We start from the raw sequence: 114287 nt of genomic DNA, 5'->3' as shown, positions 1-114287 counted from the left end.
GCTTGCGCAAAGCGGTGTACGAAGCGGTCAGCGACTACCGTCACAGCCGTAACGCCCCGTAAAGAGTGCGTAACAATGGGCCCGACGCCGTAAGGAAAACGTCGGGTCTATTGAGGCTCTTTCGCCCCGCCACTACGGTGAACACCTACCCCATCACGTAGGAATTCACCGTGGAAAGCTCAACCCTCGGCATGCTCGTACTGACCCTGATCGCCGTGTTCGGCACCGCGTCGTTTTGTTTCGAGCATTTGGCCACGCGCCGGCCGCGCAAGAAAAAAGCCGAATAGCCGTCACACCTTGATGTCGGGCGGCGGGTCGTTGATCACCAGCGCCTCGGGGATTTCGTCGACACGCGGATCAAGTACCGCGCCCATTGGGTGTTCGGGCATGGCGACGTGGTGCAACGGTGCGCCGTCGACCAGGTATTCGCCGGTGACCTGCTTGGGCTGCACGCGCCAGATCAGCAGCAGCGCACAGGCGGAAAACAGCATGTAGAACGCGCCGTGGCCGTAGCTGTTCATCAACGCGCCGCTGAGTATCGGCCCCAGGCTGGCACCAATGCCGTGGGTGGCGAGCATCATCGCGCTCAACGGTACACGTCGCGGCTGCTCGACGTTGTCATTGGCCAGCGCCACCGCCAACGGGTAGAGGGTGAACAGCAGCAAGCCGCTGAGAAAACCGAACAGCAACAACAACGCGTAAGGCAGTTGTACCAGCCCCCACAGCGGGATCACCAACAGCCCCAACGCTAACGCGCAGGCGCGAATCAAGCGCGAGCGGTCAATGCGGTCCGACAGCCAGCCGATGGGCCACTGGCCGCACAGCCCGGCAAAAATCGACACCGCGACAAACGTACTTGCCTCGCCCGTGCTCAAGCCGTTGCGTGTGGCAAACACCGGGGCCAGGGCGTAGAACGCGCCGATCATCAGGCCGGTGACAAACACCGTGGTCAGCGCCTGGGGCACCCGTTGCCAGAAAAAACCCACTTCCAGCGGTGCCGCTACCAGCTTCGCCGGGTGCAGGCGCTTGGTCATGGTCACCGGCAGCAGGCAGGCGGCAAAGCAGATCGCGACGATAATCAGCGGTTTGAAATCCAGCTCCGGACGCCAGATCAGCACGCCCTGCCCCAGCATCAAGCCCAGGGACACCGCAACCATGTAACCGGCGAACACCGCGCCGCGCCGGTTGTTTTCCGCCTGCTCGTTGAGCCAGCTTTCGATGACCATGTACTGGTTCATCATCACCAGGCCCATCACAAATCGCAGCGCCAGCCAGAACGCCAACTGCTCGAACAACACGTGCAGCAGCACGATGATGGTGGCGACTCCGGCACAGGCCACATACGAGCGCACGTGCCCGACGCCGGCGATCATGCGGTGGCCGAACTTGGCGCCGCAGACCATCCCCCCGTAGTACGCCGCCGTCAGCGCACCGATCCACACTTCGTTGATGCCCTGGCTACTCAAGCGCAGGCCGATAAAACTGAAAAACAAGCCGTTGCCGGTGAGCATCAGGATGGTCGCGCTGTACAGCGCGGGGAAGGTCAGAAAAGTCAGGTTCATGGTGGCTCAGAGAGGCTTGTTCACATGGCTGGCATGGGCCAGCAGCCATTGGCGAAAACTGCGCGCCGCCGATGGCGGGTTGCGGTGATGGGGTTGCATCAGGTGCAGGCGCCCCCGGCTGTGCATGGTGTGGGGCAAGGCCATTTGCAGGCGACCGGCGTCGAGTTCACCTTGCAGCAGACTCTTCCAGCCAAGGGTCACGCCATGGCCCATGACCGCCGACTGCATCAACAGCTGATAGCTGTTGGTGCGCAGCGCATGCCGCGGGGTGTGGTAGTGGGCGCCGACATCGGCAAACCAATCGGTCCAGGTCAGCCAGTCGTGGTAGTGGTCCTCGACGATCAATAAGGTGTGGGCGTGGAGCAAGTGCTCCACATCGCGAATCGGACCGTGACGCTCTATATAGGCAGGGCTGCACACAGTGATGACCTGCTCGGTGTCGAACACCGGCGACAGCTCCAGGCCATGGGGCGCCGGCAGTTCGTCGAGGTGATAGAACAGGCCCAGGTCATATTCGCTGACATCCAGGTGGCCGGGGCTTTCACTGCACAGGATGCGGATGTCCAGGTCCGGGTGTTCACGCTGGAATTGCGGCAACAAGCCGGCCAGCCAGATCGAGCTGATGGTCGGCGTGCTGGCCAGGGTCAACTGGCGGTCGGCGCCGCGTCGGCGCAGTTCGGCGGACTCACGATCGAGTTCGCGCAACAGGCGCTGGATCGTGCGGAAGTAACGCACCCCGGCGGGTGTCAGGCTCAGCCCCTGGGCCAGTCGATAGAACAGCGGGCGGGCGAGGTCTTCTTCCAGGCGCTTGACCTGGCGGCTGACCGCGCTCTGGGTCAGGTTCAATTCATGGGCGGCCTGGGTAAAACTCAAATGGCGGGCCGCCGCTTCGAAAGTCTGCAAGCAATTGAGCGGGGGAAGATCGACGTTTCGGCGCGACATGACAGGTTCCAATAGCAGAGACAGACTCGGGTGCCCTTGATGCCAGCCAGTCAAGCACCCGAAAGCGTAAAACGTCACCTGTGGCGAGGGAGCCAGCTCCCTCACCACAGGTAGTGCGTTCGCCCTTTACCGACGACTGGCATTCGTTGGCAGGCATCCTGCCAGTTGCCCGCTTACAGCGCGACCCTGGCCACGCGCTTGCTCCATTGGCGGCGGTGCTCCAGCTGGCCGTTCTCCCAGGCAGTCTGCTCCGCTTCGATATAGAACCACTCGGCATCGGCGTGCACGCTCAGACGGCTTTCCACCTCCACCTCCCATTCGTCGCGACCGACGCGGTAGTGCCACTGGATGTCGGCACGGGTCGACAACGGGTCCCAGGCAGAGGTGCGGTATTGCTCGGTGCAACGTTGGTCCACCGCCAGGCCGTGGTCGGTAAACCGCACCGAGCCGAGGTCGTCCTCGATCTTCACGCAGACTTCGCCACTGCCCACGTCTTCGATCAAGGTGCGTTTCGGCGCCGCGGCGCGCAGCACTTGCAGGGCAACCGGAGTGGCGGCCTGCGGCGCTTCGAACGGGCAGTCCACCGCCGCGCCGCTGAACACCGGCAGTTGCAGGCTTTGCAGGGCGGGCAGCAAGGTCAGGGTGGTCAGCTCACGGCTCGGCCACAGCAACGGGAAACTCGCGGTGCTCAAGGCCAGGCGCAGACGATAGCCAGCGGGCAAGCGCATGCCGATGTGGTCCAGGCTCAGGTGCACGTCCATCGGTGCGCCAGGGACTACAGGGGTAACACGGGAAAAGTCCTCACGAAGCGTGAGATTGAGTACGCCATAGCTGATCTGTGTGACCTGGCCATCCGGCGCAATCGCATTCAGCCGCGCCACCAATTGGCCGCAAGCCGTGTCGCTGGCCAGGCGCAGCGTGAGACGCGCATCGCCCAATAGCGCCAGCGGTTCGGTCAGCACCGGCGAGTCGAAGCACAGCGAATGAGCGTCGTCGCGGCGCTGGTCAGTCGGGCCGTCGGGGCCGAACCAGATGGCGCAGTACTCGCCCTGGTGCAGGCCGGTGGTCAGCGGCGAGCAGATACTGCGCGGCGTGGCCAACGGTTGTCGGCCAGGGATCAGGCCGTGCTCGCCGAGGCTGAAATCAGTCCACTGCACCTGGGGGGCCGGCCACCCCGCCGTCTGCACCCAGATCCCCGGCCGCTCGGCGTAACTGCCCTTGGGCGGCAGCACATCCTGTAGGAAGAATGTGCAGGCTGCATCATCCATCACCCCGTTATCGATGCCTTTCAACCAGTGATCCCACCAGCGCTTGGCTTCTTGCAGAAAGCCGATGGCCGGATTCGGCACGGCGAAGTGTGGATATTTGTGAATCCACGGGCCGATCATTGCCTTCTTCGGCCCCGGAAGATGCTGCATCAGCCGCGACACGGTATTGCGGTAGGCATCACCCCAGCCGCCCACCGCATACACCGCCGCCTTGATCTGTGAATAGTCCTCGCACACCGAGCCGTGGCGCCAGTAATCGTCGCGGGTCTGGTGTTGCAACCAGGTTTCGGCGAGCAGCGGCATGCTGTCCAGGCGTTGCTGCCAAAGGGTTTTCCAGGCGTCGCCAACCAGTAGCGGGTCGGGCACGGCAGCGCTGAAATTGAGCATGGTCGCGGCCCAGCCAAAGTTCTCCAGCAGCAGGTTGCCGCCCTTGTAGTGGATGTCATCGGCGAAGCGGTCGTCGGTGGAGCACAGGGTGATGATCGCCTTCAGCGCCTCGGGTTGGCGCGCCGCGACTTGCAGGCCGTTGAAGCCGCCCCAGGAGATGCCCATCATGCCGACGTTGCCGTCGCACCACGGCTGCTGGCACAGCCAGTCGATCACTTCGAGGGCGTCGTCCTGTTCCTGCAACAGGTATTCGTCGGCCATCAAGCCTTCGGATTCGCCGTTGCCGCGCATGTCGACACGCACACACACGTAGCCCTGCCCGGCCATCCACGGGTGAGTCAGCGCATCGCGCACGGCCGTACCGTCGCGTTTGCGGTACGGCAGGTATTCGAGGATGGCGGGGAAGGTTTGCAGGCCGGCGACTTCCGGCAGCCAGATGCGCGCGGCCAGCTGGGTACCGTCCTTCAGCGGGATCAGGCAGTGCTCGATTTCACGGACCTTGTAGGCAAATTCGGTAACGGTTTCCATCGGTAACTCCAAACTTTTATTGCGAACAAACGACGCCCCCGCGCTCGTCGTGGAGCGCGTGGGCAGACACACAGGTTTGAGGGTCTAGCGGGCAAATTCGGTGACGGCGCTGGTACCACGCAGCTCGGGCTCAGCGGTCGGTCGCAAGCGTTTCACCTCGAGCAACGCCGGGTTCTTCAGCCAGAAAATCAGTGAGGTACTGGCCAGCAGCACCAGGATCATCCCCGGCAAACCACCGAGGTTGGACAGCATCTTCACCCCGTCGATGCCGATGAACGACACCATCACCCACGACACTGTGCCGATGATCACGCCCCACACGATCTTCAACATCGGGTTGCCGTCGAGGTCGGAGTCGGCAGTCACACCTTTGCTGCACAGGTTGGCGATCACGTCGGTGCTGGAGTCCGCCGCGGTGACAAACGAGATGAACGCCACGAACAGCAGGAACGCGATCATCAAGCCGCTGGCCGGCAGGTGCTGGAACATCTGGTACAGCACGTGCTCCACGCCCTGTTCGTTCAATACGCGGTTGAGGCTGCCGTCACCGAGCGCGTCGAAATACAGGCTGGCGCCGGAGAAGATGCAGATCCACACCGCCGTGAACAACGCCGGGTAGAGCATGTTGATATGGATGAATTCGCGCACGGTGTAGCCCCGACCGATCTTGCCGAGGAACAGCGCGCTGACCGGCGCCCAGGCAAACCACACCGACCAGTAGAACACCGTCCAACTCTGCGGCCAGGTGTCGCCGCTCGCGGCGCCGGTGGACAGGCTGCGGCTGAAGAAGGTGTCGAGGTACACGCCGAGGGATTCGACGCCGAGGCTGAACATGTACAGGGTCGGCCCGCACAACAGCACGAACAGGCCGAGGGCGAGCATGATCCAGGTGTTGAACGACGACAGCATCACAATGCCGCGCTGCAGGCCGCTGGCCGCCGAGGCGACAAAGGTGATGACGATGATCGCGATGATGACCGCTAAACGGAACGGCGTAGTTTCGCCGCCGATGTATTGGCTCAGGCCACCGGCCAGGGTCAGTGCGCCCGTGCCCAGGGACGAGGCCATGCCGGCGACCAGGGCGAACATCGCCAAGGTATCGATCAGCCCGGCGTAGCGCTTGACCCGCGCCGCGCCCAGCAAGGGTTCGAGCATCGCGCCAATCGAGAAGTTACTGCGGCGGTTGTAGAACACCAGCGCAAATACCAGGGACGGCACCAGGTAGATGGCGTATGGGGTGATGGTCCAGTGCAGGAACATCGTCGACATCGCAAAGCTTTTCGCCGCCGCGCTGCCCGCTTCAATCGGCAGGCTGGTGGGCGGGCCGTACAGGTGGTAGAGCGGTTCGGCGGTGGTCCAGAACAGCACGCCGACGGCCAGCGTGGTGCACAGCGCCACCATGAACCAGCGCCATTTGCTCAGCAACGGCCGGGCGTCCTCACCGCCGATGCGCACCTTGCCCAATGCGGAGAAATACACGATAGCGGTCAGCACCACCATGGCAAACGAGCCAGCGCTGAACAGCCAGGAGAAGTTCTTGAGGATCAGGTTGTTGAGCTGCTTGCTCAGCGCAAGGAATGCATTCAGGTCCACGTAGCTGGCGATCACCGCCGCCAGCAGGATCAGGAAAGTTGGCCAGAACACCAACGGACGCAATGGATATTTCATGTAGAGCCATTCCCCTTGCAGACTATTTTTATCGCCTTGAAAGGCCATTGTTAGAGGGCGGGCACCGCAGCATCCTGCTGCCGGCAGCTCGCCTGGAAGTCTTCGCGTGGCTATAGATAACCGTTTAAGCGGCCAGGGGCGCAATCGACCAATGTGCATGGGGGTATTCCCCCACGTCATGGCGCACCGGCACAGTTCAAGGTGAACGTGCAGTGCACAACGGCAAGGCGCCAAGAGGAAAATCGCAGACGAAAAAAAGCCCGCTCAATGAGCGGGCTTTCTAGTGGTGACCTGGCGTTCAGTGTTCCAGGTTACCGAATATGGCGCAGCGGACGGGACTCGAACCCGCGACCCCCGGCGTGACAGGCCGGTATTCTAACCGACTGAACTACCGCTGCGCGTAACACTTGAAGCGAATGGTGGGTGATGACGGGATCGAACCGCCGACCCTCTGCTTGTAAGGCAGATGCTCTCCCAGCTGAGCTAATCACCCTTCGTTTCGGTGTGGGCGGCATCATACATCAAAAATCCGCAATGTCTTGATTTAAATGCAATTTATTTGAAATATTTTTCTGTAGACGGCGCAAACCCCGTAAATACGGGCTTGCGGGGCCCAAACGCGACTCTATTGCGTTTACCTGACACTTGGCCTCACAATTAAAAACCATTCTCAATAACGCTCGAGCCACGCCTATGTCTGTGGGTGAACCGCCCTTCCAGCGGGAAATTACCGCGCTCTACAGCGAGCATCACGGCTGGCTGCTGACGTGGCTGCGGCGCAAATTGGGCTGTCGCCAGAACGCGGCGGACCTGGCGCAAGACACCTTTGCGCGCATCCTCAATGCACGCGAATCCGTGGCGCACATCCGCGAACCACGGGCGTACCTGAGTACCACGGCGCGACGCCTGGTAATCGATCAGGCGCGACGCAGGCAGATTGAACAAGCGTATCTGCAAGAGTTGGCACTGACGGTGGACGCCCTGGAAGGGTTCCAGTCGCCGGAACAGATCCACACCACCCTCGAAGCCCTGGAGCAGATCGCGTTTATCCTCGAAGGCATGCATGAGTACTCGCGCCAGGCGTTCGTACTCTATTACCTCGAAGAATTGACCCAGCAACAGATCGCCCAACAGCTGAAGTTGTCGGAACGCACCGTGCGCAAGTACCTGATCCAGGCACTCATGCATTGCAGCCATAGCCTGGATACTTGATCGCACATGCCCGACGCCCGCCAACAGATCGAAGAGCAAGCCGCCGAATGGATGCTGCGCCTGCACGAAGGGGAACTGAGCGAGGCCCAGCAGCTGGCATTCGAATGCTGGAAGCAACAGGGCCCGCACTACGCCGCAGCGGCCGCGCGCATGGAAGAAGTCATCACCCGGATGCAGGCCCTGCGTGGCACCAGGTCGCCGGCGCGGTCGGCATTAAGCGCGGCGTTTGCCCACCAGAAAGCCCATCGCCGCAAAAATGCCGTACGCGCCCTGCTGCTGGCGTGCAGCCTGGCGATTCCAGCGGCGGCGCTGCTGGTCAGCCCGTACCCGCAACAATGGATGGCCGATGTGCACAACGGTCCGGGTCAGTGGCAAACCCTGCAACTGGCGGACGGTTCCACGTTGACGCTGAACGGGATCAGCGCGGCGAACCTGCATTTCGACGCCGTGCAGCGCCGCATCGAGCTGCTGCAAGGCGAGATCCTGGTGGAGGTGGCTCACGACCCGGCCCGGCCGTTTATCGTGCAGACCGCCCAAGGCACCTTGCGGGCGCTGGGCACGCGGTTTGTGGTCAAGCGTGACGGTGATGTCACCGTATTGAGCATGTTGCAGTCGCGGGTCGCGGCGCAGAGCGCGAACACCCAGCAGATCCTGGAAGTCGATGCCGGCACCCAGGCCCTGCTCAGCCACGACGGCGTGCGCCTGAGCGGCCGCATCGACCCCGCCAGCATCAATGAAGCCTGGCGCCGTCACCAATTGGTCGTGGACAACCGGCCATTGCCCGAGGTGCTCGATGAGATCGCCCGTCACCATGCCGCACATGTGCAATTCGACCGCGCCGCCCTGCAAAACCTGCGCGTATCGGCGGTGATCCCCCTGGACGACAGCGACCACGCCCTGCAGTTACTCGCGCAAACCTTACCGATCAAGGTCAGAAACTTTACCAATTGGCTGATCTTCGTCGACCGCGACGACAGCGCCAAAAAATAATTATTCGCATTAGCTTCCGGTTTTCTCAGACTTGCCCGTCAAGCAAGGTAATTCGACACGTAAAGGATTGCCTTCACCATGCAGACCCCTTCCTACTCACGCGGGCGCTTTGACCTACTGAAAATCGCGCCCCTGTCCTTGGCCATACTCACCGCCACCGTGCTGAACATCAGACCGGCGCAGGCCGACACGGCCAACGTCGTCGCCCCCGCCTACGACATCCCCGCAGGCCCCCTGGGTGCATCGCTCAATCGCTTTGCGCAACAGGCCGGCGTGGCCATCGTGTTTCAATCCCCCGCGCTGGAGGGCCTCAACGGCCCGGGGTTGCAAGGCAACTACGCCATCCAGGAGGGCTTCGACCGCCTGCTGCAAGGCAGTGGTTATCGCGCGGTTAAAGACGGCCAGGTATATGCGCTGCAGCCCGCCCCCACCGCCGACAACGGCACCCTGGAACTGGGCCCGACCCAGGTCAGCGCCAACCTGCTGGGCAACGTCACCGAAGACACCGGTTCCTACACCCCCGGCGCCATCGCGACCTCGACCCGCCTGGTGCTGACGCCCAAGGAAACCCCGCAATCGGTGTCGGTAGTCACCCGCCAGCACATGGATGACTTCGGCCTGAACAACGTCGACGACGTGATGCGCCACACTCCCGGCATCACCGTGTCGGCCTTCGACAGCGAGCGCAGCAACTACTATGCGCGCGGCTTCTCGATCAACAACTTCCAGTACGACGGCATCCCCTCGACCGCACGTAATGTCGCGTACTCGGCGGGCAACACCCTGAGCGACATGGCGATCTACGACCGCGTCGAAGTACTCAAGGGCGCCACCGGCCTGCTCACCGGCGCCGGCTCACTGGGCGCGACCATCAATCTGGTGCGCAAGAAACCCACTGCAGACTTCCAGGGCCACGCAAGCCTCGGCGCCGGTTCGTGGGACAACTATCGCAGCGAACTGGACGTCAGCGGCCCGCTGACCGACAGCGGCAATGTGCGTGGCCGAGCCGTCGCGGCGTACCAGGACAAGCATTCCTTCATGGACCACTACTCGCGCCAGAGCCCGACGTACTACGGCATCATGGAATTCGACCTGTCACCCGATACCCTGTTGACCGTAGGCGGTGACTACCAGGACACGCTGCCAAAGGGCTCGTCCTGGTCGGGCAGCTTTCCGCTGATCGACTCCCAGGGCAATCGCAACAGCGTCAAGCGCTCGTTCAACAACGCGGCCGAGTGGAGCAGTTGGGAGCAATACACCCGCACGGTATTCGCCATGCTGGAACATGACCTGGGCAACGGCTGGATCACCAAGCTGCAACTGGACCACAAGATCAACGGCTACCACGCGCTGATGGGCTCGATTCAGGGCGACCAGCCGCAGCCGGACGGCACCGCGCAATTGACCTCGGGCAAATACACCGGCGAGACCGTCAGCGATTCCGCCGACCTGTATGTGAGTGGACCGTACAGCCTCGGTGGACGTGAACATGAGTTGGTGCTGGGTGGTTCGATCAGCGCATCGGAATGGAATGGCAAAGGTTATTGGAACCTGGCGCCCAATATCGTCGACTTCAATAACTGGCGCGGCCACGCGACGATGCCGGACTGGGGCAAGGCGCAATCGCTGATCGACGACACCGTGCGCCAGACCGGCGCCTATGCGACCACGCGCCTGAACCTCGCCGACGACCTCAAGGTGTTGCTCGGCGCACGCCTGGTCAACTATCAGGTCACCGGCTACAACCCCAACTATCGCGAGTCCGGGCGGGTCGTGCCGTATGTTGGTGCGGTCTACGACCTGAACGACACGTACGCGGTGTACGCCAGCTACACCGACATTTTCATGCCCCAGGAAAACTACAACCGCGACCGCGACAACAAGCTGCTTGAGCCGGACGAAGGCCAGAACTGGGAGCTGGGGATCAAGGCCGACTTCCTCGATGGCCGGGTCAACGCCAGCGCGGCGTACTTTGAGATCCATGAGTCCAATCGCGCGCTGTCTGACGACGAGTACAACAACCTCAAGCCGACACCGAGCAACTATGCCTACAAGAGCAGCAAGGCGGTAACCAAGGGTTATGAAGTGGAGATGTCCGGCGAAGTCGCCCCGGGCTGGCAGCTCCAGGCAGGCTACACACACAAGATTGTGCGTGACGATCAGGGCGTGAAGATCTCCACGTTTGAGCCTGAAGACCAGGTCAAGCTGTACACCACCTACAAACTCAAGGGCAACCTCGACAAGTTGACCGTCGGCGGCGGCGTGCGCTGGCAGAGCGTGGGTTGGCAGGACATCTACAACAGCCCGCGCGGCGGCTATGAAGAGTTTTCCCAGGATGCCTATTGGCTGGTGGACTTGATGAGCAAATACCAGATCAGCAAAAACCTGTCGGCGACACTCAACGTCAACAACATCTTCGACAAGTCCTACTACACCAACATCGGCTTCTATAACTCTGCGGCCTATGGCGAGCCGCGCAACTTCATGGTCACTACCCGCTGGGATTTCTAAACGCCAACAGACCTTGTGGCGAGGGAGCTTGCTCGCCACAAATAAAAATCGCAGACAAAAAAAGCCCGCTCATTGAGCGGGCTTTCTACGTTCAATCATAGTTGAAGTTTGTTTTAACCTGGCCTCCACGCCGATAGGACATCACAAAAGAACGCCAGCACTCACCGCGTTCCCTGGCGTTTTTATTGAGTTCCTTGGCAAGCATATACAGCGCCGTATCATCGAAATCAGTTCTGGCATCAGTGATCTCAACGCCGTCTCTCTCAACGGCCAGGCCGGTATCGATGAAGCCGTCGCCCACGGTGACGTCATAACAAAAATAGTCATAACCCTCGACAATACCGGCATCGATGATTGAAAAAATCTTTTTAACGACTTCGATTTCTTCAGTAATCATTCTTCAACCCCCTGGAATTCTATTGGGTTCATTTTCAAAAATTCTGGTCCTGACTTTACCATCAACCGTATAGGTCACGGACAACGTACTGGTATCCACGCGGACGATGGGTGTCTGTAGAAGTCCAACGCTTCGGTTTGATCCGAGTCGAACTTGGCAATAGGCGTCAGGTGATCGAGGTTGATGGTTTTATCGGCAAACGCCGCCGCGTGGGTGAACGGGTAGTTTTGCACCACCCGCTGGGGCTTCTAAACACCCCGCTCCGTGGTAAGCAAGCTTGCTCGCCACGCGCTCCTACAAAAATCGCAGACAAAAAAAGCCCGCTCATTGAGCGGGCTTTCTACGTTCAATATTGCAATGAGGCGGCGCGGATCACTTGAGCAGTCTGCTACTCAATCAAGTGGACCGAAGTTCCAGGTGCTCGCGCACGTGCGTCGGCTACGTGTTTCAGGATCTGATCATGAGTCATCGCGTTTACTTGACCAACACCTTATCGATTTCCTGAACCAGGGACCTTGGTGCGGGCGTATCGGCGTAATGCTGAGCCATCTCCATTGGGTCGACCATTGGCGTGGTTACCCCGTCGAAGGAGAAACCGCCGACCACATAGCGTGCGAAGGTAGGCGACGCCGGGTCTTCATCGACCTGCCAATACCCGTCATACCGTGTCGCCAGGTACTCGCCGATGTAGTAACCGATACGGGTAATGAACCATACACGGTTGGCCTCACTGATCACTGCACTTCGAAAACCGCTGTCCAATTGGGCCAAAAATTTCCCGGGCGTGTTCAGGACCTCGTGAGGTTGTTCAAACCCTAGGCTGGTGCAGAATTCATGGAGCACCGGCAGGCGCTCGGATTTGAATGTTGAAAAACCAGCCTTGCGACGCGCCAGCAATTGCTCGTCTGCCCCTTCGAAGTTATCCATGCAGCCCTCATCAATCAATTATGAATAAGCACATCAATTTTATTTAACTCCAGCATCTTTGATAACTCTTGAGGTTGAGGCGACTCGGATTGCTCGAGTTCACTTCGTTGAGAATCACCCGTGCCGAACCGCCACTCAGCGCCGCATTGCCTTCGATCCAACCGCCCAATTGGGTACGACTGTTGGTCGCCGAGTTGTTGAGAATGACGCCGCGTGAATCGACATCAAACTGCTGATAGGTATTGCGTGACACCCCACCCGCACTCGGTGCGGTGATGTTGACTTGGGTGACACCGCTACCGGTGGCGCCGATACCCGGGCGCTGCCCCGCAGGCGCTGAGGGATCAGCAATCACGGCGGCTTGAGCCGAAGCCGCCACCAGTGTAATCAGACCAAGCCCCAGCATCATGGCAAAACGCAAAGGCGTCAGCCGCACTTCGCAGACGGGTGCAACCGTTGTGCAACCCACGCTACCGGCGGCTTTGGCGCCACTGCTGACGTTCTCGGCGACCACCATCAACAAGCCACGAGCCTTGTTGAAAACGATGCGGTACAAATGCTTGTTCATGTTCAATTCCTTTTGAGCTGCGCCATTCCTGAGCGGTGCCAGAGGCAGAGAGAGAAGCGTCGGGCTACAGGGTTGGTAGCAGATGTGCAGCGAACCCGGCGTGAGCTTCGGCGCTGAAGTTCAGCCAGGACATCAAAAACACCGGACAGCCCTGGTCGCTGGCGAGAATGAATTGGCTGGGCTGCTTGAGAGGGGTTGCGCTGAACAGGTCATAGGCAACCTGCGCATATCCGCCGCACAGACCAACGACCCAACCCAACAGGCCAGCGCACGAACAAATGGATGGGGTATAAAAAACATGACACGTCCCTGATAGTGAAACTTCCTACACGCGCCGTTAGTCCGTGAGTAAGCAGAAAAGTGCAATTCAGAGAGGCAAAGAAACCGTCGAGGACGCCTTTTGTGGCGTAGCTCTCATTTATCGGAGCGTGCGCGTGGGCAAGAAGCGGCACGTAAACGCGCGCCACATCCAAGGTGTGTTCATACGAAAATATGCAAGGAAGGAATTTCAGGCACAAAAAAGCCCGCTCAATGAGCGGGCTTCCTGTGGTGACCTGGCGTTCAGTGTTCCAGGTTACCGAATATGGCGCAGCGGACGGGACTCGAACCCGCGACCCCCGGCGTGACAGGCCGGTATTCTAACCGACTGAACTACCGCTGCGCGTAACACATGAGGCGAATGGTGGGTGATGACGGGATCGAACCGCCGACCCTCTGCTTGTAAGGCAGATGCTCTCCCAGCTGAGCTAATCACCCTTCGTCTCGGTGTGGCGCGCATTCTACGGAGCGACCCAAGGTCTGGCAAGCACTTTCTTAAATCTTTTTTTTGAGGCCTTCCAATGGCTTAGGCAGGGTTGGCCTCAGACGTGATCAAGACAATAATGCCCGCCTTTGTATAAAGGAGAGACTCACCCCATGTGGTTCAAGAACCTGCTTATCTATCGCCTGACCCAAGATCTGCCTGTTGATGCCGAGGCGTTGGAAGCGGCCATGGCCACCAAACTGGCGCGCCCGTGTGCCAGCCAGGAGTTGACCACTTACGGTTTCGTCGCGCCTTTCGGTAAAGGTGAAGACGCTCCCCTGGTTCACGTCAGCGGTGACTTCTTGCTGATCGCTGCGCGCAAGGAAGAACGTATCCTGCCGGGTAGCGTGGTGCGTGACGCACTGAAAGAAAAAGTCGAAGAAATCGAGGCCGAGCAAATGCGCAAGGTCTATAAGAAGGAACGCGACCAGCTCAAGGATGAAATCATCCAGGCTTTCCTGCCGCGCGCCTTTATCCGTCGTTCGTCGACGTTCGCTGCCATCGCGCCGAAACAGGGCCTGATCCTGGTGAACTCGGCCAGCCCGAAACGCGCCGAAGATCTGCTGTCGACACTGCGTGAAGTGATCGGCACCCTGCCCGTTCGCCCGCTGACCGTAAAAACAGCGCCAACCGCGATCATGACCGACTGGGTCACCACCCAGAAACCGGCCGATGACTTCTTCGTCCTCGACGAATGCGAACTGCGCGACACCCACGAAGACGGCGGCATCGTACGCTGCAAGCGCCAGGACCTGACCGGCGAAGAGATCCAGCTGCACCTGACCACCGGCAAAGTCGTGACCCAACTGGCCCTGGCCTGGCAGGACAAGCTGTCCTTCATGCTTGACGACAAGATGACCGTCAAACGCCTGAAGTTCGAAGACCTGCTGCAAGACCAGGCGGAACAGGACGGCGGCGACGAAGCCATGGGCCAACTGGACGCAAGCTTCACCCTGATGATGCTGACGTTCGGCGAGTTCATCCCGGCACTGGTTGAAGCTCTGGGCGGTGAAGAGACGCCACAAGGCATCTAAGCCATGTGAAGTTCCACCTATAGGAGCGGGCTTGTGTGGGAGCGGGCTTGCTCGCGAAAGCGGAGTGTCAGTCACTAAATCCGTTACTGAGCCACCGCATTCGCGGGCAAGCCCGCTCCCACATTTGATTGGGTTTCCAAGCAGAGTCATTCACTAATAACAAGGACACTCCCATGCGCGCACTCGCCGCCCTGAGCCGCTTCGTCGGCAATACCTTCGCCTACTGGGTGCTGATTTTCGCGGTACTGGCGTTCCTCGAACCGGGCTGGTTCATCGGCCTGAAAACCGCCATCGTGCCGCTGCTGGGCCTGGTGATGTTCGGCATGGGGCTGACCCTCAAGATTGATGACTTCGCCGAGGTCGCCCGCCATCCGTGGCGCGTCGCCCTGGGCGTGGTCGCGCACTTTGTGATCATGCCGGGCGTGGCGTGGTTGCTGTGCCAGGCCTTCCACCTGCCGCCGGAAATTGCCGTCGGCGTGATTCTGGTCGGTTGCTGCCCAAGCGGCACCTCGTCCAACGTGATGACCTGGCTGGCCCGTGGCGACCTGGCGCTGTCGGTGGCCATCGCCGCCGTCACTACCCTCCTCGCCCCGCTGCTCACCCCGGCGCTGATCTGGTTGCTGGCCTCGGCCTGGCTGCCGGTATCGTTCATGGAGCTGTTCTGGTCGATCCTGCAAGTGGTGCTGCTGCCGATCGTGCTCGGCGTAGTCGCGCAGCGTGTGCTCGGCGAACGCGTAAGGCATGCGGTGGACGTGTTGCCATTGGTATCGGTGGTGAGCATCGTGATCATAGTCGCCGCGGTGGTGGCCGCCAGCCAGGCGAAGATCGCCGAATCGGGCCTGCTGATCATGGCCGTGGTGATGCTGCATAACAGCTTCGGCTACCTGCTGGGCTACTTCACCGGCCGCGTGTTCAAGCTGCCATTGGCGCAGCGCAAGTCGTTGGCGCTGGAAGTCGGCATGCAGAACTCCGGGCTGGGCGCCGCATTGGCCAGTGCACATTTCTCGCCGCTGGCGGCGGTGCCGAGTGCGCTGTTCAGCGTCTGGCACAATATTTCCGGGGCATTGCTGTCGACCTACTTCCGCCGCATGAGCGAGAAAGAAGACCGTCGCATACTGGAAAACACCCCACAAACTTGATCCGCCGGGCACAGTTCGGCACTCTAACGAACTTCGCGGGGACGACCCCGCGACGCTCTCAAGCGCCTAATCCGGGGACGACCCCACGTCTATATAGAAGAGGGTCAGCATGTCCTGGATCATTCTGTTTTTTGCCGGATTGTTTGAAGTCGGCTGGGCCGTCGGCTTGAAATACACCGATGGCTTCAGCAAGCCCCTGCCCACCGCCCTGACGATTGTCGCCATGGCCATCAGCCTTGGCCTGCTGGGGCTGGCCGTGAAGGAACTGCCGCTGGGCACCGCCTATGCAGTCTGGACCGGCGTGGGCGCCGTGGGTACGGTGATTGCCGGGATTATCCTGTTTGGCGAATCCATGGCGTTGTTTCGGTTGGCCAGTGTGGCGTTGATTATTTGCGGGCTCATTGGGCTCAAGATCAGCACTTAGGCCACTACCGCTTTCGCGAGCAAGCCCGCTCCCACATTCGCCCGTATTCCAAAAGTGGAACGCGGTCAAATGTGGAAGCGGGCTTGCTCGCGAAGAGGCCCGCCCCTTCAACACAAACCTACCTGACACTTCCCCGCAACCCACCAACCACCTCCTGCAATCTTGCAGGCGTCGGCTCTGGCACTGGCTCACCCGCCACCAACACCACCCGCGACCAGACCCGGTGAAAGAAGCCCTTGTTCGGATCGCGACTGAAAAAGCTCCCCCACAACCCCTGCAACGCCAGCGGAATCACCGGCACCGGCGTCTCCTCCAGAATCCGCGTCACCCCACCGCGAAACTCATTCATCTCGCCGTCAGCCGTCAACTTGCCTTCCGGAAAGATGCACACCAACTCGCCGTCCTTCAGATACTGCGCAATCCGCGTGAAGGCCTTTTCGTAGATCTGAATGTCCTCATGCCGCCCGGCAATCGGAATCGCTCCGGCCGTGCGGAAGATAAAGTTCAGCACCGGCAAGTGGTAGATCTTGTAGTACATGACGAAGCGAATCGGCCGACGCACCGCGCCGCCAATCAACAGCGCATCGACAAACGACACGTGGTTGCACACCAGCAATGCCGCGCCCTCATCCGGGATCGCTTCCAGGTTGCGGTGCTCCACGCGGTACATGGAATGGCTGAGCAGCCAGATCATGAAACGCATGGTGAACTCGGGCACGATCTTGAAGATGTAGGTGTTCACCGCGATGTTGAGCAGCGACACCACCAGGAACAACTCCGGAATCGACAGCTTGGCCACGCTGAGCAGCAGGATCGAGACAATCGCCGACACCACCATGAACAACGCATTGAGAATGTTGTTCGCCGCGATCACCCGTGCGCGTTCGTTCTCGGCAGTACGCGACTGGATCAGCGCATACAGCGGCACAATATAAAAGCCGCCAAACACGCCCAGCCCGAGGATGTCGAACAACACCCACCACGCCTGGCCATGGCTCAACACCGCGAGCCAATCGTTGGCCTGTACGTTCTGCGGGAAGCCGCCGGAGTGCCACCACAGCAGCAGGCCAAACACCGTCAGGCCGAATGAACCGAACGGCACCAGGCCGATTTCCACCTTACGCCCGGAGAGTTTTTCGCAGAGCATCGAACCGAGGGCGATACCCACCGAGAACACGGTGAGGATCAGCGTCACTACGGTTTCGTCGCCGTACAACCATTCCTTGGCGTAGGCCGGGATTTGCGTCAGGTAGATCGCACCGACAAACCAGAACCACGAGTTGCCGACAATGGACCGTGACACCGCGGGTGTCTGCCCCAGGCCCAGGCGCAAAGTGGCCCAGGATTCGCTGAAGATATTCCAGTTCAAACGCAGCCCCGGCGTCGACGCCGCCGCCCGCGGAATACTGCGGCTGGCCAGGTAACCGAGCACCGCCACACCGACAATCGCCACCGCTACCACTGGCGCGTAATGGGTCGACGACATCATGATCCCGGCGCCAATGGTGCCGGCCAGGATCGCCAGGAACGTACCCATCTCCACCAGGCCGTTGCCGCCCACCAGCTCATCTTCGTGCAGGGCCTGGGGCATGATCGAGTACTTCACCGGCCCGAACAGCGCCGAATGGGTGCCCATGGCAAACAACGCCAGCAGCATCAATTCCAGATGGTTGGTCAAGAAGCCCGCGGCGCCCACGGCCATGATCACGATCTCGCCGATCTTGATCGCGCGGATCAACGCGTCCTTGTTGAATTTCTCGCCAAACTGCCCGGCCAGCGCCGAGAACAGGAAGAACGGCAGGATGAACAGCAACGCGCACAGGTTGACCCAGATCGAACGGTCACCGTCGATGGTCAGCTTGTAGAGAATGGCGAGGATCAGCGATTGCTTGAAGATGTTGTCGTTGAAAGCACCCAGCAACTGGGTAATGAAAAACGGCAGGAAGCGCCGTGTGCGCAGCAAGGTGAATTGCGAGGGGTGGCTCATCGTCCGTGTTCCTGCGTGGCCTGTTTTTTTGTAAAAGCATTCAGGCCACGACTTTACCTAATCCGGCTTACTTATTCCCTAGTCCTGCAATACACGGCGAAACAAAAAGCTCACCTTTATAGGCGCCCTGCACGGTGCGCCTGGCGACGATCAGCCACATCAACGCCAACGTCAGCACCAGCACACTGCCGAACACACTGAAGAACCCCAGATGCAGCAGGCTCGCCAGCTTCAACGTGGCCAGCGCATACACGCCCAGTGGAAAGGTAAACCCCCACCAGCCGAGGTTGAATGGGATGCCCGCACGCAGGTAACGCAGGGTGATCAACACGGCGATCAGCATCCACCACAAACCGAAGCCCCACAGGGTAATACCGGCCACCAGGCCCAGGCCGTTGGCCATCTCGCCGACACCGGGCATGCCGTTGGCAGCAAAGATCGCCGGGGCGTCGCCGCCGAGCAGCAACATACCCAGGGCACCAGTGCCGATCGGGCCAAGGGCCAGCCAGCTCGACGCAGCCATATTGGCGTGGGGCAGTTTATGCAGGGCCATGCGCAACATCAGGATGGTCAGGATGCTGAACGCCACCGGCAAGGAAAACGCCCACAGTACGTAGCCTGTCACCAGCATCACCAGTTGCCCATGGGCATCGGCCAAGTGCGGCGCCAACAGGCCACCGCTGGCAGCGGCCACTTCAGCAGCGACCACGGGCAGCAGCCACACGGCCGTCATCTGGTCGATGCTGTGTTCCTGGCGGGTGAACATCATGAAGGGGATCAACACGCCACAGGCCAGGGCCATTGCCACGTCCAGCCACCACAGGGCTTCGGCCAGCGGTATCACATCGCCGCCCCAGCGCGGCAAGCCGAACAGCAGCAAACCGTTGAGAATGGTCGCCAGGCCCATGGGGATGGTGCCGAAGAACATCGAAACCGTGGAGTGCCCGAAGATCCGCCGCGCCTCGTGGAAAAACATCACCCAGCGGGCCGCATACAATCCGCTGAACAATACAAACAGGCCGATGGTGAACCACCACAAGCCTTCGGCGATGGCGTACAAGCCCGGCAGGTTGACCGGCACCTGCGCCAAGGCCAGCGCCAGCACGCCGGTGCCCATGGTCGCGGCAAACCAGTTGGGGGTGAACTGGCGAATCACTTCCCGTGGCCGGGCCAGGTGACTGAAGGGTTTGTAACTGATGGTATTCGAGCAGGTCATGATGGTTATCCTCTTCCTCGCATGAGGTTGAGACCATGGTAGAACCCAATCGAATATCTATATAACGGGTAATTTCTCTAACTGTTATCTGTTTTACCTATAAGCACGTTTTACCGAGCCCTGTACCAGCAGACCGCCCAGGGCACCAAGCGATAGCAGGATCAGCACAACGCCATAGCCATCGGTGGTGGCGATCAGGCCGAAACTGCGGATCAGGTTGCCCGCCAGCAGCGACGGCAGGCAGAACGCCAGGTAGCTCAACACATAAAACGCCGACATCAGGCCGGCCCGCTCGTGGGGCAGCGCCAGGGGCACCACGCTGCGCAACGCGCCAAGAAAACCGGCGCCGAAACCGCTGCCCGCAACCAGCGTGGCCATGAAAAACAGCGGCAGACTGGCACTGTGCACCGCCATGAGGATCAGCCCCACACCGACGGCCAGCAGGCTTGCCCCCAGGCGCAGGACTTTGTCGGCAGGCCGATTGCGCAGGCTGAAGATCATCAGCGCGCCGCTCAAGGTCAGCACCGCCACCAGCCCACCGCCGATCAGGTTGGACGTGGAACCGGTCGCTGCCCGTACCAGCGAGGGCGCCAACGACAGATAGAACCCGCCCATCGCCCACACCGCCACATCCACCGGCAGCGACAACCACAACGCCCGGCGCGCCTGGGGCGGCACATGCAAGGTCGGGCGCAACGAGGCCAAGGCTCCCGGAATGCGGCTCACGGTTTCCGGCAGGCGCCATACGTACAGCGCCTGCAACAGCATCAGCACGAACAGTGTCCAGTAGATCAACTGCGTCGGCAGCGGCGCGAACTCCACCAGCACGCTGCTGCCCATCGCACCGCACGCCATACCCAGCAACGGCGCCACACTGTTGACCAGCGGCCCCTGCTGGCGATCGTGGTCGAGCAGCGCGGCACCGAGCACGGCGGTGGCCATGCCAGTGGCGAAACCTTGCAACGTGCGTGCAGCAATCAGCCAGGCCACGCTGCCCTCATTGATAAACAGCAACATCGCCAGCATATCCAGGACCAGCGCGGCGAAAATCACCGGCTTGCGCCCCAGGTGGTCCGACAGCGAGCCCACGGTCAACAACGCCGCCAGCAGGCTGATGGCATAGACCCCAAAGATCAGCGTAAGCATGCCCGCGGAAAAATGCAGGCCTTCCTGATACAGGTGATACAACGGCGTCGGCGCGCTGGAAGCGGCGAGGAAGGTCAGCAAGGTGATCGCCAGGAACACCAGGCTGGAACGGTTAGAAGGGTTGCTGGACATGGGCACGCTCCGCTAAAGCTAATATTTTGCTTTTGCTGAGTGTGCTACTGGCCGGCGCTTAAAGCAAATTCTTTGTGTTAAGGTCGCAAACATGGCGATAAAAGAAGGCCTCCGCCCGGGGGGCCGTAGTGCCCGGGTCCAAGAATCCGTCCATACGGCGGTGCGCGAATTGCTGGAAGCCCATGAGCGTTCCAGCGTCACCGTGCCGATGATTGCCGCGCGCGCAGGCGTCACGCCGTCGACCATCTACCGGCGCTGGGGCGACCTTTCGGTGCTGCTGGCCGATGTGGCCCTGGCACGCCTGCGCCCGGACAGCGAACCGGCCAACACCGGCAGCCTGCGCGGCGACCTGCAAGCCTGGGCCGAGCAGTATCTGGATGAGATGAGTTCAGAGCCGGGACGCCACATGATGCGCGACGTGCAATGCAGCCAGACGCCGGGGTATTGCGTGGCGCTGATTGGCGGGCAGTTGCAGGTGATCGTGGATCGCTATCCCGGCGAACAGGCGCCCAGCGTGGAGCGGTTGATCAACCTGCTGGCGGCGCCGACGGTGTTCAGGATCTTGTTTGCGGATGCGCCGTTGCCGGTGGAAGAGCTGCATGCGCTGATCGAGTTGGCACTAAAGCCATAATGCCTTGCACATAACCAAATGTGGGAGCGGGCTTGCTCGCGAAAGCGGTGGGTCAGTGAATACATCTTTGACTGATACACCGTCTTCGCGAGCAAGCCCGCTCCCACATTTTCTGACCGCATTCAGTCAGTGAGTCAGGTACGCATCCCACGCCCGCTCACCAGCAGCTTCGCGCAGCCGATATACAGCACCACGGTCGCCACCAGCATGAAGGTGATCGCCACGCTGATCTTGATGTCCGACACCCCCAGAATGCCGTAACGGAACGCGTTGACCATATGCAGCACCGGGTTGGCCAACGACACGGTCTGCCAGAACGGTGGCAGCAAGGTGATCGAATAGAACACCCCGCCCAGGTAGGTCAGCGGCGTCAGCACGAATGTCGGGATGATCGAAATATCATCGAAGTTGCGTGCAAACACGGCGTTGATGAAGCCCAGCAGCGAGAAAATCGTCGCCGTCAACACCACCACCAGAATGGTGACCCCGAGGTGATGCACCTGCAGGTGGGTGAAGAACAGCGACAGCAACGTCACGATCACGCCGACCATCAGGCCACGCAGCACGCCGCCCACGGTGTAGCCGATCAGGATGGTATGCGGCGACACCGGCGACACCATCAGTTCCTCGATCGAACGCTGGAACTTGCTGCCGAAGAAACTCGACACCACGTTGCCGTAGGCGTTGGTGATCACCGACATCATGATCAGCCCCGGCACGATGTACTCCATGTAGGTAAAACCACCCATGTCGCCGATCTGCCGGCCAATCAGGTTACCGAAGATCACGAAGTACAGGACCATGGTGATCGCCGGCGGTAGCAGGGTCTGCGGCCAGATCCGGGTAAAGCGTTTCACTTCGCGATAGATGATGGTTTGCAGCGCGACGAGGTTGGGTTGCAGTTCGGAACTCATAACGCCACCTTCGCCAGATTTTTCTCCACCAGGGACACGAACAACTCCTCAAGGCGATTGGTTTTGTTGCGCAGGCTCAGCACTTCGATGTTCTGGGTCGCCAACTGCGTGAACAGCGCGGTGATGCCCATGGCTTTGTCCACCTGCACTTCCAGGGTGTGGCTGTCGACCAGGCGGCTCGGGTAACCGAGCAGCTGCGGCGGCACCGACAGATTGCTCTTCAAGTCGAGCAGGAAGGTTTCCACATGCAACTGGCCCAGCAGGTTACGCATGCTGGTGTTCTCGACAATGGTGCCGTGGTCGATGATGCCGATGTTGCGGCACAGCTGCTCAGCCTCTTCCAGGTAATGGGTGGTGAGGATGATGGTGATGCCCTTCTCGTTCAGTTCGGTGAGGAAGGTCCACATCGAGCGGCGCAGTTCGATGTCCACGCCGGCGGTGGGCTCATCGAGGATCAGCAGGCGCGGTTCATGCACCAGCGCGCGGGCAATCATCAGGCGCCGCTTCATGCCGCCGGACAGCGAGCGCGAGGGGACGTCGCGCTTGTCCCACAGGCCCAGTTGGGTCAGGTATTGCTCGGCACGTTCCTTGGCGATTTTCGCCGGGATGCCGTAGTAACCGGCCTGGGTCACGACGATGTCGAAGGTCTTTTCGAACTGGTTGAAGTTGAACTCCTGGGGCACCACGCCGATGGAACGCTTGAGCGCGGCCGGGGATGTGTCCAGGTCATGACCGAAGATGTTCACTGTGCCGCTGGTCTTATTGACCAGGGTCGACAGAATGCCGATGGTGGTGGACTTGCCGGCACCGTTGGGGCCGAGCAAGGCGAAGAAGTCACCTTCGGCAACGTCCAGATCGATACCACTCAGGGCCTGGAAACCGTTGCCGTAGGTTTTGGTTAGCTGCCGGATGGACAGAGCGGAACTCATATCGGATTACGCACCAAAGAAGAGAAGAGGAAGAATAGATGAAGGCGCACGCCACGAAGTTCAACGGCGGCGCATGACGGGCATGGTGGCTGCCCGCGCCGCACAAGTACAGTCACCTGTATTAATAGTCAGTATTAAGTCAACGCGGTCATGACCGCTTTGCGATAGGCCGGGCGCTGTTGCAGGCGTTGGTACCAGGCCTCTAGATTGGGCATCGCAGGCCGTTCGATAGGCATTTCGAACCAGGCGTAGATAAAGCAGCCCAGGGGAATATCACCCATGCCGAATTCGCTGCCCGACAGATACGGCTGCTCGGCGAGGGCTTTTTCCACGGTGCCGAGCACATCGATGCAGGCTTGGCGCGCGGCGTGAATGCTGTCCCAGTTCTGTTTTTCCGCCGGGGTGCGCAGGATGCCCCAGAACACCGTCTTGAACGGCTCGGCGAGAGTGGAAGTGGTCCAGTCCATCCACTTCTCGGCGCTGGCGCGCGCCTTCACATCACTGGGATACCAACTCCCCCCCTGCTTGGCGCAGAGGTAACGCACGATGGTATTGGACTCCCACAGTACAAAGTCGCCGTCTTCGATCATCGGCACTCGGCCGTTGGGGTTCAGCGCCCGATACTGCGGGGTGTCGACCACACCAAACGCCCCGCCCGCATCGATTGACTCATAGTCCAGGCCGAGTTCTTCGGCGCACCACAGTGCTTTCCTGACGTTTGATGAATTTTTACGACCCCAGATTTTCAGCATGACAGTGCCTTATTGTGTGGTGAGCGCAGCAGCATACGCCGGTTCACCCACGGCTTGAATCGGTGTGCATGTCACCGAGCAGCGGCGGACTGTCTGCGGCAAACAGATGCGGGTAACACGTACGAATATGCTCGAAGAAAAACGCTTCAGGCACATCGGAAAACTGCCCATGGTCGACGATGTACTCCATCGAGCGCTGCCCCTGGCGGTTGAACGCGTGGAACACACTGTCATTGATCCCATCGAATTCCAGCGGCGGCACATCGAACACGTCACACAACTGCCTGTTGAACGCCGGGGTGGCCTTGACCCAACGCCCGCGCAAGTAAAGTTCGGTGTAACCGTGCATGGCGAATACATCGCTTTTGAGTAAAGCGAGCAGGCGCGGCGTCGACAGATGATTGCGCACATCCGCCAGGCCGATACGCGCCGGGATGCCGCAGTGGCGGGCGCAGGCAGCGAGCAGGTTGGCCTTGGGCACGCAATAGCTTTCACCGCTGGCCAAGGCGAAGCTGGCATTCAAGGTGCTGGGATCGCGGCTGAAGGTATAGGGGTTGTAGCGAATCGCCTCACGTACGGCGTAATAAAGACTGACTGCCTGGTCATTAAAATCCGCACTGGTACTGCGATGCTTTTCGGCGAACTCCACCACCGCAGGGTGGTCACTATCGATGAAGCGGCTGGGACTCAGGTACGTATCCATGAGCGTTATCTCCGAAGGAAGCCTGGAGTCTAACCACAGGCCTGCCATCGAGATAACGACGAATCGGCCAAATCTCGTTACACCCGGATCACCCCGCTTGCTCGGATGCCGACTAAGCTCCCTGGTGGTTTCGCCCCTGGTTTCACGGAGGATTGAATATGCTGTTGTTGTGGATACTGGTTCTGGTGGTCGGCATTGCCTACCTGGCACACCGCCGCACCGCGCCCCTGCCCGCCCTGGGCGTGGTCGCCGTCTACCTGCTGGCGATGGGCGCATGGAGCCACGCGCCGGGCTGGCTGCTGCTGGTTTTCTGGATACTGATCGCCGTTGTCGCCGTGCCGTTGCTGCTGCCCGACCTGCGCCGCCAATACTTCACCAAGCCGCTGTTCAGCTGGTTCCAGAAAGTCCTGCCACCGATGTCCGAGACCGAACGCGATGCCATCGACGCCGGCACCGTGTGGTGGGATGGCGAACTGTTCAGCGGCCGCCCGGACTGGGACAAGCTGCTCGCTTACCCCAAGGCCCAACTGACTGAAGAAGAACAGGCGTTTATCGACGGCCCCACCGAAGAACTCTGTGCAATGGTCAGCGACTGGGACATCGGCCAGGCCATGGACCTGCCGCCCGCCGCCTGGGAGCACATCAAGACCCATGGCTTCTTCGCCCTGATCATCCCCAAGGAATACGGCGGCAAGGGCTTCTCGGCCTACGCCCACTCCCAGGTGGCGATGAAACTCGCGACCCGCAGCGGCGACCTGGCGTCCACCGTGATGGTGCCCAACTCCCTCGGCCCGGCCGAACTGTTGCTGCACTACGGCACCGACGAGCAACGCAACCACTACCTGCCGCGCCTGGCCCGGGGCGACGACATTCCGTGCTTCGCCCTCACCGGCCCGCTGGCCGGCTCCGACGCCGGTGCCATGCCCGACACCGGGGTGATTTGCAAAGGTGAATGGCAAGGCAAGGAAACCCTCGGCCTGCGCCTGAACTGGGAAAAACGCTACATCACCCTCGGCCCGGTCGCGACCCTGCTCGGGCTGGCGTTCAAGGCCCATGACCCGGATCACCTGCTGGGTGAAGAGGAAGACCTGGGCATCAGCCTCGCGCTGATCCCCACCGATACACCGGGTGTGGAAATCGGCCGTCGCCACCTGCCGCTGGGCGCCGCGTTCATGAACGGTCCCAACTCCGGCAAGGACGTGTTCATCCCCCTGGAATTCCTGATTGGCGGCCAGGAGATGCTCGGCAAGGGCTGGATGATGTTGATGAACTGCCTGTCCGTGGGCCGTTCGATTTCCCTGCCTGCCGTGGGCACCGGCGCCGCCAAGTTCACCAGCCTGGTCACCGGCCAATATGCCCAGGTCCGCGAGCAGTTCAACGTCCCGCTGTCGGCGTTCGAAGGTATCCAGGAAGCCCTGGCGCGGATCGGCGGCAATGCCTGGCTGATGGACAGTGCGCGCATGCTCACCGCCAACGCGGTGGACCTCGGGGAGAAACCCTCGGTGCTGTCGGCGATCCTCAAGTACCACCTCACCGAACGCGGCCGCGAGTGCATCGGCCACGCCATGGACGTGCACGGCGGCAAGGGCATCATCATGGGCCCGAACAACTACCTGGGGCGCAGTTGGCAAGGTGCGCCGATCTTCATCACCGTGGAAGGCGCGAATATCCTCTCGCGCAACCTGATGATCTTCGGCCAGGGCGCGATCCGCTGCCATCCGTTCGTGCTCAAGGAAATGGCCTTGGCCGGTCGTGAAGACCACGATCAGGCGCTGAAGGAATTCGACAGCCTGTTGATGCAACACATTGGTTTTGCCGTGAGCAACGCCGCCAGCACCCTGGTGTTGAACCTGGGCATCGGTCACTTCGAGAAAGCACCGGGCAACCGCTTGAGCCAAGGTTATTTCCGCGCGCTGAACCGTCAGGCCGCGGCGTTCGCCCTGCTCGCCGACCTGAGCATGATGCTGCTGGGTGGCGAACTCAAACGCCGCGAACGCCTGTCGGCACGCCTGGGCGATGTACTCAGCCACATGTACCTGGCCTCGGCGGCGCTCAAGCGTTACCACGACCTGGACTCGCCGGGCCACATGGAGCCGCTGTTCGCCTGGGCCATGGAGGAAAGCCTGGGTGAATCGGAGCGCGCACTGGACGAACTGCTCAGCAACTTCCCGAACAAGGTGCTCGGTTGCCTGCTGCGGGTGATCGTGTTCCCGTTCGGCCGTCGGCATACCGGGCCATCCGATGCGCTGGATGCCGAAGTCGCCGCAGTGATCGGCCGCGCCAAGGGCGATCCGACCCTGGAAGAGTTGCTGGCTGGCTGCTACCGCCCGCAATCGGCGCAAGACCCGGTCGGCGCCCTGCAACATGCCTACGACCTCCTGGGCGCCAGCCATGCGTTGCAGAAGAAACTGCATACCGCGCTCAAGAGCGGCCAGGTCAAACCGGCGGCTGGCGAGCATGCCATCGACGCGGCGCTGGAAGCGGGCGTGCTGCAACCGGCCGAAGCGCAAACCCTGCGCGACGCCGAAGCGGCGCGGCGCAAGGTGATCGACGTGGATGATTTCAGCAAGGAAGAGCTGGCCCAGGCAGAGGGCACAGTCCGCTGATACCGGCGGTCATATAAATACGGGCGCGAGGGCTATATACTCTCGCGCCCGTTTTTGCTTTAGAGGACTTATCTCGTGTCCAACGTCGTTGCCGATCATCTCGTCTTGCTCGACCACCTGCGCAGCATCCTGGTTGCCGTCGGCGAAGCCGAACAGGTGCCCGAGGAAAGCCACACCTTGTTTCTGGAGCGTTTCGACGAATTGCGCGCCCTGCTACCGATCGACCCGATCGAAAGCCAGTACCTGGGCCAGGACCTGATGAGCCAGGTCATCTTGCGCTACCCACAAATCGCCCATCTGGTGCCACGCGACTTGCTGTGGTTCTTTGGCGGCGATTGCCTGCACTTCATGCCGGACGAAGAACTGGACATGTACCAGGCCCTGGAAGAGCGTCGCTTCGAAGCCGAACAGAACGACGAACCGTTCGACTGGAACCAGGAAAAGCAGCTGCTGGCCATGCCTGAAGACCAAAGCAAGCACTGATAGTCGAAACACCGCAGAACCCAATGTGGTAGCGGGCTTGCTCGCGAATACGGAGTGTCAGTCAATATATTCATCAACTGGCAGACCGCTTTCGCGAGCAAGCCCGCTCCCACATTTTTTAGACCGCGTATCTACCGTCGGCGCAACGTCGGCTCTTTGGCCATGCACTCCACCAGATAATCAATAAACACCCGCAGCTTGGGCGGCAGATACCGCGTTGGCGAATGCAGCAGCCACACATCGCCGTGGTACGACGCAATAAAATCCCACTGCGGCAACACCTGCACGACCCTCCCCGCGTCCAGATCATGGCGCGCCGTAAAGTACGGCAGACTGCCAATACCCACATGCTGCAAAACCGCATCCAACCGCACGCCGGTATGGTTCGCCGCATAACGCCCACGCACCCCGACCGTCACCGTCTTGCCAGCCTGGCGAAACTTCCAGCGCGCATCCGCGGCAGTTTCTCCCAGGTAGATGCAACTGTGCTCCAGCAGGTCATGGGGATGCTCCGGCGTGCCGTACTCAGCCAGATAATGCGGCGTCGCGCACAGCAAGTGTTCGATGGGAAACAATGGCCGCCCCACCAACCCCGGCGGCGGGCTTTCGGAGATGCGCAGGATCAGATCCAGGTTGTCGTCGATCAAATCCACCGGCCGGTCTTCCAGGATCAACTGCACATCCACTTTGGGATAACGCCGCAAGAACTCCGGCACATGGGGATGCACCACAAACCGCCCCACCGCCTTGGGCACGCTGACCCGTACCAGGCCTTCGGCCTCATGGGTAAATTGGCCGCTGACCTCCATCACCGAGCGCGCCGCGTTGACCATGTCCTGGCAACGCTTGAATACCTCTTCACCGCCCTCGCTCAAACGCAATTTGCGCGTGGTGCGTTGCAGCAAACGCGTGGCCAGGGCTTTTTCCAGGCGCGAAATGCTGCGGCTGACCGATGACGGCGAAGCGCCCATTTGCCGGGCGGCCGCGGAAAAGCTGCCGGTTTCCACCACCTTGACGAAAATCGCCATTTCGCCCAACAGCGGCAAAGGAAGATTGATGCTCATGACGCACAGGTCCATTGATAGTTGAGCGGATTATCACGTATTAACGCACTATTTATACTGCGCGCAGAACCCTGATGCGGATGTAGAAAATGACCGAGCGCCTGTTTTTCACCCATGACCACCTGACGGCCGAGCTCGAAGTGCTCAGTTGCACGCCCCACGAGGCGCATTTTGCAGTCATCCTGCAGTCGACGATCTTCCATCCCCAAGGCGGTGGCCAGCCATTCGATACCGGCTGGCTCGGTGACAGCCAGGTATTGCGCGTCATCCAGGAAGCCGACCAGGTGGTGCACTACGTTGATCAAGCGGTCGCCCTTGGTCCGATCAGCGCGCGCGTCGATGAGACACGCCGCGCCCTGCACACCCGCCTGCATTCTGCCGGGCACCTGATCGGCAACGCCGGCGAAAGCCTCGGCTGGATGCCGATCAAGGCCCATCACTGGCCGGGCGAAGGCAAGATCACTTTTATCCGTGGTGAAGCGGCACAAACCATCGACGCCGAGACCATCCAGCAACAGGTCAACCAATGGATCGCCGCGGATTACTCGCGCCATATGGCCTTGGATGAAGGCACCCGCGAAGTCGGCTTCGGCGAATTGCCCGCCTACGCCTGTGGCGGCACACACGTCCAGGCCCTGAGCGAACTGGGCCAGGTAAAAATCCTCGCCCTCTCGGAAAAAAAAGGCGCCCTCTGCGTCCGCTACGAGCTTTGCAGTGAGCAGGCTTGCCCCGCGCCGGGGGGCGAAGCCGCCCCAAAACCGTAAACCGCGGTATTTCAGAAAGACCGAGGCGCCTGGATTGGCACCAGCAACTGGTTGGGCGGCTACCTGGATAATTCACGCAACCTGGAGGTGGTGATGCGCAATGAAGCGATGGCTAAACGTGTAGGGCAACTGCATGAGCAGTTGTGGGACGGGCCCTCTGCCAAAGCGCTGTAGGTGACAGACGAGTATCCAGCCCCACCCCAGGCACCTTGTAAAATGTCGTTCGCTTGCTAGCCTTGCACTCTCTGGGCGCAGCTTTAGCGGTGCTGCGCGTTCAGGTCACTCACATGAGAGCCCGCCCATGAAAACCGCCGCCCTTCGCTTTTCTTGCATGTTGCTGTTGCTTATCCCTCTGAGCGCCTGCGTCAACAACGTGCAAACACTGACCCTCGTCACCCTCGCCGACGGTACGCGCGGCCTCAAAAACGCAGTCGATATCGGGCCTGTGGGCCCCTCCCAAGGCGATCTTTTTGTATTCGATCAACCCTTGATGGACCAGGACCGCAAAGACATCGGCAGCAACAGTGGCTACTGCGTCACCACCCTGCCGGGGGTACACAGCCAATGCCAATGGACACTGCTGTTCTTCGGTCCCGATAAAACCGTCATAGGCACCATCGTCGTAGGCGGGCAGGAGCTTGAAGCGGGTCAATCCACAGTCGCCGTCCTCGGCAGCACGGGAAAATATGCCGGGGTTACCGGCACAATGACTTCCGCGCCCAACCTCGATGGAACGTTCACCCAAACCCTGTATTTGGTTAGCCATCAACCGTGAAAATCGCCGCTTCTGATCGGGCAGTGATTGCAGAGCGAAGCAGTAAAATTCCCTCACTCGGGTCTCCCACCCCCTCCTTTGCAGTGTTAGTGTGTGGAAATGTTTCTGACACTTCAGTCAGAAACCTCTTACTCACCACCTGCAAAGGAATGCTCCAACAATGCACTTCCCACTCAAGCAACTGGCGGCTGCCAGCCTGTTCGCAGCCAGCCTCTCGGCGATCGTCACCCCCGCCTTCGCCAACATCTCCGCCGAGCAAAGCACCGCGATTCTCAAGAATTTCAACGAAACCTCCGTCACTGATTTCCGTGGTTTCCTCGGCACCCTGGCCAAGGGCGACCTGGGCAAGACCGCCGACGTGGGCCCGGCGATCAGCGCCTTTCTCGACAACAAGCCGCTGAACGCCGACCAGCAGAACGAGATCAATCGCCTGCTGGGCATTTATAGCCGCGTGAAGTACGGCAAAGCCGCCACCGAAACCCTGCGCGAGCTGGTGGAAATTCCGACCTTCAACATCGACGGTATGCCGCAGTACAAAAACCCGGAGTTCCTCAGGATCGCGGCCAAGCTCAAGGACCTGGCAGAGGCCTTCAACCTGAACTTCCGCAATATCGACAACCGCGTGTATGAAGTTTCCCTGGAAGGCGCCAGCGATGAAGTGGTCGGCATTCACGCCCATGCCGACGTAGTGCCGGTCACGCCGGAAAACTGGGTGTTGAAAGATGGCACCAAGCTCGACCCGTTCAAGGTCACGCTGATCGGCGACCGCATGTACGGCCGTGGCACCGAGGATGACAAGAACGGCATCGTGGTGGCGATGTATGCCATGAAGGTGATCAAGGAAGAGAAGCTGCCGTTGGCGCGCACGTTCAAACTGCTGGTGGACACCACCGAGGAAACTTCCGGCGATGCGATCCCGTATTACTTCGAAAAGAACCCGACACCGCAGTACAACCTAGCGCTGGACGGTGGCTATCCGGTGGTGATTGCCGAGAAAGGCTACGGCACCGTGATGGCCACCTTCCCGCGCCGTAAAGGCGAAGGCAAGGGTGCGGAAATCATTGCGATGACCGGGGGCATGGCGACCAACCAGATTCCATCGGCCTCGGTGGCGACCTTTGTCAGCGACAAGCCCGCCGAACTGGCGGCCAGCCTGCAAAAAGCCGGTGCGGCGTATGCCAAGGCTAATGGTGGCGACTTCGAGGTGGCAGCCAAGGCGGCCGGTAAAGAAGTGAAGCTGACGGTGACCGGTGTTTCAGCGCACTCCTCCGAGCCTGAATCCGGCATCAACCCGGTGGCGCGCATGCTCGAGTTGATCCACAGCATCGACGGCAAGATCGCCCTCAAGCACAACCACATCACCGACGCCGCGCGTTATGCGTCCGACAACTGGGGCCTGGATTACCTGGGCGGCAAGCTGGGGGTGGGTTTCTCCGACGAGTTCATGGGGCCGCTGACCACCTCGCTGACGTTTGTCGGCCAGGATGACAACGCCTTCAAACTGGCAGTGAACCTGCGGGTGCCGAAGGGTAAATCCCCAGAGACGTTGAAAGCGGAAATCGCCGACAAACTCAGCGCCTGGGACAAGCACACCAAGGTCAAGGTGGATTTCACCTACTCGGTGGCCGAGCCGATGTACCGCAACCCGGAAGGCGAGTGGGTCAAGGCGCTGCTGGCAGTGGCCAGCGAAAACCTGGGCATGGAGCACAAGTTCGGCACGTCGGCCGGGGCGACCTCGGTGCATGAACTGCCCAATGGCGTGCAATTCGGCCTGGCGCGGCCCGAAGTGAAGTACACCGGGCACACCGACAATGAGTTCAAGACAGTCGAGCAGTTCCTGCTGGACTTGCAGATCGTCACTGAAATGATGGGGCGTGTCGGGCAGTTACCGAAGCTCTGACCTCGACAAGGGAGCCCGCCGCGATGGCGGGCTTTTTTCATCGGCCATCAATCACGCACAAACAAAAACGCCGATCATCGCTGATCGGCGTTTTCGTTGAATATGGAGCGGGAAACGAGACTCGAACTCGCGACCCCGACCTTGGCAAGGTCGTGCTCTACCAACTGAGCTATTCCCGCAAATGGCGTCCCCTAGGGGACTCGAACCCCTGTTACCGCCGTGAAAGGGCGGTGTCCTAGGCCACTAGACGAAGGGGACACGCTACTGAAACACATGGTGTGTATTCCAGTGCCCAGAGGTTGGATCCGAAGATCATGCCCTGGTTTCACTCAGTGCCGCCCGAGGGCAACACTGCTTAAATTGGAGCGGGAAACGAGACTCGAACTCGCGACCCCGACCTTGGCAAGGTCGTGCTCTACCAACTGAGCTATTCCCGCAAATGGCGTCCCCTAGGGGACTCGAACCCCTGTTACCGCCGTGAAAGGGCGGTGTCCTAGGCCACTAGACGAAGGGGACACGCTACTGAAACACATGGTGTGTATTCCAGTGCCCAGAGGTTAGATCCGAAGATCATGCCCTGGTTTCACTCAGTGCCACCCGAGGGCAACACTGCTTAAATTTGGAGCGGGAAACGAGACTCGAACTCGCGACCCCGACCTTGGCAAGGTCGTGCTCTACCAACTGAGCTATTCCCGCATATGGCGTCCCCTAGGGGACTCGAACCCCTGTTACCGCCGTGAAAGGGCGGTGTCCTAGGCCACTAGACGAAGGGGACACACGTACAACATTCACTACTCGCCGCGTTTCGCTGTGTGCTTTACGCTTTAAGTGGCGCGCATTCTATGGATGGATTGGGAGGTCGTCAACCCCCAAGGATAAATTTATTAAAATCAATGACTTCGCCCCTCTTTACGAGACCGGGCACGCATTCTGTACAGCAGGGCTTTGACGCCTATATTCTGGCACCCCACAAGACGCTATAGTTCGCTGCAGCCGATGATGGCAATGTGCATCCATACATGGAACGTTCACCTATATAGAAGAATCTACCTGGGCAACTGGTCGATCAGTCCTATCCGCCGGCCAGCCCAGTCACTACACTCCACTGCAAACCCTATAAAGAGGTCACACCGGTGACACCACTCATGATCACCCTGCTGGTAATAGCCGGGATCGCAATACTGATCGCCATTGGCTACATGAACCACGTGGTGGAAAACAACAAGTTGGAAAAACAGCGCACCGTGATCGAGCTCAATGATCGCCTGCGTCGTTGCGGTGAAATCACCGAGACATTCCCTGGCCAGTTGATGAACCCGGCGCTCAAGCTGTTGATGACCCGCCTGGAACTGAACGTCAACCAGCGCCTGCTCAACCTCGACAAGACCAGCGCACCGCTCAAGGCCCGCATCGCCGAACTGAATGCACTGGTCTCCCAGGGCGAATCGATCCCGGTGAACAATCCGCCGGCGCCGATCCAGACCGAAGCCAAGGCCAAGGACGTGCGTTTCCTCCTCGAAGCCCTGCACGGCCAAGTCACCCGCGCCGCCCAGGATGGCTTCCTGCCGTCCAACGAAGCCAAGCACTGGATCAAGGAAATTCGCCACATCCTGGTACTGCTGCATATCGAGTTCTTCAACAACCTCGGCCAACATGCCCTGCAACAAGGCCAGCCTGGCCAGGCACGCCTGGCATTCGAACGTGGCGTGCAGTACCTGCGCAAACAGCCGGAACCCGTGCTCTACAGCGCGCAGTTGCAACACCTGGAAGGCCAACTGGCCCGCGCCAACTCCACGGTGCTGACCAACAGCAAGCCTGCCGAGGATGAAGTCAACGAACTGACCCAAGGCCTCAAGGCGGACGACGCCGACGCCGAGTGGAAAAAGAAAGTCATCTACGACTGACCGCTTGTTCCGCGCCGGGTGGCGAAGCCGCCCCAAACCCAGGCACCGCGGTGTTTCAGTAAGACCCAGGTGCCTGGGTTTAGGGCGGCTTCGCCACCCGGCGCGGGGCAAGCCCGCTCACTACAACTATCCATGGCGCGCCGAGTAGCGTAAAAAAGTGCCCCTCACTCCGTGAAGTCAGAGGCCTGCTATGCCTGTCACCGTGATAGATGGACAACCGCTGCACTACCTCGACCAAGGCAACGGCCCCGCCGTCCTGCTTGGTTCGAGCTACCTGTGGGACCGCGCCATGTGGACCCCGCAGATCGAAGCCCTGTCGCAACAATACCGCGTGATCGTCCCCGAGTTGTGGGGCCACGGCGAATCGGGCCCGCTGCCCGCACACACCCAATCCCTTGATGACCTGGCGCGCCAGGCCCTGGCGCTGCTCGACCATCTGGACGTCGCCCAGGTCAACCTGGTGGGCCTGTCGGTCGGCGGCATGTGGGGCGCCCGCCTGGCATTGCTGGCACCCGAGCGCGTCAACAGCCTGGTGCTGATGGACACCCACCTTGGCGCCGAGCCCGAGGCCACGCGCCAGTATTACTTCTCGCTGTTCAAGCTGATCGAAGACGCCGGCGCCATTCCCGAGCCGTTGCTGGATGTGATCGCACCGATCTTCTTTCGTCCGACCATCGACCGTGAGTCAGCGCTGTATCAGGGTTTTCGCCAAGCGCTGCAAGGCTTTTCCCGCGAGCGCCTGCTGGACAGTATCGTGCCCCTGGGTCGGCTGATCTTCAGTCGCGAGGATGTACTGGAACAACTGCCACGGCTGGACGCCGACACCACGCTGGTGCTGTGCGGCGAGCAGGACAAACCCCGGCCACCCGCCGAGTCCCGGGAGATGGCCGAGCTGATCGGCTGCGGTCTGATCCTGATCCCGGACGCGGGACACATCAGCGCCCTGGAGAACCCGGATTTCGTCAATGAAGCGCTGCTGACCTTCCTCGCCAACCACGCCTGAGCGCCCTGCCCCTTGATCGCTGCACCTGTGCAGCGATCAGAGGCGGAAGTGCCCGACCATGCCTTTGAGTTCCGCCCCCAGTTGCGCCAACTGAATGCTCGACGCGGCATTACCCTGCATGCTCAACGCCGATTGGTCGGCACTCGCGCGGATGCTGGTGACGCTACGGTTGATCTCTTCGGCCACCGAGCTCTGCTCCTCGGCCGCCGCCGCGATCTGCTGGTTCATCTGCTGGATCAATGACACCGCCGTGGCGATGCTGCCCAGGGCGCTTTCGGTTTCCAGCGCATCGCTGACGGCCAGCTTCACCAACTCGCCGCTTTGCTGGATCTGCTGCACCGAAGACTGCGCGGCGTTGCGCAAGGTGCTGACCAGGCGCTCGATCTCTTCGGTGGACTGTTGCGTGCGCTTGGCCAGCGCCCGCACCTCATCGGCCACCACCGCAAAGCCCCGGCCCTGTTCACCGGCGCGGGCCGCTTCGATAGCGGCGTTCAACGCCAACAGGTTGGTCTGCTCGGCCACGCTCTTGATCACACTCAGCACGGTGCCGATGTTCTGGATCTCGGCACTGAGGCTGTCGATACTCGCACTGGCGCTGGCACTCGAACTGGCAAGCTGCTCGATGCGCTGCAGACTCTGGCGCACCACCTGCTGGCCACTGTCGACCTTGTCATCGGCGGTCTGCGCGGCCTGTGCGGCTTGTTCAGCGTTGCGCGCCACGTCGTGCACCGTGGCGGTCATCTGGTTCATCGCCGTGGCCACCTGCTCGGTTTCTTCCTTCTGGCTGCTGACCTCGACATTGGTCTGCTCGGTGACGCTGGACAGCGAATGCGCCGAGCTGGCCAATTGTTCGATACCAGCCTGCAACCCGCTGACCATCTCGCTCAGGCCATTGCCCATCTGTTGCATCGCCTGCATCAGCTGGCCGATTTCATCACGCCGGCTGACCTCCATCCGCCCGCTCAAATCACCCGCTGCAATCTGCTGCGCCACCGCGATCACCCGGCGCAGTGGCGCGACGATCAAGCGTGTGATCACCAGCGCTGCAATCAACCCCACCAGTAGCGCGAGGGCCGACGAAGCGATGATCAGCAGAGTGCTTTTCTTCAATTGTTCCTGCATCGACTGGTCTTCGGCGGCATACGCCTGGTTGACCCGGCTGACCACTTCCCCGGCCCGATCATGCAGCTGTTTGTAGACGATCTTTTCCTGCGCCAACAGGCCGGTGTACTCACCGAGTTTTTCGCTGAAGGCGGCAATATGCCCGGAGACTTCGTTCAGCACCGTCTGGTAGCCAGGGTCCTTGACTGAAGTCTTCAACTGTTCGACCTGCGCCAAGGCCTGGTCAGCCTGTTCGATCTTGCCTTGCTCGGCGCCGTCCTCATCGCCCTTGCGGCTCTGGTCCAGGCGCACATGGGCTTCGTTCATGGCTTGCAACATCAAGCGCGACACCTGGCTGACCTGCCCCGCTTGCTCGATAAACTCTGCGCCCTCCTTGCCCTGGCTCTCCTTGAGGCCATAGGCGCCATCGTCCGCCAGGCCGGCCTGCAGCACATCGAGGTTATTCGCCACACTGGACACCGACCAACTGGCCATTTCCAGTGCCAGATCCTTGGTCTGGGTCAGCTCGACAAACTCGTCAAACGCCTTGCGGTAGGCGGCCAGGGCCTGCTCGACGTCCGTCATCGCCGGCACATTGGCCGCCGATTGGATCTTGAGAGCGGCCGCCAGGGCCGCCAGGGCGTCGACGCTCTCATGCAAGGCGTCGACGGACTTGGGGTCGGCATGCAGTGCGTAGTCCTGCTCGATCAAACGCACCTTGAGCAAGCCACTGTTGAGCGAAGACATGCTGTTGAGGCCTTCAAAACGCTGCCCCACGGTTTGCAGCGACCATACGCCAATCGCCGCGACCACTGCCGTCAGCAACAGCACCAAGAGGAAGCCCAAGCCCAGTTTCTTCGCCATACCGAGGTTGGCGAAACGTCGTTGCACGCCCGTCATCATTGCACTTGAGTCCTCTAGCAATGGCAGATGCCATCAAGCCCGATTTACCAGTAGCGAGATTCGCAACCACGGGCCGCCGACACAAGCCGTTGGCGCCGGAATAATGGCAAAAAGCTACACGCTCGTCGTTTTCAGAATGGTCGAGGTCGATCTGGCCGGCCCCATGGCGCGCAGCAACGCCACGGCACGCTGATCAGTAGCATAGGCTACATTGATGCGCAGCCAGTCACTGTGCTCTGCCGTCGGGCTGAACAGTGCCCCCGGTGACAGCAACACACCGAGGCGCCGCGCGCTGGCCTGCAACTGCGAACAATCCTCCACCCCGGGGCGCGCCCACAGGAACATGCCTCCGGCGGGGGCGGCAAACACCTGCCACTCTTCATCCTCCAGCACTTGCAGGGTCGCCGCCATTTGCGTGCCCAGGCGTTTGCGCAGGCGTTGCACCCACTTGCGATAGGTGCCGTTGGCCAACAGCGTCGCCACCACCGCCTCGGCGAAACGCGACGTACCGATGCCGGTCAGGGTCTTGAGGTTGACCAATTGCGGGATAAGCGCACTGCTGGCACAGAGATAGCCGACCCGCAAGGCGCTGCTCAAGGTCTTGGAAAAGCTCGAGACATAGATCACCCGATCATCATGGGGCAGCGCCGCCAGGCGTGTGCAACTGGCATGTTGCAGGTCGCCGTAGACGTCTTCTTCAATGATCAGGAAATCCTTGGCCCGGGCCAGTTGCAGCAAACGCTCGGCCACCGCGAGGCACAGGCTGGTGCCGGTGGGGTTGTGGTACAGGCTGCTGATGAACAGGCATTTGGGGCGATGCACCGCAAGCAACGCTTCCAACGCCGACAGGTCCGGCCCGCCTCGGGTACGCGGTACTTCCAGCAGTGTGACGCCATGAAACACCAACTGGCGATACAGGTTGCCGTAGCCTGGGGTCTCGACCACCACCGTGTCGCCGGCCCTGAGCAGCGTACGTATCAACAGGTCCTGGGCCTGGCTGGCGCCCTGGGTGGTGAGGATGCGGTCCAGGCTGGTCGCCACGCGCATGCGGGCCAGGTGCTTGAGCAATTGCTCACGCAGCGCTAGCAGCCCCAACGGCGTGCTGTAGTTGAACACGGCGGCGGTGTCGGTGCGGCTGACTTCACGGATGGCGTAGCTGATGTCATCGCTTTCGCGCCAGGCATCCGGCAACCAACCGCAGCCCAGCTTCAATTCGCCCAGGGGGCTGTCGGTGAACGCCCCCCAGCCCTGCTCCGCCCCTTCATACCAGTGCTGTTCATGATGGGCCGGGGGCTCGGCCACCACATACCCCGAACCCGGCCTGGAGGCCAGCAGCCCTTGGGCGACCATGCGCTCGAAGGCCTCGATGACACTGGACTGGCTGAGGAGGTTGTCGAGGGCCAATTGGCGGATGGACGGCAGGCGCGTGCCAGGGCTTGCCCCGCTCTTGCGAATCCAGTCCGCCACCGCGCTGATGATTTGCTGCACCACTGGTACAAGGGCTTGTCGATCTATCCCTAAATCCATGAACCACTCACTTCACTGTCTGTTATTCAACCCACAAGAGTTAAGCACAGAAGTTCGGCGCAGCCGGCTTACAAGTTTTATTAAAGTATTGATTTTATTGAATTATTTACCTGCTGATACATATTAGCGCACGGCGTTTTGCCAGCTATGGAAACGCCCCACAGCACCCCGATCCTTTTCGATTGGGGTGCGTTTACAGGTCCTAAATGGCGGTCGCGCCGCCGTCCACCGCCAGCGCATGGCCGGTGGTGAACGCCGCACCATCGCTGCACAGGTAAAGCACCGCGGCGGCGATTTCCTCGACTTTGCCGATGCGCCCGACCGGGTGCATGGCTGCCGCGAAATCCGCCTTGCGCGGGTCGGCTTCATAGGCACGACGGAACATATCGGTGTCGATCACCGCCGGGCACACTGCGTTCACGCGGATCTGCTTTTTCGCATACTCGATGGCCGCCGATTTGGTCAGGCCGATCACTGCATGCTTGGACGCCGCATAAATGCTCATCTTCGGCGCCGCCCCCAAACCGGCCACCGACGCGGTGTTGACGATTGCCCCGCCGCCCTGGGCCAGCAGCAGCGGCAACTGATACTTCATGCACAACCACACGCCTTTGACGTTGACGCCCATGATGGCGTCGAACTCATCCAGACTGCCGTCGGCCAGCTTGCCTTTTTCGATCTCGATCCCGGCATTGTTGAGCGCGTAATCCAGCCGGCCATAAGCGGCAACCGTCTGCGCCATCAGTTGCTGCACATCCGCCTCGAGGGTGACGTTGCAGCGCACAAACAGCGCCTCACCGCCGGCCTGCCGGATCAGCGCCACAGTGCCCTCGCCGCCCGCCTCGTCCAGGTCGGCGACCACTACCTTCAAGCCTTCAGCGGCGAACGCCAGCGCGGTGGCGCGGCCGATACCGGCAGCGGCGCCAGTCACCAGGGCGACCTGGCCGGAAAACGTCATGCTCATGGGGGATGTCCTTTGTTAGAAATTGCCGTGCGGCGAGTCTAGCCAACGCGGCGCCGGGCGCGTCAGCACTATCAGAAGGCCGGTTGGCGCTGCATGGATCACAGTGATAAAGCCACCGGCGTGACTATCAACATGACCTATCGAGGGGCATTCGCACCGACGGTGAACCTTGCTCCGGAGCCGTTGCGGGTCTATCAATCTAGGCTCACTTCTAAAAGAGTCCTTGCCATGCCTGCCCAGACCAACCGCCAATTCCTGCTCGCCAAACGCCCGGTCGGTGCCGCCACGCGGGACACCTTTACGTATCAGGAGGTCCCGGTGGGCACGCCGCAGGACGGGCAAGTGCTGGTGCGCAATGAATACCTGTCCCTCGACCCGGCCATGCGTGGCTGGATGAATGAGGGCAAGTCCTACATCCCCCCGGTCGGCATCGGTGAAGTGATGCGTGCGCTCGGCGTAGGCAAAGTGATTGCCTCGAACAACCCGAAGTTTGCGGTCGGCGACTACGTGAACGGCGCCCTGGGCGTGCAGGATTACTTCCTTGGCGAGCCGCGCGGCTTCTACAAAGTCGATCCGAAACTGGCGCCACTCCCGCGTTACCTGTCGGCCCTGGGCATGACCGGCATGACCGCCTACTTCGCGCTGCTCGATACCGGCGCACCCAAGGCGGGCGAAACGGTGGTGATCTCCGGCGCAGCCGGTGCGGTAGGCAGCATTGCCGGGCAGATCGCCAAGATCAAAGGCTGCCGCGTGGTGGGCATTGCCGGGGGGGCCGACAAGTGCAAGTTCCTGGTGGATGAACTGGGCTTCGACGCCGCCATCGACTACAAACACGAAGACGTACCCGCCGCGCTCAAGCGCGAGTGCCCCAAGGGCGTGGATGTGTATTTCGATAACGTCGGCGGCGACATTCTAGACGCGGTGCTCAGCCGCCTGGCGCTCAAGGCCCGGGTGGTGATTTGCGGTGCGATCAGCCAATACAACAACAAGGAAGCGGTGAAAGGCCCGGCCAACTATCTGTCACTGCTGGTCAATCGCGCGCGCATGGAGGGTTTTGTGGTGATGGACCACGCGGCCAACTTTGCCGCCGCCGGGCAAGAGATGGGCGGCTGGATGGCCCAGGGCAAGCTCAAGAGCAAGGAGGATATTGTGGAAGGGCTGGAGACGTTCCCGGAGACGCTGATGAAGCTGTTCAACGGCGAGAATTTTGGGAAGTTGGTGCTGAAGGTTAACTGAGGCGCCACGCGGTAAACGTGAGCATAGACCGTGTGGGAGTCGGGCTTGCCGCGATGCAAGCGCCTCGGTGTATCAGTCAACCCGAGGTGATGCTATCGCAGGCAAGCCAGCTCCCACACAAGCCCGCTCCTACCGTTTAGATCGGTGATGGTCAGGCGATCTCAGCGACGACTGCCGCCAACGCCTTGGCCGGATCGGCCGCCTGGCTGATCGGACGGCCGATCACCAGATAGTCGGAACCGGCATCCAACGCCTGGCGCGGAGTCAGGATGCGACGCTGGTCGTCCTGGGCGCTGCCCGCCGGACGAATCCCCGGGGTCACCAGTTGCAACGACGGGTGTGCGGTCTTCAGTGCCTGGGCTTCCAGCGCCGAGCACACCAAACCATCAAGGCCGGCTTTCTGTGCCAGGGCTGCGAGGCGCAGGACCTGCTCCTGGGGCTCGATGTCCAGGCCGATGCCGGCCAGGTCTTCGCGTTCCATGCTGGTCAGCACGGTCACACCGATCAACAACGGTTTGGGGCCGCTGCGCTGCTCCAGCACTTCGCGGCACGCGGTCATCATGCGCAGGCCGCCGGAACAGTGCACATTGACCATCCACACGCCCATCTCGGCCGCGGCTTTCACGGCCATGGCGGTGGTGTTGGGGATGTCGTGGAATTTCAGGTCGAGGAACACTTCGAAGCCTTTGTCACGCAGAGTGCCGACAATTTCTGCGGCGCAGCTGGTGAACAGTTCCTTGCCGACCTTGACCCGGCAAAGCTTCGGGTCCAACTGGTCAGCCAGCTTCAGTGCGGCGTCACGAGTGGGGTAATCCAGGGCGACGATGATAGGAGTCTGGCAGACGGACATTGGAATGGGCTCTCAGGCAAGTCGAAATCGGCGCGGATTGTAGCGCAAGCGGCGCCGTTGCGGGATCCGATGATCGGTAAATACTGACAGAGCGCATGGCAACGGGCATTTCAGCCAATTATTTCAAAGCTGATACATTCACGACATGCCTGCAACACGCCCCACGACTAGCCTCGCCCGCACGACCCACCGACCAGCACTTCCAGCCATGGGGTTGGGCGCCTATGCTGACCGCAACGACCAGGCAGATGATCGCACTATGCATACCTCTCCCGTCTCTACGAATGACGAGCACAAAGGCGCGGTGACCGCCGATGACAAGCGCTGGAACACCCGTGCGCTGATTGTCGACGACGATGTGCCGATCCGCGAACTGCTGATCGACTACCTGGCACGCTTCAATATCCTCGCCACCGGCGTGACCGACGGCGCGGCCATGCGCGTGGCGATGCAGGCCGAAACCTTTGATGTGGTGGTGCTCGACCTGATGCTGCCGGGCGAAGACGGCCTGTCGTTGTGCCGTTGGCTGCGTGCGGAATCGGACATCCCGATCCTGATGCTCACCGCCCGCTGCGAACCCACCGACCGCATCATCGGCCTGGAACTGGGCGCCGACGACTACATGTCCAAGCCGTTCGAACCGCGCGAACTGGTCGCGCGCATCCAGACCATCCTGCGTCGGGTGCGCGATGACCGCACCGAACAACGCGCCAACATCCGCTTCGACAACTGGCGCCTGAACAGCGTGCTGCGCCAACTGGTGGCCGACGATGGCCTGGTGGTGCCGCTGTCCAACGCCGAATTCCGCCTGTTGTGGGTATTTATCGAACGCCCGCGCCGGGTGTTGAGCCGCGAGCAACTGCTGGACGCTGCCCGTGGCCGCTCCATCGAAGCCTTCGACCGCAGCATCGACTTGCTGGTCTCGCGCCTGCGCCAGAAACTGGGCGATGACCCAAAAGCACCGCAGTTGATCAAGACCGTGCGCGGCGAGGGTTACCTGTTCGACGCGCGGGACATCGGTTGATGCGCGCCCCCTTCAATACGCTGTTTGGGCGACTGTTCGGCGTATTGCTGGTGGCAATCATCCTGGCCCACGTGTTGGCGATCGCCTGGTTCCGCCACTACGGCCCGCCACCGCCGCCGCCCCAGGAGACCTTTGTCGAACAGCCGGACGGCCGCATGGTGCCGCTGAACAAGGAACATCGCCGCCCCTGGTTTGGCGGCCCGGTGGTGCCGCTGACGTTCCAGTTCATCTCACTGATCATTGCCGCCTGGTACGGCGCCAAGCTGCTGAGCCGGCCGATCCAGCGCCTGAGCGAAGCGGCCGAACGCCTGAGTCTGGACCTCGACAGCCCGCCCCTCGACGAGTCCGGGCCACGTGAAGCGAAACAAGCGGCATCGACCTTCAACCTGATGCAACGGCGTATCCGCGAACAGGTCAGCCAACGTGCGCGCATGCTCGGCGCCGTGTCCCATGACCTGCGCACGCCGCTGTCGCGCCTCAAGCTGCGCCTGGAGCAGATTGAAGACCCCAAGTTGCAGGGCCAGATGCGCCAGGACCTCAACGACATGATCGGCATGCTCGACGCGACCCTGAGCTACCTGCACGAGCAACGCACCAGCGAGACCCGGCATTGGCTCGACGTGCAGGCACTGGTCGAGTCCATGAGCGAGAACGCCCAGGACCAGGGCTGCGACGTGCAATTCGCCGGCACCTGCGTGCCGTTGCAGGTGCAGCCGATGGCCTTGCGCTCGTGCCTCAACAACCTGATCGACAACGCGTTGCGCTACGCCGGCACGGCGCGGGTGGAACTGGAGGACAGCCGTGAGGCCCTGATCATCCGCGTGATCGACCACGGCCCGGGGATTGCCGCCGATCAGCGTGAGACAGTGTTCGAGGCGTTCTATCGCCTGGAAGGCTCGCGCAACCGCAACTCCGGCGGGGTCGGCCTGGGCATGACGATTTCCAGGGATGCGGCGGAGCGCCTGGGCGGGCGCCTGAGCCTGGAGGAAACTCCAGGGGGCGGGTTAACCGCAGTGATGTGGCTACCACGGACCTAGCAGGCTGGCGCAGGCCAATAATGTGGGAGCGGGCTTGCTCGCGAAAGCAGCGTGCCAGTCAACACATCTGGTGACTGAACCACCGCCTTCGCGAGCAAGCCCGCTCCCACACTGATCTGCACTCGCTAGGTTACAGAGGCTTGTCTTCCCGGCGGCTTTGGGCCTGGGTCGCACTCCAATCCATCAGCAAGCTATACGCCACCGCCAACAACGTCGGGCCGATAAACAATCCGATAAACCCAAACGCAATCAGGCCGCCGAACACCCCAAGCAGCACGATCACCAACGGCAGGTTGCCACCTCGGCTGATCAGGTACGGCTTGAGCACGTTGTCCACGCCGCTGATGATGAACGTACCCCACACCCCCAGAAACACCGCATAGGTGTAGTCGCCCTTCCACGCCAGCCAGGCCGTGGCCGGGATCCACACCAGCGGCGGCCCCATGGGGATCAGGCTGAGCAGGAAGGTGACGATGCCCAATACCAGCGCGCCCGGGACCCCGGCGATCAGGAAGCCAATCAGCGCCAGCAGGGCCTGGGCGGCGGCGGTACCGATCACGCCGTTGACCACCCGCTGCACGGTGCCTGCCACCAGTTCGATGTAATAGCCCGCACGCTCGCCGATCAGGCGCTCCAGCAAACGGTGCACGAACATCGCCAGGCGCGGCCCGTCACGGTAGAAAAAGAACACGAACACCAGGCTCAGGGTCAGCTCCAGGATGCCACCGCCAATCTGCGCACTGCGCGCCAGCAACCAGTTGCCGACCTGGCCCAGGTAGGGTTTGAGCGTGACCATCAACGCGGCGCCCTGCTGGTCGATGCTGTTCCACATCGCTACCAGCCGCTCACCGACAAAGGGAATCGAGCCCAGCCAGGTCGGCGCCTCGGGCAGGCCATCGACCTGAATATCCTTGATCAGCGCCACGGCATCGCGCACATGATCCGCCAGGTTGAACCCCAGCCACACCAGCGGCACCGCCACCAGCAGCATCCAGCCCAGGGTCAGGATGCCGGCGGCCAGGGATTCGCGGCCACCCAGCACGCGGGTCAGCAAGCGCATCAGCGGCCAGCTGGCAAACGCCAGCACCGCGCCCCAGAACAGCGCCGACCAGAACGGCGCCATGACCCAGAAGCTGGCACCAAACAGCACCAGCAGCAGGATTTGCACCAGCAGGCGATCGTTATTGAGCATGGGGTATCTCTAGAAAAAGGCGTTAGGAAGACAGCTTAGGCGAACGGCGCGGGGCCGTTCGCCGGGGAACGCCTAGCGTATCAGATGCAGGTGCAGGCCCTTGGCAGCGCCGGTGCCGGATTCCAGGCGCGCGGCGCGTACGCCGCTGTCGATCAGGCCCTGGCGCCAGGCTTCGGCCGTGGGCCCGGTCAAACTCACACGCAACGTGGTGTCGAGGTTGAGTCCGCGGGAAATCAGGGTCAGCCAGGTGGGGTCGGGCTCGGCGCCCAAGGCTGGGAAGTCCAGCTCGCCGGTGCTTTTCAGTTCACGCAGCAAGGTGGCCGACGTGGGCAGCAGGACGCCCAGTGGCGCGCTGGCGTCCAGTTGCTCCACATGCAGGTAGGCACGCCGGTTGCCACGGGTAATGCCGTACAAGGCGATCAGGGCATTGTCTTGCGGGGCGGCCAGACGCAGGAGCAGGTATTCCTGCTGGCCATCAGCACCCACCAGCTTGGCGTTGCCGAACACTTCATTGGCCCACAGGCTGCTTTCGCCGCAATCGCGGGCCTGGCACCAGAACAACAGCTGCGCGCCCTTCGCCTGCAACGCTTCGCGGGTCGCGGTAAACGCGGCGCTGGAGCTGTGCTCGGCAGGCAATTCATAGGTAATCGCGGTGGCTTGGCCGCGTGCGGTGGCCTGGCCTTCGTAGCGCAACTGGCCGCTGATCTTGCGGATCGCGCCCATGGGGTAGATACGCTCCTTTTCTTCGGCGGGGCGGTAATCGACGATCTGTGCATCGATTTGACGGGCTACGGTGGGCAGGTCCTGGCTTCCCGGCACGTCGGCGGCGAATACCAATGGGCTGAGCAGGCTCAGCCCGAGGATACGGATACAGCCGTTGCGCACGCTCATAGGATCAACGAGCCGTGGCCAACGGAGGTCATAGCAGTGTTGAGATGGTTCATGGTTGACTCCCTTTCAATCCGCCCAGCCTCGGCAGTTGACCCCGCCAAGTCAAGGCGTGGAGAAGAACCGATTGAAACAGTCTGCAACAAGAGCGGCGCCGGGCGCGTCATTCAGGTGCAAATGATGGCCGCCCGGCAGTGTGGTTACGGTGAAGGGTAGCTGGGAAAGCAATTCCGGATGTTTCGCCAGCATGCCGTCGGCAGCCACCACCAACTGCGTAGGGCACGCCACCCGCCGCACGAAAGACATGGCTTGTTCATCCGTCAGGCGCATCGGCGAGGTCAGGGTCAGGCGGCTATCGGTGCGCCAGGTGTAACCGCCCGGCACCGGCATCAAACCGCGCTGGGCCAGCAGTTCGGCGGCTTCACGGCTGACGGCGACCACGCCTTTCATGCGCGCTTCCACAGCGCGATCCAGGCTGCCGTAGACCGGCTTGCGCTTGTCCTGCAGGTTCATTTGCGCCAGCAGCGCCATGCCCAGGCGCTCGGCGGCGTGCTCGCCACTGGCGGTCGGCGGGATCACGCCGTCGATCAATCCCAGATGCGTCACGCGCTCAGGCAGCGCGCCGGCCAGCACCAGGGAGACGATGGCGCCGAGGGAGTGGCCAAGTAATGCAAAACGTTTCCAGCCCAATTGTTCGGCGACTTGCAGCACATCGTGGACGTAATCCCACAAGGCATAACCGGCCCCGGCAGGACGATGCGCCGAATGCCCATGCCCGGCCATGTCCAACGCCACGATGCGCAAGCCCTGCAACTGCGGCGCCAACCGTGCAAAGCTGTTGGCGTTGTCCAGCCAGCCATGCAGGGCGATCACCGGCAAGCCGTCTTCGGGACCAAACAAGTGAGCCGCCAACTCGATATGGGGCAGGCTCAGGCGCACTTCCTCGACCGGCGTACTCATGCGCAACTGCGCTCGCGGGCCTGCCAGCGGGCGAACAGGTTCTTGATCAAGGTCGCAGTGTCCTGGGGACGTTCCAGCGGGAACATATGGCCGCCGGGCATGGTGAGCATTTCGCCCATGGGCATGCGGTCGACGCCGCTGGCGTGGTGACGCATCACCACGCGGCTCTGGCGCCCACGCACCACTGCCAGCGGCACTTTCAACTGGCGGACCTGGCCGGGGCTGGTGTGGGGCACACCGCGGTAGATGCTGATTTCGGTGGCCGGGTCGAAGCGCAAGCGCAGGCGATCGCCCACTTGCTGCAAGCCGTGTTGCAGGTACGCGTCGAAACATTCCGGATCAAAACCGCGAAACAGGGTCTTGCCCGCGAAGTAGCTGCGTGCGCTGTCCAGGTCGTGGAACTCTTCTCGCCGGCCCAGGGTGCGCCCGGCCGGGGTCAGGCGGTCGATGAAGCCAAAACGCTTGGCCGCGCGGATCACCCAGCGGTCGGCGCGGGTCAGCACGGGCGAGTCGAGCATCACCACACCGCGGTACATCTGCGGGCAACGCATGGCCGCGTGCAGGTGCAACACACCGCCGAGGGAATGACCCACGCCCCATACCGGCTCCGGCTGTTGCTCCAGATGATGGATCAATTCGTCCACCAGGTTCTGCCAGTTATCGTCCACCGGAAACCTGGGGTCGTGACCGTGCTGCGGCAAATGCGCCACCGCATACTCCGGGGCCAGAGCGGCAAACAACTTGCCGTACGTAGCCGAAGGGAAACCATTGGCGTGGGCAAAAAACACGTGCTGCGACATACCGGATCCATCTGACTGAACAGAAATCGATTGTCACCACGCCCGGCCACAACAGCAATGACTGTAACTGCCAGGAATGATGACACTCACGCCACGCCTATCGCGCCGGCGGCTGCTCGCCCAGGGGCACCACGGCCATGGTCAGGCGCGAGACGCAGCTGGTTTTGCCTTCATCATTGGTCAAGCGGATGTCCCATACCTGGGTGGTACGCCCGATGTGGATCGCTCGCGCCACCGCCGTGACCCGCCCGTTGCGCACACCGCGCAGGTGGTTGGCGTTGACCTCCAGGCCCACGCAATAGAACTTGCTGGCATCGATGCACAGGTAGGCCGCCATGGAGCCGACGCTTTCCGCCAGTACCACCGAGGCGCCACCGTGCAGCAGGCCATAGGGCTGATGGGTGCGCGGGTCGACCACCATGCTGGCCGTCAGGGATTCGTCGTCGAAGCTTTCGAAGCGAATATCCAGCAGTTCACCGATGGTGTTTTTCTGGATCGCGTTGAGTTGTTCGATGTTCGGTTGGGTGCGCCACAAGCCCATGGGAGTAGTCCTTGTCTGTTTTATGATGAGCCTAATCCTGCCACAGAACCGATTCGGAACGCTCGCTCCAGGTTTGCAAATGTGCACCGTAAGTCGATTCGATCACGTTGCGCTTGATCTTCAGGGTCGGCGTCAGGAACCCGTTCTCCACTGCCCAGCTGTCCTTGACCACCACCAACTGGCCCAGGCGCTCATGTTTATCCAGCGCCTGGTTGACCTGTTCCAACCAGCGCTCCAGGCTGGCGCGCAGGGTTTGCCGGTCGAGGTCCAGCGTCGACAGCACGCACAAGCCTATCGGCGCGCCCAGGCCATCGCCGACCACGCACACCTGCTCGATGTGCGCGTGTTCGGCCAGGCGGTTTTCAATCGGCGCCGGCGCCACATATTTGCCTTTGCTGGTCTTGAAGATTTCCTTGAGCCGCCCGGTCAGGCGCAGGCGGCCGTCGGCATCCTGCTCGCCCTTGTCGCCGGTACGCAGAAAGCCGTCGGCAGTGAGGGTCTCGGCGGTTTTCTCGGGGTCCTTGAAATAGCCGAGCATGGTCGCGCCACTGCGCACCTGCACTTCGCCCGAGGCGTCGATGCGCACTTCAACCCCAGGGCACGGCAGGCCGATCCAGCCGATTGTCTGCTGGCCGGGACGACACACATGGGAGTAGCCGCAGCTCTCGGTCATGCCGTACACCTCCAGCACATCCAGGCCCAGGCGCTGATACCAGCGCAGCAGCGCTTCGGGCACGGGCGCCGCACCGGACAGGGCAATGCGCAACTGATCCAGGCCGAGGCCTGCCAGCACTTTATGGCCGATGCGCTTACCGATAAATGGCAGGCGCAACAGCAAGTCGAGGCGTTTTTGCGGGATCTTGGCGTAGACGCCCAGCTGGAATTTGGTCCAGATACGTGGCACGCCAAACAACGCCGTCGGCCGCGCCCGGCGCAGGTCAGTCAGAAACGTATCAAGGCTTTGCGCGAAAAATACTGTTTGCCCGGTATAGATGGCCGCCATTTCCACAAACATCCGTTCGGCCACATGGCACAGCGGCAAGTACGACAACAAGCGGTCGCCCTCCCCCAGCCCAAATAATTCAGTGCCGCGCGTGGCCGCGAACCCCAGGGCGCCGAAGCTGTGCATCACACCCTTGGGCAAGCCGGTGGTGCCGGAGGTATAGATGATGGTCGCGAGGTCCGACGCCGCAGGCGTGGGGTTATCCTGGATCGGCGAGCAGGCCTGCAAGTCGGCCCAGCGGAAATCGAAAGCGCCCACCGGGCATAGCGGCAGGCTGATGGTCGGCACCCCCTTCGGCACGCCCGGTGCCATCGCGGGCCAGTCGTCCAGCTTGCCGATAAACGCCAGCGCTGCCTCGGAGTGCGTCAGCACATGGGCGACGGAATCGGCGGTGAGGTTGGGGTAAAGGGGGACGCAGACGTGCCCGGCCATCCAGATCGCCAGGTCGGCAATGATCCAGTGCGCGCAGTTTTTCGAGATCAGGGCAATGTGCGAACCGTGGGGCAACTCTCGGGCGCGCAGCCAGTGCGCGGCGCAACGGGCCTGATGGCCCACCTCGGCCCAGGACAGGCGTTGCACTTCGCCGCCGCCGACCGGCTGCACCAGGAAAGTCTGGCGCGGATGGCGCGCTTCGCGTTCAAAGAAGACCTGCAACGGCAAACGAAAAGCGACGGGCATGGGACGCGCTCCTGTGTGGTCCGATCATAGCCAACCAAGCACTTGCTTGGTTGACTATATATCACACACAAAGCAGCGATCCATCCTACGGATTTTTGACGCTGACCAGGCTCATCAGCCCCGCCAGCGGAAAATCCCCTTCCAGTTCCGCGAGGCTTGCGGTGTGCATCGGTTGCGGCTGGCGCTGATGGCCGTGTTGCAAAAAGCTGATCAGGCTGCCCACCAAAGGCTGGTGGCTGACCAGCAGCACATTGTCATCCGTGTCGAGTTGTTCGAGCACCTGCAACGGATTGCCCTCGGGGGTCAGCCACGGCACCGTACGGATCTGTGGCTCAAAGCCGAGCGCCTGGCGCACCAGCTGCGCGGTCTGCTGCGCACGCACATAGGGGCTGGCGATGATTGCGCTGATGGGCTGGCCGATCAGGTGCGCGGCGCTGCGCAACACTTCGCCGCGACCGTGCTCGGTGAGATTGCGCTCGGCATCCGTGCGGGCGTGCCCTTCGGCTTCACCGTGGCGCAGAATCCACAGCTTCACAGTTTCGGCTCTTCATCACGCACCGGGTGCGGTGCCGGCGGCACGCTGTGGGCGGCTTCGCCCTCGGGTGCGCGCGGGGTTGGCCAATCGGCGAACGGCCAGGGCTTTTGCTCGGTATGGAAGCTGCCGAAACGGCCGATCTGCGCAAGGAACTGGCTGAGGCTATCGCCAAAGTTCATCAGGCCCAGGTTGGGCGCGCCGTAGATCAAGCGGTAGATCAACTGCACCACCACCAACGCGCCGAGCAGGAACTGCGCGACTTGCCACACCAGGGCAAACACCAGCATCCACAGGATGCGCAGGACAATGGATTCGTACTTGGGCGCTGCTTTCGGATCGTTCATGACGCGTTCCTCAGTTGAAACCACTGGTGGAAATAAAGTCGACATCGGTTTTCGGTTCGGCGCGCATCAACAACTCGATCACCTGGTTCAAGGTGCGCCCTTCAAACAGGATCGCATGCAACCCGGCAACCAACGGCATGTACACCCCGACTTCCTGGGCCTTGGCCTTGAGGACCTTGAGGGTGTTGACGCCTTCGGCCACTTCACCCAGGCGCGTCACCGCGTCTTCCAGGCTCAAGCCCTGGCCCAGGGCGAAACCGACTTGGTAGTTGCGGCTTTTCGGCGACGAGCAGGTGACGATCAAGTCGCCCACGCCCGCCAGCCCGAGAAAGGTCATCGGGTTGGCGCCCTGGTTGACCGCAAAGCGGGTCATCTCGGCCAGGGCGCGGGTGATCAGCATGCTCTTGGTGTTTTCGCCCATGCCCAGCGCCACCGCCATGCCGGCGATGATCGCGTAGACGTTTTTCAACGCACCGCCCAACTCGACGCCAAACCGGTCGCCACTGGCGTAGACGCGGAAGGTACGCCCGTGCAACACCGCCTGCACGCGCTCGCACAGCTCTTCGTCTTCACTGGCGATGACCGTGGCGGTCAGCGCGTGTTCGGCGACTTCCCGCGCCAGGTTCGGCCCGGACAGCACGCCAATACGCGCCTGGGGAGCGATCTCGGCGAGGATTTCGCTCATCAGCATGAAGGTCTGCGCCTCGATGCCCTTGGTCAGGCTGACCAGCAGCTTGCCCGCCAGGCGCTCGGCGTGGGGCGCCAGTACCGTGCGCAACGCGCTGGACGGCAGCGCGACGAAGCACAGGTCGCAGTCCGTCAGTGTCGCCAGCAAGTCCGTCACCGGCTCGACCGCCGGGTGGATCTTGATGCCTTTAAGGTAACGGGGATTTTCGCGGTGCACCCGGATGGCTTCGGCCTGCTCGGGATCACGCATCCACTGGCGTACCACGTGGCCGTTCTCCGCCAGCAGGTTAGCCACGGCGGTGCCAAAACTTCCGCCTCCAAGGACCGCAATAGGGCGCTGTTCAGTCATATGCAATCCGTTAATCCATACCAATGGCGATGGCCGCATTATACGGGGCGACCCGCTTGCGGCCAGCCCCCGTGTCAATTCGTTCACATGTCGGAAAATGCCACACCCGTGTGAAGTAATTGCAAGTCCTACGACTGGCAAAAGGCCCGACCTCAGTTAACATGGGCGGCTATCCGTCATTATCAAGGCCGTTCCGTGTATTTGGGCCCTCCTCCCCGTTCATCAGTGTTGTGGCTGCTGCTGTGCAGCGGCGCGGCCATGGCCGACGATCTGTTCCTCGACAACCAGCCGTTGCCGCAGGTCCTGACCGCGACGCGCCTGAAGCAATCGGCGGCGGCCGTGCCGGGCAGCATGACCGTGATCGACAGCGAGTTGATCAAGGCCAGCGGCGCGCGGGACATCAGCGAGCTGCTGCGCCTGGTGCCGGGGATGATGGTCGGCTACACCACCGGCAACCAGGCGGCGGTGAACTACCACGGCACCAGCGCCAGCGATGCGCGACGCATGCAGGTGTTGATCGACGGACGCTCGGTGTACCGCGCGGGCCTGGCGACCGTGGACTGGAGCGACATTCCAGTGGCCATGGAAGACATCGAGCGCATCGAAGTATTCCGCGGCCCCAATACCGTGAGTTACGGCGCCAACGCGCTGATGGCGGTAGTCAATATCCTCACTCGCTCGCCGGCCAACAGCCAGGGCACGCGGGTCAAGGTCATCCGTGGCGAACGCGGGATCAACGACTTCTACGCCAGCCAGGGCGTGCGCTGGGACACTGGCGACTTGCGCCTGTCGCTGTCGGGGCAACAGGACGACGGCTTTGACAGCGATGCCGCCGGCGCCGACCGCCGTGACAGTCGCCGTCTCAACCGCTTCAGCCTGGCCGTGAGCCAGACGTTGAACGCGCAACAAAGCATCGACTGGCAGCTGAATGCCAAGGAAGGGACCAACCAGCGGCCCTACACCTACATGCCGGTCTTCGCGGGGATTACCGAAGGTGGCGACAATTCGGACGTCACCGCCAAGGACTACGCCGGCTCCCTGCGCTGGAACTTCGATTTCAATCCCGAGCACAGCCTGTATATCCAGGGCTCCGCCCAGCAGTGGGATCGCCGGCAGATCTGGAAGGCCTGCGACGCCAAGGTCTCGTTCAGCCCGGAACTGACGCGCCTGTGGCAACTCAATCCCAATTATGCCGAGCAACTGGCACGGCACATGGACAGCTACAGCCAGGGTGTCGCGCCGCCCGGCGGCGCCGACGAGCAAGCACTGGGTAACCAGGTCCTGGACCAGTGGCGCAACGGTGCCAGCCAGAGCGTGTGCGGCGACATCAACCAGAGTACCCGTGAAAACCGCTACGACCTGGAGATCCAGGACACCCTGAGCCTGTCCGACAGCCTGCGCCTGGTCAGCGGTGTGAATTATCGCTACGACCGCGCCGACTCCGACACCTACTTCAACGGCACCCTGGACGACACCACCTGGCGCCTGTTCGGCCAGTTGGAGTGGCGCGCCAGCGAACACTGGTTGTTGCAGGGCGGCGCGATGTTCGAAGACACCCACCTCAGTGGCAGCTCGCTGACGCCACGGGTGGCGGTCAACTACCTGATCAACCCGCGCCACGGCCTGCGTGCGGTGTACTCCGAGGCGATCCGTTCGCCGGACATGTTCGAAAACAACGTCAACTGGAGCTACCGCGTCACCAACCTCAGTTCGCCGACCTACGGGCAGAATTCCGGCCAGTACTTCGTGGTGACACGCGGCCCGGGCAACCTCGACAAAGAGCTGATGCGCTCGCGGGAACTGGGCTACAACGGCTTCTTCGCCGACCTCGGGCTGAACCTCGACGTGAAGCTGTTCTACGACGAGATCACCGAGATGATCAGCTCGCCGCTGCGCAACAACCAGTACATCGCCAGCAACGCCAACAGTTCGCGGTTTACCGGTGCCGAGTCGCAGTTCGACTGGCGCATGAGCAGCGCCGACCGCCTGCGGCTGACCTATGCTTACGTCGACGCCACCACCAGCAACCCCCGGGACAAAGCCCAGACCGCGCGTAACAGCGGTTCGGCCGGCTGGCTGCGGGAATGGGGCCAGGGTTGGTCCAGCGCGCTGTTCTACTATGGCGACGACGCACTCAATCAATATCGCTTCGAACGGGTCGACCTGCGGGTGGCCAAGCGCATTGCCCTGGGCAAAGCCAACGTGGAGCTGGCCGGCATGTTGCAACAACGCCTCGATAACCAGCCCACCACCTGGGCCGACAACAATTACGACCACCGCCACGTGCTCTACTTCAGCGCCGAGTTAGAGTTCTGACATGGGCGCACAGTCAAGGATGACCCTCCTCTCAATACTCAGGCTTTGGCGGCGCGCCCTGCTGCTGGTGTGCCTGTTGCCGAGCACGCCAGCGTGGAGTGCCGACATCCTGCTCACCGCAGCCGAAGACGGTGCCGGCGTGCAGGCCTTCGTCAACGCCCTGGCCAAAGAGCGCCCGGAAGACCGCGTGACCTTCACCCCGCTCAAGGACCTGCCCGCGCCGAGCCGCCTGCCTGCCGCCACGCACCTGATCCTGCTGGACCTGGCCGGCCTCGACTGGCGCCTGCAAGACAGCCTGGGCCCTCCAACCCTGGTGCTGCGCATTAGCCGCCTGCAAGCCCGGCAACGCCTGGGCAACCACCTTCCGGCCCGGATCAGCCTGCTCTGGAGCGACCCGCCGCTAGCGCGCCAATTGCGCCTGATCACCCACATCCTGCCCCAGGCCCGGCGCATCGGCGTGCTCTACGCCGCCGACAGCGAATTCCTGCTGCAAGAGGTGCGCGAGTACGCCAAGTCCATGGGCCTGGAGGTGGTGCCACAGCTGTGGGACAACACCAACGACAGTCGCCCGCTGCAAAACCTGTTCAAGAGCAGCGACGTGCTGCTCGGCCTTGATGACCCGCAGCTGTACAACCCGAAAACCGTGAAGAACCTGCTGTTGAGCAGCTACGCCCGGCAATTGCCGCTGGTGGGGCCCAACGCCGGGTTTGTCCGCGCTGGCAGCCTGGCCAGTACCTACAGCGATCAGGCCGATTGGCTGGCGGTGCTCGACCGCCTGCTCGACCAGCCACCGGCCACCTGGCCGCGCACGCTGTACCCGGAACATTTCAAAGTCGCGGGCAACCCGCAAGTCGCACGTTCGCTGGGGCTCGAAGAGGTCGATGAACGCGACGTCGCCGCCCGGCTGGCCGCAGGAGAAAAACGCCCATGACCTTACGCCGTCGTTGGGACATCAACACCCGCACCCAACTCATCACCCTGGGCCCGGCGCTGTTGCTGACGTTGCTGTTGATCAGTTTCTTTACCTTCGTGCGGATCCAGGACCTGCGCCAGGAACTCGACCACACCGGCCAATTGATCGCCAACCAGTTGGCACCTGCCACTGAGTACGGGGTGATTTCCGGCAACAACGATGTGCTGGAAAGCCTGTTGCGCGCGACACTGGCCACACCCCACGTGCGTTTCCTGGAGATCCAGGACAGTGCCGAAAACATCCTGGTGTACGTCGAGCAGCCGTCGGAAAGACATGACCGCTCGCTGTCGGTCAAAGTCTTCCAGGCACCGATCCGCTTGCAGCATATCCAACTGGGCAATGACTTTTTCCAGGACAACCTCAACGAACCCAAGGCGCCGCGTGCGGATTACCTGGGCCGAGTGATCGTTGGCATGTCCAACGATGCGTTCAGCCAGCGCCAGCAGGAAATCCTGCTCAAGGCCGGCATCCTGGCGATGTTTGCCCTGCTATTCACCTTTCTGCTGGCACGCCGTCTGGCGGCGAGCCTGTCGCAGCCGATCAGCGCCATGGGCAATGCGGTCAAGGCAATCCAGCAAGGCGACTACAAAACGCCGCTGCCGATTGTCGATGACTCGGAATTGGGCGACCTGTCGCGGCATATCAACAACCTGGCCGAAGGCCTCAACCAGGCCAGCCGCGAACAGCACCAGGCCATGGCGCAGTTGATCCAGACCCGTGAGGAAGCGGAGCGGGCGAACAACGCCAAGTCGGATTTCCTGGCAATGATGAGCCATGAGCTGCGCACGCCGATGAACGGCGTGCTGGGCATGTTGCAGCTGCTGGAAACAACCGAGATGACCGAGGAGCAGACCGAGTACGCGGCACTGGCGTCCGAATCCACCGAACATCTGCTCAAGGTGATCAACGATATTCTCGACTTCTCGCGTATCGAACGTGCCGCCCTGGAGCTGGAGCATATTCCGTTCAACCTGGCAGACCTGATCAACAGCTGCGCCCAGTCCTTCCAGCACAGCGCCCAGCAACGCGGGCTGACCTTGGAGCTGCCGATTCCGGCGGGGATCGACGCGCTGCAGGTACAGGGCGATCCGACGCGAATCCGGCAGATCCTGGTGAACCTGATCGGCAACGCACTGAAATTCACCGAACACGGCACGGTGACGATCGAGCCCCAGTGGCAGGTCCTCGATCACGAGCTGTTGTGGTTTACCTGCACTGTGCGCGACAGCGGCATCGGAATTTCGGCCGAGCGCCTGGAGCTGATGTTCGATGCGTTCCAGCAGGCCGACAGTTCCATTTCAAGACGTTACGGCGGCACCGGCCTGGGCCTGCCGATCGCCCGCACCCTGGCCGAACGCATGGGCGGCACCTTGCGTGCGCAGAGCGAAGAAGGCCGCGGTTCGGTGTTTACCCTGGAAATCCCGTTGGCCATCGACCAGCAATACCTGCCGAAGATTGCCCATGATAGCGAAGGTAAAAACAGTGCCGGTGATGGCCGCCATGTGCTGCTGGTGGAAGACAACCCGGTCAACCGCACCGTGGTCGAAGCCATGCTGCGCAGCCTGGGCTTTGAAGTGAGCCTGGCCATCGATGGCGCCGAGGCGATCCGCAGTGCCGAGAGCCTGATTTTCACCGCGATCCTGATGGACTGCCGACTGCCGTTGGTCGACGGCTACGAGGCGACCCGACAAATCCGTCAACTGCCGGGCTGCGCCGACCTGCCGATCATCGCCCTGACCGCCAACGCCTTGCAGGGCGACCGCGAAGCGTGCCTGGCCGCCGGAATGAACGATTACCTGGCCAAGCCATTCAAACGCACGGATTTGCAGCAAATTCTGCAGCGCTGGGTGCAATAGCGCTGCGCCATCAGCCAACTCCGACTGGCGTGAAAGACGAAAGTGCGGCAGTCTTAGGCACCCAAACGGACCGATAAACAGGCCCGGTTTAAAATTTCAGTGAACAAGTGTACATTCAGTGCCTTGCCGCTGTGACTTTCACTACAACGCAATAGTCTATGTGTAGGCTGCCGGTATGAAGCGTAATGCTTCAGTCGGTTCGGGAAGATCTACCCTACCCTGCCGCATGGGATTATTGAGGAGCTCGCATGACCAAACAAAACGCCTTTACCCGGGAAGACCTGCTGCGCTGCAGTCGCGGTGAGCTGTTCGGCCCAGGTAACGCGCAACTGCCCGCCCCGAACATGCTGATGGTGGATCGCATCACCCATATCAGCGAAGAGGGTGGCAAGTACGGCAAAGGTGAATTGGTCGCCGAGCTGGATATCACCCCGGACCTGTGGTTCTTCGCCTGCCATTTCGAAGGCGATCCTGTAATGCCAGGCTGCCTGGGCCTCGACGCCATGTGGCAGCTGGTCGGCTTCTTCCTTGGCTGGCAGGGTCTGCCGGGCCGCGGTCGCGCCCTGGGTTCGGGCGAAGTGAAGTTCTTTGGCCAGGTCCTGCCGACCGCCAAGAAAGTCACCTACAACATTCAAATCAAGCGCGTCCTCAAGGGCAAGCTGAACCTGGCCATCGCCGATGGTTCGGTGAGCGTCGACGGTCGCGAGATCTATACTGCCGAAGGCCTTCGGGTCGGCGTATTCACTTCCACTGACAACTTTTAAGGGTTATCCGCATGCGCCGCGTCGTTATCACTGGTCTGGGCATCGTTTCTTGCCTGGGCAATGACAAAGAGACCGTCACCGCTAACCTGCGTGCAAGTCGCCCTGGCATCCGCTTCAACCCGGAATATGCCGAAATGGGTCTGCGTAGCCAGGTTTCCGGCTCCATTGACCTGCCCCTCGAAGAACTGATCGATCGCAAGATCTATCGCTTCGTCGGCCACGCTGCCGCCTACGCCTACCTGGCCATGAAAGACGCCATCGCCGACTCCGGCCTGAGCGAAGACCAGGTTTCCAACGTACGCACCGGCCTGATCGCAGGTTCCGGCGGCGCATCGACCCTGAACCAGATGGAAGCGCTGGACATCCTGCGCGAAAAAGGCGTGAAGCGCGTTGGCCCGTACCGTGTCACACGGACCATGGGCAGCACCGTTTCGGCCTGCCTGGCCACGCCATTTGCCATCAAGGGCGTGAACTACTCGATCTCCTCCGCTTGCGCCACCAGTGCTCACTGCATCGGTACTGCGGTCGAGCAGATCCAGTTGGGCAAGCAGGACATCGTGTTCGCCGGCGGTGGTGAAGAAGAGCATTGGAGCCAGTCGTTCCTGTTCGATGCCATGGGCGCACTGTCCACCCAATACAACGAAACCCCGGAAAAGGCCTCCCGCGCCTACGACGCCAAGCGTGACGGTTTCGTCATCGCCGGCGGCGGCGGCATGGTGGTGGTCGAGGAGCTGGAACACGCTCTGGCCCGTGGCGCGAAGATCTACGCGGAAATCGTCGGCTACGGCGCCACTTCCGACGGCTACGACATGGTTGCGCCAAGCGGTGAAGGCGCCATCCGCTGCATGCAGATGGCAATGTCCACCGTGGATACCCCAATCGACTACCTGAACACCCACGGCACCTCGACTCCGGTCGGCGACGCCAAGGAAATGGAAGGCGTGCGTGCGGTATTCGGCGACAAGGCCCCGGCCATCAGCTCTACCAAGAGCCTGTCGGGTCACTCCCTGGGCGCCGCCGGCGTTCACGAAGCGATCTACTGCCTGCTGATGATGGAAGGCAACTTCATCGCCGGCTCGGCCAACATCGATGAACTGGACCCAGCAGTCGCTGATATGCCGATCCAGCTCAAGACCGTTGAAAACGCCAAGATCGACACCGTGATGAGCAACAGCTTCGGCTTCGGTGGCACTAACGCCACCCTGGTGCTGAAACGCTGGCAGGGCAAGTAAAGCCTGTAGCTTGATTGCATGAAAAAGCCCCGACTGGTTCGGGGCTTTTTCATGGGGGTATGGAATCCATGTGGCAAGAGCGCCTGCTGCAATTGCGCGAATCTGGCCAAGACGAAAACGCGATATAAACCCCTAACACAATCGCGGCGAAAGTGATTGTAGAAAACATGGAACACCCGAACGCCGCCATGCTCTATAACTGCATGACCTTCATCCTGCCCCCTTGTGAGGTTCGCCATGCCTGTTACCGTCAATACGCTCAACCACGACAACTTTCGCCACAGCCTGAACATCGACAACCACGAGCTGTTCACCGACCTGCCCAAGAGCCTGGGCGGCGATGACTCGGCGCCCTCCCCCCACGACTACTTCGACGCCGCCCTGGCCTCGTGCAAGGCATTGACGGTCAAGCTCTATGCGCAAAAGAAAGACATCCCGCTCACCGGCGTGACCGTGGAAGTCACCCACGACGCAACTGAAGAGCAGAAAGGCAAATACAAGCTCAACGTCAAGCTGACCCTCAAGGGCGTGCTCACCGACGCCCAGCGCGATGAACTGCACCGCGTGGCCGACCGCTGCCCGGTGCACAAGCTGATGACGACGGCCGAGATCAGCATCGACACGAAATTGTCCGAAGGCGCGTTCAGCCAGTAACAGCAACATCCTCCCGAGCGGGTTATGCTCAACGGCATCCAACCCGCTCAGACTGGGATGCACCATGACCACCCTCACCGTGATCCGCCCTCGCCCCGAAGATGTCGAAGGCCAGCCGATCCTGCGCCCGCTACCATCGCGTGAATGCCGCAGTGTCGGGCCCTTCGTGTTTTTCGACCATATGCTGCGCACCCAATACGCACCGGGCAGCGGCATGAATATCCGCCAGCACCCGCACATCGGCCTGTCGACCCTCACCTACCTGTTCGAAGGCGCCTTGCAGCACAAGGACAGCCTCGGTTCGGACCAACTGGTGCAGGCCGGCGATGTCAGCTGGATGACCGCCGGCAGCGCGATTGCCCACGTCGAACGTACCCCCGCAGCGCTCCAGGCCAGCGGTTTCAGCCTGCACGGGCTGCAAGTGTGGCTGGCCTCGCCGAGGGACCACGAAACCGGACCGGGGCATTACAGCCACCACCCGGCGGCAAGTCTGCCGGTGAGTGACAACCTGGGGGTGCAGATCCGGCTGATCGCTGGCAATGGCTTCTGCCTGAAATCACCGGTGCCGGTGCTGTCGCCGACGCTGTATGCCGAAGTGCGGATGCAGACGGCCACTACCCTGCTGATTCCGGATGAGCATGAGGAACGCGCGGTGTACCTGCTGGCAGGCGAAGCGCAATTGGACGGTGAGACGCTGGAGGTGCACAGCCTGGCGGTGTTGCCGGCAGGCCAGGAGATGGCGTTGTTTGCCGAGACGGATTGCCACCTGGTGATATGTGGCGGCGCGCCGCTGGATGGGCCGCGGCGGATCAATTGGAATTTTGTCGCGAGCGATCCGGCGGTTATCGAGCAGGCGCGGCAGCGTTGGGCGGCGGGGGATTGGCCGACGGTGCCCGGTGAAACAGACAGGATAGAGTTGCCGGTGAGATAGCCATCGCGGGGCCCCACTCCCACATTTTGATGTGTGAATACAGTCAAATGTGGGAGCAGGCTTGCCTGCAATGAGGCCAGGACAGACGCTGAACAATCAGCCCTGGAACACTTCATCCAACAAATCATGCATCGACTTGAACGCCCGCTTGGCGGTCTTCGCGTCATACATCATCTTGCCCGGCACGTTCGCATGCGGATCGGTGAAGGAATGCACCGCACCGCCGTAGCTCAACAATTGCCAATCTACACCGGCTGCGTTCATTTCCTCTTCGAACGCGGGCAGTTGCTCTCTCGGCACCAATGGATCGGACGCGCCGTGCAGCACCAGCACTGAACCCTGGATGTGCTTGGCGCCTGCCGGGTTCTGGGTGTCGAGAGTGCCGTGGAACGACACGGCAGCCTTCAACGGTGCTCCGGTACGCGCCAGTTCCAGCGCACAGAAACCGCCAAAGCAGAAACCAAAGGTCGCCAGCTTCGAGGTATCCACCTCGGCCTGGTCCTGCAGTTGCGCAAAGGCCGCCTGCAAGCGTTTGATCAGCGCCGGGTTGTCTTGCTTGAGCGGCATCATCGCCGCACCGGCTTCATCGCCATTCGAGGGGCGCACGGTTTGCCCATACAGGTCGGCGATCAGCACCACGTAGCCTTTGCTGGCCACGCTCTTGGCGATCTCCTCGGCACCCGCACTCACCCCCATCCAGTTCGGCGCCATCAACAGGCCCGGCAGCGAACCCTTGTGGCTGGCATCGAACGCCAGGCGGCTTTCGTAGGACTGGCCATCAATCTGATAGACCACGGAACGCACAGTGACTTGGCTCATCATTTACTCCAGTTGAGGTGCACTAGAACGAAAAAGCCCGCCGAAGCGGGCTTTTCTACAACGGTGTCAGACCGACAGTTCAACCAACAGCTTGTTCAGGCGGCGCACGTAGGCAGCCGGGTCTTTCAAGCTGTCGCCAGCGGCCAGGGCCGCCTGGTCGAAGAGGATGTGCGACAGGTCGCCAAACCGCTCTTCGTTCTGCTCGCCGTCGAGTTTCTCGATCAGCGGGTGAGCCGGGTTGAATTCGAAGATCGGCTTGGAGTCCGGAACCTTCTGACCGCTGGCTTCAAGGATCTGACGCATCTGCAGGCCCAGATCCTGCTCGCCGATGGCCAGGATCGCCGGGGAGTCGGTCAGCCGGTGGGAAACCCGCACTTCACTGACCGCATCGCCCAGGGACGCCTTGATCCGCTCAACCAAGCCTTCTTTGGCCTTGGCGACTTCTTCGGCTTCTTTCTTCTCTTCTTCGGAGTCCAGGTTCCCTAGGTTCAGGTCACCACGAGCCACGTCGACGAAAGACTTGCCGTCGAACTCGCTGAGGTAGCTCATCAGCCACTCATCGATACGATCGGTCAGCAGCAGCACTTCGATGCCTTTCTTGCGGAAGACTTCCAGGTGCGGGCTGTCCTTGACTGCTTCGTACTTCTCGCCGGTCAGGTAGTAGATCTTGTCCTGACCTTCCTTGGCGCGTGCCAGGTACTCGGCCAGGGACACCACCTGCTCGCCGTCGTCGCCCTGAGTGGAAGCAAAACGCAACAGGCCGGCGATTTTTTCTTTGTTGGCGAAATCTTCAGCCGGGCCTTCTTTCATGACCTGGCCGAAGTTTTTCCAGAAGCTTTTGTATTGCTCAGGCTCGTTCTTCGCCAGTTTTTCCAGCATGTCGAGCACGCGCTTGGTCAGCGCCGACTTCATGGAGTCGATGATCGGGTCTTTCTGCAGGATCTCCCGCGATACGTTCAGCGACAGGTCGTTGGAGTCGACCACGCCCTTGATGAAGCGCAGGTACAGCGGCAGGAACGAGTCCGCCTGATCCAACACGAACACGCGCTGCACGTAGAGCTTGAGGCCCTTGGGCGCTTCACGCTGGTACAGGTCGAACGGAGCACGGGTCGGCACGTAGAGCAGCGAGCTGTATTCCAGCTTGCCTTCGACTTTGTTGTGGCTCCAGCTCAGCGGGTTTTCGTAGTCGTGAGCGATGTGTTTGTAGAACTCCTGATACTCCTCGTCCTTGATCTCGGTACGCGGACGGGTCCACAGGGCGCTGGCGCGGTTAACGGTTTCCCATTCCTGCTCAGGCTGTTCCTCGCCTTCGACGGCAGCCTTTTCTTTCGGCAGCTCGATCGGCAGAGGGATGTGGTCGGAGTACTTCTTGATGATGTTGCGCAGACGGTAACCGTCGGCGAACTCATCTTCACCAGACTTCAAGTGCAGCACGATGCGGGTACCGCGGTCGGCCTTTTCGATAGTGGCGATCTCAAATTCGCCCTCACCCTTGGACGACCAGTGTACGCCTTCGCTGGCAGCGAGGCCGGCACGACGGCTGAATACTTCAACTTTGTCGGCAACGATAAAGGCCGAGTAGAAGCCCACGCCGAACTGGCCGATCAGGTGCGAATCCTTCTTCTGGTCGCCCGACAGGTTCTTCATGAAATCAGCAGTGCCGGATTTGGCGATGGTACCCAGATGGGTAATCGCGTCTTCACGGCTCATGCCGATACCGTTGTCTTCGAGGGTGACGGTGTTGGCGTCCTTGTCGAAGCTCACGCGGATTTTCAGTTCGGCGCCACCTTCCAGCAACTCAGGCTTGGACAGGGCTTCGAAACGTAATTTGTCGACGGCGTCAGAGGCGTTCGAGATCAATTCGCGAAGGAAAATTTCCTTGTTGGAATACAGCGAATGGATCATGAGGTGCAGCAGCTGCTTCACCTCGGTCTGGAAGCCCAGGGTTTCCTTTTGAGTTTCCACACTCATGGTCATCAAACTCCAATTGGATGGCAGTGGCCGCGCCCTTGAGGGTTGGCGGCGGGTTGTCATCAAAGTTGGGGGCTAAGACCAGGATTTCAAGGGCGGCTCGCTTCCTCGATTTTGAAATGCGCACGGGCAGTGGCAATCGGTTCCGCCGCGGTGCTCTGCCACGCGGTGATCGCGACATTCGCCACCCGTCGGCCCTGGCGCCACACCTGGCATTTGGCGTAAGTGTCGCGAAACTGGCCCGCGCGCAGGTAATCCAGGGAGAAATCGATGATTTTCGGCAACCCCGGCGCGCCGGTGAACACCAGCAGGTGCAGCGCCGCCGACAATTCCATGAAGCCTGCGATCACGCCGCCGTGGAGCGCCGGCAATATGGGGTTACCAATATTGTCCTTACTGGCCGGCAAGCGAAACAGCAACTCATCGCCCAAACGGGTGCATTCGATGCCGATCAGTCTGGCGTAGGGGATCTGCTCCAGCAGCGCTGCATAGTTGCCGCGTGCGTGGGCCTGTTCCAGGCGGGTCTTGAATCGATGGGTCATGCCTGTGCTCCCTGGATGGTGCTGCCCAATCCTTGTGTGCCTTTAAGCCGCTTGCCCATACGCATAAACGTACCCACCACATGGGCGATGGGTTGCTGCGGGTCATACTGATAGGCGAAGCCGCGGGTAAAGATCACGTCGGTGGTGACCCGGTAGCATTGGGCGAAGCCGTACACCGGCTTGTGGGGTTCGGCGGGATGCATGTAGTCGATGCGCAGGTCGAGGGTTGGACACACCTCGAACTCCGGCAGGACGCACAGGGTCGCCATGCCGCAAGCGGTGTCCATCAAGGAGGTCAAGGCGCCGCCGTGGATCACGCCGGTGTGCGGGTCGCCGACCAGGTGCGGGGCATACGGCATGAGCAGCGTAATACCCTCCCCGCTGGCCCCATGGGCGGTAATGCCCAGCACCTGGCAATGGCGCAAGGCCGATAAAAAGCGCGCCGCGCGCTCTAACAAAGGGTTTTCGGTCATTCGTTCGAGACTCTTATTAGTGTTGATCGAGGCTATCGGTGGCGCCGGAAAAAGTTCCTTTAAGTCAGTGGTTTATATATCTGTGAAACAAAAGGAACTAATGCTGGAGCCCCATGCTCGAAAGGCCAGTAGATATCTTCAATAAGGAGAAACAACCCATGCGCAAGACTTTAGCTATTTCCATGATGCTGGCCGCTGCCCTCGGTCTGGCTGCCTGCGACAAAAAATCCGAAGACAAAGCCCAAGACGCTGCTGCACATTCCGAGCAAGCTCAGAAAGACATGTCGAAGGCTCAGGATAAAGTGAACGACGCTGCGAAAGAAAACGCCGAAGCTGCCAAAGCTCAGGCTGAATCGAACGCCGCTGCAGCAAAAGAAGCAGCACCTGCTACTCCAGCCACCGGTTCTTGAGACCGCGGTTTGAAATAGCCTGACTGCAAAAAGAAAGCCCGCTTAGATAGCGGGCTTTTTTGCGGCTGCTGTTTGAGTTGAAACGTTAATCAAGCCAGCTCTTTAACCGCCTCCGGCTGTGCCGTATCGGTCGGGGTAAACACCATCACTTGCAGTACGTCGGAATGAAACTCCCGGCGATACAGCACCAGCACCACCCCGCTGCTCATCAGCATGAACAACCAGGGGCTGACAAACCACGCCAGCATGGTCATGCCGAAGTAGTAAGAGCGCAGGCCAAAGTTGAATTGGTTGGCGGCCATGGAAATCACGCGCGCCGCTCGCAGGGCGAACGCCTGACGTTCCTGCTCGGACACGTGCCGCTCACCGATCATCGGCGCAGAACCCACCAGCACTGCCGCAAAGTTGTACTGGCGCATGCACCAGCTAAAGGTGAAGAAGGCGTAGACGAACACCAGTGCCAGGCACAGCAACTTGATCTCGGACATACCCTGGGATGCCTGCTGCACCATCGGAATGTCCGCCAACAGCGACACCGCCCGCTCCGAGGCGCCCAGCACCGTGAGAATACCGGCGAGGATGATCAAGGTACTGGAAGCGAAGAACGAGGCGTTACGCTCCAGGTTGCCGATCACGCTGGCGTCGGCGATGCGGTTGTCGCGCATCAGCATGCGGCGCATCCAGTCTTCGCGATACAGATGCAGCACACTGGCCAGGCAGGCCGTGTCCCGGGCCTTCCAGGTGGCATAGCGGGTGTAGCCACCCCAGCACAGGGCGAACCAGAAGGCGGCAAGCAGGTGGATCTGATTGGTTTCGATGAACGACATGCGGGCCCCTATGACGAGCGCGATCAGGGTGGGAGCTGGCTTGCCTGCGATGGCGTCTGCTCAGTCACTGTTGTGCCAACTGACAGTCCGCTATCGCAGGCAAGCCAGCTCCCACACTGACCGCGTTTGAACTTGAATTTTTCTTAACCTATTCGACGCTAGCCCAGGCAAAAAGACACTGCCAGCCGCCCATAAAAAAAGCCCCGTATCGATTGATACAGGGCTTTTCGATAGCGCGTTCAGCGGATCAAGCGATCGCTTCGCTGCGCTTGCCCAACAGACGGTCAATTACCACGGCCACTCCCAGCACCATCACCGACGGCACCAGCCAGGCCAGGCCTTGCTCGCTCAGCGGCAGGTTGGTCAACTGTGCAGGCAACCAGTCGGCGAAACCTGCACCCTTGAGCGCATCGATGCAGCCAAAGATGAACGACACCAGCATCACCGGCCCCACGATACGGCCCTGCTCCTGCCAGAAGTCTTTGCAGAAGCTCAACGCCACCAGCACGATGCACGGCGGGTAGATCGCGGTGAGTACCGGGATCGAGAACGCAATCAGCTTGGTCAGGCCCAGGTTGGACACGAACAGCGAGAACAGCGCCAGAATCACCACCAGCGTCTTGTAGGACAGCGGCAGGATACGGCTGAAGTACTCGGCGCAGGCACAGGTCAGGCCTACAGCTGTCACCAGGCAAGCCAGGGAGATCAGCACCGCCAGGAAGCCGCTGCCCAGGGAACCAAAGGTGTGTTGCACGTAAGCGTGGAGCACCGCTGCGCCATTACTGGCACCGGCGGCAACGGCATGGCTGCCCGAGCCCAGGCGGAACAGGCTGAAGTACACCAGGGCCAGGCCCACGCCGGCAATCAAGCCCGCAATGATGGCGTAACGGGTGATGAGCTTCGGCGACTCGACGCCACGGGAGCGGATGGCATTGACAATCACGATGCCAAACACCAGGGCGCCCAGGGTATCCATGGTCAGGTAGCCCTGGATAAAGCCTTGGGAAAACGGTGCAGCGACATATTCGGGGGTAGCGACGCCCACGTCACCGGCCGGCAAGGCAAACGCGGCAATGCCGAGCACGGCCAGCGCGATGATCTTCAGCGGTGCCAGGAAACGCCCAACGGTGTCCAGCAAACGCCCCGGATACAGGGAAACGAAGAACACCACCAGGAAGTACACCGAGCTGTAGAGCAACAGTGCCAGCGGGCTTTCACCAGTCAGCGGCGCCAGGCCCACTTCAAAGGACACGGTCGCGGTACGCGGGGTGGCGAACAGCGGCCCTACCGCCAGATACGCCGCCGCCGCGAGCAGGCCACCGGCGATCTTGCCGATCGGGCTGCTCAACGCGTCCATACCGCCGCCGACCTTGGCCAGGGCGATCACGGTAACCACCGGCAAACCCACTGCGGTGATCAGGAAGCCCAGCGCTGCCATCCAGACATGAGGCCCGGACTGCAAACCTACGATAGGCGGGAAGATGATGTTGCCGGCGCCCACGAACAGGGCAAAGGTCATAAAGCCCAGCGCCAGGACATCCTGGCTTTTCAACACTTTCATTTCGGGAAATACCACACTACTGAATCGGAATTTAGAGAGGGATTCCCTGTGGATGAGGGAACTACTGTCGGCCCTGATGGGGGTCGACCGGTCTAGCGCGGGGCTTCCTTTTGGGAGGCACACGCATAAAGAGGCGGCTAGGGTACAGAATTTGGCTGACAAGCGCACTGTTGCGGGGCGTACTGTCCGATAAGCGACATCCAAATGTCGCGTTTTCATACTTAACCTGGCAGACCAATCCAATGTGGGAGCGGGCTTGCTCGCGAATGCGGTGTATCAGTCAACTTATCTGAATCTGACACTCCGCATTCGCGAGCAAGCCCGCTCCCACATTTTTGATCTTCACCAGATCCAGAATGCACAAAGGCCACCCGAAGGTGGCCTTTGTGTTGGTGAAGCGTCAGTTAAGCGCGAGGCTTACTTGACAGCCCAACCGGTCAGCTCGGCCAGGGCCTTGCCGATGTCTGCCAGCGAACGCACGGTTTTAACGCCTGCGTCTTGCAGCGCAGCGAATTTCTCGTCTGCAGTGCCTTTGCCGCCAGAGATGATTGCGCCAGCATGGCCCATGCGCTTGCCAGCAGGGGCAGTCACACCAGCGATGTAGGAAACAACCGGCTTGGTCACGTGTGCCTTGATGTAGGCAGCCGCTTCTTCTTCAGCCGAACCGCCGATCTCACCGATCATCACGATCGCTTCGGTCTTCGGGTCTTCCTGGAACAGTTTCAGGATGTCGATGAAGTTCGAGCCTGGGATCGGGTCACCGCCGATGCCGACGCAAGTCGACTGACCGAAACCGGCGTCAGTGGTCTGCTTGACCGCTTCGTAGGTCAGGGTGCCGGAACGGGAAACGATACCGACTTTACCTGGCAAGTGAATGTGACCTGGCATGATGCCGATCTTGCATTCGCCTGGAGTGATCACGCCTGGGCAGTTAGGGCCGATCAGGGTAACACCCAGCTCGTCGCACTTAACTTTAGCGTCCAGCATGTCCAGGGTAGGAATGCCTTCGGTGATGCACACGATCAGCTTGATGCCGCCGAATGCTGCTTCCAGGATCGAGTCCTTGCAGAAAGGAGCTGGAACGTAGATCACGCTGGCAGTGGCGCCAGTGGCAGCTACAGCATCTTTCACGGTGTTGAACACTGGCAGGCCCAGGTGTTCGGTGCCGCCTTTACCAGGAGTTACACCACCAACCATCTTGGTGCCGTATTCGATGGCTTGCTGGGTGTGGAAACTACCTTGGGAACCGGTAATACCCTGGCAGATAACTTTGGTGTCTTTATTGATCAGGACGCTCATTATTTGCCCTCCGCAGCTTTGACAACTTGTTGAGCAGCGTCGGTCAGGCTGGTAGCCGCGATGATGTTCAAACCGCTTTCTGCCAGTACTTTAGCGCCCAGTTCAGCGTTGTTGCCTTCAAGGCGAACAACAACCGGGATTTTAACGCCGACTTCTTTCACTGCACCGATGATGCCTTCGGCAATCATGTCGCAACGAACGATGCCGCCGAAGATGTTGACCAGTACTGCAGCGACGTTGGAGTCGGACAGGATGATCTTGAAAGCTTCGGTTACGCGTTCTTTGGTAGCACCACCGCCCACATCGAGGAAGTTGGCTGGTTTGCCGCCATGCAGGTTGACGATGTCCATGGTACCCATGGCCAGGCCAGCACCGTTGACCATGCAACCGATGTTACCTTCCAGGGCTACGTAGTTCAGTTCGAACTTGGCAGCGTGCGCTTCGCGCGGATCGTCTTGCGACGGATCGTGGAAAGTCTTCAGCTTAGGCTGACGGTACATGGCGTTGGCGTCGATGTTGATCTTGGCATCGAGGCAATGCAGATCGCCGTCGGCCTTGATCACCAGCGGGTTCACTTCCAGCAGGGCCAGATCGTGATCCTGGAACAGTTTGGCCAGACCCACGAAGATCTTGGCGAACTGGGCAACTTGCTTGCCTTCCAGGCCCAGCTGGAAAGCCAGCTCGCGACCCTGGAATGGCTGAGCGCCGACCAGTGGATCGATAGTGGCTTTCAGAATTTTTTCTGGGGTTTCGTGAGCGATCTTCTCGATGTCCACGCCACCTTCGGTGGAAGCCATGAACACGATGCGACGGCTCGAACGGTCAACGACAGCGCCCAGGTACAGCTCTTTAGCGATATCAGTGCACGATTCAACCAGGATCTTGGTGACTGGCTGGCCATTGGCATCAGTCTGGTAAGTCACCAGACGCTTGCCCAGCCACTGCTGTGCGAAGGCCTTGGCGTCTTCTTTGCTGCGAACCAGCTTAACGCCGCCCGCTTTACCGCGACCACCAGCGTGGACCTGGGCTTTGACAACCCACTCGGTACCACCGATTTTGTCGCAAGCTTCTGCTGCTGCTTCCGGGGTGTCTACTGCGTAGCCCTTGGATACTGGCAGGCCGTATTCAGCGAACAGCTGCTTACCCTGATACTCGTGAAGATTCATGCTTTTTACCGTCTTCGTTAGGTACTGCGCATTCGGCGCTGCGCTCATTATGAGTGCCGCGCCACCTGTGACTGCTGCTTGCGCAACTTGCGGGGCTCAAGGCCCGTAAAGCTGCGCAAGGCTGCGTCCAGCGGATATTCCGCGGTGAGTCTTGCGCACAAGGCTCACGACGGGCAACTCCGCCGTGGTTTCTTATTATCTCGCTTAGCGCTTCTTGCGGTTGGCGATGTGGATGGCGCCGCCATTCACTGCCAACGCTGCTTCGTGCAATGCTTCGGACAGGGTCGGATGGGAGAAGACCATCATGCCCAGGTCCTCGGCACTGGTGCCGAACTCCATACCGATCGCGCCCTGCTGAACCAGTTCTGCAGCGCTCGGGCCAATCACGTGGACGCCCAATACGCGGTCAGTCTTGGCATCAGCGATGACTTTGACAAAACCACCGGTGTCGTTCGCTGCCATGGCACGGCCAGAAGCGGCAAACGGGAAGGTGCCGACGTTAACTTCAACGCCTTCAGCTTTCAACTGCTGTTCGTTCTTGCCGACCCATGCAATTTCCGGGTGGGTGTAGATAACCGAAGGGATCAGGTCGTAGTTCATCTGGGTCTTGTGGCCCTTGATGCGCTCGACAACCATGATGCCTTCTTCGGAAGCCTTGTGCGCCAGCATCATGCCGCGAACCACGTCACCGATGGCGTACACGCCAGGCACGGAGGTTGCGCAGTGATCGTCAACGTGCACGTAACCGCGCTCGTCGAGGGTCACGCCGCTGTCGGCTGCCAGCAGGTCGGTGGTCACTGGACGGCGACCCACGGCTACGATCAGCTTGTCGAAAGTGATGGTTTTTTCGCCATCCTTGTCGGTGTAGTTGACGACAACTTCTTCACCGTTGACTTTCGAACCGGTCACGCGAGCGCCCAGCTTGATGTCCAGACCTTGTTTGGTCAGGGTTTTCAGTGCTTCTTTGGAAACGGCGGTGTCGGCAGCCATCAGGAACGTGTCCAGGGCTTCCAGCACAGTCACTTCGGCACCCAGGCGGGACCATACCGAACCCAGTTCCAGGCCGATCACGCCAGCGCCGATCACGCCCAGACGCTTGGGAACAGCCTGGAATTCCAGGGCGCCGGTCGAATCAACGATCACGTTGTTGTCGACTGGAGCCGGTGGAATGTCGATTGGACGCGAACCTGGAGCCAGGATTACGTTCTCGGCTTCAATGATTTCGGTCGAACCGTCTGGCTTGGTGATTTCAACTTTCTTGCCGGCCAGCAGCTTGCCGTGGCCTTGCAGGGAAGTGACGCCGTTGGCCTTGAACAAGGTCGCAACGCCGGAAGTCAGGCCTTTAACGATGTTGGCTTTACGGCCGACCATTGCTGGTACGTCCATGGTCACGCCAGCATGGTTGATGCCGTGGATCGCGAAGCCGTCTTGGGCTTCGTGGAATTTCCAGGAGCTGTCCAGCAGCGCCTTGGAAGGAATGCAACCGACGTTCAGGCAAGTACCGCCCAGTGCCAGTTTGCCTTCCTTGTCGGTGTATTTTTCGATGCAAGCAGTCGAGAGGCCCAGTTGTGCGGCCTTGATGGCGGCAACATAGCCGCCAGGACCTGCACCAATCACTACAACGTCAAATTTCTGCGACATGAAAATAGATCCTCTATTTAGCGACAAGCTTTAAGCGTCAAGCTGCAAGCCAAGCTGCTTTTTCCTGCAGCTTGCAGCTCGCAACTTGACGCTGCTTATATCAGATATCCAGCAGCAGACGAGCCGGGTCTTCCAGCAGGTTCTTGATGGTCACCAGGAAAGTCACGGCTTCTTTACCATCGATCAGGCGGTGATCGTAAGACAGTGCCAGGTACATCATCGGGCGGATCACGACTTGGCCGTTGATGGCCATCGGACGCTGGATGATGTTGTGCATGCCCAGGATCGCAGCTTGTGGCGGGTTGACGATCGGGGTCGACATCATCGAACCGAAGGTACCACCGTTGGTGATGGTGAACGTACCGCCGGTCATCTCGTCGATGGTCAGCTTGCCGTCACGGGCTTTCTTGCCGAAGGTGGCGATGCCGCCTTCGATTTCAGCCAGGCTCATCAGTTCGGCGTTACGCAGGACCGGCACCACCAGGCCACGGTCGCTGGACACCGCTACGCCGACGTCTGCGTAGCCATGGTAAACGATGTCGTTGCCGTCGATGGAAGCGTTGACAGCCGGGAAGCGTTTCAGCGCTTCGGTGGCCGCTTTCACGAAGAACGACATGAAGCCCAGGCGCACGCCGTTGTGGGACTTCTCAAACAGATCCTTGTACTTCGAACGCAGGGCCATGACTTCGGTCATGTCGACTTCGTTGAAAGTGGTCAGCATCGCCATGTTCGACTGTGCTTCAACCAGGCGCTTGGCCACGGTGGCACGTACACGGGTCATCGGTACGCGCTTCTCGGTGCGGTCGCCGGCAGCGAACACAGGGGCAGCGGCAGCCGGGGCAGCAGCCTTGGCAGGCGCGGCAGCTGGAGCGTTTTTCTTGGCTTCAACAGCAGCAACCACGTCTTCCTTGGTCACACGGCCGTCTTTGCCGGTGCCTTTGATGGAAGCCAGGTTGATGCCGTTTTCTTCAGCCAGTTGACGCGCAGCTGGAGCAGCGATCGGGTCTTCAGCGCCAGCAGCCGGGGCGGCAGCAGGTGCCGAAGCAGCTGGTGCAGCGGCGGCAGGAGCAGCGGCAGCAGCGCTACCCTCTTCAATCGAGCCCAGAACCTGGTTCGACAGGACGGTAGCGCCCTCTTCAGCCACGATTGCGCCCAGCACGCCGTCAGCCTCGGCCAACACTTCCAGAACAACTTTGTCGGTCTCGATGTCGACGATCAGGTCGTCACGCTTTACAGCGTCGCCTGGTTTCTTGTGCCAGGTGGCAACGGTGCCATCGGCAACCGATTCCGGGAATGACGGGGCTTTGATTTCGATAGCCATTATCTGTGTGTCCTTAAAATTCGGTTTCAGTCAGCGCGAAGGCGTTAAACAGTGAAAGCATCTTGCAGCAGTTTTTCCTGCTGCTCGGCGTGCATCGACGCATAACCACACGCAGGTGCAGCAGAAGCATCACGACCGGCGTATTCAAGGCCCAGGGCCTTGTTATGGTTGCCGATGCTGCGACGCAGGTGATGCTGGCTGCTGTACCACGCGCCCTGGTTCATCGGTTCTTCCTGGCACCACACCACATTGGTGAGGTTGGTGTAAGGCGCGATGGCCTCCATCAGGTCGTCTTCCGGGAACGGGTAAAGCTGCTCGATACGCACGATGGCGATGTCTTCGCGGCCTTCGGCACGACGTTTTTCCAGCAGGTCGTAGTAGACCTTGCCGCTGCACAGGACCAAGCGAGTCACCTTGGCCGCGTCCAATGCATCGATTTCTGGAATCACGGTCTGGAACGAGCCTTCGGCCAGATCTTCCAGGGTCGAGATGGCCAATTTGTGACGCAACAGCGATTTCGGAGTCAGCACTACCAGCGGCTTGCGCAGCGGGCGGATCACCTGGCGACGCAGCAAGTGGTAGATCTGGGCCGGCGTAGTCGGCACGCACACCTGGATGTTGTGCTCGGCGCACAACTGCAGGTAACGCTCCAGACGGGCCGAGGAGTGCTCCGGCCCCTGACCTTCATAACCGTGTGGCAGCAGCATGGTCAGACCGCACAGGCGGCCCCACTTGTGCTCGCCGCTGGTGATGAACTGGTCGATAACCACCTGGGCACCGTTGGCGAAGTCGCCGAACTGGGCTTCCCAGATAACCAGCGCGTTAGGCGTGGTGGTGGAGTAGCCGTATTCGAACGCCAGCACGGCCTCTTCGGACAGGAACGAATCGTACAGGTCGAAACGTGGCTGGCCTTCGTACAGGTGCTTGAGTGGCACGTAGGTGCCCGCGTCTTTCTGGTTGTGCAATACCGCGTGACGGTGCGAGAACGTACCACGGCCGATGTCCTGGCCGGTCATGCGGATCGGGTGACCTTCGAACGCCAGGGTCGCGTATGCCATGGTTTCGGCATAACCCCAGTTGATCGGCAGGCCGCCGGCTTGCATCTTCTGACGGTCTTCGTAGATCTTCGCAACCTGGCGCTGTACGACGAAGCCTTCCGGAATTTCCAGCAGCTTGGCAGACAGTTCCTGCAGGGTTTTCAGATCGAACGAGGTGTCGTGACGCGCGGTCCAGGTGTGACCCAGGTATGGACGCCAGTCGACGAACAGCTCTTTGTTCGGCTCTTTGACCAGGCTTTTCACTACGTGCAGACCGTTGTCCAGCGCGTTGCGGTATTCATCGATCTTCGCCTGAACACGTGCATCGTCAACCACACCGGCCTTCGTCAGGCTTTCGGCGTACAGCTCACGGGTGGTGCGCTGCTTGGTGATCTGCTGGTACATCAACGGCTGGGTGCCGCTTGGTTCGTCGGCTTCGTTGTGACCGCGACGGCGGTAGCAAACCAGGTCGATCACCACGTCACGCTTGAACTGCATGCGGTAGTCGACAGCCAGTTGGGTCACGAACAGCACGGCTTCCGGATCATCGCCATTCACATGGAGGATCGGTGCCTGGATCATCTTGGCAACGTCGGTGGCGTACTCGGTAGAGCGTGCGTCCAGCGGGTTGCTGATGGTGAAGCCGACTTGGTTGTTGATGACGATGTGAACCGTGCCGCCGGTCTTGAAGCCGCGAGTCTGCGACATCTGGAACGTTTCCAGGACCACGCCTTGACCGGCGAATGCCGCGTCACCGTGGATGGAAATCGGCAGGACTTTTTCACCGGTCGCGTCGTTGCGACGATCCTGGCGCGCACGGACCGAACCCTCGACCACTGGAGAAACGATTTCCAGGTGGGATGGGTTGAAGGCCATGGCCAGGTGAACTTCACCGCCGGTGGTCATCACGTTGGACGAGAAGCCCTGGTGGTATTTAACGTCACCGGAACCCAGCTCGACCTTCTTCTTGCCTTCGAACTCGTCGAACAGTTCACGCGGGTTCTTGCCGAAGGTGTTGACCAACACGTTCAGACGACCACGGTGAGCCATGCCGATCACGATTTCCTTGGTGCCATAGGAACCGGAACGCTGGATCAGCTCGTCGAGCATCGGGATCAGGCTTTCGCCGCCTTCCAGACCAAAACGCTTGGTACCTGGGTATTTGGTGCCCAGGTATTTTTCCAGGCCTTCGGCAGCGGTCACGCGCTCAAGCAGGTGGCTACGTACGTCAGCGGACAATACCGGACGACCACGCACGCCTTCCAGACGATGCTGGAACCAGTGGCGTTGCTCGGAATCGGTGATGTGCGTGAACTCAGCGCCAATGGTGCGGCAATATGTCTGCTGCAACGCTTCGTGAATTTCGCGTAGGCTCGCTTCCTCTTTGCCGATGAACAGGTCTCCGGCACGGAAGGTCGTATCAAGATCGGCATTGGTCAAGCCGTAATGATTGATCGACAGGTCAGCAGGTGCAGGACGCTGCCAGAGCCCCAGCGGGTCAAGCTGGGCCGCCTGGTGGCCACGCATCCGGTAAGCCTGGATCAGTCGCAGTACTTCAACTTGCTTCTTCTCATGCTCACTGCTCACGCTGCCGGCGGAAACCGGTTGGGCGCGGCGCTGGTTCTTTGCCAGCAGCACAAATTGATCGCGAATTGTTGCATGCGATACATCGGTGGCAGCGTTGCCGTCTGAAGACAACGTCTGAAATTTGGTGCGCCATTCTTCTGGCACAGCGTTAGGGTCGTGCAGGTAGAGCTCATAAAGCTCTTCCACATAGGCAGCGTTACCACCTGAAAGATAGCCGCTGTTCCACATGCGCTGCATCACGCTTTCTTGCATGCTTGGTCACCCTCGATTTGGGGACACCACCGGCGAAAACACCGAGTTTGCTTGCAAAAGGCCAAGTGCAGCGACCAAAACAAGCCACTTAGGATCACGCTGATAGTTCGGGTACCAACCCGAATGCCCCTGCTTGTCTCATTTCTTCAAAATAAGAGCTGCGGCTTTGTAAGTCGCTGCTCAAGTTAAAACTACGGCGCCGGTTGAAGCCTGCGCCGCAGCATTTACGGGCACAACGGTCCTGCTTTGCTACAACGTCAGTTACACGCCGCTTTGCAGCAGCATGTTACGGATGTGACCAATGGCCTTAGTCGGGTTCAGGCCTTTGGGACATACGTTGACGCAGTTCATGATCCCGCGGCAGCGGAATACGCTGAACGGGTCATCCAGTGAAGCCAGACGCTCGGAGGTCTTGGTGTCACGGCTGTCTGCCAGGAAGCGGTACGCTTGCAGCAGGGCAGCTGGACCCAGGAATTTATCCGGGTTCCACCAGAAGGATGGGCAAGAAGTCGAGCAGCAAGCGCACAGAATGCACTCGTACAGACCGTCAAGTTTCTCACGCTCTTCCGGGGACTGCAGACGTTCGATGGCCGGAGCCGGCGTGTCGTTTTGCAGGAACGGCTTAACTTTCTCGTATTGCTTGTAGAAGATGCTCATATCGACAACCAAGTCACGGATAACCGGCAAACCTGGCAGCGGACGAACGATCAGCTTGTTACCTTTAACCACGGCGGACAGCGGCGTGATGCACGCCAGGCCGTTTTTGCCGTTGATGTTCATGCCGTCGGAACCGCACACACCTTCACGGCAAGAGCGACGATAAGAGAAACCTTCGTCCTGCTCTTTGATCAGTGCCAACACATCCAGCACCATCAGGTCTTTACCACCGGTATCGACCTGGAATTCCTGCATGAACGGCGCAGCGTCCTGATCAGGGTTGTAGCGATAAACACTGACTTTCAACATGGCAGCCACCCTTAGTAAGTCCGAATCTTCGGTTCAAACGTCGGAACCGTCTTCGGCGAGAAGTTCACGGCACGCTTGGTTACGCGCTTGTCACCCGGGAAGTACAGGGTGTGGCACAACCAGTTTTCGTCGTCGCGATCTTCAAAGTCTTCACGGGCGTGGGCACCACGGGATTCTTTACGAACCTCGGCAGCGATTGCGGTCGCTTCGGCCACTTCCAGCAGGTTTTGCAGCTCAAGGGCTTCGATACGAGCGGTGTTGAACGCCTGGCTCTTATCGTTGATCTTGACGTTGGCGATGCGCTTGCGCAGGTCGGCCAACTGGGCGATGCCCTTCTGCATGTACTCGCCGGTACGGAACACACCGAAGTAGTTCTGCATGCAGCTTTGCAGCTCGCGACGCAGGGTTGCTACGTCTTCGCCATCAGTACGCTCGTTCAGAGCGTTCAGACGCGCCAGGGCAGCTTCGATGTTGGCGTCGGTGGCGTCATCGTATTCGATGCCGTCGGTCAGCGCTTTTTCCAGGTGCAGGCCGGCAGCACGGCCGAATACCACCAGGTCGAGCAGCGAGTTGCCGCCCAGACGGTTGGCACCGTGAACCGATACGCAAGCCACTTCGCCTACCGCGAACAGGCCGTGGATGATCTCGTCTTCGCCTTCGGCGTTCTGGGTGATCGCCTGGCCATGAATGTTGGTCGGCACGCCGCCCATCATGTAGTGGCAAGTCGGAACAACCGGAACCGGAGCAACCACCGGGTCAACGTGAGCAAAGGTCTTGGACAGCTCGCAGATACCTGGCAGGCGGCTATGCAGGACTTCTTCGCCCAGGTGATCGAGCTTCAGCAGTACGTGGTCGCCATTCGGGCCACAGCCGTTGCCGGCGATGATTTCTTTAACCATCGAACGGGCCACAACGTCACGACCAGCAAGGTCTTTCGCGTTCGGAGCATAACGCTCCATGAAACGCTCGCCGTGCTTGTTGATCAGGTATCCACCTTCACCACGGCAACCTTCGGTAACCAGTACACCAGCGCCGGCGATGCCGGTCGGGTGGAACTGCCACATTTCGATGTCTTGCACCGGCACGCCGGCACGCAGTGCCATGCCAACGCCGTCGCCGGTGTTGATCAGGGCATTGGTGGTCGAAGCGTAGATACGGCCTGCACCGCCAGTCGCCAGCACGGTAGCCTTGGCGCGGATGTAGGTGGTTTCACCGGTTTCGATGCAGATCGCGATCACGCCGACGAACTCGCCTTGCGAGTTCTTCACCAGATCAACCGCGTAGTACTCGTTCAGGAACGTGGTACCGGCTTTCAGGTTGCCCTGGTAAAGGGTGTGCAGCAGCGCGTGACCGGTACGGTCGGAAGCGGCGCAGGTACGGGCAGCCTGCCCGCCTTTACCGTAATCCTTCGACTGGCCGCCGAATGGACGCTGGTAGATACGACCCTGTTCGGTACGGGAGAACGGCAGACCCATGTGGTCCAGCTCGAACACCGCAGCCGGGCCTTCCTGACACATGTATTCGATAGCGTCCTGGTCACCGATATAGTCGGAACCCTTGACGGTATCGTACATGTGCCAGCGCCAGTCATCGTTCGGGTCGGCGGAGGCGATGGCGCAGGTGATGCCACCCTGGGCCGATACGGTGTGGGAACGGGTCGGGAACACCTTGGTGATCACGGCAGTCTTGTGACCGCCCTGTGCCAGCTGCAGCGCAGCGCGCATGCCGGCACCGCCACCACCAATAATGATGGCGTCGAATGAAATAGTTGGAATGTTAGCCATGGATCAGATACCCCAAAGAATCTGCACACCCCAGACGAAGTAAGCGAACATCGCGACGCCGCAGACTGCCTGGAAGAGGAAACGTACTGCGGTCGCGGACTTGCCCAGCGCCATTGGCGTCAGGTAGTCGGTCGCGATGGTCCACATGCCGACCCAGGCGTGAGCGCCCAGGGCTACAAGGGCCAGCAGACTGAAGATTCGCATCGCATTATGGGAAAACAGGCCGTGCCATTGCTCATAGCTGATGCCTGGATTTGCGACGAGGTATCCGATCAGGAAGATGAAATAAGCCGCGAGAACGACCGCAGACACACGCTGTGCCATCCAGTCATAGAGGCCCGAACGCGAAAGGTTCGTAACGCTGGTTACCATATCCAAACTCCTGCCAGAACGATCAGCACCACGGAAATGGCGATGATGATTTTCGAGCCCAGGCGGCCGCCTTCCAGCGTCTCACCGATACCCGCATCCATGATCAAGTGGCGCACACCGGCTACCAGGTGATACAGCAGAGCGGACAGGAGGCCCCATGCTACGAACTTGGCCAGCGGGCTGGTCAAGCATGCCTTCACCTCGGCGTAACCTTCCTCGGAACCCAGGGATTTGCTCAATGCGTAAAGCATGATGCCCAAGCCCAGGAACAGGATGATGCCGGAAACACGGTGCAGGAACGACGTAACGCCGGTGATGGGGAGTTTGATGGTCCTTAGGTCTAGGTTTACAGGTCGTTGGCTATTCTTCACGGCTTTTTTTTCACACTGAAGAGCCCCTAACAATCAGGGCAAAGTTGTAGGGGAGTGCACTGGTCAGGTAGCACCACCCAGGGAGTGCGACCCCCAATGAAAGCAAGCCCAAAAGCCCTTGGCGGTCGGTGGCCGAGTATAGACAGTTAGGTTACTAATGACAACGCGCCTGCCTCACCCTAATAGCTGATTGCGCTGGCGGTATAAAAGGCGTAAATGGCAGGCAATTTCGAGGAAAAAGTACGGTTAAAGCCTTCTGGTGCAAGACTTTAGGCAAATTGACATCTGGATTTATATCAATATAGTGGTGCGGGCCCTGCGTGGGGGGTCTGTCTGATGATTTGAAGCATAAATAGGAGGCCACATGGCTGACAAAAAAGCGCAGTTGATCATCGAGGGCGCAGCCCCCGTCGAGCTGCCCATTTTAACCGGCACCGTTGGTCCCGATGTTATCGACGTACGGGGCCTGACGGCCACGGGCCGTTTTACATTCGACCCAGGCTTCATGTCGACCGCCTCTTGCGAGTCGAAGATCACCTACATCGACGGTGATAATGGCATTTTGCTGCATCGCGGCTACCCGATCGAGCAACTGGCCGAGAAATCGGACTACCTGGAAACCTGCTACCTGCTGCTAAATGGCGAACTGCCAACAGCCGAGCAGAAAGCCCAGTTCGTCAGCACCGTGAAGAACCACACCATGGTTCACGAGCAGTTGAAGACCTTCTTCAATGGCTTCCGTCGCGACGCCCACCCAATGGCCGTCATGTGCGGTGTGGTCGGCGCCCTGTCGGCCTTCTATCACGACTCCCTCGACATCAATAACCCGCAGCATCGCGAAATTTCCGCGATCCGCCTGGTTGCCAAGATGCCGACCCTGGCCGCAATGGTTTACAAGTACTCCATGGGTCAACCCATGATGTACCCGCGCAACGACCTGACGTACGCGGAAAACTTCCTGCACATGATGTTCAACACCCCGTGCGAGATCAAACCGATCAGCCCGACGCTCGCCAAGGCCATGGACCGGATCTTCATCCTCCACGCCGACCACGAGCAGAACGCATCGACCTCCACCGTGCGCCTGGCAGGCTCCTCGGGTGCCAACCCGTTCGCCTGTATCGCCGCCGGCATCGCCGCACTGTGGGGCCCTGCCCACGGCGGTGCGAACGAAGCCGTATTGACCATGCTCGATGAAATCGGCGATGTCTCGAACATCGACAAGTTCATCGCCAAGGCCAAGGACAAGAACGATCCGTTCAAGTTGATGGGCTTCGGTCACCGGGTCTACAAGAACCGCGACCCACGCGCCACCGTCATGAAGCAGACCTGCGACGAAGTGTTGAAGGAACTGGGCATCAACAACGATCCGCAACTCGAACTGGCCATGCGCCTGGAAGAGATCGCCCTGACCGACCCGTACTTCATCGAACGCTCGCTGTACCCGAACGTCGACTTCTACTCGGGGATCATCCTGAAGGCGATCGGCATTCCAACCAGCATGTTCACCGTGATCTTCGCCCTGGCGCGGACCGTGGGCTGGATCTCCCACTGGAAAGAAATGCTCTCCAGCCCGTACAAGATTGGCCGCCCGCGCCAGCTGTACACCGGCTACGAGTCGCGTGACATCACCAAGCTGGAAGATCGCAAGTAAGCATTCACCTGCTTAGCTGGATCGAGAACGGCCTCCCTTAGTGGAGGCCGTTTTTGTTTGTGTCGCCGGCACCATCGCCATCGCAGGCAAGCCAGCTCCCACATTCGACTGCATTCCAAGGGATGTACTCAGTCAAATGTGGGAGCTGGCTTGCCTGCGATGGCGACAGCCCAGACACCCCATAACCCCAGACAAAAAAATGCCCCGGCCTTGCGACCGGGGCATTTTCCTATCCAGCTACAACCTTAGTGATTGACCGCCCCACTCGCCCCCAGGCCAGTCTGCGAACGCACAAACTGCGGGAAGTACAGTGCACGCTCCTTCTCTGCCGCCGCCGACTTGTCGGTGATGGAGAAGAACCAGATGCCGATGAACGCAATGACCATCGAGAACAGCGCCGGGTACTCATAAGGGAAGATGGCTTTTTCATGGTGCAGGATCGAGACCCAGATGGTCGGACCGAGGATCATCAGGCCAACGGCACTGACCAGGCCCAACCAGCCGCCAATCATCGCGCCACGGGTGGTGAGGTTTTTCCAGTACATGGAAAGCAGCAACACCGGGAAGTTACAGCTGGCGGCAATGGAGAACGCCAGGCCAACCATGAACGCGATGTTCTGGCTTTCGAACAGGATACCCAGACCGATCGCCAATACACCCAAGGCCACGGTGGTGATCTTCGACACGCGAATCTCGTCTTTCTCGTTGGCCTTGCCTTTCTTGATCACGCTGGCGTACAGGTCATGGGACACCGCCGACGCACCGGCCAGGGTCAGGCCGGCAACCACCGCGAGGATGGTCGCGAACGCCACCGCCGAGATGAAGCCCAGGAAGATACTGCCACCCACCGCGTTGGCCAGGTGCACCGCCGCCATGTTGTTGCCACCGAGCAAGGCGCCTGCTGCATCCTTGAACGCCGGGTTGGTGCTGACCAGCAGGATCGCGCCGAAGCCGATGATGAAGGTCAGGATATAGAAGTAGCCAATGAAACCAGTGGCGTACAGCACGCTCTTACGCGCTTCCTTGGCGTCGCTTACGGTGAAGAAGCGCATCAGGATGTGCGGCAGGCCGGCGGTACCGAACATCAGTGCCAAGCCAAGGGAGAATGCCGAGATCGGGTCTTTCACCAAGCCGCCAGGACTCATGATCGCTTCACCTTTCGGGTGAACCTTGATCGCCTCGGAGAACAGCACGTTGAAATCGAAGTTGACGTGCTTCATCACCATCAGCGCCATGAACGAGGCACCGGACAGCAGCAGCACTGCCTTGATGATCTGCACCCAGGTGGTCGCCAGCATGCCGCCGAACAGCACGTACATGCACATCAGGATGCCCACCAGGATCACCGCAACGTGGTAGTCCAGGCCGAACAGCAGTTGGATCAGCTTGCCCGCACCCACCATCTGCGCGATCAGGTAGAACGCCACCACCACCAGCGAGCCACAGGCCGACAGGCTGCGGATCTGGGTTTGCCCGAGGCGGTAGGACGCCACGTCGGCAAAGGTGTACTTGCCCAGGTTACGCAGGCGCTCGGCGATCAGGAACAGAATGATCGGCCAGCCCACCAGGAAACCGATCGAGTAGATCAGGCCATCGTAGCCGGAGGTGAACACCAGCGCGGAAATCCCCAGGAAGGACGCCGCCGACATGTAGTCACCGGCAATCGCCAGGCCATTCTGGAAACCGGTGATCTTGCCGCCGGCCGCATAGTAGTCGGCCGCCGATTTGTTGCGCTTGGACGCCCAGTAGGTGATGCACAGGGTGGCGCCGACAAACGCGACAAACATCACGATGGCCGACACGTTCAGGGGTTGCTTGTGCACTTCACCGGTCAATGCGTCCGCAGCCCAGAGGGCCGGAGCAAACAGCGAAGCGACGAATACTGCCAGTAGACGCCCGATCATTGCGCAGCCTCCTTGAGAATCGCATTGTTCAGGTCGTCGAATTCGCCATTGGCGCGGCGCACGTAGATGCCGGTCAGGACGAAGGCAGACACAATCAGCCCGACGCCCAGGGGAATACCCCAGGTAATCGAGGAACCGGGGCTGATCTTGGCCCCCAGCACTTGTGGCCCGTAGGCGATCAACAGGATGAAAGCGGAGTAAAGCCCGAGCATGATCGCCGAGAGAATCCAGGCGAATCGTTCCCTTTTTCTCACCAGCTCCTTGAAACGCGGGCTGTTTTGAATCGAGAGGTAAATGCTGTCGTTCATTGTTTTTATCCTCGCAGCACAGCTTTTTTATTATTTTGGAACGTATCCACTGTATGCGGCTGCCGTAGAGGTTCCAGACGACCTTAGTCTTAGATCGAGTGTAGCGAGGGATTGCGTGAACGCTGGAGGATTTGCAAAGGGTCAAATAAGTGTGGGAGCGGGCTTGCCCGCGAAGGCGGCGTGTCAGTACCGAATCGATCGGCTGACACACTGCAATCGCGGGCAAGCCCGCTCCCACATTAGGTTGGCGGCGTGCTTGTTGCTACAGGCGAAGGGTTATTTAGCGGTCCACTCGGCAACACGCTCAGGGTGCTTGGCTACCCAATCCTTGGCTGCTGCATCGGGCTTGGCGCCCTCTTGGATTGCCAGCATGACTTCGCCGATCTCATCCTTGGAGGCCCACTGGAATTTCTTCAGGAAGGCCGCGACTTCCGGCGCTTTCGCCTCCAGGCCCTTGCTGCCGATGCTGTTGACGGTCTCGGCAGCGCCATAAACGCCTTTTGGATCTTCCAGGAAGCGCAGTTTCCACTTGGCAAACATCCAATGTGGCACCCAACCAGTGACCGCAATGGATTCCTGCTTGTCTTCGGCGCGGGTCAGTTCGGCGATCATCGCTGCGCCCGAGCTGGCTTGCAGTTTGTAATCGAGGCCGTACTGCTTGATGGCTTCGTCGGTTTTGAGCATCACGCCTGAACCGGCGTCGATGCCGACGATCTTGTTCTTGAAGGTGGTGTCGGTCTTGAGGTCTTCGATGGACTTGGCTTTCACATACTCCGGCACGATCAGGCCGATTTTTGCATCCTTGAAGTTGGGGCCGTAGTCGACCACCTTGTCCTTGTTCTTGGCCCAGTACTCACCGTGGGTCACTGGCAGCCAGGCGGAGAGCATGGCGTCGAGTTTGCCGGTAGCCACACCCTGCCACATGATCCCGGTGGCGACCGCTTGCAGTTTCACGTCATAACCGAGCTTGGCCTTGATCACCTCTGCCGCCACGTGGGTGGTGGCAACGCTGTCGGACCAGCCGTCCACGTAACCGATGCTCAGGGTTTTGCTGTCGGCGCTGGCCAGTGTGGAGCTCATCGCAACTACCAGAGTGGCAGCTGCGCCCAAGAGTCGTCGCATCTTCATCGTACTTCCCCGAAAGTGCTGCGCCCGGCGGATGCCGAGCGACGTCAACCTGTTGTTATGTGGTGCGCCGCGCTCCCATCACGCGCATCGATCCGGCTGCTGCGGCGTCAGTGGAGTGCTGACACCTCGATCATCAACCCGTCGGGACTTGGAACCTGCTCTGTCAGCGACCTTACCCAAGCAAGAAACGACATCACAACGCCAGCAGGAGGCTTTGTAGGAAATGACGTCAAAATTCCGCCCGAACTTTGCATGTCAAAATCATGCGGCCCCACTGGGACCGGCCAAATCCGGGTAAGATGCGCGCCTTTGCTCTCCCAGATAAGCCGACCATGCCTGCGACTGCCCGCTTCCCTGCCCTACCCTACTTCTTCGCCTTGATCCTCGGCCTGCTGGCCCTGATCGGTTACTGGTATGGCCTCGGCCGTCCCGTGGTGCTGCCGGATGTGGCCAGCGCCAGCCACAAGATGCAATGCGCGTCCTATACGCCGTTCGACAAGGACCAATCACCGTTCGACCAGCCGTTCAAGCTGCGCCCCGAACGCATGGACGCGGACCTCGCCTTGCTGGCCACCCGTTTTGAATGCATCCGCACCTACTCCATGACCGGCCTGGAAGCCCTGCCAGAGATGGCGCGCAAGCATGGCTTGAAGGTCATGGCGGGCGCCTGGGTCAGCAGTGATCCCGTCGCGACCGAAAAGGAAATCAACGAACTGATCGCCTCGGCCAACGCCAACCCTGATGTCGTCACCGCGGTGATCGTTGGCAACGAGGCGCTGTTGCGCAAGGAAGTCACCGCCAAGCAGTTGGTGGCGCTGATCCACACCGTCAAAAGCCAGATCAAGCAGCCGGTGACCTACGCCGATGTGTGGGAATTCTGGCTGCAACACCCGCAAATCGCCCCGGCAGTGGACTTCCTCACCATTCACCTGTTGCCCTATTGGGAAGATGATCCGTCCGGCATCGACCAGGCGCTCAAGCACGTCGGCGATGTGCGCCAGACCTTTGGCAACAAATTCGCGCCCAAGGATGTGCTGATCGGCGAAACCGGCTGGCCCAGCGAAGGCCGCCAGCGTGAAACCGCGGTGCCGAGCCGGGTCAACGAGGCCAAATTCATGCGCGGTTTTGTAGCCATGGCCGAGGCCAATGGCTGGCACTACAACCTGATCGAAGCGTTTGACCAGCCGTGGAAACGCGCCAGTGAAGGTGCCGTAGGTGGCTATTGGGGCCTGTTCGATGCAGACCGCCAGGACAAGGGCATCCTCGCCGGGCCGGTGACCAACGTGCCGTACTGGCCGCTGTGGCTGGGCGTGGGCGGGCTGATCCTGCTGGGCACATTGGCACTGGGTGGCCGCGTGCGCAGCGCGCGTGCCGCGCTTGCCCTGCCGCTGCTGGGCGCGGTGGCGGCCTGCTCCATCGGGACGTGGGCCGAACTCACCCGCGTCACTGCACGCTTTGGTGATGAATGGGTGTGGGCCGGCTTGCTGGTGCTGCTGAACCTGCTGGTACTGGCCCACGCCGCCCTGGCCTTGAGTGCCCGGGACGGTTGGCGTGAACGGGCGTTCAACTGGCTGGAGCAACGTGCGGGCTGGCTAGTGGCGATTGCCGGTTTTGCGGGGGCCGTGATGATGCTGGCGTTGGTGTTTGACCCGCGTTATCGCAGCTTCCCAAGTGCGGCGCTGGTGTTGCCGGCGTTGGTTTACCTGCTGCGTCCGGTCACTGGTCCGCGCCGGGAGATCGCCTTGCTGGCCTTCATCATCGGCGCCGGCGTTGCGCCGCAGTTGTACCGTGAGGGGCTGATGAACCAGCAGGCTTGGGGCTGGGCACTGGTCAGCGTGTTGATGGTAGGGGCATTGTGGCGCTGCTTGCGGGTACGCAAGGCTTAAGACCGCTATCGCAGCGATGCGGCGACCCGACAAGCCAGCTCCCACAGTTGACCGAGTACATCTTTTGGAATGTGCTCAAGCGTGGGAGCTGGCTTGCCTGCGATGGGACCCTATCAGGCAACCCGAGGCTTCCTGACCAACCGCAACCCCGCAATCACCAGCGCAAACACCGCAAACGTGGTGTTGTACAACGCCAGCGCCGGCAATCCGAACACCATCCCCAGCAACGCCAGCCACCAGCCCACGCGACCCGGCACAAAAAATGCGACGAGCGACGCCACCAACGCCACCCAGCCCAGCACCTTGAAGTGGATCATCAAGCCCAGGTTCGAACGCAACTGGCACTCCCAGCGCCCGGCTTCGTCGGCGCAGATCCCCACCCAGCTGCCATCCTCCATAAAACCGTAGCGCGCGCCATAACTGGCGGCCAGCCATAGCGGCAGGGCAATAAGCAGCAGGATCAGCGGCAAACGACGGGACATGGGGGCACTCCGATAGGCAAAAACGGCGCTCAGCTTAATGCTCCGGCAGCCGTTAGCAAGGCGCATACACACAATTTGTGTCCATCAACGCGTGGCAAAGTGTATCGTCTGGCAACTATTACCCCGATTCCGACGTTATTTACCGACATTTCGTGCCGAGTGATGGCACTTCGGCGACAACGCGGTGGTCATAGCCTGCGAACTTCATTAAGCACGTTTCCTCTTAGGGATTTAGTCATGCTCCGTTCCTTGCGCTGTGCCGCCCTCTTGGGCAGCCTTTTTCTGAGTGCGTCAGCACTGGCGGTCGATATTGACCAAGCCAGCTATGGCTACCCTTTGACCAACCCGTTTGAAGCGACCATCGCCACTACCCCGCCCGACCTTCGGCCAAAACTGCCGAGCGACGACGAGATCAACCAGTCCGACTACACCCTGACGATGCGTCCCGAGCGCGAATTCAGCCTGCCCGACAACTTCTGGCCGGTAAAGAAGCTCACCTACCGCATCGCCAAGCAGGACCGCGCCGCACCGCTGATCTTCCTGATCGCCGGCACGGGTGCGCGGTTTGACAGCAGCATCAACGAATACCTGAAAAAACTGTATTACCAAGCCGGCTACCATGTGGTGCAGCTGTCGTCGCCGACCAGCTTCGACTTCATCAGCGCCGCCTCGCGCTTCGCCACCCCGGGGATCACCCAGGAAGACGCCGAAGACATGTACCGCGTGATGCAAGCCGTGCGTGCGCAAAACGCCTCCTTGCCGGTGACCGACTTCTACCTCACCGGCTACAGCCTCGGCGGCCTGGACGCGGCGTTCGTGGCCAAACTGGACGAGACCCGTCGCAGCTTCAACTTCAAGAAAGTCCTGTTGCTGAACCCGCCGGTCAACCTCTACACCTCGATCACCAACCTCGACAAGCTGGTACAGACCGAGGTGAAGGGCATCAACAACACCACCACCTTTTATGAATTGGTGCTGAGCAAGCTGACCCGTTACTTCCAGCAAAAGGGCTATATCGACCTCAACGACGCCCTGCTCTACGACTTCCAGCAATCCAAGCAGCACCTGACCAACGAACAGATGGCCATGCTGATCGGCACCTCGTTCCGCTTCTCGGCGGCCGATATTGCCTTTACCTCGGACCTGATCAACCGCCGCGGCCTGATCATCCCGCCGAAGTACCCGATCACCGAAGGCACCAGCCTCACGCCGTTCCTCAAGCGTGCGCTGCAATGCGACTTCGACTGCTACCTCACCGAACAAGTGATCCCGATGTGGCGCGCGCGCTCTGACGGCGGCAGCCTGCTGCAACTGGTTGACCAGGTCAGCCTGTACGCCCTCAAGGACTACCTGCACAACAGCAAGAAAATCGCGGTCATGCACAACGCCGACGACGTGATCCTCGGCCCTGGCGACCTGGGTTTCCTGCGTAAAACCTTCGGCGATCGCTTGACCGTCTACCCGCTGGGCGGCCACTGCGGCAACCTCAATTACCGCGTCAACGCCGACGCCATGCTGGAGTTCTTCCGTGGCTAAATATCTTCTGCTGCTCGCCGCCTTGATGTGTGCGGGCGTGGCCAATGCCGACAACAGCAAGGCCCATGAACCAACCAAGGTCGACGCCGATGGCTTCAAGGAGCCACTGTCCAAGCTCAAGTTCAACCCCGGTATGGACCAGCGTGAGTTCGAACGCTCGTCGCTGACCGCACTCAACGTCTACGACCCGCTGGAGGCCTGGAACCGTCGCGTGTACCACTTCAACTACCGCTTCGACCAATGGGTGTTCCTGCCCGTGGTCAACGGCTACACCTACGTGACCCCAAGCTTCCTGCGCACCGGCGTGAGCAACTTCTTCAACAACCTGGGTGACGTGCCCAACCTGTTGAACAGCCTGCTGCAACTCAAGGGCCATCGCTCCCTGGAAACCAGCGGGCGCCTGCTGCTCAACACCACCATCGGCATCGCCGGCCTGTGGGACCCGGCTACCGCCATGGGCCTGCCGCGCCAGAGCGAAGACTTCGGCCAGACCCTGGGTTTCTACGGCGTACCCGGCGGCGCGTACTTGGTTCTGCCGGTCTTCGGCCCGTCGAACCTGCGTGACACCACCGGCCTGATCGTCGACTACAGCGCCGAAAGCCAGATCAATTTCCTCAACGTGTCCGAAGTCAGCTCCAACCACCCGGAAATCTGGGCACTGCGCGCGGTAGACAAGCGCTACCAGACCAGCTTCCGCTATGGGCAGATGAACTCACCGTTCGAATATGAAAAGGTGCGCTACATCTATACAGAATCACGCAAGTTGCAGATCGCCGAGTAACCCGCCACAAAAAAGGCCATTCGAAAGAATGGCCTTTTTTTATGCCGCGACGATCAAGCCTTCACGGTGTTCCAAAGCTTGCCCAGCACACTGACCACCGCCAGCACCACCGCCCCCGCGACAATCCCCGCCAGGCCATTGAGCAATACCGGCACCAACCACGCCACCCCACCCGCGCCCAGGCTGACGGTCTCGATCCAGTGATGCACCACCGGCACGCCATGGGTAAGGATGCCGCCGCCGACCAGGAACATCGCCGCCGTACCGATCACCGACAAGCTCTTCATCATGTATGGCGCCGCCCGCAGGATCGCGCCGCCGATGCTGCGCGCTGCTTGGCCTGGCTTTTGAGCGAGCCACAGGCCCAGGTCATCGAGCTTGACGATGCCGGCCACCAAGCCGTAAACCCCAATGGTCATGACGATGGCAATGCCCGACAGCACGATCACCTGCTGCATCAGCGGCGCGTCCGCCACGGTACCAAGGGTGATGGCGATGATTTCGGCGGAGAGGATAAAGTCGGTGCGGATCGCGCCTTTGATCTTGTCCTTTTCGAACGCCACCAGATCGGTCGCCGGGTCCGCCACGGCTTCGACCAATTGCGCGTGCTCGGCCTGGTCTTGCGCCTTGCTGTGCAGGAATTTATGCGCGAGCTTCTCGAAGCCTTCAAAGCACAGGTAGGCGCCTCCGAGCATCAGCAGCGGCGTGACCGCCCACGGCGCGAACGCACTGATCAATAGCGCCGCGGGCACCAGGATCAGCTTGTTGACGAACGACCCTTTCGCCACCGCCCACACCACGGGAATTTCCCGCTCGGCGCGCACACCGCTGACCTGCTGGGCGTTGAGCGCCAAGTCATCGCCGAGCACGCCGGCGGTTTTCTTGGCGGCCATTTTGGTCATCAACGCAACGTCATCGAGCACAGCGGCAATGTCGTCGATCAGTACCAGTAAGCTGCTGCCTGCCATGTTCCATTCCTCGGAAAAGTTTTGCCGAGGATAGGTGGCCGACAGGGTTATGGATAGTGGTACGGCGTCAACGCGGTACGGTCGATGTTTTGATTCAACCGTTGCAAGGCAGCGTCCAATGGGCACAACACCCCCACCGATGCCGTGATGCAGCCCTGAGTGCCGGTCATATCGGCATGCAGCGGCGGCTGGGCCCTTGTCAGCGGCGTCAACTGGCGAATCTGCTCCAAGGACTGGGCCTCGAACGCGACCCGCAGGAAGTAGCGTCCGCTGGAGAGCTGCTTGTAGCGTTCGAATTGCAGGCTGCCCACCGGCGGGATATTGCCCTCCAGGTAGTCGCCCAGGCTCCAGCGAAACCCGAGCAGCGTGCGCAGGTAGGAAATGTTGGTGTCATGGGCCACCAGCAGGGTGAAGCGCGTGTCGGGCGGCATCCCCAGAGGGTCGTCCTTGGCCTGGGGCGTGCCTTGTCCGAGCGCCAGGGCAATCTGGTTCATCAGCTGCGAGCCGCCACGGCTGGCGATATAAGGGCTGTCATTGATGAAGTCGTATTTGGCCTTGGTCAATGCCGTCAACTGGGACACTTGCCGCGCGCTGCGCCCGTGGCCAAACGCGACCTGGTCCAGCGGCAGGCCTTCGCTGTACTCCAGGCGGAATGTCTCGCCCAGGTTGGCCTGCGTGCCCAGGCCCTTGATCGCCAGCCGCCCATCTTCGTCCTGGGTCAATTGCCAGGGTTCCTCGGCGTAGCTGCATGGGGCGGAGCCCGCGCAGATCACGTTGCGCAGTTGTTGTTCCGCGTCCCGGTAGCGGGCCTGTGCGCTGGCGACGCTGCCGCCCATGCGGGCGAGCACGCTGTCTTCGGCGCGTTGCGCGTCCAGGCGGGCAAAGGGCATTTTGTCGGCCTGGAACAATGCATCCTTGTCGCCCTGCACCACGCTAGGCTGCAGGCCACAGCCCGGAAACAACCCGTCGAGCAGCGCCAAGGCCGTAGCCTGGGTGCGCTGCAACGGGCTGGCGCGCACAAACACTTGCCCGGACGCCGGACAACCATCGGGCAACAGGCCGGCGGAGCGCAAAACCTGGCCGCGATAGCGGCCCATTTCCACCGCCGCCGCGTAACCGTGACCGGTCAAATGCCCATCCGGCACCGACCAACGGGGTTGCGCGCGGCCGGTGACCTTGGCCAGTTTCGCGCTGTCGGTGGGTGGACGCACGCCGTGACGGCTGACCTGCACCACCTTGTCCAGCACAAAGTCATCGGCGGGTGCCGCGTGGACCTGGAGTGAAATCAGGCTGGCCAGGACCAGCGGGGTGAATCTTACGAAGCAAGTGAACATAACGGTGTCCTGTGTCGGGTCTACGGATGGCCATCCCCGCCCGGAGCGAGCGGGAATGGCCGCGCCGGGTCAGGGATAGCGGTAGGCCGTCAGCGCCGAGCGGTCGATGGCACGCCCCGTGCGCTCGACGAACTGCGCCATCGGACACAGGGTGCCGACCGAGGTGTGCCGGCAGCCCGGCTGATCGAAATCGGCCTGCAACGGTGGATGCTCCGGACTCAGGCGCTGCAAGGCACGTATCTGATCCATGCCCTGGGTGATGAACCGCGTGCGTACAAAGCGCTCGCCGGTCTGAGTGTCGCGGTAGCGCTCGAAGGCCAGGGTGCCGGTGGGCGGGATATTGCCTGGCTGGTACTCGCCCAACTGCCAGGTAAACCCGAGCATCGTACGCAAGTGCGAGATATTCGTGTCGTGAGCCACCAGCATCAGCAGGCGCGCCGCCGGTGGGTTGCCCAGCGGATCGTTTTTCTCCATCGGCGTGCCCTGCTCCAGGGCCAGCACAATCTGGTTCATCAACTGCGAGCCGCCACGGCTGGCAATGTACGGCGTGTCATTGATGAAGTCATATTTGGCCCGGTGCAGGCGCCCCAGTGCCGAGACTTGCGCGGCATCGCGGGCATGGCCGAAGGCGACATCGGCCAGGGGCATGCCTTCGCTGTATTGCAGGCGAATGGTCTCGGCCATCGACGACGCCTTGTCCAGCCCCTTGATCTTGAACCGGCCGCCATCGCCCTCCTTCAACGCCCACGGCGTGTCGAAAAACGGACACGCCTTGCCCACTTCGCACACCGCGTTCTTCAGGCGCTCCAGGTCCGGGCGCAAGCGCTCCTGGGCGGCTTGCAGGTTACCGCCCAGGGCTTGCAGGATCTGCGCCTTGGCCATGGCCGGATCGAGTTTGGCGAACGGCATTTCGTCGGTCTGGAACAACGGGTCCGGCTGGGTGCGCGCCAGGGCTTTTTCGCCACAGCCAGGAAACATGCCATCAAGCAGCGCCGCCGCGGTAGAGCGCGTGCGTTGCTTGGGGCTGGCCACCGCGACCAGGCTGCCAGGCTGCGGACAGCCACTGGCCAACAGCCCGGCCTCCCGGTAATACGCCGCCTGCCAGGCGCCCATGTAACTGGCAGCCAGGTAGCCATGGCCTGTCAGCTCACCGTCCTGCACCAGCCAGGGGGTCCAGGCACGGCCGGTGGCCTTGACCAATTTGTCGGTATCGGTAGGCGAACGCACGCCATGGCGGCTGACCTGCACGGCTTTTTCCAGCACATAGTGGTCGGTTTCGGACGCTTGGAGGCCGGTACACAGGGTCAGCGCAGCCAACGCCAGGCCCGTACGATTGAGTAGGGTCATGTTCAGGTTCCTTGGATCAGAATTCGTAGGAGAAGCCCACGCGGTAGCGGGCCTGGCGCTGGTCAGTGTTCTTGTCGACATACACGTCGGCCACTTCCAGGTACGGAGTCAGGCGTTTGGTCAGTTTGTATTCGAATAACACCTTGTTGCTGTAGTTCTTGCGCGTGCCGTCGAACACAATCTGGTTGCTGTAAATCTGCTTACGCCCGACACCGACCGACAACAGGCCGAATTTATACTTGGCGCCCAGCTCGACCGCGTTGTCGTGCTTATCGGCCTTGCCCTCTTCGTCGTAGCGCGTGAGCTTGTGGTAATAGCCCGGCGTAATGGAGAACCGGTCGGTGATGGCATAAGACACTTTCAGCGCCGGCTTGTAGGATTTCTTATCCTTGCCGTCGGCATAGGTGAACTTGGGCTTGACCTTCCAGTGGGCCCCCAACTTGTGGCTGTACTTGACCTTGGCCTTGAGCTCGTCCTTGGTCAGGCGGGAAAACGCCTTGCCCGGCTGGCCGTCGCCGTCGGGAGCCGTGGCCATCACCGCTTCGAAGGAAAACGCCAAGCCATTGTCCAGGGCCTGGGTCAGCATCACCTTGTCCTTATGCTCTCGCTCGACCTCCGAATACTGGTGCTGGTAATCCAGTTCCAGTGCCTGGGTGGTGGTCGAGGCAATGACCAGGCCAATAAACGTATACCGCCTCAACGCTTTCTTATGCTGCCCAGCACTCAATTTCTTCATGTCTTCACCTGTTATTTTTATTGTGGATGGCACCACTGCGTCACTTTTCGAGCGCGCAGCGGTACCGCTTCCGACGACTCGGAACGGTTGAAAAAGGGATGATCAGTCTGTGAGCGGTTTATCGACCAACAGCCGCTGTGTTCGCTTGCGGCGATGGATTTGCCCGGAGAACAACGCGGTCATCAAGACCGAAATCAGCGAGGCACCCAGCCAGAACAACGACAGGGCGTGGAAGTCGTACAGCTTGCCGCCGTCCTGGGCCAGGGTGGTGCCATGCTCGATCAAGACCCCGGTAAGGATCTCCCCGGCGGCCGCACCGGCATAGCTGGCAATGCCGATCATGCCCAGCGCCGCACCGGCTGCGCTTTTGGCGGCGATATCCACGGCCATCAGGCCGCCGAGGAAACACAGCAGCGCGCCCATGGACAGGCCGAACAGCATCATGGCCATTGCATCCAGCCAGTAATGGCCGCCGGGCAGGAACAGGAACAGGCCCAACGAAGCGCTGTTCATCAAGCCGAACAACACCGCCAGGCCATGGCGCCGGCCGCCGAAAAAGCGATCGGAAACCAGCCCGCTCAGGCCCGTGCCGACAATACCGAACACTCCGGTGATAGAGATCAGCGCCGAGGCTGACAACGTGTTGTAGCCCTTGGCGTTTTCCAGGAAAAACACCCCCCAGGAAATCACCGCATAGCGGCCGATATACATCAGGCAGGAGGCCAGGGCGAGCAACCACAGCGCAGGATTTTTCAGCAGTGCCAGTTGTGCGCCCCATTTGCCGATGGTCTTGGACACGGCGTCTTCGCGGCCGCCGTGCACTTCGGCAAAGCCTGCGCTTTGCGGTGAGTCAGCCATGAACAGGTAGATCAGCAATATGCCGAGTACGCCCATGGCAGTGGCGAGGAAATAACCATACTGCCAGCCCCAGGTGACGATCACGGCGGCGACGGCGATGTACGTCAGTGCCTCGCCCAGGCTGTGGGCAATCGACCAGAAACCATAGAACGTGCCGCGGTCCTTGTCGGTATACCAGCGCGACAACGACACCACGCACGGCCCCACGCCCATGGACTGGGCCCAGCCGTTAAGGCCCCAGGCCAGGGTGAGGAGGATCGCATTGGTGGTCAGGCCCATGCAGGCGTTGACCACCGCACTGATCAGCAACCCAAGCATCATGAAGCGCCGCACATTCGCATGGTCGGCCAGGAAACCGTTGACCAGCTTGCCCACCGCATAGGTGAAGAACAGCGCAGAACCGATCATGCCCAATTGGGTGGGAGTGAGGAGGTTCTGCCCCACCAGCGCCGGCTTGGCCACATTGAAGGACAGCCGACACACGTAGAACAGCGCATAGCTCAGCGACATGGACAAAAAGGTCAGCCAGCGCACCCGGCGGAAAAGTCGCCCGTCAGGGTCGACCACCAATGGCAGCGCAGGCGCGGCGTGAAACAAGGACAGCAGGGATTTCATGGCGGACAGTCTCCTATTGTTATTATTCGCTGTACGTTGAAACGCAGAGGGTGAAACGCGCTCAAGCCTCCAGTGACGGGCCGATCAACCCGGCCAGTTGCGGGTACACCTGTGGACTGGCCACCAGCAGCGGGTTGCCGCCGAGCAAGCCATCGCCACGCAGGAAATCGCTGCAACGGCCACCGGCTTCACTCACCAGCACCAGCCCTGCGGCACAATCCCAGCTGTTGATATGGGTTTCGTAGTAGCCCACCAGGCGCCCAGCCGCGACGTAAGCGATCATCAGCGCGCCGGAGCCATTGCGGATAAACATGCCGCCGCCGTTCAGCAGACCGGAGAGAAACGGGATGAAATGCTCGCTGCCGCGCCGATGGGAGGTGCCCACGCCGGTTACGCCGTAGCGGATATCCGCCGCCGCGCTGACCCGGATCGGCGTGTCATTCACATAGGCGCCCAGGCCGCGGCAGGCGTGGAACAGCTCGTTGTGATTGGCATCGGCCACGGCGCCGAGCCAGGGTTGGCCATCCACCAGCAAGCCGATGGACACACACCAGGTATGCAGGCCGTTGACAAAGCAACTGGTGCCGTCGATAGGGTCAACCACCCAGACACAACGTGCCTGCAAATCGGCGGCGCCACCCTCCTCGCCCACAAAGCCATCGTCGGGAAACTGCTCGGCCAGGCGCTCCTTGATAAACACCTCCAACTCGCGGTCGGCGATGCTCACCACATCCTGGGGGACTGAATCCTTGTGTTCGACATCCAACTGCTCGCGCTTGCGGTAATACGCCATGCCACGCTGCGCGGCATCCATCGCCACCTGACGCACCAGCGCGTAGCGCGCCGCCAGGTGATCACGGTCCAGTAACGTCTCTGCTTGCGTCATAAACAAGGCCTTCAGCATGGATTGCACACGTGTGCAAATGATCCGGAAAAAAAAGTGAAGGCACGGCCCTTTGGATAGGCCAGCCACTCACCGCTTACTGCCCATACAACACGAAATAAATTTTCCCTTCAAGCAATTATTGAAATTTTATTTCTGAATTATCGTAGTGCCGCGCTGGATCAGGGTCACCGGCACCGGCTCGAACCGGGCGACCCGCGTGAAGTTTTCACCCCGTGCGACGATCGCGTCGACGGCGCGTTGCGCCAGTTCCACGTTGTCCTGGCGCACCGTGGTCAGGTCATAGGCCAGCTGCGCGGCCTGGGCGATGTCGTCAAAGCCGATGACCTGCACCTGTTGCGGCACCTGCAGGCGCAACGAAAAACGCAGGGCATCCATCACCCCCAGCGCCAGCATATCGGTTGCGCAGAAGATCCCGTCCGGCCCTTCCCCCTGGCTGAACAGCGCCGGCACCGCCTGCATTCCGCCCTGGTAACCCGGGGTCTCATTGACCACCGTCTGTGCCTGCACCCCCGCTTCGGCCAGACGCTCGCAAAACCCCAGCCAACGCTCGCGGCTGCTGAAGTTTTGCGCGCCCTGGCCCACAAACGCCAGGCGCCGCGCACCGCCCTTGAGCAACGCATCGGCAGCCATACGCCCACCGGCACGGTTATCACTGCCCACCACTTCGGCCCCGGCCAGTTCATGGCCACGGTTGATCATCGCCACCGGAATCTGCCGATCCAGGTAATGTCGGACCACCGACAACGGCGGCGAGGCCGAGGTAAGGATCACCCCGGCAATCTGGTAGCTGAGCAGCGCCTGCAATGACTGCTCAAGCTGGGCAGGGTCATCGGCGTTCATCAACAATGGCATCAGGCCGCGACGGCTCAGGCTGTGGGCGATGGGACTCAAGAGGCTGGCCCGAAACGCGCTGTCGAACCCCGCCGTGACCACGCCGACGAAGTTGCTGCTGCCCTTGTTCATGGTGCGGGCAATCATATTGACCTGATACCCCAGGGCCTTGGCCGAGGCCAGCACCTTTTCCCGCGTGGCCGGAGCCACGCTGGCGCCCGGGGTGAACGTACGCGACACTGCCGAGCGGGAAACACCAGCATGCCGGGCCACATCCAAGGACGTAATCACGTTTTTTTCAGAGGAGTCCATCGGCCACTGCCCACTGCGAAAGAGCCGCTACGGTAATGGCAAACGCGGTACAGGGAAAGAGTGGCCAGTGCCCATTCTTGAGGGCCTCACGAAGCCGGTGCTACTATGCCCGACCGCCTGTACTGGCAAGGAACCCCCAGGTTTATGAGCACCATTCGCGAGCGCAACAAAGAAAAGATCCTGCGGGCGGCGAGCGAGGAGTTCGCCGACAAGGGCTTCGCCGCGACCAAGACCAGCGACATCGCCGCCAAGGCAGGGCTGCCCAAGCCCAACGTCTATTACTACTTCAAGTCCAAGGACAACCTCTATCGCGAGGTGCTCGAAAGCATTATCGAGCCGATCCTGGCCGCCTCCACGCCGTTCAACCCGGATGGCGAGCCCAAGGAAGTACTGAGCAACTACATCCGCTCAAAAATCTGCATCTCCCGTGATTTACCGTTTGCCTCCAAGGTCTTCGCCAGCGAAATCATGCACGGCGCCCCGCACCTCAGCGCTGACCAGATCGAGCAGTTGAACGCCCAGGCCAAGCACAACATCGAGTGCATCCAGAACTGGGTGGATCGCGGCCTGATCGCGGCGATCGACCCCAATCACCTGATGTTCAGCATCTGGGCGGCGACGCAGACCTATGCGGATTTTGACTGGCAGATCTCGGCGGTGACCGGCAAGGCCAAGCTGGATGAGGCGGATTATGAGGCGGCGGCGCAGACGATTATCCGGTTGGTGCTCAAGGGGTGTGAGCCAGACTGATACACCGCGGTGCCTGGGGGATTCGCGAGCAAGCCCGCTCCCACAGGGGTTTTGTGCCAGACACACAATGTATGAACACCGCAAATCCAATGTGGGAGCGGGCTTGCTCGCGAAAGCGCCCTCCCAGACACATCTTGCCAAAAGCCTGCCGATCAGTATCAACCACCCGGATCTAGCCTCTCAGAACCCCCACTGAAGAGAGGCCATGGAATGCCTGATCTAGCCACATCACACCGTCTGCGCATCGGGCGGTTCAGCGAACCCAACCGTACCTACCTGATCACCACCAACACTCATGAACGTGTGCCGATATTCAGTGATTTTCATCTGGGTCGCTTGGTGGTCTGGCAATTCAGGCTCGCTCAATATCAAGGCTTGGCGAACTCCCTGGCGTGGGTAGTAATGCCAGACCATTTCCACTGGCTGCTCGAACTGCAAAAGGGCTCGCTGGGCGATCTGATGTGTCAGGTGAAGTCGAAAAGCACTCGAACCGTGAATGGCGCCACAGGCCGCAAAGGCAGACTATGGCAATCCAGTTTTCATGACCGGGCACTGCGCAAGGAAGATGACTTGGTAAAGATGGCTCGGTATGTAGTGGCCAATCCATTGCGAGCTGGATTGGTGGAGCGCATTGGCGACTATCCCTTGTGGGATGCGGTTTGGGTCTAGGGCAGAGACCGAGTTGCCCCTTTCGCGAGCAAGCCCGCTCCCACAGTTTGACTGCACTCCAAAGTTGGAGCCCGGTCAAAATGTGGGAGCGGGCTTGCTCGCGAAGAGGCCCTACCAGTCACCCAAAGATCAAGCCGACACCCCCGCATCCGCCAACAACCCCACCCCCTCAATCGCCGTAATCGCGCACTGCTCGTCAATATCCGACGTATCCCCGCTGATCCCGATCGCCCCCAGCACTAAGCCCTGCTGATCCCGAATCAACACCCCCCCCGGTGCCGGCACCACGCTGCCCTGCCCCAGACTGTTCAGAGCCGCAATAAACGCCGGCCGTTGCTGCGCGTCCAGCGCCAGCATGCGCGAGCCCTTGCCCAGCGCAATCGCGCCCCAGGCCTTGCCGATGGCGATCTGCGGGCGCAGCAGGCTGGCGCCGTCTTCCCGTTGCAGGGTGATCAGGTGCCCACCGCTGTCGAGCACCGCGATGGTCAGCGGCGCCGCTGAAATCGTGCGGCCTGCGGTAAGGGCGTGGCTGGCCAGTTGGGTGGCTATTTTCAAGGTTAAAGCGCTCATGGTGCCGTCCTTATCTTGTTATGGAAAAAGCGGTGGAGGTCTAAATCGTGAGATGCTCGATCAAACAAATAGAACACAATGACATTTATTTTTGTATACAATATTTTCGCACAAACCCTCCATACGTCGAAAAAATGCCTTCCGACGAACGCTCAAGCCAATAAACAAAATGAATTGACCTGCGCCGCTCGCCGTGAATACACTTTGACGAGAAACCACTTGTATACAATTACAAAACGCAAGAGGCACCAAAACCATGAGCAAAATGAGAGCAATCGAAGCCGCCGTTCTGGTAATGCGCCGTGAGGGCGTGGACACCGCCTTCGGTATCCCAGGCGCCGCGATCAACCCGCTGTACTCGGCCTTGCAGAAGGTGGGTGGCATCGATCACGTCCTTGCTCGCCACGTTGAAGGCGCCTCCCACATGGCCGAGGGTTACACCCGCACCAAGGCCGGCAATATCGGCGTGTGCATCGGCACCTCCGGCCCGGCGGGCACCGATATGGTCACCGGCTTGTACAGCGCCTCGGCCGACTCGATCCCGATCCTGTGCATCACCGGCCAAGCCCCTCGTGCCCGGATGCACAAGGAAGACTTCCAGGCGGTGGACATCACCAGCATCGTCAAGCCAGTGACCAAGTGGGCAACCACCGTCCTCGAACCCGGCCAGGTGCCTTACGCGTTCCAGAAAGCCTTTTATGAAATGCGCTCCGGCCGCCCAGGCCCGGTGCTGATCGACCTGCCGTTCGACGTACAGATGGCCGAGATCGAATTCGACATCGACGCCTACCAGCCGCTGCCGCTGGCCAAGCCACTGGCCACACGCATCCAGGTGGAAAAAGCCCTGGCCTTGCTCGATCAAGCCGAACGCCCACTGTTGGTCAGTGGTGGCGGCGTGATCAACGCCGACGCCAGCGACCTGCTGGTGGAATTCGCCGAGCTGACCGGCATCCCGGTGATCCCGACCCTGATGGGCTGGGGCACGATCCCCGACGATCATCCGCAGATGGTGGGCATGGTCGGCCTGCAAACCTCCCACCGTTACGGCAACGCGACGATGCTCAAGTCGGACGTGGTGCTGGGCATCGGCAACCGCTGGGCCAACCGCCACACGGGGTCGGTCGAGGTGTATACCGAGGGTCGCAAGTTCATTCACGTCGACATCGAGCCGACGCAGATTGGCCGCGTGTTCACCCCGGACCTGGGCATCGTGTCCGACGCCGGCTCGGCCCTGACAATGTTCATTGAAGTGGCCCGCGAGTGGAAAGCCGCCGGCAAGCTCAAGGACCGCAGCACCTGGCTCAACGACTGCCAGCAGCGCAAGGCCACCCTGCATCGCAAGACCCACTTCGACAACGTACCGGTCAAGCCGCAACGGGTGTACGAAGAGATGAACCAGGTGTTCGGCAAAGACACCTGCTACGTCAGCACCATCGGCCTGTCGCAGATTGCCGGTGCGCAATTCCTGCACGTCTATAAGCCACGTCACTGGATCAACTGCGGCCAGGCCGGTCCCTTGGGCTGGACCATTCCGGCGGCCCTTGGTGTGGTCAAGGCCGATCCGAGCCGCAAGGTCGTCGCGCTGTCGGGGGACTATGACTTCCAGTTCATGATCGAAGAATTGGCGGTGGGCGCGCAGTTCAAGCTGCCGTACATCCACGTGGTGGTGAACAACTCCTACCTCGGCCTGATCCGCCAGGCCCAGCGCGGGTTTGAAATGGACTACTGCGTGCAGTTGTCCTTCGACAACCTCAACGCCCCGGAACTCAATGGCTATGGCGTCGACCACGTCGCCGTCGCCGAAGGCCTGGGCTGCAAGGCCCTGCGAGTGTTCGAGCCTAGCCAGATCGCACCGGCCCTGCGCCGCGCCGAGGCAATGATCGAAGAGTTCAAGGTGCCGGTGATCGTCGAGATCATCCTGGAGCGCGTGACCAATATTTCCATGGGCACCGAAATCAACGCCGTCAACGAATTCGAAGATCTGGCCCTGGTCGGCAATGACGCACCGACCGCCATTTCCCTGCTCGATTAAGGAGAACCCTATGCCGCGTTTTGCCGCCAACCTGTCCATGCTGTTTACCGAGCAAGACTTTCTTGCTCGCTTCAAAGCGGCCGCCGATGCGGGCTTCGAAGGTGTCGAGTACCTGTTCCCGTACGAATTCAGCTCGGCTGAAATCAAGGCACACCTGGACGCCAACGGCCTGACCCAAGTGTTGTTCAACCTGCCGGCCGGCGACTGGGCCAAGGGCGAGCGCGGCCTGGCGTGCCACCCGGACCGGGTCGAGGAATTCCGCGCCGGGGTCAAGCTGGCCATCGCCTACGCCCAGGTCCTGGGCAACACCCAGATCAACTGCCTGGCGGGCATCCGGCCACAGGGCGTGGACGATGCCACCCTGGAAAAAACCTTCGTCGCCAACCTCAAGTACGCCGCCGACAAGCTGCATGCCGCGGGCATCAAGCTGGTGATGGAGATGATCAACACCCGCGACATCCCCGGCTTCTACCTGAACAACACCGCGCAAGCCCTGTCGATCCGCGAGCAGGTCGGCAGTGCCAATCTGTTCCTGCAATACGACATCTATCACATGCAAATCATGGAGGGCGACCTGGCCCGCACCATGGCCGCGCACCTTGGCGAGATCAACCACATCCAGCTGGCGGATAACCCTGGACGCAACGAGCCGGGGACCGGGGAGATCAACTATCGGTTCCTGTTCGAGCATTTGGACCGCATTGGTTACAAGGGCTGGGTGGGTTGCGAATACAAACCGCTGACCACCACCGAGGCAGGTTTGGGCTGGCTCAAGAGCCACAACGCCATCTAACCGACACACCACATTGGATCGTCTGTGTTTGGCAGGCTGAGACAGGCCTACCCATCTAATAAAAAGAGGTTTTTTCGTCATGGCTAAAATCGGATTCATCGGCACCGGCATCATGGGCCAACCCATGGCCGCCAACCTGCAAAAGGCAGGTCACCAACTGTTCCTCTCCGAACATCACGGCAAAGCCCCGCAAGCCCTGCTCGACGCCGGCGCCATCGCCCTGGCCAACCCGCAGCAAGTCGCCCAGGAAGCCGAGTTCATCATTGTGATGGTGCCCGACACCCCGCAGGTCGATGACGTGCTGTTCCGCGCCGACGGCGTGGCCGCCGGCCTGTCGCCAAACAAAGTGGTGATCGACATGAGTTCGATCTCCCCCACCGCCACCAAGGCCTTCGCCGCCAGGATCAACGAGGCCGGCGCGCACTACCTGGATGCGCCCGTGTCCGGCGGTGAAGTCGGCGCCAAGGCCGGCACCCTGAGCATCATGATCGGTGGCGAGCCGCAGACCTTCGAACGCGCCCTGCCGCTGTTCCAGGCCATGGGCAAGAACATCACCCTGGTCGGCGGCAATGGTGATGGGCAGACCGCCAAGGTCGCCAACCAGATCATCGTCGCGCTGAACATCCAGGCAGTGGCCGAAGCGCTGCTGTTCGCCGCCAAGAACGGTGCCGACCCGGCCAAGGTGCGTGAAGCGCTGATGGGCGGTTTTGCCTCGTCGAAGATCCTTGAAGTGCATGGCGAGCGCATGATCAAGGGCACCTTTGACCCGGGCTTTCGCATCAACCTGCACCAGAAGGATTTGAACCTGGCGCTGGCCGGGGCCAAGGAACTGGGGATCAACCTGCCGAACACCGCCGGTACGCAGCAGGTGTTCAGTACCTGCACCGCAATCGGTGGCGGCAACTGGGACCACTCGGCGCTGATCAAGGGCCTGGAGCACATGGCGAATTTCTCGATTCGCGACAAGTAAGTCCTGACTTGAAATGCAAGCCAGTGTGGGGCTGGCTTATGTGGGAGCTGGCTTGCCTGCGATAGCATCACCTCAGTTTGCCTGATACACCGAGGTGTTTGCATCGCAGGCAAGCCAGCTCCCACACAAGCCAGCTCCCACATTTTGGTCCCTGTTCCAGGTCTCACCTCTAATAACAAGAAGCCCCCGGGAGCCCGCTTATGTCGGTCGATCCGCAACACCTGCTTCGCGAGCTGTTCTCCACAGCCATCGACGCCGCCCACCCCCGGCAAGTCCTTGAACCCTACCTGCCCGCCGACCGCAGTGGCCGGGTGATCGTGATCGGTGCCGGCAAAGCCGCCGCCGCCATGGCCCTGGTTGTAGAAAACAGCTGGCAAGGCGAAGTCACGGGCCTGGTCGTCACCCGCTACGGCCATGGCGCGCCGTGCAAGAAAATCGAAGTGGTCGAAGCCGCTCACCCGGTCCCCGACGCCGCCGGCCTGGCGGTGGCCAAGCGCGTGCTGGAACTGATCAGCAACCTCGGCGAAGACGACCGCGTGATCTTCCTGCTGTCCGGTGGCGGCTCGGCCCTGCTGGCCTTGCCCGCCGAAGGCATCACCCTGGCCGACAAGCAAGCCATCAACAAAGCCCTGCTCAAGTCCGGCGCCACCATTGGCGAGATGAATTGCGTGCGCAAGCACCTCTCGGCGATCAAGGGTGGCCGGCTGGCCAAGGCGGCATGGCCAGCCACGGTCTACACCTATGCGATTTCCGACGTGCCGGGCGACCAGGCCACGGTGATTGCATCCGGCCCCACCGTCGGCGACCCAAGCACCTCGGCACAGGCGTTGGCGATCCTCAAGCGCTACAACATCGATGCCCCCGCATCGGTGCGCAGCTGGTTGCAGAACCCCGCCTCGGAAACCGTCAAGCCGGGCGACCCGATCCTCGCCCGCAGCCATTTCCAATTGATCGCCCGCCCGCAGCAATCCCTCGAAGCCGTGGCGGTCAAAGTGCGCCAGGCCGGGTTCAGCCCGCTGATCCTCGGCGACCTCGAAGGCGAAGCGCGGGACGTGGCCAAGGTGCATGCCGGCATTGCCCGGCAAATCGCGCAACACGGCCAACCACTGGCGGCGCCGTGCGTGATCCTGTCCGGCGGTGAAACCACTGTGACCGTGCGCGGCAATGGCCGTGGCGGGCGCAACGCGGAGTTCCTGCTCAGCCTTACCGACAGCCTCAAGGGCCTGCCCGGCGTATACGCCCTGGCCGGTGACACCGACGGCATCGACGGTTCCGAAGACAACGCCGGCGCGATCATGACCCCGTGCAGCTATTCACGCGCCGAAGCGCTGGGCCTGTCGGCCAGCGACGAGTTGGACAACAACAATGGCTACGGCTACTTCGCGGCCCTCGACGGGTTGATCGTCACCGAGCCGACGCGCACCAACGTCAACGACTTGCGCGCCATCCTGATTCTTGAGACTGCCAAACATGACGCCTGACAAGAAGGTCAAAATCCTCGCCACCCTGGGCCCGGCCACCGACGGTATCGATGACATCCGCGAGCTGGTCGAAGCCGGGGTGAATATCTTCCGCCTCAACTTCAGCCACGGTGAGCACGCCGACCACGCCCAGCGCTACCAGTGGATCCGCCAGGTGGAACGCCAGCTGAATTACCCGCTAGGCATTCTTATGGACCTGCAAGGGCCCAAGCTGCGGGTCGGACGTTTTGCCGACGGCAAGGTGCAACTGGTGCGCGGCCAGGCGCTGCGCCTGGACCTGGACGAAGCCCCGGGCGACGAACGCCGGGTGAACCTGCCCCACCCGGAAATAATCGCCGCACTGGAGCCGGGCATGGACCTGTTGCTGGACGACGGCAAGTTGCGCCTGCGGGTGATCACCAAGCATGCCGATGCCATCGACACCACCGTGCTGAACGGCGGCGAATTGTCGGACCGTAAAGGTGTGAACGTCCCACAAGCGCTGTTGGAACTGAGCCCGTTGACCGCCAAGGACCGCCGCGACTTGAGCTTCGGCCTGGAACTCGGTGTGGACTGGGTCGCGCTGTCGTTCGTGCAGCGCCCGGAAGACATCCGCGAGGCCCGCGAGCTGATCGGCGACCGCGCCTTCCTGATGGCCAAGATCGAGAAACCTTCGGCAGTGCAGCGCCTGCGGGAGATCGCCGAATTGAGCGACGCAATCATGGTGGCCAGAGGCGATCTCGGCGTGGAAGTGCCGGCCGAAAGCGTGCCGCAAATCCAGAAAGACATCATCAGCACCTGCCGCCAGTTGGGTAAGCCGGTGGTGGTTGCGACGCAGATGCTCGAATCCATGCGCTTCTCCCCGGCGCCGACCCGCGCCGAAGTCACCGACGTGGCCAATGCGGTTGCCGAAGGTGCCGATGCGGTGATGCTCTCGGCGGAAACCGCCTCCGGCGAGTACCCGCTGGAAGCCGTGCAGATGATGAGCAAGATCATCCGCCAGGTGGAAAGTGGTCCGGATTACCAGGCCCAGCTGGATGTAAGCCGCCCCAAGGCGGACGCCACGGTGTCGGATGCGATCAGCTGCGCGATCCGGCGTATCAGCCACATCCTGCCGGTGGCGGTGCTGGTGAACTACAGCGAGTCGGGCGCCTCCAGCCTGCGCGCGGCGCGGGAGCGGCCGGTGGCGCCGATCCTCAACCTCACGCCAAACCTGTCCACGGCACGGCGCTTGAGCGTGGCCTGGGGCGTGCATTCGGTGGTCAATGACCGACTGCGCCAGGTGGATGAGGTGTGTTCCACCGCGCTGGAAATTGCCCAGGCCCAAGGGATGGCGGAGCGGGGGGATACGTTGGTGATCACGGCGGGGGTGCCGTTCGGGCAGCCGGGGTCGACCAATTCGCTGCGTATCGAGACGTTGATTTAGCGTCTGTAAGGGCCCCTTCGCGAGCAAGCCCGCTCCCACATTTGACGGCGTTCACAAATCAAAATGTGGGAGCGGGCTTGCTCGCGAAGGGGGCAACTCGGTCTAGCTGACTTACCTCTATGCACAACCCTACCTGCCCCGACTGGGCCGAAGCCCTGCTCAACGGTTTCAGCCAAATCTTCCTCCAGCGCCAACCGCTGTGCGGCCTGCTGTGCCTGCTGGCCATCCTGATCGGCGCCCCGGCCTTGTTCGGCGGGGCGTTGCTGGGTGGCATCGCGGGTTTGCTCACGGCCCAGCGTCGGGGTTATCCCAAGGCCGAGCGCCAGGCCGGCCTGTATAGCTACAACGGCGTACTGCTGGGGTTGTTGGTCAGCCAGCACTTCGCCTGGTCTGCGCTGTTGCCACCGCTGATCCTGGCCTGCGGCGGTGTGGCGGCGATGCTCACGCGCCAATGGCTGAAACATGCAACCCACCCGCAGGCCTTGCCCGCCTATACCACGCCGTTTGTCGGCCTGGGCTGGTTACTGCTGGGCAGCGCGCCAGAGAGCACCTTTACCCTGACCACCCCGCAAACCGTCTCCGTCCTCAGCGCGCCCTTTACCGGGCTCGCGCAAATCATGCTGCTGGACGCCCCGCTGGCCGGCGTCTTGATTGCGCTCGGCCTGTGGTTGGCGAACCGAGGCGCCGCCATCTGGGCCTTGATCGGCGCCAGCACCGGCATGCTGGTTGCGCTGCTGCTGGACGAACCCACCAGCGCCCTCCTCGGCCTGCACAGCTACAACCCGGCGCTGGCGGCACTGGCCTTGAGCCAGACACATCGCCAGCCGTGGCTTGCGTTGCTCGGCATCGGCCTGGCGATTGTGCTTACGTCAGCTTTCGCCACGCTGCATCTGCCAGCACTGACAGCGCCCTTCATTCTTGCCTGCTGGCTGGTACACGCAGGCGCCCGCCTGCTTCAGAAACCGCGCATGGACAGCCCCTTCGAATCCCCCTAGGCTTGCTCGATATTCGTTTCAGGCGGGCTTTATGGACAGCAACAACGACTGGCGCCAACGGCTCTACGTCATGATTTTCCAGAGCGACACCCTTGCCGGGCGGCGTTTTGACGGCACCTTGCTGCTGATCATCCTCGCCAGCCTGGTGATCGTGATGCTCGACAGCATCGACGACATCCACCAGAACTACGCCGACGTGCTGGCCTACATCGAGTGGGGCTTCACCATCATCTTCGCCATCGAGTACGGCTTGCGGCTGTATTGCTCGCCCAAGCCGCTGCGTTATGCCTTCAGTTTTTACGGGCTGGTGGATTTGCTCGCGATCGTGCCCGGCATCCTCGCCCTGTATTACAGCGATGCGCAGTACCTGTTGATCATCCGCATCATCCGTATGTTGCGCATCTTCCGGGTGCTCAAGCTCAGCCCCTACCTCAAGCAAGCCAACTACCTGATGGCGGCGCTGCGCGGCAGCAAGCAGAAGATCGTGGTGTTCCTGGTCAGCGTGTGCACGCTGGTGACAGTGTTCGGCACCCTGATGTACGTAATCGAAGGCCCGGAGCACGGGTTTACCAGCATTCCCAAGGGCATTTACTGGGCCATCGTGACCCTGACCACCGTGGGTTTTGGCGACATCGTGCCGAAGACCCCGTTGGGCCAGGTGATTTCGTCGCTGGTGATGATCACGGGTTACTCGATCATTGCCGTGCCCACCGGGATTTTCACCGCCGAACTGGCCAGCGCCATGCGCGGTGAACAACTGCAACACGACTGCCCGGTGTGCAAGAAGAGCACCCACGAACCCAACGCCGCATTCTGTTCGCGCTGCGGCAGTAATCTTTTTCGTAAAGTGGAATAAGCAAAGTGCGTTTTAATCTTTAAACGTCTATGCGCGCCCGGCTATAGTCGCTGGCAAATTGCCGTCACTTACCCCGTCATTTTCTCGAACAACAAGGAATGAGCAGTGAAAAAACTCGTTAGCGCCTCTCTCCTGGCCGCCGGCCTCGCCCTGGCGGGCGCCGTCCAGGCTGCCCCCGTGACACTGCTCAACGTCTCCTACGACGTGATGCGCGATTTCTACAAGGACTACAACGCGGCGTTCCAGAAGCACTGGGACGCCGAGCACCCGAACGACAAGCTGACCTTGCAGATGTCCTTCGGCGGCTCCAGCAAACAAGCGCGCTCGGTGATCGATGGCCTGCCCGCTGACGTGATCACCATGAACATGGCCACCGACATCAACGCCCTGGTGGACAACGGCAAACTGGTGCCGGACAACTGGGTCACGCGCCTGCCGAACAACAGCGCACCGTTCACCTCTGCCACCGTGTTCATCGTACGCAAAGGCAACCCGAAAGCCCTGAAAGACTGGCCGGACCTGTTGAAAGACGGCGTGCAAGTGATCGTGCCCAACCCGAAAACCTCGGGTAACGGCCGCTACACCTACCTGTCGGCCTGGGGTTATGTGTTGAAGAACGGCGGCGATGAAAACAAGGCCAAGGCCTTTGTCGGCAAACTGTTCAAACAAGCCCCGGTGCTGGACACCGGCGGCCGTGCCGCCACCACCACGTTCATGACCAACCAGATCGGCGACGTGCTGGTGACTTTTGAAAACGAAGCGGAAATGATCGCCCGTGAATTCGGCCGCGACCAGTTCGAAGTGATCTACCCAAGCGTCTCCGCCGAAGCAGAGCCGCCGGTGTCGGTGGTCGACAAAGTGGTCGAGAAGAAAGGCACCCGCGTCGCGGCCGAAGACTACTTGAAGTACCTGTGGTCGGCCGAAGGCCAGGAAATCGCGGCGAACAACTACCTGCGCCCACGTGATCCAAAAGTGTTGGCCAAGTACACCGACCGCTTCCCGAAAGTCGACTTCCTGTCGGTGGAGAAAACCTTTGGCGACTGGCGCACCGTGCAGAAAACCCACTTCAATGATGGTGGGGTGTTTGACCAGATCTACAGCGGGCAGTAACTGAATAAACGCGGTTAAAACTGTGGGAGCGGGCTTGCTCGCGAATGCGGTGGATCAGCCAATGAATCTATTGACTGACACACCGCATTCGCGAGCAAGCCCGCTCCCACATTGGGTTCTGCGCCAGACCTTACATCGGTGGGGTCACGCCATCCTTGCCGGCAGAGATGGCCTGCGCCGTAATCGTCCCATCTGCCCCCCTCACCGCAAACAACACCACCTTCACCCCCGGTTTCAACAAGCTGCGATCCCCCGGTTCGAGGTTGACGATCGGCACGTCCTGGGGCACCACGATCTTCTGCTCACCGCCCTTGTACTTCACCGTCAGCGTGCGCCCGTTGCTCACCACCAGGTCGCCCACGGTGCCGTTGGTCATGCTGCTGCCTTCCTTTAAGTCAAAGGCGCGATGCCCGTCACCGGTGCCGGCCATGGCCGGTGGGAATACGTGCACTTCCAGGGCGGTCAAGCTGCCGTCGGCATTGGGCATGGCGGCGGAGCCAATGTAGCTGCCCGGCTTGATCTCATCGATCCTGGCCAGGGTGACGGCGCGCACCTGGGTGTCCCGGGTCAAGTGCACGGTGACGTCTTCGCCGCTGTTGACCTTGACCTGTATTGCGTCGCCCTCGACAGCGGTGATGGCACCGCGCACGCCCACACGCGGCGCATCGGCGGCGTGGGCCAGGCCAACGGCCATGGCGGCGGCAAGGGTTGACGCCAGGAGCATCTTGTTCAGCGTGATCTTCATGGGATTTCCTGTTTCGGCAGTTGTGTCTGAATGTATCATCAGCCTTCGCGCAGAAAGTTAACGATTCACTCATCAATACCGGGCATGAGTGTTATCACTGCCAGCGGCCTACCCGGGCTACGGTGTTGTCTTTACGCTCGCCCCACTTTCCTTCGCTTTTATGAGAACACCATGAACGCTACTTCCCACGCTACAAGCACCATGACCCGGAGCATGGTGATGCTGTTTGCGTTTTGCTGCGGCGCCATCGTTGCCAACATCTACTACGCACAACCGATCATCGAACTGATTGCCCCGGACATCGGCCTCACCCCCGCCATGGCCAGCCTGATCGTGTCACTGACACAAATCGGCTACGCCCTCGGCCTGTTTTTCCTGGTGCCCCTGGGCGACCTGCTGGAAAACCGCAAGCTGATGATCAGCACCACTGTGCTCGCCATCGCCAGCCTGCTGGGCGCGGCGATTACCGAGCAGCCGAACCTGTTCCTGCTGGTGTCACTGCTGATCGGCTTCAGCTCGGTGTCGGTGCAGATCCTGATCCCGCTGGCTGCGCACCTGGCGCCGGCCGAGTCCCGTGGGCGTGTGGTCGGCAGCATCATGGGCGGCCTGTTGCTCGGCATCCTGCTGGCGCGGCCGGTGTCCAGCGTGGTAGCGGATCACTTCGGCTGGCGCGCGATGTTCATGGCCGCCGCGGCATTGATGGCGTTTATCAGCGTGATCCTGCTGATCACCATCCCCAAGCGCCAGCCCGACCACAGTGCCACCTACGGCCAACTGCTGCGCTCCCTCGGCACCCTGCTGCGCAAGCAACCGGTATTGCGCCAACGGGCGTTCTACCAGGGCGGCATGTTCGCCACCTTCAGCCTGTTCTGGACCGCCGTGCCGCTGGAACTGGCGCGTAACCACGGCCTGAGTCAAAGCGAGATCGCCCTGTTTGCCCTGGTGGGTGCCCTCGGCGCCATCGCCGCGCCAATCGCCGGGCGCCTGGCCGATGCCGGCCACACTTACCGCGCGTCGCTGCTGGCCATGCTGTTTGCCGCGCTGAGTTTCCTGCCGGCCTTCGTCCACCCGCTGTACAGCGTGATCGGCCTGGCCGTGACCGGCGTGGTCCTGGACTTCTGCGTACAGATGAACATGGTGCTCGGCCAACGCGCCATCTACGCCCTCGACGCCAACAGCCGCAGCCGCCTGAACGCGCTGTACATGACCAGCATCTTCATCGGCGGCGCCTTCGGCTCGGCAATTGCCAGCAGCGTGTACGAACACGGCGGCTGGCTGGGTGTGGTGTTGGTGGGCAGTGCGTTCCCGCTGGTGGCGTTGTTGCGCTTCCTCAGCGTTTCCCGTGAAGCGGCCCCGGTAGCCGCGTAACACATGACCTGTGGGAACTGGCTTGTCGGGTCCCACAGGGCCAACCTCAGGAACGCACCAACTTCTCCAAAGCCGCATCCGCTAGGAATGACGAGCGGCTTTTCACCTTGTGCTCACGCACGTAGCGGTCGATACGCTGGATGACATAACCGGGCAAGGTCACATTGACCTTCTCGGTCTTGCCCAGATAGGGCGTAACGTCCAGCTCCAACATGCCCCAGCCCATACCCGCATAGTCTTCGTGGGCGTGATGATTGGCCACCGAGGTAGGCATGGGGATCGGCCCGCCCTCGGCGGCGATCTCCTGCAGCAGGATGTGTGCGACTTCCACGGCCGCGTTGTACGCCTCTTCGAAACTGTCCCCGGCAGTGACGGCGCCTGGAATATCGGGGATCTGAATGCCGGTGGCGGCGAAGTCATCGCCCCATTCGATACAGATTGGGTATTGCATGAATGCTCTCCTTAAAACTCAAACAGACCAGCACGTTTCCTGATACTTCTCACAGTACCCGCAGGCAGGTCCTTCTTTGGATGAGGCACCGGAATCGTGTACGGGTTATAGCGATGGGTAAAAATATGATGACTGCCCGTGACCCGATCCAGCACCCAGCCCGCCTCTTGCAGTTCCTTGATCAATAACCTGCTTTGCACCCCAGCCTCCTTGGCTTGGCCTGAATAAAAGTAACCCTAGAGTTATCTTTACTCAAGCACAAAATCCCCCGGACTGACTGACGGCTGTTTTGCTGGATGTTGAAAGCCCCCGGCCCTGCACGGGAAACGCATGACACCTGCGGCTCATCACCTTAGGCTTGAGCGCCGCCAAGCCAAACAGGAACACCCGATGGACCGCCTCGCCGCCATGGAAACCTTCGTCCACGTTGTCGAAACCGGCTCGTTCTCCGCCGCCGCCAAACGCCTGGGTATCGGCCAGCCCGCTGTGTCCAAGAGCATTGCGCAGCTGGAAGCACGCCTGGCGGTGCGGTTGGTGTTGCGCTCCACCCGTGGCCTGAGCCCGACCGAGGCGGGCCTGGCGTTTTTCGAGAAAGCCAAGCGCGCCATCGATGAAGCCAACGCGGCCGACGAAGCCGCCCGGGGCGCCGGGGCGGGGCTCAGCGGCAACCTGCGGGTCAGCGCGTCGGTGACCTTTGCCCGGATGCACATCATTCCCCAGTTGGGCGCGTTTCTGGCGCAGTACCCCGAGATCACTGTGGATGTGATCCTCGACGACCGCAGCCTCAACCTGGTGGAAGAAGGCATCGACGTCGCCCTGCGCATGGGCAATCTGGACGATTCAAACCTCACCGCGCGCAAGATCGGCGAATCGCCCTGCGTCATCCTCGCCACCCCGGCCTACTTCGAACGCTGCGGCGAACCCGCCACGCCGGAGGACCTGATGCAACACGAGGCCATCATCTACACCCGTGGCGAGGGCGCGCACTGGAGCTTCACCCAGGGCGACACGGCGTACCCCGTCGTGGCCCACGGCCGCGTGCGCGTCACCGCAGCCGAAGGCGTGCGGGCTGCGGTGTTGAGTGATTTGGGGCTGACGTTATCGTCCACCTGGATGTTCGCGCCGGAACTGGCCAGTGGCGAAGTGAAAACCGTGCTCACCGACTGGAAACTGCCCGCACGGGATCTATGGGCGGTGTTCCCCACCGGCCGGATGGCGAGCGCCAAGGCGCGGGCGTTTGTGGCATATGTCGAGCAGTTGCTGGCGTAGCCCTCGCGCTTCAAACCGGGGAATACGAGCATTGAGCGACGGCCCGTTGTTGATGTGGCGCTCAACTCAAATGCTGCTGATCCAGGCAGCACAGCAAGCGCTCGACCGTATGCGCCAGCGGTCCGGAATTATCCAGCACATACAACCCCGAGCCATTGTCGGCAATCAGTTGTGCCGTGAACTGCGCATTGCGCGCCAGACGCGCTTCTATATCCGCCAGCGATTCACGTCCCCGTGAGATCAAGCGTTGGCGCAACACCGCCTGATCCACCGTCAGCAACAACACCAGCAAGGTCGGATAACGCGCGCGAGTCTGCGCCAGGTGCGCGCGGGAGCCGTTGACCAGCACGTCGTGCCCGGCCGCCAGCCAGTCGTCGATTTCCCTGGGAATGCCGTAGGACAAGCCATTCGCCTGCCAACTCAGGGCAAACGCGCCCTCGGCCTCCATCGCGGCGAACTGCTCGGGGCTAACGCCTTGCGCCGCCTCGCCCACCGCTTCCGCCGAACGGGTGATGACGCGGCGCACGATGCGGCAACCGCGCTCGACCAAGCGTGGGCGTGCGGCGTCCAACAGGCTGTCCTTGCCCGAACCGGATGGTCCGATGAGATAGATCAACCTGCCTGCCATCCACATACCCTCTTAACCTATTGCCGGTCAGCCCGCCGGCGGCGGCCACTTTACAGTAGCGCACCGGCTGGCAGGTAGTTTGCGAATGCGGGAAGCGATGGGCGCTGAAACCAGACTTTCCCTACGGCTGAATCTTCGCCAGTTATTCATGATGCCGGCCGAGTTGTACGCAGGAGGTCATACCCCAACCGGGTTTCCATTCCCCGGTCGGCATTCTGTGTGCAGCTCACCTCCCACATTTGCCCCCTGCGTTTGGCCGAACACACTTCATAGGTATGAAAAAGGCGACCCGAAGGTCGCCTTTTCTATTGCGCGTATTTCTTGCTCAACCCCGGCGGCACGCCCTGCACGTCTGTTTCTTCCCAGGGTCCATTCGGGCCGATGGAACGGCTCCAGCCGTTGTTCCAACGATAGTAGGTGCGCTGGCGGTAGAAGGTGTCGGGTTGATCTTCCAGCACGTAGACCTTCATGGTGCCGTCCCAGTGGCTGGCGGCACCCGGTGGTGGGGCAAAGGTTGGCGACGAGGTCGGCACCGGCCTTTTCGGCGGTGGGGTTACCGGGGTGGAGGGTCTGGTGCTCGGCTGGGTCGCCGGGCCCGACGGTGGGATGGTCGGGCCGGTCGGTGCGGGAGGTGGGCGGTGGACCGCACAAGCACTCAGGCCCAATACCAGGCTGAGCAGGGTGATACGTGCGAATGCGGTCATGGGCGTTTCCTCGAAGTTACTTGTCCGGACTGTCGATGGTCAGCTGCTGCAGTGCAGTGGTGGTACTGGCCAAGGATTGGCTGCGGCCGATCCACTCGCCAGCGGTCGGAAGACCTGCCCGGGATATGCGCGCAACCAGTTGGACTTCAGGGAAGTTGGACAGTTTCAACTGCGGCATCATCGCGTCGGCATCGCCCAGTTCGACGGTCACCGGCAGTTCTGCGACGGTGACGCGCTTGGCCGCCAACGGTGCCGGCGGACCGGATACGGCGCGGGCGAAGATGAACACGCTGTCGCTTGGCAGGGCTTTGGCCTTGACGTCCGGCGCCAGGTCCACGCGGACTTTGAGCAGCGCCTTTTGCGCCACCGTGCCGCCGCTCTCTTTGAGTTTGTCAGTTGCGCGGTCGATGCCGCCTTGCAGCGCGGCTCGGGAGCCATCGGCTGCCGGCAGTTGCGCCAACAGGCGGCTCCAGTAGTCGATGGCTTCCTGGTAACGCTGGCCCTCAAACGCGGCGATACCGAGCAGGCCGAGGCTGGTGACTTCCTTGGGGTCAAGCTTCAACGCTTCGTCCGTCAGGGCCTGGACCTTGGGCGACCACTGTTTGTTGTCGGCAAAGTACTGCGCCTGGGCCCACTGGCCGAGCAGTTCCGGCTGGCGCCCGGCCAGGGCTGCGGCGCGTTCGAAGACCTTGGCCGCATCGGCCGCACGGTCCTGGGCCATGTAGGCACGCCCCAAGTAGTACAGGCCCTCCGGCGAGTCCGGCTGGGCGATGGCGGCGCGTTCCAGGCGCTGGGTCATGTCTTCCATGGACACCGGCGGCTGGGAGAATTCGCGGGTCAGTTCGACCTTGTCGCTGGCACCGAAATGCAGGTAGAGGCTCACGCCCAATAC

General features: G+C 61.0%; 102 protein-coding genes, 10 tRNA genes and 3 pseudogenes (2 of these 115 only partly in view). 43 read left to right on the top strand and 72 right to left on the bottom strand.

What is annotated here, in order from left to right; genetic code table 11:
* Window positions 1–62: the 3' portion of a catalase family protein gene (locus PSH81_RS09120; protein ID WP_226455489.1), read on the top strand. The gene continues 1105 nt to the left of window position 1, outside the view; the window shows 62 of its 1167 coding nt (coding positions 1106–1167); the start codon falls outside the window, past its left edge; the stop codon is at window positions 60–62.
* Window positions 63–290: 228 nt separating this feature from the next.
* Here PSH81_RS09120 and PSH81_RS09115 read toward each other — a convergent pair whose 3' ends face one another.
* The 6 genes from PSH81_RS09115 to PSH81_RS09090 form a co-directional block, all read right to left on the bottom strand.
* Window positions 291–1562: an MFS transporter gene (locus PSH81_RS09115; RefSeq protein WP_226455488.1), complete on the bottom strand. Its 1272-nt coding sequence runs from the start codon at window positions 1560–1562 to the stop codon at window positions 291–293.
* A gap of 6 nt (window positions 1563–1568) precedes the next feature.
* Window positions 1569–2504, bottom strand: a complete 936-nt coding sequence (locus PSH81_RS09110; RefSeq protein ID WP_305392354.1) for a LysR substrate-binding domain-containing protein — start codon at window positions 2502–2504, stop codon at window positions 1569–1571.
* Window positions 2505–2677: 173 nt separating this feature from the next.
* Entirely contained in the window at window positions 2678–4687 is a 2010-nt protein-coding gene (locus PSH81_RS09105) for a CocE/NonD family hydrolase (RefSeq protein WP_226455486.1), read from the bottom strand.
* An 84-nt stretch (window positions 4688–4771) separates the two neighbouring features.
* Window positions 4772–6355, bottom strand: coding sequence for a BCCT family transporter (locus PSH81_RS09100; RefSeq protein WP_305392353.1), 1584 nt, complete (start codon window positions 6353–6355; stop codon window positions 4772–4774).
* Between the two features lie 321 nt (window positions 6356–6676).
* Window positions 6677–6753 (bottom strand) — tRNA-Asp (locus tag PSH81_RS09095).
* Between the two features lie 19 nt (window positions 6754–6772).
* A tRNA-Val gene (locus PSH81_RS09090) sits at window positions 6773–6848 on the bottom strand.
* Window positions 6849–7048: 200 nt separating this feature from the next.
* On the opposite strand from PSH81_RS09090, the gene PSH81_RS09085 reads away from it, so the two are divergent.
* The 3 genes from PSH81_RS09085 to PSH81_RS09075 all read left to right on the top strand — a co-directional run bounded on the left by PSH81_RS09085 (window position 7049) and on the right by PSH81_RS09075 (window position 11068).
* Window positions 7049–7567: a sigma-70 family RNA polymerase sigma factor gene (locus PSH81_RS09085; RefSeq protein ID WP_226455484.1), complete on the top strand. Its 519-nt coding sequence runs from the start codon at window positions 7049–7051 to the stop codon at window positions 7565–7567.
* A gap of 6 nt (window positions 7568–7573) precedes the next feature.
* The gene (locus PSH81_RS09080; protein ID WP_226455483.1) at window positions 7574–8557 is read left to right on the top strand and encodes a FecR family protein; all 984 of its coding nucleotides are present in this window, start codon (window positions 7574–7576) and stop codon (window positions 8555–8557) included.
* Between the two features lie 78 nt (window positions 8558–8635).
* Window positions 8636–11068: a TonB-dependent siderophore receptor gene (locus tag PSH81_RS09075; protein WP_305392352.1), complete on the top strand. Its 2433-nt coding sequence runs from the start codon at window positions 8636–8638 to the stop codon at window positions 11066–11068.
* 91 nt (window positions 11069–11159) lie between these two features.
* Here PSH81_RS09075 and PSH81_RS09070 read toward each other — a convergent pair whose 3' ends face one another.
* From PSH81_RS09070 to PSH81_RS09050, 5 genes and pseudogenes are all read right to left on the bottom strand, one after another.
* Window positions 11160–11465, bottom strand: coding sequence for a hypothetical protein (locus PSH81_RS09070; protein ID WP_305392351.1), 306 nt, complete (start codon window positions 11463–11465; stop codon window positions 11160–11162).
* 474 nt (window positions 11466–11939) lie between these two features.
* A complete protein-coding gene (locus tag PSH81_RS09065) occupies window positions 11940–12392 on the bottom strand; it encodes a hypothetical protein (RefSeq protein WP_226455481.1) in 453 nt (150 codons plus the stop codon).
* A 76-nt stretch (window positions 12393–12468) separates the two neighbouring features.
* Window positions 12469–12960, bottom strand: a pseudogene (locus PSH81_RS09060) (ESPR-type extended signal peptide-containing protein); the annotation flags it as partial.
* 584 nt (window positions 12961–13544) lie between these two features.
* Window positions 13545–13621, bottom strand: a tRNA-Asp gene (locus tag PSH81_RS09055).
* A gap of 19 nt (window positions 13622–13640) precedes the next feature.
* A tRNA-Val gene (locus PSH81_RS09050) sits at window positions 13641–13716 on the bottom strand.
* A gap of 159 nt (window positions 13717–13875) precedes the next feature.
* Here PSH81_RS09050 and rdgC point away from each other — a divergent pair.
* From rdgC to sugE, 3 genes are all read left to right on the top strand, one after another.
* Window positions 13876–14796, top strand: coding sequence for a recombination-associated protein RdgC (gene rdgC / locus PSH81_RS09045; protein ID WP_305392350.1), 921 nt, complete (start codon window positions 13876–13878; stop codon window positions 14794–14796).
* A gap of 173 nt (window positions 14797–14969) precedes the next feature.
* On the top strand, window positions 14970–15935 hold the full coding sequence (locus tag PSH81_RS09040; protein WP_192298868.1) for a bile acid:sodium symporter family protein: 966 nt from the start codon (window positions 14970–14972) through the stop codon (window positions 15933–15935).
* A 109-nt stretch (window positions 15936–16044) separates the two neighbouring features.
* Window positions 16045–16359, top strand: coding sequence for a quaternary ammonium compound efflux SMR transporter SugE (gene sugE, locus PSH81_RS09035; protein ID WP_105524638.1), 315 nt, complete (start codon window positions 16045–16047; stop codon window positions 16357–16359).
* A gap of 118 nt (window positions 16360–16477) precedes the next feature.
* Here the strand turns inward: sugE and PSH81_RS09030 are convergent, their stop codons facing one another.
* The 3 genes from PSH81_RS09030 to PSH81_RS09020 all read right to left on the bottom strand — a co-directional run bounded on the left by PSH81_RS09030 (window position 16478) and on the right by PSH81_RS09020 (window position 20840).
* Entirely contained in the window at window positions 16478–18346 is a 1869-nt protein-coding gene (locus PSH81_RS09030; RefSeq protein ID WP_226455480.1) for an MFS transporter, read from the bottom strand.
* A 67-nt stretch (window positions 18347–18413) separates the two neighbouring features.
* On the bottom strand, window positions 18414–19562 hold the full coding sequence (locus tag PSH81_RS09025; protein ID WP_305392349.1) for a TDT family transporter: 1149 nt from the start codon (window positions 19560–19562) through the stop codon (window positions 18414–18416).
* 93 nt (window positions 19563–19655) lie between these two features.
* The gene (locus PSH81_RS09020; protein WP_226455478.1) at window positions 19656–20840 is read right to left on the bottom strand and encodes an MFS transporter; all 1185 of its coding nucleotides are present in this window, start codon (window positions 20838–20840) and stop codon (window positions 19656–19658) included.
* A 91-nt stretch (window positions 20841–20931) separates the two neighbouring features.
* On the opposite strand from PSH81_RS09020, the gene PSH81_RS09015 reads away from it, so the two are divergent.
* Window positions 20932–21471 carry a TetR/AcrR family transcriptional regulator gene (locus PSH81_RS09015; RefSeq protein ID WP_226455477.1) on the top strand — a complete coding sequence of 180 codons (540 nt, stop codon included), beginning with the start codon at window positions 20932–20934 and terminating at the stop codon, window positions 21469–21471.
* A gap of 134 nt (window positions 21472–21605) precedes the next feature.
* Here PSH81_RS09015 and PSH81_RS09010 read toward each other — a convergent pair whose 3' ends face one another.
* The 4 genes from PSH81_RS09010 to PSH81_RS08995 all read right to left on the bottom strand — a co-directional run bounded on the left by PSH81_RS09010 (window position 21606) and on the right by PSH81_RS08995 (window position 24769).
* On the bottom strand, window positions 21606–22385 hold the full coding sequence (locus PSH81_RS09010; protein WP_017737220.1) for an ABC transporter permease: 780 nt from the start codon (window positions 22383–22385) through the stop codon (window positions 21606–21608).
* The gene (locus PSH81_RS09005; RefSeq protein ID WP_305392348.1) at window positions 22382–23314 is read right to left on the bottom strand and encodes an ABC transporter ATP-binding protein; all 933 of its coding nucleotides are present in this window, start codon (window positions 23312–23314) and stop codon (window positions 22382–22384) included. Before PSH81_RS09005 ends, PSH81_RS09010 begins: the two co-directional genes overlap by 4 nt.
* A 134-nt stretch (window positions 23315–23448) precedes the next feature.
* Window positions 23449–24066 carry a glutathione S-transferase family protein gene (locus PSH81_RS09000; protein WP_192298862.1) on the bottom strand — a complete coding sequence of 206 codons (618 nt, stop codon included), beginning with the start codon at window positions 24064–24066 and terminating at the stop codon, window positions 23449–23451.
* Between the two features lie 43 nt (window positions 24067–24109).
* Window positions 24110–24769, bottom strand: coding sequence for a transglutaminase family protein (locus PSH81_RS08995; RefSeq protein ID WP_192298861.1), 660 nt, complete (start codon window positions 24767–24769; stop codon window positions 24110–24112).
* Window positions 24770–24927: 158 nt separating this feature from the next.
* Between PSH81_RS08995 and PSH81_RS08990 the strand changes: the two genes are divergently transcribed.
* Window positions 24928–27375, top strand: a complete 2448-nt coding sequence (locus PSH81_RS08990; RefSeq protein ID WP_226455475.1) for an acyl-CoA dehydrogenase — start codon at window positions 24928–24930, stop codon at window positions 27373–27375.
* Between the two features lie 75 nt (window positions 27376–27450).
* Complete coding sequence (locus PSH81_RS08985) at window positions 27451–27858, top strand: PA2817 family protein (RefSeq protein WP_192298859.1); 408 nt, start codon at window positions 27451–27453, stop codon at window positions 27856–27858.
* A 131-nt stretch (window positions 27859–27989) separates the two neighbouring features.
* On the opposite strand, the gene PSH81_RS08980 is transcribed toward PSH81_RS08985, so the two are convergent.
* Complete coding sequence (locus tag PSH81_RS08980; protein WP_305392347.1) at window positions 27990–28922, bottom strand: LysR family transcriptional regulator; 933 nt, start codon at window positions 28920–28922, stop codon at window positions 27990–27992.
* 89 nt (window positions 28923–29011) lie between these two features.
* On the opposite strand from PSH81_RS08980, the gene PSH81_RS08975 reads away from it, so the two are divergent.
* The 4 genes and pseudogenes from PSH81_RS08975 to PSH81_RS08960 all read left to right on the top strand — a co-directional run bounded on the left by PSH81_RS08975 (window position 29012) and on the right by PSH81_RS08960 (window position 32361).
* Entirely contained in the window at window positions 29012–29686 is a 675-nt protein-coding gene (locus PSH81_RS08975) for an alanyl-tRNA editing protein (RefSeq protein WP_305392346.1), read from the top strand.
* 27 nt (window positions 29687–29713) lie between these two features.
* Window positions 29714–29860 (top strand): annotated as a pseudogene (locus PSH81_RS08970) (phospholipase); the annotation flags it as partial.
* Window positions 29861–29987: 127 nt separating this feature from the next.
* Entirely contained in the window at window positions 29988–30461 is a 474-nt protein-coding gene (locus tag PSH81_RS08965; RefSeq protein ID WP_305392345.1) for a hypothetical protein, read from the top strand.
* A 160-nt stretch (window positions 30462–30621) separates the two neighbouring features.
* A complete protein-coding gene (locus tag PSH81_RS08960; protein ID WP_305392344.1) occupies window positions 30622–32361 on the top strand; it encodes a dipeptidase in 1740 nt (579 codons plus the stop codon).
* Window positions 32362–32464: 103 nt separating this feature from the next.
* On the opposite strand, the gene PSH81_RS08955 is transcribed toward PSH81_RS08960, so the two are convergent.
* From PSH81_RS08955 to PSH81_RS08930, 6 genes are all read right to left on the bottom strand, one after another.
* Window positions 32465–32540, bottom strand: a tRNA-Gly gene (locus PSH81_RS08955).
* A gap of 3 nt (window positions 32541–32543) precedes the next feature.
* Window positions 32544–32619 (bottom strand) — tRNA-Glu (locus PSH81_RS08950).
* Window positions 32620–32722: 103 nt separating this feature from the next.
* Window positions 32723–32798 (bottom strand) — tRNA-Gly (locus tag PSH81_RS08945).
* A gap of 3 nt (window positions 32799–32801) precedes the next feature.
* Window positions 32802–32877, bottom strand: a tRNA-Glu gene (locus PSH81_RS08940).
* 104 nt (window positions 32878–32981) lie between these two features.
* Window positions 32982–33057 (bottom strand) — tRNA-Gly (locus PSH81_RS08935).
* Window positions 33058–33060: 3 nt separating this feature from the next.
* Window positions 33061–33136, bottom strand: a tRNA-Glu gene (locus tag PSH81_RS08930).
* A 358-nt stretch (window positions 33137–33494) separates the two neighbouring features.
* On the opposite strand from PSH81_RS08930, the gene PSH81_RS08925 reads away from it, so the two are divergent.
* A complete protein-coding gene (locus tag PSH81_RS08925; RefSeq protein WP_192298854.1) occupies window positions 33495–34265 on the top strand; it encodes a hypothetical protein in 771 nt (256 codons plus the stop codon).
* A gap of 190 nt (window positions 34266–34455) precedes the next feature.
* Window positions 34456–35268 carry an alpha/beta fold hydrolase gene (locus PSH81_RS08920; protein ID WP_226455470.1) on the top strand — a complete coding sequence of 271 codons (813 nt, stop codon included), beginning with the start codon at window positions 34456–34458 and terminating at the stop codon, window positions 35266–35268.
* A 36-nt stretch (window positions 35269–35304) separates the two neighbouring features.
* Here PSH81_RS08920 and PSH81_RS27475 read toward each other — a convergent pair whose 3' ends face one another.
* The 4 genes and pseudogenes from PSH81_RS27475 to PSH81_RS08905 all read right to left on the bottom strand — a co-directional run bounded on the left by PSH81_RS27475 (window position 35305) and on the right by PSH81_RS08905 (window position 39763).
* The gene (locus PSH81_RS27475) at window positions 35305–36009 is read right to left on the bottom strand and encodes a methyl-accepting chemotaxis protein (RefSeq protein WP_370694910.1); all 705 of its coding nucleotides are present in this window, start codon (window positions 36007–36009) and stop codon (window positions 35305–35307) included.
* Window positions 36010–36210: 201 nt separating this feature from the next.
* Window positions 36211–36390 (bottom strand): annotated as a pseudogene (locus PSH81_RS27470) (HAMP domain-containing protein); the annotation flags it as partial.
* A gap of 996 nt (window positions 36391–37386) precedes the next feature.
* On the bottom strand, window positions 37387–38799 hold the full coding sequence (locus PSH81_RS08910; RefSeq protein WP_226455468.1) for a PLP-dependent aminotransferase family protein: 1413 nt from the start codon (window positions 38797–38799) through the stop codon (window positions 37387–37389).
* Between the two features lie 202 nt (window positions 38800–39001).
* Window positions 39002–39763, bottom strand: coding sequence for an SDR family oxidoreductase (locus tag PSH81_RS08905; RefSeq protein ID WP_305392342.1), 762 nt, complete (start codon window positions 39761–39763; stop codon window positions 39002–39004).
* A gap of 228 nt (window positions 39764–39991) precedes the next feature.
* On the opposite strand from PSH81_RS08905, the gene PSH81_RS08900 reads away from it, so the two are divergent.
* Window positions 39992–40999 (top strand): NADP-dependent oxidoreductase, encoded by a 1008-nt coding sequence (locus PSH81_RS08900; RefSeq protein WP_226455467.1) that lies wholly within the window; start codon window positions 39992–39994, stop codon window positions 40997–40999.
* Between the two features lie 151 nt (window positions 41000–41150).
* Here PSH81_RS08900 and pyrF read toward each other — a convergent pair whose 3' ends face one another.
* A complete protein-coding gene (gene pyrF / locus PSH81_RS08895; RefSeq protein ID WP_017734306.1) occupies window positions 41151–41849 on the bottom strand; it encodes an orotidine-5'-phosphate decarboxylase in 699 nt (232 codons plus the stop codon).
* 259 nt (window positions 41850–42108) lie between these two features.
* Between pyrF and PSH81_RS08890 the strand changes: the two genes are divergently transcribed.
* Window positions 42109–42873, top strand: coding sequence for a response regulator (locus PSH81_RS08890; protein ID WP_192298848.1), 765 nt, complete (start codon window positions 42109–42111; stop codon window positions 42871–42873).
* Entirely contained in the window at window positions 42873–43910 is a 1038-nt protein-coding gene (locus tag PSH81_RS08885) for a HAMP domain-containing sensor histidine kinase (protein WP_226455466.1), read from the top strand. The genes PSH81_RS08890 and PSH81_RS08885 overlap by 1 nt, the downstream gene beginning before the upstream one ends.
* Before the next feature lie 130 nt (window positions 43911–44040).
* On the opposite strand, the gene PSH81_RS08880 is transcribed toward PSH81_RS08885, so the two are convergent.
* The 9 genes from PSH81_RS08880 to PSH81_RS08840 form a co-directional block, all read right to left on the bottom strand.
* The gene (locus PSH81_RS08880; protein ID WP_305392341.1) at window positions 44041–45102 is read right to left on the bottom strand and encodes an AI-2E family transporter; all 1062 of its coding nucleotides are present in this window, start codon (window positions 45100–45102) and stop codon (window positions 44041–44043) included.
* Window positions 45103–45174: 72 nt separating this feature from the next.
* The gene (locus PSH81_RS08875; protein ID WP_226455464.1) at window positions 45175–45993 is read right to left on the bottom strand and encodes a DUF4892 domain-containing protein; all 819 of its coding nucleotides are present in this window, start codon (window positions 45991–45993) and stop codon (window positions 45175–45177) included.
* Window positions 45994–46095: 102 nt separating this feature from the next.
* Window positions 46096–46950, bottom strand: a complete 855-nt coding sequence (locus tag PSH81_RS08870) for an alpha/beta hydrolase (RefSeq protein WP_226455463.1) — start codon at window positions 46948–46950, stop codon at window positions 46096–46098.
* Window positions 46947–47750 (bottom strand): alpha/beta fold hydrolase, encoded by an 804-nt coding sequence (locus PSH81_RS08865; protein WP_305392340.1) that lies wholly within the window; start codon window positions 47748–47750, stop codon window positions 46947–46949. Before PSH81_RS08865 ends, PSH81_RS08870 begins: the two co-directional genes overlap by 4 nt.
* A gap of 97 nt (window positions 47751–47847) precedes the next feature.
* On the bottom strand, window positions 47848–48291 hold the full coding sequence (locus PSH81_RS08860) for a hotdog fold thioesterase (RefSeq protein WP_192298842.1): 444 nt from the start codon (window positions 48289–48291) through the stop codon (window positions 47848–47850).
* Window positions 48292–48322: 31 nt separating this feature from the next.
* Entirely contained in the window at window positions 48323–49972 is a 1650-nt protein-coding gene (locus tag PSH81_RS08855; RefSeq protein WP_305392339.1) for an AMP-binding protein, read from the bottom strand.
* 85 nt (window positions 49973–50057) lie between these two features.
* On the bottom strand, window positions 50058–50507 hold the full coding sequence (gene sixA / locus PSH81_RS08850; RefSeq protein ID WP_226455461.1) for a phosphohistidine phosphatase SixA: 450 nt from the start codon (window positions 50505–50507) through the stop codon (window positions 50058–50060).
* On the bottom strand, window positions 50504–50851 hold the full coding sequence (locus PSH81_RS08845; protein ID WP_192298839.1) for a DUF4389 domain-containing protein: 348 nt from the start codon (window positions 50849–50851) through the stop codon (window positions 50504–50506). Before PSH81_RS08845 ends, sixA begins: the two co-directional genes overlap by 4 nt.
* Before the next feature lie 10 nt (window positions 50852–50861).
* Complete coding sequence (locus PSH81_RS08840) at window positions 50862–51887, bottom strand: NAD(P)H-dependent glycerol-3-phosphate dehydrogenase (protein ID WP_192298838.1); 1026 nt, start codon at window positions 51885–51887, stop codon at window positions 50862–50864.
* A 195-nt stretch (window positions 51888–52082) separates the two neighbouring features.
* Between PSH81_RS08840 and PSH81_RS08835 the strand changes: the two genes are divergently transcribed.
* From PSH81_RS08835 to PSH81_RS08805, 7 genes are all read left to right on the top strand, one after another.
* Complete coding sequence (locus PSH81_RS08835; RefSeq protein ID WP_226455460.1) at window positions 52083–54203, top strand: TonB-dependent siderophore receptor; 2121 nt, start codon at window positions 52083–52085, stop codon at window positions 54201–54203.
* Between the two features lies 1 nt (window position 54204).
* Window positions 54205–55134, top strand: coding sequence for an ABC transporter substrate-binding protein (locus tag PSH81_RS08830; RefSeq protein WP_226455459.1), 930 nt, complete (start codon window positions 54205–54207; stop codon window positions 55132–55134).
* Window positions 55131–57032, top strand: coding sequence for an ATP-binding protein (locus tag PSH81_RS08825; RefSeq protein ID WP_305392338.1), 1902 nt, complete (start codon window positions 55131–55133; stop codon window positions 57030–57032). The genes PSH81_RS08830 and PSH81_RS08825 overlap by 4 nt, the downstream gene beginning before the upstream one ends.
* A 248-nt stretch (window positions 57033–57280) precedes the next feature.
* The gene (gene fabA, locus PSH81_RS08820) at window positions 57281–57796 is read left to right on the top strand and encodes a 3-hydroxyacyl-[acyl-carrier-protein] dehydratase FabA (RefSeq protein ID WP_010211704.1); all 516 of its coding nucleotides are present in this window, start codon (window positions 57281–57283) and stop codon (window positions 57794–57796) included.
* 11 nt (window positions 57797–57807) lie between these two features.
* A complete protein-coding gene (gene fabB, locus PSH81_RS08815) occupies window positions 57808–59028 on the top strand; it encodes a beta-ketoacyl-ACP synthase I (RefSeq protein WP_017734322.1) in 1221 nt (406 codons plus the stop codon).
* Between the two features lie 237 nt (window positions 59029–59265).
* Entirely contained in the window at window positions 59266–59682 is a 417-nt protein-coding gene (locus tag PSH81_RS08810) for an OsmC family protein (RefSeq protein WP_226455456.1), read from the top strand.
* Between the two features lie 64 nt (window positions 59683–59746).
* Complete coding sequence (locus PSH81_RS08805) at window positions 59747–60613, top strand: pirin family protein (RefSeq protein WP_226455455.1); 867 nt, start codon at window positions 59747–59749, stop codon at window positions 60611–60613.
* Between the two features lie 96 nt (window positions 60614–60709).
* On the opposite strand, the gene PSH81_RS08800 is transcribed toward PSH81_RS08805, so the two are convergent.
* The 4 genes from PSH81_RS08800 to PSH81_RS08785 form a co-directional block, all read right to left on the bottom strand.
* Entirely contained in the window at window positions 60710–61432 is a 723-nt protein-coding gene (locus tag PSH81_RS08800; RefSeq protein WP_305392337.1) for a dienelactone hydrolase family protein, read from the bottom strand.
* 66 nt (window positions 61433–61498) lie between these two features.
* Window positions 61499–63403, bottom strand: coding sequence for a molecular chaperone HtpG (htpG, locus tag PSH81_RS08795; protein ID WP_226455453.1), 1905 nt, complete (start codon window positions 63401–63403; stop codon window positions 61499–61501).
* 89 nt (window positions 63404–63492) lie between these two features.
* Complete coding sequence (locus PSH81_RS08790; RefSeq protein WP_192298830.1) at window positions 63493–63945, bottom strand: PaaI family thioesterase; 453 nt, start codon at window positions 63943–63945, stop codon at window positions 63493–63495.
* Complete coding sequence (locus PSH81_RS08785; RefSeq protein WP_305392336.1) at window positions 63942–64418, bottom strand: PaaI family thioesterase; 477 nt, start codon at window positions 64416–64418, stop codon at window positions 63942–63944. The genes PSH81_RS08790 and PSH81_RS08785 overlap by 4 nt, the downstream gene beginning before the upstream one ends.
* Window positions 64419–64576: 158 nt before the next feature.
* Here PSH81_RS08785 and PSH81_RS08780 point away from each other — a divergent pair, with 158 nt between their 5' ends.
* On the top strand, window positions 64577–64828 hold the full coding sequence (locus PSH81_RS08780; protein WP_192298828.1) for a hypothetical protein: 252 nt from the start codon (window positions 64577–64579) through the stop codon (window positions 64826–64828).
* Between the two features lie 89 nt (window positions 64829–64917).
* On the opposite strand, the gene PSH81_RS08775 is transcribed toward PSH81_RS08780, so the two are convergent.
* The 11 genes from PSH81_RS08775 to sdhC form a co-directional block, all read right to left on the bottom strand.
* Window positions 64918–65655 carry a DUF599 domain-containing protein gene (locus tag PSH81_RS08775; protein ID WP_192298827.1) on the bottom strand — a complete coding sequence of 246 codons (738 nt, stop codon included), beginning with the start codon at window positions 65653–65655 and terminating at the stop codon, window positions 64918–64920.
* Window positions 65656–65902: 247 nt separating this feature from the next.
* The gene (gene brnQ / locus PSH81_RS08770) at window positions 65903–67216 is read right to left on the bottom strand and encodes a branched-chain amino acid transport system II carrier protein (protein WP_226455451.1); all 1314 of its coding nucleotides are present in this window, start codon (window positions 67214–67216) and stop codon (window positions 65903–65905) included.
* A 417-nt stretch (window positions 67217–67633) separates the two neighbouring features.
* A complete protein-coding gene (gene sucD, locus PSH81_RS08765) occupies window positions 67634–68515 on the bottom strand; it encodes a succinate--CoA ligase subunit alpha (RefSeq protein ID WP_071496227.1) in 882 nt (293 codons plus the stop codon).
* Entirely contained in the window at window positions 68515–69681 is a 1167-nt protein-coding gene (sucC, locus tag PSH81_RS08760; RefSeq protein WP_003233235.1) for an ADP-forming succinate--CoA ligase subunit beta, read from the bottom strand. The genes sucD and sucC overlap by 1 nt, the downstream gene beginning before the upstream one ends.
* A gap of 204 nt (window positions 69682–69885) precedes the next feature.
* Entirely contained in the window at window positions 69886–71322 is a 1437-nt protein-coding gene (gene lpdA, locus PSH81_RS08755) for a dihydrolipoyl dehydrogenase (protein WP_305392335.1), read from the bottom strand.
* A gap of 100 nt (window positions 71323–71422) precedes the next feature.
* Window positions 71423–72643 carry a 2-oxoglutarate dehydrogenase complex dihydrolipoyllysine-residue succinyltransferase gene (gene odhB / locus PSH81_RS08750; RefSeq protein ID WP_192298824.1) on the bottom strand — a complete coding sequence of 407 codons (1221 nt, stop codon included), beginning with the start codon at window positions 72641–72643 and terminating at the stop codon, window positions 71423–71425.
* A 44-nt stretch (window positions 72644–72687) separates the two neighbouring features.
* Window positions 72688–75519 (bottom strand): 2-oxoglutarate dehydrogenase E1 component, encoded by a 2832-nt coding sequence (locus PSH81_RS08745; protein WP_226455448.1) that lies wholly within the window; start codon window positions 75517–75519, stop codon window positions 72688–72690.
* 261 nt (window positions 75520–75780) lie between these two features.
* Window positions 75781–76485 (bottom strand): succinate dehydrogenase iron-sulfur subunit, encoded by a 705-nt coding sequence (locus tag PSH81_RS08740; RefSeq protein WP_003172807.1) that lies wholly within the window; start codon window positions 76483–76485, stop codon window positions 75781–75783.
* Window positions 76486–76496: 11 nt separating this feature from the next.
* Complete coding sequence (gene sdhA, locus PSH81_RS08735; RefSeq protein WP_192298822.1) at window positions 76497–78269, bottom strand: succinate dehydrogenase flavoprotein subunit; 1773 nt, start codon at window positions 78267–78269, stop codon at window positions 76497–76499.
* A gap of 3 nt (window positions 78270–78272) precedes the next feature.
* Window positions 78273–78641, bottom strand: a complete 369-nt coding sequence (gene sdhD, locus PSH81_RS08730; protein ID WP_016974690.1) for a succinate dehydrogenase, hydrophobic membrane anchor protein — start codon at window positions 78639–78641, stop codon at window positions 78273–78275.
* A complete protein-coding gene (gene sdhC / locus PSH81_RS08725; protein ID WP_177429371.1) occupies window positions 78635–79045 on the bottom strand; it encodes a succinate dehydrogenase, cytochrome b556 subunit in 411 nt (136 codons plus the stop codon). The genes sdhD and sdhC overlap by 7 nt, the downstream gene beginning before the upstream one ends.
* A gap of 331 nt (window positions 79046–79376) precedes the next feature.
* Here sdhC and gltA point away from each other — a divergent pair, with 331 nt between their 5' ends.
* Complete coding sequence (gltA, locus tag PSH81_RS08720) at window positions 79377–80666, top strand: citrate synthase (protein ID WP_226455447.1); 1290 nt, start codon at window positions 79377–79379, stop codon at window positions 80664–80666.
* Between the two features lie 245 nt (window positions 80667–80911).
* On the opposite strand, the gene PSH81_RS08715 is transcribed toward gltA, so the two are convergent.
* The 3 genes from PSH81_RS08715 to PSH81_RS08705 all read right to left on the bottom strand — a co-directional run bounded on the left by PSH81_RS08715 (window position 80912) and on the right by PSH81_RS08705 (window position 84006).
* Window positions 80912–82570: a cation acetate symporter gene (locus PSH81_RS08715; protein ID WP_192298820.1), complete on the bottom strand. Its 1659-nt coding sequence runs from the start codon at window positions 82568–82570 to the stop codon at window positions 80912–80914.
* On the bottom strand, window positions 82567–82878 hold the full coding sequence (locus PSH81_RS08710) for a DUF485 domain-containing protein (protein WP_192298819.1): 312 nt from the start codon (window positions 82876–82878) through the stop codon (window positions 82567–82569). The genes PSH81_RS08715 and PSH81_RS08710 overlap by 4 nt, the downstream gene beginning before the upstream one ends.
* Window positions 82879–83154: 276 nt before the next feature.
* A complete protein-coding gene (locus PSH81_RS08705) occupies window positions 83155–84006 on the bottom strand; it encodes a glycine betaine ABC transporter substrate-binding protein (protein WP_192298818.1) in 852 nt (283 codons plus the stop codon).
* A gap of 332 nt (window positions 84007–84338) precedes the next feature.
* On the opposite strand from PSH81_RS08705, the gene PSH81_RS08700 reads away from it, so the two are divergent.
* Window positions 84339–85892 (top strand): glycosyl hydrolase family 17 protein, encoded by a 1554-nt coding sequence (locus tag PSH81_RS08700; RefSeq protein WP_305392334.1) that lies wholly within the window; start codon window positions 84339–84341, stop codon window positions 85890–85892.
* A 113-nt stretch (window positions 85893–86005) separates the two neighbouring features.
* Here PSH81_RS08700 and PSH81_RS08695 read toward each other — a convergent pair whose 3' ends face one another.
* Window positions 86006–86374 (bottom strand): hypothetical protein, encoded by a 369-nt coding sequence (locus PSH81_RS08695; protein ID WP_305392333.1) that lies wholly within the window; start codon window positions 86372–86374, stop codon window positions 86006–86008.
* Between the two features lie 237 nt (window positions 86375–86611).
* On the opposite strand from PSH81_RS08695, the gene PSH81_RS08690 reads away from it, so the two are divergent.
* The gene (locus PSH81_RS08690; protein WP_192298815.1) at window positions 86612–87910 is read left to right on the top strand and encodes a serine/threonine protein kinase; all 1299 of its coding nucleotides are present in this window, start codon (window positions 86612–86614) and stop codon (window positions 87908–87910) included.
* On the top strand, window positions 87903–88691 hold the full coding sequence (locus PSH81_RS08685; protein ID WP_192298814.1) for a VacJ family lipoprotein: 789 nt from the start codon (window positions 87903–87905) through the stop codon (window positions 88689–88691). The genes PSH81_RS08690 and PSH81_RS08685 overlap by 8 nt, the downstream gene beginning before the upstream one ends.
* A gap of 53 nt (window positions 88692–88744) precedes the next feature.
* On the opposite strand, the gene PSH81_RS08680 is transcribed toward PSH81_RS08685, so the two are convergent.
* The 7 genes from PSH81_RS08680 to PSH81_RS08650 all read right to left on the bottom strand — a co-directional run bounded on the left by PSH81_RS08680 (window position 88745) and on the right by PSH81_RS08650 (window position 96599).
* Window positions 88745–89659: a DUF808 domain-containing protein gene (locus tag PSH81_RS08680; RefSeq protein ID WP_305392332.1), complete on the bottom strand. Its 915-nt coding sequence runs from the start codon at window positions 89657–89659 to the stop codon at window positions 88745–88747.
* Between the two features lie 47 nt (window positions 89660–89706).
* A complete protein-coding gene (locus PSH81_RS08675) occupies window positions 89707–90993 on the bottom strand; it encodes a histidine-type phosphatase (protein ID WP_305392331.1) in 1287 nt (428 codons plus the stop codon).
* A gap of 69 nt (window positions 90994–91062) precedes the next feature.
* Window positions 91063–92340: a histidine-type phosphatase gene (locus tag PSH81_RS08670; protein ID WP_305392330.1), complete on the bottom strand. Its 1278-nt coding sequence runs from the start codon at window positions 92338–92340 to the stop codon at window positions 91063–91065.
* Window positions 92341–92356: 16 nt separating this feature from the next.
* Window positions 92357–93076, bottom strand: a complete 720-nt coding sequence (locus PSH81_RS08665; protein WP_192298810.1) for an oligogalacturonate-specific porin KdgM family protein — start codon at window positions 93074–93076, stop codon at window positions 92357–92359.
* 102 nt (window positions 93077–93178) lie between these two features.
* A complete protein-coding gene (locus tag PSH81_RS08660) occupies window positions 93179–94549 on the bottom strand; it encodes an MFS transporter (protein ID WP_305392329.1) in 1371 nt (456 codons plus the stop codon).
* Between the two features lie 61 nt (window positions 94550–94610).
* The gene (locus tag PSH81_RS08655; protein ID WP_226455434.1) at window positions 94611–95435 is read right to left on the bottom strand and encodes an inositol monophosphatase; all 825 of its coding nucleotides are present in this window, start codon (window positions 95433–95435) and stop codon (window positions 94611–94613) included.
* A gap of 147 nt (window positions 95436–95582) precedes the next feature.
* On the bottom strand, window positions 95583–96599 hold the full coding sequence (locus PSH81_RS08650; RefSeq protein WP_305392328.1) for a LacI family DNA-binding transcriptional regulator: 1017 nt from the start codon (window positions 96597–96599) through the stop codon (window positions 95583–95585).
* A 144-nt stretch (window positions 96600–96743) separates the two neighbouring features.
* Here PSH81_RS08650 and PSH81_RS08645 point away from each other — a divergent pair, with 144 nt between their 5' ends.
* Together PSH81_RS08645 and PSH81_RS08640 are read left to right on the top strand one after the other, a co-directional pair.
* Window positions 96744–97349, top strand: a complete 606-nt coding sequence (locus PSH81_RS08645) for a TetR/AcrR family transcriptional regulator (protein ID WP_226455432.1) — start codon at window positions 96744–96746, stop codon at window positions 97347–97349.
* 210 nt (window positions 97350–97559) lie between these two features.
* Window positions 97560–98018 (top strand): transposase, encoded by a 459-nt coding sequence (locus PSH81_RS08640; RefSeq protein WP_305392327.1) that lies wholly within the window; start codon window positions 97560–97562, stop codon window positions 98016–98018.
* 129 nt (window positions 98019–98147) lie between these two features.
* Here the strand turns inward: PSH81_RS08640 and PSH81_RS08635 are convergent, their stop codons facing one another.
* On the bottom strand, window positions 98148–98588 hold the full coding sequence (locus tag PSH81_RS08635) for a heme-binding protein (RefSeq protein ID WP_305392326.1): 441 nt from the start codon (window positions 98586–98588) through the stop codon (window positions 98148–98150).
* 256 nt (window positions 98589–98844) lie between these two features.
* Here PSH81_RS08635 and gcl point away from each other — a divergent pair, with 256 nt between their 5' ends.
* The 8 genes from gcl (at window position 98845) to PSH81_RS08595 (ending at window position 108230) form a co-directional block, all read left to right on the top strand.
* Complete coding sequence (gene gcl, locus PSH81_RS08630; protein WP_305392325.1) at window positions 98845–100620, top strand: glyoxylate carboligase; 1776 nt, start codon at window positions 98845–98847, stop codon at window positions 100618–100620.
* A 10-nt stretch (window positions 100621–100630) separates the two neighbouring features.
* Window positions 100631–101413 carry a hydroxypyruvate isomerase gene (gene hyi, locus PSH81_RS08625; protein WP_305392324.1) on the top strand — a complete coding sequence of 261 codons (783 nt, stop codon included), beginning with the start codon at window positions 100631–100633 and terminating at the stop codon, window positions 101411–101413.
* A gap of 79 nt (window positions 101414–101492) precedes the next feature.
* Window positions 101493–102383: a 2-hydroxy-3-oxopropionate reductase gene (locus tag PSH81_RS08620; RefSeq protein ID WP_192298801.1), complete on the top strand. Its 891-nt coding sequence runs from the start codon at window positions 101493–101495 to the stop codon at window positions 102381–102383.
* Between the two features lie 200 nt (window positions 102384–102583).
* Window positions 102584–103864: a glycerate kinase gene (locus tag PSH81_RS08615; protein ID WP_305392323.1), complete on the top strand. Its 1281-nt coding sequence runs from the start codon at window positions 102584–102586 to the stop codon at window positions 103862–103864.
* Complete coding sequence (gene pyk / locus PSH81_RS08610) at window positions 103854–105269, top strand: pyruvate kinase (protein ID WP_226455426.1); 1416 nt, start codon at window positions 103854–103856, stop codon at window positions 105267–105269. Before PSH81_RS08615 ends, pyk begins: the two co-directional genes overlap by 11 nt.
* Before the next feature lie 119 nt (window positions 105270–105388).
* Window positions 105389–106264, top strand: a complete 876-nt coding sequence (locus PSH81_RS08605) for an urea transporter (protein WP_305392322.1) — start codon at window positions 105389–105391, stop codon at window positions 106262–106264.
* 31 nt (window positions 106265–106295) lie between these two features.
* Window positions 106296–107120, top strand: coding sequence for an ion transporter (locus tag PSH81_RS08600; RefSeq protein ID WP_305392321.1), 825 nt, complete (start codon window positions 106296–106298; stop codon window positions 107118–107120).
* A gap of 105 nt (window positions 107121–107225) precedes the next feature.
* A complete protein-coding gene (locus PSH81_RS08595; protein ID WP_192298796.1) occupies window positions 107226–108230 on the top strand; it encodes a sulfate ABC transporter substrate-binding protein in 1005 nt (334 codons plus the stop codon).
* A 130-nt stretch (window positions 108231–108360) separates the two neighbouring features.
* On the opposite strand, the gene PSH81_RS08590 is transcribed toward PSH81_RS08595, so the two are convergent.
* Complete coding sequence (locus tag PSH81_RS08590) at window positions 108361–108975, bottom strand: DUF5666 domain-containing protein (protein WP_226455424.1); 615 nt, start codon at window positions 108973–108975, stop codon at window positions 108361–108363.
* A 171-nt stretch (window positions 108976–109146) separates the two neighbouring features.
* Between PSH81_RS08590 and PSH81_RS08585 the strand changes: the two genes are divergently transcribed.
* Window positions 109147–110343, top strand: coding sequence for an MFS transporter (locus PSH81_RS08585; RefSeq protein ID WP_226455423.1), 1197 nt, complete (start codon window positions 109147–109149; stop codon window positions 110341–110343).
* A gap of 46 nt (window positions 110344–110389) precedes the next feature.
* On the opposite strand, the gene PSH81_RS08580 is transcribed toward PSH81_RS08585, so the two are convergent.
* Together PSH81_RS08580 and PSH81_RS08575 are read right to left on the bottom strand one after the other, a co-directional pair.
* Window positions 110390–110794 carry a type II toxin-antitoxin system HicB family antitoxin gene (locus PSH81_RS08580; RefSeq protein ID WP_192298793.1) on the bottom strand — a complete coding sequence of 135 codons (405 nt, stop codon included), beginning with the start codon at window positions 110792–110794 and terminating at the stop codon, window positions 110390–110392.
* A gap of 11 nt (window positions 110795–110805) precedes the next feature.
* Complete coding sequence (locus PSH81_RS08575) at window positions 110806–110994, bottom strand: type II toxin-antitoxin system HicA family toxin (RefSeq protein ID WP_192298792.1); 189 nt, start codon at window positions 110992–110994, stop codon at window positions 110806–110808.
* A gap of 190 nt (window positions 110995–111184) precedes the next feature.
* Between PSH81_RS08575 and PSH81_RS08570 the strand changes: the two genes are divergently transcribed.
* On the top strand, window positions 111185–112063 hold the full coding sequence (locus tag PSH81_RS08570) for a LysR family transcriptional regulator (protein WP_305392320.1): 879 nt from the start codon (window positions 111185–111187) through the stop codon (window positions 112061–112063).
* A 61-nt stretch (window positions 112064–112124) separates the two neighbouring features.
* Here the strand turns inward: PSH81_RS08570 and phnN are convergent, their stop codons facing one another.
* From phnN to ccmI, 3 genes are all read right to left on the bottom strand, one after another.
* On the bottom strand, window positions 112125–112691 hold the full coding sequence (gene phnN / locus PSH81_RS08565) for a phosphonate metabolism protein/1,5-bisphosphokinase (PRPP-forming) PhnN (protein WP_305392319.1): 567 nt from the start codon (window positions 112689–112691) through the stop codon (window positions 112125–112127).
* A 305-nt stretch (window positions 112692–112996) separates the two neighbouring features.
* Window positions 112997–113395 carry a hypothetical protein gene (locus PSH81_RS08560; RefSeq protein WP_192298789.1) on the bottom strand — a complete coding sequence of 133 codons (399 nt, stop codon included), beginning with the start codon at window positions 113393–113395 and terminating at the stop codon, window positions 112997–112999.
* 16 nt (window positions 113396–113411) lie between these two features.
* Window positions 113412–114287: the 3' portion of a c-type cytochrome biogenesis protein CcmI gene (ccmI, locus tag PSH81_RS08555; protein WP_305392318.1), read on the bottom strand. It continues 309 nt past the right edge of the window; only the last 876 of its 1185 coding nucleotides appear in the window; the start codon falls outside the window, past its right edge; the stop codon is at window positions 113412–113414.

This window comes from Pseudomonas sp. FP2335, assembly GCF_030687535.1.
Classification (GTDB): Bacteria; Pseudomonadota; Gammaproteobacteria; order Pseudomonadales; family Pseudomonadaceae; genus Aquipseudomonas.
The sequence above is the reverse complement of the archived record's forward strand: the minus strand, read 5'-3'. Positions and strand labels throughout refer to the sequence as shown.

Excerpts from the sequence above, each read along its gene's own strand:
- PSH81_RS08785 (WP_305392336.1), bottom strand. The coding sequence starts at position 64,418 with ATGACCGAAAACCCTTTGTTAGAGCGCGCGGCGCGCTTTTTATCGGCC.
- PSH81_RS09020 (WP_226455478.1), bottom strand. The coding sequence starts at position 20,840 with ATGTCCAGCAACCCTTCTAACCGTTCCAGCCTGGTGTTCCTGGCGATC.
- PSH81_RS08780 (WP_192298828.1), top strand. The coding sequence starts at position 64,577 with ATGCGCAAGACTTTAGCTATTTCCATGATGCTGGCCGCTGCCCTCGGT.
- PSH81_RS09065 (WP_226455481.1), bottom strand. The coding sequence starts at position 12,392 with ATGGATAACTTCGAAGGGGCAGACGAGCAATTGCTGGCGCGTCGCAAG.
- PSH81_RS08660 (WP_305392329.1), bottom strand. The coding sequence starts at position 94,549 with ATGAAATCCCTGCTGTCCTTGTTTCACGCCGCGCCTGCGCTGCCATTG.
- PSH81_RS08705 (WP_192298818.1), bottom strand. The coding sequence starts at position 84,006 with ATGAAGATGCGACGACTCTTGGGCGCAGCTGCCACTCTGGTAGTTGCG.
- PSH81_RS09030 (WP_226455480.1), bottom strand. The coding sequence starts at position 18,346 with ATGAGCCACCCCTCGCAATTCACCTTGCTGCGCACACGGCGCTTCCTG.
- PSH81_RS08910 (WP_226455468.1), bottom strand. The coding sequence starts at position 38,799 with ATGGATTTAGGGATAGATCGACAAGCCCTTGTACCAGTGGTGCAGCAA.
- PSH81_RS08865 (WP_305392340.1), bottom strand. The coding sequence starts at position 47,750 with ATGTCGCAGCACGTGTTTTTTGCCCACGCCAATGGTTTCCCTTCGGCT.
- PSH81_RS09105 (WP_226455486.1), bottom strand. The coding sequence starts at position 4,687 with ATGGAAACCGTTACCGAATTTGCCTACAAGGTCCGTGAAATCGAGCAC.
- PSH81_RS08920 (WP_226455470.1), top strand. The coding sequence starts at position 34,456 with ATGCCTGTCACCGTGATAGATGGACAACCGCTGCACTACCTCGACCAA.
- PSH81_RS08800 (WP_305392337.1), bottom strand. The coding sequence starts at position 61,432 with ATGAGCCAAGTCACTGTGCGTTCCGTGGTCTATCAGATTGATGGCCAG.
- PSH81_RS08990 (WP_226455475.1), top strand. The coding sequence starts at position 24,928 with ATGCTGTTGTTGTGGATACTGGTTCTGGTGGTCGGCATTGCCTACCTG.
- PSH81_RS08845 (WP_192298839.1), bottom strand. The coding sequence starts at position 50,851 with ATGAACGATCCGAAAGCAGCGCCCAAGTACGAATCCATTGTCCTGCGC.
- PSH81_RS08805 (WP_226455455.1), top strand. The coding sequence starts at position 59,747 with ATGACCACCCTCACCGTGATCCGCCCTCGCCCCGAAGATGTCGAAGGC.
- PSH81_RS09025 (WP_305392349.1), bottom strand. The coding sequence starts at position 19,562 with ATGACCTGCTCGAATACCATCAGTTACAAACCCTTCAGTCACCTGGCC.
- rdgC (WP_305392350.1), top strand. The coding sequence starts at position 13,876 with ATGTGGTTCAAGAACCTGCTTATCTATCGCCTGACCCAAGATCTGCCT.
- PSH81_RS08650 (WP_305392328.1), bottom strand. The coding sequence starts at position 96,599 with ATGGACTCCTCTGAAAAAAACGTGATTACGTCCTTGGATGTGGCCCGG.
- fabB (WP_017734322.1), top strand. The coding sequence starts at position 57,808 with ATGCGCCGCGTCGTTATCACTGGTCTGGGCATCGTTTCTTGCCTGGGC.
- PSH81_RS08675 (WP_305392331.1), bottom strand. The coding sequence starts at position 90,993 with ATGTTCACTTGCTTCGTAAGATTCACCCCGCTGGTCCTGGCCAGCCTG.
- PSH81_RS08855 (WP_305392339.1), bottom strand. The coding sequence starts at position 49,972 with ATGCCCGTCGCTTTTCGTTTGCCGTTGCAGGTCTTCTTTGAACGCGAA.
- PSH81_RS27475 (WP_370694910.1), bottom strand. The coding sequence starts at position 36,009 with ATGACCGCCACGGTGCACGACGTGGCGCGCAACGCTGAACAAGCCGCA.
- PSH81_RS08585 (WP_226455423.1), top strand. The coding sequence starts at position 109,147 with ATGAACGCTACTTCCCACGCTACAAGCACCATGACCCGGAGCATGGTG.
- PSH81_RS09115 (WP_226455488.1), bottom strand. The coding sequence starts at position 1,562 with ATGAACCTGACTTTTCTGACCTTCCCCGCGCTGTACAGCGCGACCATC.
- pyk (WP_226455426.1), top strand. The coding sequence starts at position 103,854 with ATGACGCCTGACAAGAAGGTCAAAATCCTCGCCACCCTGGGCCCGGCC.
- PSH81_RS08645 (WP_226455432.1), top strand. The coding sequence starts at position 96,744 with ATGAGCACCATTCGCGAGCGCAACAAAGAAAAGATCCTGCGGGCGGCG.
- PSH81_RS08590 (WP_226455424.1), bottom strand. The coding sequence starts at position 108,975 with ATGAAGATCACGCTGAACAAGATGCTCCTGGCGTCAACCCTTGCCGCC.
- PSH81_RS08655 (WP_226455434.1), bottom strand. The coding sequence starts at position 95,435 with ATGACGCAAGCAGAGACGTTACTGGACCGTGATCACCTGGCGGCGCGC.
- PSH81_RS08825 (WP_305392338.1), top strand. The coding sequence starts at position 55,131 with ATGACCTTACGCCGTCGTTGGGACATCAACACCCGCACCCAACTCATC.
- PSH81_RS08560 (WP_192298789.1), bottom strand. The coding sequence starts at position 113,395 with ATGACCGCATTCGCACGTATCACCCTGCTCAGCCTGGTATTGGGCCTG.
- PSH81_RS09040 (WP_192298868.1), top strand. The coding sequence starts at position 14,970 with ATGCGCGCACTCGCCGCCCTGAGCCGCTTCGTCGGCAATACCTTCGCC.
- PSH81_RS08905 (WP_305392342.1), bottom strand. The coding sequence starts at position 39,763 with ATGAGCATGACGTTTTCCGGCCAGGTCGCCCTGGTGACTGGCGCCGCT.
- PSH81_RS09110 (WP_305392354.1), bottom strand. The coding sequence starts at position 2,504 with ATGTCGCGCCGAAACGTCGATCTTCCCCCGCTCAATTGCTTGCAGACT.
- PSH81_RS09085 (WP_226455484.1), top strand. The coding sequence starts at position 7,049 with ATGTCTGTGGGTGAACCGCCCTTCCAGCGGGAAATTACCGCGCTCTAC.
- odhB (WP_192298824.1), bottom strand. The coding sequence starts at position 72,643 with ATGGCTATCGAAATCAAAGCCCCGTCATTCCCGGAATCGGTTGCCGAT.
- PSH81_RS08715 (WP_192298820.1), bottom strand. The coding sequence starts at position 82,570 with ATGATCGGGCGTCTACTGGCAGTATTCGTCGCTTCGCTGTTTGCTCCG.
- hyi (WP_305392324.1), top strand. The coding sequence starts at position 100,631 with ATGCCGCGTTTTGCCGCCAACCTGTCCATGCTGTTTACCGAGCAAGAC.
- PSH81_RS08960 (WP_305392344.1), top strand. The coding sequence starts at position 30,622 with ATGCACTTCCCACTCAAGCAACTGGCGGCTGCCAGCCTGTTCGCAGCC.
- PSH81_RS08890 (WP_192298848.1), top strand. The coding sequence starts at position 42,109 with ATGCATACCTCTCCCGTCTCTACGAATGACGAGCACAAAGGCGCGGTG.
- PSH81_RS08580 (WP_192298793.1), bottom strand. The coding sequence starts at position 110,794 with ATGCAATACCCAATCTGTATCGAATGGGGCGATGACTTCGCCGCCACC.
- PSH81_RS08870 (WP_226455463.1), bottom strand. The coding sequence starts at position 46,950 with ATGAGTACGCCGGTCGAGGAAGTGCGCCTGAGCCTGCCCCATATCGAG.
- PSH81_RS08670 (WP_305392330.1), bottom strand. The coding sequence starts at position 92,340 with ATGACCCTACTCAATCGTACGGGCCTGGCGTTGGCTGCGCTGACCCTG.
- PSH81_RS08840 (WP_192298838.1), bottom strand. The coding sequence starts at position 51,887 with ATGACTGAACAGCGCCCTATTGCGGTCCTTGGAGGCGGAAGTTTTGGC.
- PSH81_RS09005 (WP_305392348.1), bottom strand. The coding sequence starts at position 23,314 with ATGAGTTCCGCTCTGTCCATCCGGCAGCTAACCAAAACCTACGGCAAC.
- sdhD (WP_016974690.1), bottom strand. The coding sequence starts at position 78,641 with ATGGTAACCAGCGTTACGAACCTTTCGCGTTCGGGCCTCTATGACTGG.
- PSH81_RS09070 (WP_305392351.1), bottom strand. The coding sequence starts at position 11,465 with ATGATTACTGAAGAAATCGAAGTCGTTAAAAAGATTTTTTCAATCATC.
- PSH81_RS08740 (WP_003172807.1), bottom strand. The coding sequence starts at position 76,485 with ATGTTGAAAGTCAGTGTTTATCGCTACAACCCTGATCAGGACGCTGCG.
- PSH81_RS09010 (WP_017737220.1), bottom strand. The coding sequence starts at position 22,385 with ATGAGTTCCGAACTGCAACCCAACCTCGTCGCGCTGCAAACCATCATC.
- PSH81_RS08640 (WP_305392327.1), top strand. The coding sequence starts at position 97,560 with ATGCCTGATCTAGCCACATCACACCGTCTGCGCATCGGGCGGTTCAGC.
- htpG (WP_226455453.1), bottom strand. The coding sequence starts at position 63,403 with ATGAGTGTGGAAACTCAAAAGGAAACCCTGGGCTTCCAGACCGAGGTG.
- phnN (WP_305392319.1), bottom strand. The coding sequence starts at position 112,691 with ATGGCAGGCAGGTTGATCTATCTCATCGGACCATCCGGTTCGGGCAAG.
- PSH81_RS08690 (WP_192298815.1), top strand. The coding sequence starts at position 86,612 with ATGCTCCGTTCCTTGCGCTGTGCCGCCCTCTTGGGCAGCCTTTTTCTG.
- PSH81_RS08680 (WP_305392332.1), bottom strand. The coding sequence starts at position 89,659 with ATGGCAGGCAGCAGCTTACTGGTACTGATCGACGACATTGCCGCTGTG.
- PSH81_RS08775 (WP_192298827.1), bottom strand. The coding sequence starts at position 65,655 with ATGTCGTTCATCGAAACCAATCAGATCCACCTGCTTGCCGCCTTCTGG.
- PSH81_RS08880 (WP_305392341.1), bottom strand. The coding sequence starts at position 45,102 with ATGCTCAATAACGATCGCCTGCTGGTGCAAATCCTGCTGCTGGTGCTG.
- PSH81_RS09000 (WP_192298862.1), bottom strand. The coding sequence starts at position 24,066 with ATGCTGAAAATCTGGGGTCGTAAAAATTCATCAAACGTCAGGAAAGCA.
- PSH81_RS08710 (WP_192298819.1), bottom strand. The coding sequence starts at position 82,878 with ATGAACGACAGCATTTACCTCTCGATTCAAAACAGCCCGCGTTTCAAG.
- sucD (WP_071496227.1), bottom strand. The coding sequence starts at position 68,515 with ATGAGCGTCCTGATCAATAAAGACACCAAAGTTATCTGCCAGGGTATT.
- fabA (WP_010211704.1), top strand. The coding sequence starts at position 57,281 with ATGACCAAACAAAACGCCTTTACCCGGGAAGACCTGCTGCGCTGCAGT.
- gcl (WP_305392325.1), top strand. The coding sequence starts at position 98,845 with ATGAGCAAAATGAGAGCAATCGAAGCCGCCGTTCTGGTAATGCGCCGT.
- PSH81_RS08570 (WP_305392320.1), top strand. The coding sequence starts at position 111,185 with ATGGACCGCCTCGCCGCCATGGAAACCTTCGTCCACGTTGTCGAAACC.
- PSH81_RS08975 (WP_305392346.1), top strand. The coding sequence starts at position 29,012 with ATGACCGAGCGCCTGTTTTTCACCCATGACCACCTGACGGCCGAGCTC.
- PSH81_RS09080 (WP_226455483.1), top strand. The coding sequence starts at position 7,574 with ATGCCCGACGCCCGCCAACAGATCGAAGAGCAAGCCGCCGAATGGATG.
- PSH81_RS08875 (WP_226455464.1), bottom strand. The coding sequence starts at position 45,993 with ATGAGCGTGCGCAACGGCTGTATCCGTATCCTCGGGCTGAGCCTGCTC.
- PSH81_RS08885 (WP_226455466.1), top strand. The coding sequence starts at position 42,873 with ATGCGCGCCCCCTTCAATACGCTGTTTGGGCGACTGTTCGGCGTATTG.
- PSH81_RS09015 (WP_226455477.1), top strand. The coding sequence starts at position 20,932 with ATGGCGATAAAAGAAGGCCTCCGCCCGGGGGGCCGTAGTGCCCGGGTC.
- PSH81_RS08700 (WP_305392334.1), top strand. The coding sequence starts at position 84,339 with ATGCCTGCGACTGCCCGCTTCCCTGCCCTACCCTACTTCTTCGCCTTG.
- PSH81_RS08860 (WP_192298842.1), bottom strand. The coding sequence starts at position 48,291 with ATGGGCTTGTGGCGCACCCAACCGAACATCGAACAACTCAACGCGATC.
- gltA (WP_226455447.1), top strand. The coding sequence starts at position 79,377 with ATGGCTGACAAAAAAGCGCAGTTGATCATCGAGGGCGCAGCCCCCGTC.
- PSH81_RS08665 (WP_192298810.1), bottom strand. The coding sequence starts at position 93,076 with ATGAAGAAATTGAGTGCTGGGCAGCATAAGAAAGCGTTGAGGCGGTAT.
- PSH81_RS08790 (WP_192298830.1), bottom strand. The coding sequence starts at position 63,945 with ATGACCCATCGATTCAAGACCCGCCTGGAACAGGCCCACGCACGCGGC.
- PSH81_RS09100 (WP_305392353.1), bottom strand. The coding sequence starts at position 6,355 with ATGAAATATCCATTGCGTCCGTTGGTGTTCTGGCCAACTTTCCTGATC.
- PSH81_RS09075 (WP_305392352.1), top strand. The coding sequence starts at position 8,636 with ATGCAGACCCCTTCCTACTCACGCGGGCGCTTTGACCTACTGAAAATC.
- PSH81_RS08620 (WP_192298801.1), top strand. The coding sequence starts at position 101,493 with ATGGCTAAAATCGGATTCATCGGCACCGGCATCATGGGCCAACCCATG.
- PSH81_RS08830 (WP_226455459.1), top strand. The coding sequence starts at position 54,205 with ATGGGCGCACAGTCAAGGATGACCCTCCTCTCAATACTCAGGCTTTGG.
- PSH81_RS08600 (WP_305392321.1), top strand. The coding sequence starts at position 106,296 with ATGGACAGCAACAACGACTGGCGCCAACGGCTCTACGTCATGATTTTC.
- sugE (WP_105524638.1), top strand. The coding sequence starts at position 16,045 with ATGTCCTGGATCATTCTGTTTTTTGCCGGATTGTTTGAAGTCGGCTGG.
- PSH81_RS08900 (WP_226455467.1), top strand. The coding sequence starts at position 39,992 with ATGCCTGCCCAGACCAACCGCCAATTCCTGCTCGCCAAACGCCCGGTC.
- brnQ (WP_226455451.1), bottom strand. The coding sequence starts at position 67,216 with ATGAAAGTGTTGAAAAGCCAGGATGTCCTGGCGCTGGGCTTTATGACC.
- PSH81_RS08745 (WP_226455448.1), bottom strand. The coding sequence starts at position 75,519 with ATGCAAGAAAGCGTGATGCAGCGCATGTGGAACAGCGGCTATCTTTCA.
- pyrF (WP_017734306.1), bottom strand. The coding sequence starts at position 41,849 with ATGTCCGTCTGCCAGACTCCTATCATCGTCGCCCTGGATTACCCCACT.
- PSH81_RS08695 (WP_305392333.1), bottom strand. The coding sequence starts at position 86,374 with ATGTCCCGTCGTTTGCCGCTGATCCTGCTGCTTATTGCCCTGCCGCTA.
- PSH81_RS08635 (WP_305392326.1), bottom strand. The coding sequence starts at position 98,588 with ATGAGCGCTTTAACCTTGAAAATAGCCACCCAACTGGCCAGCCACGCC.
- PSH81_RS08965 (WP_305392345.1), top strand. The coding sequence starts at position 29,988 with ATGAAAACCGCCGCCCTTCGCTTTTCTTGCATGTTGCTGTTGCTTATC.
- sdhA (WP_192298822.1), bottom strand. The coding sequence starts at position 78,269 with ATGGCTAACATTCCAACTATTTCATTCGACGCCATCATTATTGGTGGT.
- PSH81_RS08615 (WP_305392323.1), top strand. The coding sequence starts at position 102,584 with ATGTCGGTCGATCCGCAACACCTGCTTCGCGAGCTGTTCTCCACAGCC.
- PSH81_RS08980 (WP_305392347.1), bottom strand. The coding sequence starts at position 28,922 with ATGAGCATCAATCTTCCTTTGCCGCTGTTGGGCGAAATGGCGATTTTC.
- PSH81_RS08995 (WP_192298861.1), bottom strand. The coding sequence starts at position 24,769 with ATGGATACGTACCTGAGTCCCAGCCGCTTCATCGATAGTGACCACCCT.
- PSH81_RS08810 (WP_226455456.1), top strand. The coding sequence starts at position 59,266 with ATGCCTGTTACCGTCAATACGCTCAACCACGACAACTTTCGCCACAGC.
- lpdA (WP_305392335.1), bottom strand. The coding sequence starts at position 71,322 with ATGTCGCAGAAATTTGACGTTGTAGTGATTGGTGCAGGTCCTGGCGGC.
- PSH81_RS08605 (WP_305392322.1), top strand. The coding sequence starts at position 105,389 with ATGCACAACCCTACCTGCCCCGACTGGGCCGAAGCCCTGCTCAACGGT.
- sucC (WP_003233235.1), bottom strand. The coding sequence starts at position 69,681 with ATGAATCTTCACGAGTATCAGGGTAAGCAGCTGTTCGCTGAATACGGC.